At 58.4% G+C, this 115,343-nt stretch carries 92 protein-coding genes, 5 tRNA genes and 12 pseudogenes (2 of these 109 only partly in view); 18 read left to right on the forward strand and 91 right to left on the reverse strand.

Annotation, left to right across the window (positions count from 1 at the left end):
• The 3 genes and pseudogenes from A2G06_09325 to A2G06_09335 form a co-directional block, all read right to left on the reverse strand.
• Window positions 1-1,264 (reverse strand): annotated as a pseudogene (locus A2G06_09325) (exodeoxyribonuclease V subunit beta) (it extends 2,348 nt beyond the left edge of the window).
• The gene (locus A2G06_09330; protein ID ANA40460.1) at window positions 1,261-4,455 is read right to left on the reverse strand and encodes an exodeoxyribonuclease V subunit gamma; all 3,195 of its coding nucleotides are present in this window, start codon (window positions 4,453-4,455) and stop codon (window positions 1,261-1,263) included. The pseudogene A2G06_09325 and the gene A2G06_09330 overlap by 4 nt, the downstream one beginning before the upstream one ends.
• On the reverse strand, window positions 4,446-4,787 hold the full coding sequence (locus A2G06_09335) for a TSCPD domain-containing protein (protein ANA40461.1): 342 nt from the start codon (window positions 4,785-4,787) through the stop codon (window positions 4,446-4,448). The genes A2G06_09330 and A2G06_09335 overlap by 10 nt, the downstream gene beginning before the upstream one ends.
• Before the next feature lie 345 nt (window positions 4,788-5,132).
• Here A2G06_09335 and A2G06_09340 point away from each other — a divergent pair, with 345 nt between their 5' ends.
• Window positions 5,133-5,510, forward strand: a complete 378-nt coding sequence (locus A2G06_09340; GenBank protein ANA40462.1) for a phosphoribosyl-AMP cyclohydrolase — start codon at window positions 5,133-5,135, stop codon at window positions 5,508-5,510.
• Window positions 5,507-6,381: pseudogene (locus A2G06_09345) on the forward strand (ATP phosphoribosyltransferase). The gene A2G06_09340 and the pseudogene A2G06_09345 overlap by 4 nt, the downstream one beginning before the upstream one ends.
• Window positions 6,382-6,463: 82 nt before the next feature.
• Here the strand turns inward: A2G06_09345 and A2G06_09350 are convergent.
• The 44 genes and pseudogenes from A2G06_09350 to A2G06_09565 form a co-directional block, all read right to left on the reverse strand.
• Window positions 6,464-6,540 (reverse strand) — tRNA-Arg (locus A2G06_09350).
• Window positions 6,541-6,599: 59 nt separating this feature from the next.
• Window positions 6,600-7,115: an adenine phosphoribosyltransferase gene (locus A2G06_09355; GenBank protein ANA40463.1), complete on the reverse strand. Its 516-nt coding sequence runs from the start codon at window positions 7,113-7,115 to the stop codon at window positions 6,600-6,602.
• Window positions 7,116-7,152: 37 nt separating this feature from the next.
• On the reverse strand, window positions 7,153-8,139 hold the full coding sequence (locus tag A2G06_09360) for an RNA polymerase subunit sigma (GenBank protein ID ANA40464.1): 987 nt from the start codon (window positions 8,137-8,139) through the stop codon (window positions 7,153-7,155).
• Window positions 8,140-8,172: 33 nt separating this feature from the next.
• The gene (locus A2G06_09365; protein ID ANA40465.1) at window positions 8,173-8,823 is read right to left on the reverse strand and encodes a protein-L-isoaspartate O-methyltransferase; all 651 of its coding nucleotides are present in this window, start codon (window positions 8,821-8,823) and stop codon (window positions 8,173-8,175) included.
• A 27-nt stretch (window positions 8,824-8,850) separates the two neighbouring features.
• Window positions 8,851-9,639, reverse strand: a complete 789-nt coding sequence (locus A2G06_09370; protein ANA41641.1) for a 5'/3'-nucleotidase SurE — start codon at window positions 9,637-9,639, stop codon at window positions 8,851-8,853.
• A gap of 105 nt (window positions 9,640-9,744) precedes the next feature.
• Window positions 9,745-9,821, reverse strand: a tRNA-Pro gene (locus A2G06_09375).
• A gap of 8 nt (window positions 9,822-9,829) precedes the next feature.
• Entirely contained in the window at window positions 9,830-10,183 is a 354-nt protein-coding gene (locus A2G06_09380) for a transcriptional regulator (GenBank protein ANA40466.1), read from the reverse strand.
• Between the two features lie 17 nt (window positions 10,184-10,200).
• A complete protein-coding gene (ihfA, locus tag A2G06_09385; GenBank protein ANA40467.1) occupies window positions 10,201-10,476 on the reverse strand; it encodes an integration host factor subunit alpha in 276 nt (91 codons plus the stop codon).
• 94 nt (window positions 10,477-10,570) lie between these two features.
• Window positions 10,571-12,976, reverse strand: coding sequence for a phenylalanine--tRNA ligase subunit beta (locus A2G06_09390; GenBank protein ID ANA40468.1), 2,406 nt, complete (start codon window positions 12,974-12,976; stop codon window positions 10,571-10,573).
• A gap of 68 nt (window positions 12,977-13,044) precedes the next feature.
• The gene (locus A2G06_09395; GenBank protein ANA40469.1) at window positions 13,045-14,064 is read right to left on the reverse strand and encodes a phenylalanine--tRNA ligase subunit alpha; all 1,020 of its coding nucleotides are present in this window, start codon (window positions 14,062-14,064) and stop codon (window positions 13,045-13,047) included.
• 74 nt (window positions 14,065-14,138) lie between these two features.
• Window positions 14,139-14,492, reverse strand: coding sequence for a 50S ribosomal protein L20 (locus A2G06_09400; protein ID ANA40470.1), 354 nt, complete (start codon window positions 14,490-14,492; stop codon window positions 14,139-14,141).
• A gap of 92 nt (window positions 14,493-14,584) precedes the next feature.
• The gene (locus A2G06_09405; GenBank protein ID ANA40471.1) at window positions 14,585-14,782 is read right to left on the reverse strand and encodes a 50S ribosomal protein L35; all 198 of its coding nucleotides are present in this window, start codon (window positions 14,780-14,782) and stop codon (window positions 14,585-14,587) included.
• 37 nt (window positions 14,783-14,819) lie between these two features.
• Entirely contained in the window at window positions 14,820-15,338 is a 519-nt protein-coding gene (locus tag A2G06_09410; protein ANA40472.1) for a translation initiation factor IF-3, read from the reverse strand.
• An 11-nt stretch (window positions 15,339-15,349) separates the two neighbouring features.
• Complete coding sequence (locus A2G06_09415; GenBank protein ID ANA40473.1) at window positions 15,350-17,287, reverse strand: threonine--tRNA ligase; 1,938 nt, start codon at window positions 17,285-17,287, stop codon at window positions 15,350-15,352.
• Window positions 17,288-17,336: 49 nt separating this feature from the next.
• A tRNA-Val gene (locus tag A2G06_09420) sits at window positions 17,337-17,411 on the reverse strand.
• Window positions 17,412-17,468: 57 nt separating this feature from the next.
• Window positions 17,469-18,551 (reverse strand): heptosyltransferase, encoded by a 1,083-nt coding sequence (locus tag A2G06_09425; GenBank protein ID ANA41642.1) that lies wholly within the window; start codon window positions 18,549-18,551, stop codon window positions 17,469-17,471.
• Window positions 18,552-18,570: 19 nt separating this feature from the next.
• Window positions 18,571-19,926 carry an amine oxidase gene (locus tag A2G06_09430; GenBank protein ANA40474.1) on the reverse strand — a complete coding sequence of 452 codons (1,356 nt, stop codon included), beginning with the start codon at window positions 19,924-19,926 and terminating at the stop codon, window positions 18,571-18,573.
• Between the two features lie 78 nt (window positions 19,927-20,004).
• On the reverse strand, window positions 20,005-21,120 hold the full coding sequence (locus A2G06_09435) for a glycoside hydrolase (protein ANA40475.1): 1,116 nt from the start codon (window positions 21,118-21,120) through the stop codon (window positions 20,005-20,007).
• 128 nt (window positions 21,121-21,248) lie between these two features.
• Window positions 21,249-22,043 (reverse strand): glycosyl transferase, encoded by a 795-nt coding sequence (locus tag A2G06_09440; GenBank protein ANA40476.1) that lies wholly within the window; start codon window positions 22,041-22,043, stop codon window positions 21,249-21,251.
• A 1-nt stretch (window position 22,044) separates the two neighbouring features.
• Entirely contained in the window at window positions 22,045-22,977 is a 933-nt protein-coding gene (locus A2G06_09445; GenBank protein ID ANA41643.1) for a glycosyl transferase, read from the reverse strand.
• A 140-nt stretch (window positions 22,978-23,117) separates the two neighbouring features.
• Complete coding sequence (locus A2G06_09450) at window positions 23,118-24,131, reverse strand: glycosyl transferase (GenBank protein ID ANA40477.1); 1,014 nt, start codon at window positions 24,129-24,131, stop codon at window positions 23,118-23,120.
• A complete protein-coding gene (locus A2G06_09455; protein ANA40478.1) occupies window positions 24,121-25,239 on the reverse strand; it encodes a glycosyl hydrolase in 1,119 nt (372 codons plus the stop codon). The genes A2G06_09450 and A2G06_09455 overlap by 11 nt, the downstream gene beginning before the upstream one ends.
• Window positions 25,240-25,306: 67 nt before the next feature.
• Window positions 25,307-26,341, reverse strand: coding sequence for a heptosyltransferase (locus tag A2G06_09460; GenBank protein ID ANA40479.1), 1,035 nt, complete (start codon window positions 26,339-26,341; stop codon window positions 25,307-25,309).
• Complete coding sequence (locus A2G06_09465; protein ID ANA40480.1) at window positions 26,341-27,300, reverse strand: SAM-dependent methyltransferase; 960 nt, start codon at window positions 27,298-27,300, stop codon at window positions 26,341-26,343. Before A2G06_09465 ends, A2G06_09460 begins: the two co-directional genes overlap by 1 nt.
• A complete protein-coding gene (locus tag A2G06_09470; GenBank protein ID ANA40481.1) occupies window positions 27,297-28,565 on the reverse strand; it encodes an ABC transporter ATP-binding protein in 1,269 nt (422 codons plus the stop codon). The genes A2G06_09465 and A2G06_09470 overlap by 4 nt, the downstream gene beginning before the upstream one ends.
• Window positions 28,566-28,571: 6 nt before the next feature.
• Window positions 28,572-29,423, reverse strand: coding sequence for a phosphate ABC transporter permease (locus A2G06_09475; protein ID ANA40482.1), 852 nt, complete (start codon window positions 29,421-29,423; stop codon window positions 28,572-28,574).
• 3 nt (window positions 29,424-29,426) lie between these two features.
• Window positions 29,427-30,329 (reverse strand): glycosyl transferase, encoded by a 903-nt coding sequence (locus A2G06_09480; GenBank protein ANA40483.1) that lies wholly within the window; start codon window positions 30,327-30,329, stop codon window positions 29,427-29,429.
• A 7-nt stretch (window positions 30,330-30,336) separates the two neighbouring features.
• Window positions 30,337-31,179: a phosphoribose diphosphate--decaprenyl-phosphate phosphoribosyltransferase gene (locus A2G06_09485; protein ANA40484.1), complete on the reverse strand. Its 843-nt coding sequence runs from the start codon at window positions 31,177-31,179 to the stop codon at window positions 30,337-30,339.
• Window positions 31,180-31,212: 33 nt separating this feature from the next.
• Window positions 31,213-32,091, reverse strand: a complete 879-nt coding sequence (locus tag A2G06_09490) for an ABC transporter ATP-binding protein (GenBank protein ID ANA40485.1) — start codon at window positions 32,089-32,091, stop codon at window positions 31,213-31,215.
• Window positions 32,092-32,095: 4 nt separating this feature from the next.
• Window positions 32,096-32,974 carry a hypothetical protein gene (locus tag A2G06_09495; protein ID ANA40486.1) on the reverse strand — a complete coding sequence of 293 codons (879 nt, stop codon included), beginning with the start codon at window positions 32,972-32,974 and terminating at the stop codon, window positions 32,096-32,098.
• Between the two features lie 6 nt (window positions 32,975-32,980).
• Entirely contained in the window at window positions 32,981-33,772 is a 792-nt protein-coding gene (locus tag A2G06_09500) for a hypothetical protein (GenBank protein ANA40487.1), read from the reverse strand.
• On the reverse strand, window positions 33,772-35,574 hold the full coding sequence (locus tag A2G06_09505) for a hypothetical protein (GenBank protein ANA40488.1): 1,803 nt from the start codon (window positions 35,572-35,574) through the stop codon (window positions 33,772-33,774). The genes A2G06_09500 and A2G06_09505 overlap by 1 nt, the downstream gene beginning before the upstream one ends.
• 432 nt (window positions 35,575-36,006) lie before the next feature.
• Window positions 36,007-36,234 (reverse strand): pilus assembly protein, encoded by a 228-nt coding sequence (locus tag A2G06_09510; protein ANA40489.1) that lies wholly within the window; start codon window positions 36,232-36,234, stop codon window positions 36,007-36,009.
• A 219-nt stretch (window positions 36,235-36,453) separates the two neighbouring features.
• Window positions 36,454-37,830, reverse strand: coding sequence for a Fis family transcriptional regulator (locus A2G06_09515; GenBank protein ANA40490.1), 1,377 nt, complete (start codon window positions 37,828-37,830; stop codon window positions 36,454-36,456).
• A gap of 18 nt (window positions 37,831-37,848) precedes the next feature.
• Complete coding sequence (locus tag A2G06_09520; GenBank protein ANA40491.1) at window positions 37,849-39,516, reverse strand: PAS domain-containing sensor histidine kinase; 1,668 nt, start codon at window positions 39,514-39,516, stop codon at window positions 37,849-37,851.
• 3 nt (window positions 39,517-39,519) lie between these two features.
• Window positions 39,520-40,737, reverse strand: a complete 1,218-nt coding sequence (locus A2G06_09525; protein ID ANA40492.1) for a pilus assembly protein PilC — start codon at window positions 40,735-40,737, stop codon at window positions 39,520-39,522.
• A 36-nt stretch (window positions 40,738-40,773) separates the two neighbouring features.
• Window positions 40,774-41,871: a type IV pili twitching motility protein PilT gene (locus tag A2G06_09530; protein ID ANA40493.1), complete on the reverse strand. Its 1,098-nt coding sequence runs from the start codon at window positions 41,869-41,871 to the stop codon at window positions 40,774-40,776.
• 11 nt (window positions 41,872-41,882) lie between these two features.
• Window positions 41,883-43,589 (reverse strand): type II secretion system protein GspE, encoded by a 1,707-nt coding sequence (locus tag A2G06_09535; protein ID ANA40494.1) that lies wholly within the window; start codon window positions 43,587-43,589, stop codon window positions 41,883-41,885.
• A 65-nt stretch (window positions 43,590-43,654) separates the two neighbouring features.
• Complete coding sequence (aroE, locus tag A2G06_09540) at window positions 43,655-44,515, reverse strand: shikimate dehydrogenase (GenBank protein ID ANA40495.1); 861 nt, start codon at window positions 44,513-44,515, stop codon at window positions 43,655-43,657.
• Between the two features lie 2 nt (window positions 44,516-44,517).
• Window positions 44,518-46,388, reverse strand: a pseudogene (locus tag A2G06_09545) (hypothetical protein).
• A gap of 19 nt (window positions 46,389-46,407) precedes the next feature.
• Entirely contained in the window at window positions 46,408-47,448 is a 1,041-nt protein-coding gene (locus tag A2G06_09550; GenBank protein ID ANA40496.1) for a hypothetical protein, read from the reverse strand.
• A complete protein-coding gene (locus A2G06_09555) occupies window positions 47,445-48,413 on the reverse strand; it encodes a riboflavin biosynthesis protein RibF (protein ANA40497.1) in 969 nt (322 codons plus the stop codon). The genes A2G06_09550 and A2G06_09555 overlap by 4 nt, the downstream gene beginning before the upstream one ends.
• Entirely contained in the window at window positions 48,410-49,276 is an 867-nt protein-coding gene (locus tag A2G06_09560; protein ID ANA40498.1) for a preprotein translocase subunit TatC, read from the reverse strand. Before A2G06_09560 ends, A2G06_09555 begins: the two co-directional genes overlap by 4 nt.
• 94 nt (window positions 49,277-49,370) lie before the next feature.
• Window positions 49,371-51,662, reverse strand: a complete 2,292-nt coding sequence (locus A2G06_09565; GenBank protein ANA41644.1) for a ribonuclease R — start codon at window positions 51,660-51,662, stop codon at window positions 49,371-49,373.
• A 227-nt stretch (window positions 51,663-51,889) separates the two neighbouring features.
• Between A2G06_09565 and A2G06_09570 the strand changes: the two genes are divergently transcribed.
• From A2G06_09570 to A2G06_09590, 5 genes are all read left to right on the forward strand, one after another.
• Entirely contained in the window at window positions 51,890-54,133 is a 2,244-nt protein-coding gene (locus tag A2G06_09570) for a lytic murein transglycosylase (protein ID ANA40499.1), read from the forward strand.
• A 109-nt stretch (window positions 54,134-54,242) separates the two neighbouring features.
• A complete protein-coding gene (locus A2G06_09575; protein ID ANA40500.1) occupies window positions 54,243-54,692 on the forward strand; it encodes a MarR family transcriptional regulator in 450 nt (149 codons plus the stop codon).
• Window positions 54,670-55,950: an RND transporter gene (locus A2G06_09580; protein ID ANA40501.1), complete on the forward strand. Its 1,281-nt coding sequence runs from the start codon at window positions 54,670-54,672 to the stop codon at window positions 55,948-55,950. Before A2G06_09575 ends, A2G06_09580 begins: the two co-directional genes overlap by 23 nt.
• A gap of 2 nt (window positions 55,951-55,952) precedes the next feature.
• Window positions 55,953-57,071 (forward strand): RND transporter, encoded by a 1,119-nt coding sequence (locus tag A2G06_09585; protein ANA40502.1) that lies wholly within the window; start codon window positions 55,953-55,955, stop codon window positions 57,069-57,071.
• A gap of 12 nt (window positions 57,072-57,083) precedes the next feature.
• Window positions 57,084-58,637 carry an EmrB/QacA family drug resistance transporter gene (locus A2G06_09590; protein ANA40503.1) on the forward strand — a complete coding sequence of 518 codons (1,554 nt, stop codon included), beginning with the start codon at window positions 57,084-57,086 and terminating at the stop codon, window positions 58,635-58,637.
• A gap of 6 nt (window positions 58,638-58,643) precedes the next feature.
• On the opposite strand, the gene A2G06_09595 is transcribed toward A2G06_09590, so the two are convergent.
• The 18 genes and pseudogenes from A2G06_09595 to A2G06_09680 form a co-directional block, all read right to left on the reverse strand.
• Entirely contained in the window at window positions 58,644-59,270 is a 627-nt protein-coding gene (locus tag A2G06_09595; GenBank protein ID ANA40504.1) for a hypothetical protein, read from the reverse strand.
• Between the two features lie 16 nt (window positions 59,271-59,286).
• A complete protein-coding gene (locus tag A2G06_09600) occupies window positions 59,287-60,156 on the reverse strand; it encodes a methanol dehydrogenase (GenBank protein ANA41645.1) in 870 nt (289 codons plus the stop codon).
• Between the two features lie 26 nt (window positions 60,157-60,182).
• Entirely contained in the window at window positions 60,183-60,767 is a 585-nt protein-coding gene (locus A2G06_09605; protein ID ANA40505.1) for a hypothetical protein, read from the reverse strand.
• A gap of 32 nt (window positions 60,768-60,799) precedes the next feature.
• Complete coding sequence (locus tag A2G06_09610; protein ID ANA40506.1) at window positions 60,800-61,087, reverse strand: hypothetical protein; 288 nt, start codon at window positions 61,085-61,087, stop codon at window positions 60,800-60,802.
• On the reverse strand, window positions 61,084-61,851 hold the full coding sequence (locus A2G06_09615) for an RNA methyltransferase (protein ANA40507.1): 768 nt from the start codon (window positions 61,849-61,851) through the stop codon (window positions 61,084-61,086). Before A2G06_09615 ends, A2G06_09610 begins: the two co-directional genes overlap by 4 nt.
• An 18-nt stretch (window positions 61,852-61,869) precedes the next feature.
• Window positions 61,870-62,484 (reverse strand): hypothetical protein, encoded by a 615-nt coding sequence (locus A2G06_09620; protein ANA40508.1) that lies wholly within the window; start codon window positions 62,482-62,484, stop codon window positions 61,870-61,872.
• Between the two features lie 107 nt (window positions 62,485-62,591).
• Window positions 62,592-63,329 (reverse strand): hypothetical protein, encoded by a 738-nt coding sequence (locus tag A2G06_09625; protein ID ANA40509.1) that lies wholly within the window; start codon window positions 63,327-63,329, stop codon window positions 62,592-62,594.
• A gap of 33 nt (window positions 63,330-63,362) precedes the next feature.
• The gene (locus A2G06_09630; protein ID ANA40510.1) at window positions 63,363-64,325 is read right to left on the reverse strand and encodes a GTPase-activating protein; all 963 of its coding nucleotides are present in this window, start codon (window positions 64,323-64,325) and stop codon (window positions 63,363-63,365) included.
• A 75-nt stretch (window positions 64,326-64,400) separates the two neighbouring features.
• A pseudogene (locus A2G06_09635) lies at window positions 64,401-65,575 on the reverse strand (HD family phosphohydrolase).
• Window positions 65,576-65,729: 154 nt separating this feature from the next.
• Complete coding sequence (locus A2G06_09640; protein ANA40511.1) at window positions 65,730-66,278, reverse strand: 2-oxoglutarate ferredoxin oxidoreductase subunit gamma; 549 nt, start codon at window positions 66,276-66,278, stop codon at window positions 65,730-65,732.
• Window positions 66,279-66,303: 25 nt separating this feature from the next.
• Entirely contained in the window at window positions 66,304-67,125 is an 822-nt protein-coding gene (locus tag A2G06_09645; protein ANA40512.1) for a 2-oxoacid:ferredoxin oxidoreductase subunit beta, read from the reverse strand.
• Between the two features lie 2 nt (window positions 67,126-67,127).
• Window positions 67,128-68,260 (reverse strand): annotated as a pseudogene (locus A2G06_09650) (2-oxoglutarate ferredoxin oxidoreductase subunit alpha).
• A 23-nt stretch (window positions 68,261-68,283) separates the two neighbouring features.
• Window positions 68,284-68,478, reverse strand: a complete 195-nt coding sequence (locus A2G06_09655; GenBank protein ID ANA40513.1) for a tungsten formylmethanofuran dehydrogenase — start codon at window positions 68,476-68,478, stop codon at window positions 68,284-68,286.
• A 197-nt stretch (window positions 68,479-68,675) separates the two neighbouring features.
• Window positions 68,676-69,628, reverse strand: a pseudogene (locus A2G06_09660) (malate dehydrogenase).
• Window positions 69,629-69,672: 44 nt separating this feature from the next.
• Window positions 69,673-71,893: pseudogene (locus A2G06_09665) on the reverse strand (isocitrate dehydrogenase).
• A 300-nt stretch (window positions 71,894-72,193) separates the two neighbouring features.
• Window positions 72,194-72,883 (reverse strand): peptidoglycan-binding protein LysM, encoded by a 690-nt coding sequence (locus A2G06_09670; GenBank protein ID ANA40514.1) that lies wholly within the window; start codon window positions 72,881-72,883, stop codon window positions 72,194-72,196.
• Window positions 72,884-72,896: 13 nt separating this feature from the next.
• Complete coding sequence (locus A2G06_09675) at window positions 72,897-74,681, reverse strand: aspartate--tRNA ligase (protein ID ANA40515.1); 1,785 nt, start codon at window positions 74,679-74,681, stop codon at window positions 72,897-72,899.
• A gap of 165 nt (window positions 74,682-74,846) precedes the next feature.
• Window positions 74,847-74,922: transfer RNA gene (locus tag A2G06_09680), tRNA-Ala, on the reverse strand.
• A gap of 125 nt (window positions 74,923-75,047) precedes the next feature.
• Here A2G06_09680 and A2G06_09685 point away from each other — a divergent pair.
• Window positions 75,048-75,134: transfer RNA gene (locus A2G06_09685), tRNA-Leu, on the forward strand.
• Between the two features lie 115 nt (window positions 75,135-75,249).
• On the opposite strand, the gene A2G06_09690 is transcribed toward A2G06_09685, so the two are convergent.
• The 10 genes and pseudogenes from A2G06_09690 to A2G06_09735 form a co-directional block, all read right to left on the reverse strand.
• On the reverse strand, window positions 75,250-75,987 hold the full coding sequence (locus A2G06_09690) for a 23S rRNA (guanosine(2251)-2'-O)-methyltransferase RlmB (GenBank protein ANA40516.1): 738 nt from the start codon (window positions 75,985-75,987) through the stop codon (window positions 75,250-75,252).
• Between the two features lie 19 nt (window positions 75,988-76,006).
• Complete coding sequence (locus tag A2G06_09695; GenBank protein ID ANA40517.1) at window positions 76,007-76,726, reverse strand: orotidine 5'-phosphate decarboxylase; 720 nt, start codon at window positions 76,724-76,726, stop codon at window positions 76,007-76,009.
• 24 nt (window positions 76,727-76,750) lie between these two features.
• Window positions 76,751-78,463: a proline--tRNA ligase gene (locus A2G06_09700; protein ANA40518.1), complete on the reverse strand. Its 1,713-nt coding sequence runs from the start codon at window positions 78,461-78,463 to the stop codon at window positions 76,751-76,753.
• 16 nt (window positions 78,464-78,479) lie between these two features.
• Complete coding sequence (locus A2G06_09705; GenBank protein ANA40519.1) at window positions 78,480-79,541, reverse strand: 4-hydroxy-3-methylbut-2-en-1-yl diphosphate synthase; 1,062 nt, start codon at window positions 79,539-79,541, stop codon at window positions 78,480-78,482.
• 88 nt (window positions 79,542-79,629) lie between these two features.
• Window positions 79,630-81,204: a hypothetical protein gene (locus tag A2G06_09710; protein ID ANA40520.1), complete on the reverse strand. Its 1,575-nt coding sequence runs from the start codon at window positions 81,202-81,204 to the stop codon at window positions 79,630-79,632.
• 3 nt (window positions 81,205-81,207) lie between these two features.
• Window positions 81,208-81,975 (reverse strand): polysaccharide deacetylase, encoded by a 768-nt coding sequence (locus A2G06_09715; protein ANA40521.1) that lies wholly within the window; start codon window positions 81,973-81,975, stop codon window positions 81,208-81,210.
• Window positions 81,976-81,979: 4 nt separating this feature from the next.
• A pseudogene (locus A2G06_09720) lies at window positions 81,980-84,396 on the reverse strand (hypothetical protein).
• Complete coding sequence (locus A2G06_09725; GenBank protein ANA40522.1) at window positions 84,393-84,587, reverse strand: hypothetical protein; 195 nt, start codon at window positions 84,585-84,587, stop codon at window positions 84,393-84,395. The pseudogene A2G06_09720 and the gene A2G06_09725 overlap by 4 nt, the downstream one beginning before the upstream one ends.
• The gene (locus A2G06_09730; GenBank protein ID ANA40523.1) at window positions 84,562-85,980 is read right to left on the reverse strand and encodes a glycosyl transferase; all 1,419 of its coding nucleotides are present in this window, start codon (window positions 85,978-85,980) and stop codon (window positions 84,562-84,564) included. The genes A2G06_09725 and A2G06_09730 overlap by 26 nt, the downstream gene beginning before the upstream one ends.
• On the reverse strand, window positions 85,970-87,082 hold the full coding sequence (locus tag A2G06_09735; protein ID ANA40524.1) for a hypothetical protein: 1,113 nt from the start codon (window positions 87,080-87,082) through the stop codon (window positions 85,970-85,972). Before A2G06_09735 ends, A2G06_09730 begins: the two co-directional genes overlap by 11 nt.
• A gap of 145 nt (window positions 87,083-87,227) precedes the next feature.
• On the opposite strand from A2G06_09735, the gene A2G06_09740 reads away from it, so the two are divergent.
• Window positions 87,228-88,715, forward strand: coding sequence for a 23S rRNA (uracil-5-)-methyltransferase RumA (locus tag A2G06_09740; GenBank protein ANA40525.1), 1,488 nt, complete (start codon window positions 87,228-87,230; stop codon window positions 88,713-88,715).
• A 47-nt stretch (window positions 88,716-88,762) separates the two neighbouring features.
• Here A2G06_09740 and A2G06_09745 read toward each other — a convergent pair whose 3' ends face one another.
• The 3 genes from A2G06_09745 to A2G06_09755 all read right to left on the reverse strand — a co-directional run bounded on the left by A2G06_09745 (window position 88,763) and on the right by A2G06_09755 (window position 90,691).
• Entirely contained in the window at window positions 88,763-89,629 is an 867-nt protein-coding gene (locus tag A2G06_09745) for a 3-hydroxyisobutyrate dehydrogenase (protein ID ANA40526.1), read from the reverse strand.
• Between the two features lie 178 nt (window positions 89,630-89,807).
• Window positions 89,808-90,464, reverse strand: coding sequence for an endonuclease III (locus tag A2G06_09750; GenBank protein ANA40527.1), 657 nt, complete (start codon window positions 90,462-90,464; stop codon window positions 89,808-89,810).
• Entirely contained in the window at window positions 90,461-90,691 is a 231-nt protein-coding gene (locus tag A2G06_09755) for a hypothetical protein (protein ID ANA40528.1), read from the reverse strand. Before A2G06_09755 ends, A2G06_09750 begins: the two co-directional genes overlap by 4 nt.
• 174 nt (window positions 90,692-90,865) lie before the next feature.
• Here A2G06_09755 and A2G06_09760 point away from each other — a divergent pair, with 174 nt between their 5' ends.
• Together A2G06_09760 and A2G06_09765 are read left to right on the forward strand one after the other, a co-directional pair.
• A complete protein-coding gene (locus A2G06_09760) occupies window positions 90,866-91,732 on the forward strand; it encodes a phosphatase (GenBank protein ANA40529.1) in 867 nt (288 codons plus the stop codon).
• A 24-nt stretch (window positions 91,733-91,756) separates the two neighbouring features.
• Window positions 91,757-91,975 (forward strand): hypothetical protein, encoded by a 219-nt coding sequence (locus A2G06_09765; protein ID ANA40530.1) that lies wholly within the window; start codon window positions 91,757-91,759, stop codon window positions 91,973-91,975.
• 60 nt (window positions 91,976-92,035) lie between these two features.
• Here the strand turns inward: A2G06_09765 and A2G06_09770 are convergent.
• Together A2G06_09770 and A2G06_09775 are read right to left on the reverse strand one after the other, a co-directional pair.
• Window positions 92,036-93,366: pseudogene (locus A2G06_09770) on the reverse strand (radical SAM/SPASM domain-containing protein).
• 366 nt (window positions 93,367-93,732) lie between these two features.
• A complete protein-coding gene (locus tag A2G06_09775; GenBank protein ANA40531.1) occupies window positions 93,733-95,529 on the reverse strand; it encodes a hypothetical protein in 1,797 nt (598 codons plus the stop codon).
• Between the two features lie 644 nt (window positions 95,530-96,173).
• On the opposite strand from A2G06_09775, the gene A2G06_09780 reads away from it, so the two are divergent.
• Window positions 96,174-97,067 (forward strand): ABC transporter substrate-binding protein, encoded by an 894-nt coding sequence (locus A2G06_09780; GenBank protein ANA40532.1) that lies wholly within the window; start codon window positions 96,174-96,176, stop codon window positions 97,065-97,067.
• 8 nt (window positions 97,068-97,075) lie between these two features.
• Window positions 97,076-99,040: a hybrid sensor histidine kinase/response regulator gene (locus tag A2G06_09785; GenBank protein ANA40533.1), complete on the forward strand. Its 1,965-nt coding sequence runs from the start codon at window positions 97,076-97,078 to the stop codon at window positions 99,038-99,040.
• A 70-nt stretch (window positions 99,041-99,110) separates the two neighbouring features.
• Here the strand turns inward: A2G06_09785 and A2G06_09790 are convergent, their stop codons facing one another.
• From A2G06_09790 to A2G06_09835, 10 genes and pseudogenes are all read right to left on the reverse strand, one after another.
• Window positions 99,111-99,812 carry a carbonic anhydrase gene (locus A2G06_09790; GenBank protein ID ANA40534.1) on the reverse strand — a complete coding sequence of 234 codons (702 nt, stop codon included), beginning with the start codon at window positions 99,810-99,812 and terminating at the stop codon, window positions 99,111-99,113.
• An 89-nt stretch (window positions 99,813-99,901) separates the two neighbouring features.
• A complete protein-coding gene (locus tag A2G06_09795; protein ANA40535.1) occupies window positions 99,902-100,186 on the reverse strand; it encodes a ferredoxin in 285 nt (94 codons plus the stop codon).
• 12 nt (window positions 100,187-100,198) lie between these two features.
• Window positions 100,199-101,176 (reverse strand): acetyl-CoA synthase subunit gamma, encoded by a 978-nt coding sequence (locus A2G06_09800; GenBank protein ID ANA41646.1) that lies wholly within the window; start codon window positions 101,174-101,176, stop codon window positions 100,199-100,201.
• Between the two features lie 198 nt (window positions 101,177-101,374).
• A pseudogene (locus tag A2G06_09805) lies at window positions 101,375-102,252 on the reverse strand (ATPase).
• Window positions 102,253-102,254: 2 nt separating this feature from the next.
• Window positions 102,255-103,049, reverse strand: a complete 795-nt coding sequence (locus A2G06_09810; protein ANA40536.1) for a peptidase M48 — start codon at window positions 103,047-103,049, stop codon at window positions 102,255-102,257.
• Between the two features lie 23 nt (window positions 103,050-103,072).
• A complete protein-coding gene (locus A2G06_09815; protein ANA40537.1) occupies window positions 103,073-103,603 on the reverse strand; it encodes a hypothetical protein in 531 nt (176 codons plus the stop codon).
• A gap of 27 nt (window positions 103,604-103,630) precedes the next feature.
• On the reverse strand, window positions 103,631-104,479 hold the full coding sequence (locus tag A2G06_09820) for a peptide ABC transporter permease (protein ID ANA40538.1): 849 nt from the start codon (window positions 104,477-104,479) through the stop codon (window positions 103,631-103,633).
• Window positions 104,480-104,482: 3 nt separating this feature from the next.
• Window positions 104,483-105,461, reverse strand: a pseudogene (locus A2G06_09825) (diguanylate cyclase).
• Between the two features lies 1 nt (window position 105,462).
• Complete coding sequence (locus A2G06_09830) at window positions 105,463-107,079, reverse strand: peptide-binding protein (protein ID ANA40539.1); 1,617 nt, start codon at window positions 107,077-107,079, stop codon at window positions 105,463-105,465.
• Window positions 107,076-108,797: a hypothetical protein gene (locus A2G06_09835; GenBank protein ANA40540.1), complete on the reverse strand. Its 1,722-nt coding sequence runs from the start codon at window positions 108,795-108,797 to the stop codon at window positions 107,076-107,078. Before A2G06_09835 ends, A2G06_09830 begins: the two co-directional genes overlap by 4 nt.
• A 283-nt stretch (window positions 108,798-109,080) precedes the next feature.
• On the opposite strand from A2G06_09835, the gene A2G06_09840 reads away from it, so the two are divergent.
• The 5 genes and pseudogenes from A2G06_09840 (at window position 109,081) to A2G06_09860 (ending at window position 115,087) form a co-directional block, all read left to right on the forward strand.
• Window positions 109,081-110,664, forward strand: a complete 1,584-nt coding sequence (locus A2G06_09840; GenBank protein ANA40541.1) for a kinase — start codon at window positions 109,081-109,083, stop codon at window positions 110,662-110,664.
• Window positions 110,649-110,906 carry a hypothetical protein gene (locus A2G06_09845; protein ANA40542.1) on the forward strand — a complete coding sequence of 86 codons (258 nt, stop codon included), beginning with the start codon at window positions 110,649-110,651 and terminating at the stop codon, window positions 110,904-110,906. Before A2G06_09840 ends, A2G06_09845 begins: the two co-directional genes overlap by 16 nt.
• Window positions 110,903-114,151, forward strand: a complete 3,249-nt coding sequence (locus tag A2G06_09850; GenBank protein ANA40543.1) for a stage II sporulation protein E — start codon at window positions 110,903-110,905, stop codon at window positions 114,149-114,151. The genes A2G06_09845 and A2G06_09850 overlap by 4 nt, the downstream gene beginning before the upstream one ends.
• A 107-nt stretch (window positions 114,152-114,258) precedes the next feature.
• Window positions 114,259-114,593: pseudogene (locus A2G06_09855) on the forward strand (anti-anti-sigma factor).
• Window positions 114,594-114,604: 11 nt separating this feature from the next.
• The gene (locus tag A2G06_09860) at window positions 114,605-115,087 is read left to right on the forward strand and encodes an anti-sigma factor (protein ID ANA40544.1); all 483 of its coding nucleotides are present in this window, start codon (window positions 114,605-114,607) and stop codon (window positions 115,085-115,087) included.
• On the opposite strand, the gene A2G06_09865 is transcribed toward A2G06_09860, so the two are convergent.
• On the reverse strand, window positions 115,064-115,343 hold the 3' portion of the coding sequence (locus A2G06_09865; protein ANA40545.1) for a prolipoprotein diacylglyceryl transferase. 503 nt of this gene lie beyond the right edge of the window; the window shows 280 of its 783 coding nt (coding positions 504-783); its start codon lies off the right edge, out of view; its stop codon occupies window positions 115,064-115,066. The genes A2G06_09860 and A2G06_09865 overlap by 24 nt on opposite strands.

Genomic DNA, 115,343 nt, shown 5'->3' on the forward strand with positions numbered 1-115,343 from the left:
AAACGTCGGCCCCCCGGAAGCTGTAGATGGCCTGCTTGGGGTCGCCGATCAGAAACAGGGGCACTGCACCGCCGCTGAAGACCGCCCGGAAGATCCGGTACTGGACCAGGTCCGTATCCTGGAACTCGTCGATGAGGGCGGCCCGGTAGCGCTCACGCAACCGGTCGGCCAGGGCTGTGCCGCCGGGCCCGTCAAGGGCGGCGTGGAGATCCGTGAGCAGGTCATCATATCCCCGGACGTTGCGCTGCGCCTTGAGCGCGGTCAGCCGCTCCAGGCCCCGGGCCGCAAACTCGGCCTTCAGGAGCAGGAGCCGCTGGGAGGTGAGCCGCGCCAGGCGGTCGCAGAGGTCGAAGCAGTCGTGCCGGGGCGGGTCGGCCTTTTTGAGCCGCTGCCCGGCCAGAAACCCGGCGGTGAACTTGTCGAACCCGGCAAAGAGCGCGTAGGGGTCCGCGCCGGCCGCGTAGCCGTCCATGGCGGCCAGGAGGCCCGGCACCAGGTCCGGGTGGTAGTTGCTCCTGGAGCGGCTCAGGCCGGGATCGGCGGCCAGGATGGCGGCAACCTCATCCCGTTGCGTCCGCCAGAGGGACGCGAGCGCGGCAAAGGCGTCCCGGATCTCCCCGGCCACGCGGTCCGCTTCACCGGAATGCCAGACCGGCTCCACGGCCAGGTGTGGCTTGCCGGCAATGTTCCGCAGAAATGCCGCCAGCACCTCCGGAGACCAGCGCCGCCCCAGGGCCAGGGGGAGCAGCGGCGCGTCCCCGCCGAAGAAGTGACGGCGCCAGAAATCGTCCGCCACCTGGCGCAGGAGCGGTTCCTGGTCCACCGCCAGATCGGTGTCGAACAGGGAACCGCTCTCGAAGGCATTTTCCTGGAGCGCCCGGAGGCAGAAGCCGTGGATGGTTGAGATGGCGGCGCAGTCGAAAGTCTGGAGTGCGCTGTCGATCCGAGACAGGGCCGTGGCGTGCCCAGGCCAGCGCTCGCCCAGGGCCAGCCGGTCGAGGAACTCGTCCGGCGCGCCCCCGCCGGCGAACCGGTCGCGGGCCTGGCGCAGCCGCTGGCGGATGCGGGCGCGCAGTTCCTTGGTGGCCGCCTCGGTGAAGGTCACCACCAGGATGTTTTCGGGGAGCAGCCCCTCACCTTCCACCACCAGGCGCAGGTAGAGGCAGGCAATGGCAAAGGTCTTGCCCGTGCCTGCGCTGGCTTCCACCAGGTTGTGGCCGGACAGTTCAACGGTCAGATTGTCATGGGGTTGCAGAGAAGTCACCGCTCGTCCTCCTGGTGGGCCAGCAGGGGGGTCAGGATTGCGACGGACGTCTCGCGGAAGGCGTCGTCCAAGGGATCGGCAGTGCCGAAGCAGAGCGCATAATAGGGATCGTCTCCCTCTGGGTAGAAATCTCCCCCCCAGGCGGTGCGGGCCGCCGCCATCTCGCCCGTGCGGGCAAAGGCCAGGGAGGTGCGCGGGAAGAACCGCAGCGGCTTCCGGCTCCCCTGCCCGTAGTACGACACCAGAGCCTCCAGGTGCGCAAGGGGGGCGGCCACGGGACGGAGCGCCAAGTCGCCGTCAGCGGCCAGGAGCCTGCTTGCCGCCCCGGTGGCGGGCAATGCCAGGGCATTGAGAACCAGGTGCTCGATCCAGAGCCGGATGTGGTCGCGGCCGGACAGCCTGGCGCAGCGCCAGCGGATCAGACCGGCGGGCCAGAGGGAACTCAGCTCGCCCACGAGCCGCCGCTCGCCCACCCGCAGGTCCACGGTCACGGGTTCAAGGGGAGGCCGGCTGCTGGTTGCCAGCCGGACCCGGTCGGCCAGGTCCCTCACCCGTGCGGTGAGCCCCGCAAAGGCCAGCTCTCCCTGCCGCGCCGGGGGCAGGCCGCCCCGAGCCCGAGCAACGGGCAGGAGGTCGGCCGGGTCTCCGCCCGCCAGGGTGTGGTCCAGGATCTCCTGTTCCAGCAGAAAGGCATCCAGAGAGTCCAGTGCAAAGGGCTCCCGGTCCTCCAAGGGGGAGCGGCTTTCCTCCAGGCGGATGCCGAGCCGGTGGCGCAAGAGGTAGCGCACCGGGTGCTCGAAAAAGGAGATCAGTTGCGCCAGGGGCAGGATCTCCGTTTCGTCGGCCGACGCCGGACCGGGCTCGGCCAGGGGGTGCTCCAGGAAGGGGCGCGGTGCGTCGTCCCTGCCGCGCCGGGCCAGGGCGCGACACTCTTCGGCCGCGTAACTGAACAGTTCGCCGTCTTCGGTGAAGTAGGCGGGGCTGAAGGGCTGGAGTCGGTGCCGCGTCACCAGGGAGGCCGGGAACCGGTCGGTGCCGTCCGTGAAACGAGATCCAAGATAGTCGAGGAACTCGCTCACCAGTACCGAGGGGGGAAGCTCGGCGTTATCCCGGACGCTCTGGCCGGTGTAGCTGATCACCAGGCGCTCCCGGGCCGAGAGAAGGGCTTCCAGGAAGAGGTAGCGGTCCTCCTCCCGTAGCGACCGGTCGCCGGGGCGGCGGTCTGCGGCCATCAGGTCGAAGCCGGCGGCGCGGTCCCGGCGGGGGAAGGAGTCGTCGTTCACCCCCAGCAGGCAGATCACCCGGAAAGGGATGCTCCGCATGGGGAGCATGGCGCAGAAGGTGACCCCGCCGGTCATGAAGCCGAGCCCCTGGTTGGGCTTGTCGAGCCGTTCGCCGAGCCAGGCCCTGACCACGGACCGGCCCACCTCGTCCGTGAAGCCGGAGCCCGTGCCGAGGTCGCCGAGGCTGTCCACGATCCTCCCCAGGGCGGCACGTTCAAAGGTGGTGGCGTCATCGGGATTGAAGAAGTCGGCCAGGATGCCGCGCAGGGTCGCTGTCCACCCCTCAAGGGAGCGGGGGCGCGCCAGATCCTGCCGCACCCGGTCCAGGGCCTCCACGAAGCGGATGAAGCGCCCCAGGAGCACCGGCCCATCCCCTTCCATGGCATCGTGGGGGAGGATGCCGCCGAACATGGCCCCTTCCTCGTCGGGCATGGCCACCCCCAGCAGTAGCCGGTCGAGCCCCGCCTGCCAGCTGTTCTCCCGGTAGGCAGGCAGCCCGGCAGCCCGGCGTTCGTTCTCGTCCATGCCCCAGCGGATGCGGGTTGACTCCACCCAGGAGCGGATCTGTTCGAGACCGGCCTCGTCGATGCCGAAGCGGCGATGGACCGCGCCGGTCTCCAGGATGTCCAGCACGTCGGTCACCGGGAAGCGGCCCAGGGGCAGGTCGAGGATGGACAGGAAGGTGTCGGCCGCCCCCCCGGCACACCGGATGCTCCGGTCGGCAATGGAAAACGGGATCCGCCGCCGCTGGTCCTGCCCGCCGCCGAAAACCGCGGCAACATAGGGGGCATAGGTCTCGATGTCCGGCGTCATCACGAGGATATCCCGGGGCGTGAGGCCGGGCAGGTCCTCGAACATGGCCAGCAGGACATCGTGGAGCACCTCCACCTCGCGCATGGGGCCGTGACAGGAATGAATCCCGATCGAGCGGTCGCCGGGGTCCACCCGGACCAGACGCGGAGTGCCGTCGGCCTCGTCCAGGGTAAGGATGCCGTTCTGCACCGCGGCCAGGAGCGTTTCGCCGGGGGCTTCGGCATAGAGGTCGCGCTCGCCGCCCGACAGGTCGTCGCAGGCCAGGATGAGGGACGAGAAATCGCGCCCCGGCTTGCCCAGGGAGGCAAGCAGCGGATGCCCCTCAACGGCCTGCAGCCGGCGCTCCGGCGTCATCCGCGCCCGGGCGCCGGGCGAGACGATATCCCCCCAGTATTCCCGGCAGGGGCTCAGGACGAACAGGTTCACCGGGCAGAGCCGGGCCAGGGAGGTGAAGATCTCCAGGTGGAACGGCGGAAGGTACGAGATGCCGAAGACCGACACCCGTTCGGGGCAGACGCCGGCAGGGAGACGCCCGCCGGCCAGCTGTTTCAGAAATGCGTCGCGCACGGCCCCCCGGTGGGTACCGGGGCTGTCCGCGGTCAATGCGCGCCAGAGCCGGGCCTGCCACTGCTGGTCCCGCCCCGTTTCCCAGGTCGCCAGCAGGTCGCCCCGGAACACGGTGTACTGGTCAAAGGTGTCGGCGATCCTGGCCGCAAGCTGGTAGAGCCGCAGTTCCCGGTCCTCCCCGGCCAGATATCCCCGCAACTGGCCGAAGGCCGGTTCCGGGAGCAGGCGCGGCAGCAGGTCCATGATCCGCCAGGTCAGGATGGCGGGGTCAAAGGGGGACTGGTCCGGCAGATGGGGCAGCGCCGCCCGGAAGAGCGACCAGACAAAGGCATTGGGAAAGGGATAGGAGCCGTTCGCCCAGATCCCCAGGCGCTTTGCCAGCTCCATCGCGAGCCACCGTTCCATGCCCCGGCTCTGCACCACGATGGTCTCGGGAACAAAGGGTGACGACAGGGGAGGCTCGACCACGGCGCAAAGCTGCTCGACCAGGGCCTCCATCCGGTTGCTCGTGTAGATGGTCAGGGACAACGGTCCTCTCCTCTCCCCTCATCCAGGGCCAGGGCCACCGCCTCCGCCAGGGCGTCGAGACAGGTGGCGGCGCCCCGGTGGCACGATATCCCGGCCAGGTCCCGAACCACAACCTGCGGGTCCATGCCCGAGAGCAGGCCGCGGGTGATCATCCGGGTCAGGCCGTCCATGACGGCGCTGCCGCACCCGCCCGCCTTTCCGAAGCGGCAGAAGACTTCAACGGGCAGGCCGGTGTCCGGGTCGCGGTTGACCGTCACATAGAGCTTGCCGCAGTTGGTCTCCAGGGCTACGGTCGTGCCCCGCAGCGCCGCGGGACGTTTTCGTTCCGTCATGGGATGCTCCTTCTGGGGATATGAAGGCAGGCTAGAGTATCGTCCAACAGTGCGACAGAATACGTCCTCTATCCCGCCTGCCGGGTATGCCCCAGGAGTCGGTTATACCCCGAACGCCCCTCTCCTGCCAAGGGCTCCGACTTCTGGCGCCACATTTTGTTGACACAATGATAGATGGCGGAGTATTAAAGGAAATTCCGTGGTTCACGGCCGCTCCTGTCCCAATGGTGATCGGCTGCAGAAAAATGAGCCTGGTATTACTGAAAGAGACCGTCGGCACGACTGCAGGCAGTGTTCAACTGCTGAAATCTGGTTCATTCCCGCAAAGGAGGAGAGACACCCGGCATGATAACGATCGATTTCCAGAAGATGGGAGGGCTCATCCCGGCCATTATCCAGGACCACGCCACCAACGAGGTTCTCATGGTGGCGTTCATGGATGAAAAAACCCTCAACCTCACCCTTGAGAGCGGCAAGACTTGGTTCTTCAGCCGCAGCCGCAACAAGTACTGGATGAAGGGCGAGGAGTCGGGCAACACCCAGGAGGTGGTCGAGGTGCTCACCGACTGTGATGCCGACGCCGTGGTCATCAAGGTGAAGCAGAACGGTCCGGCAGCCTGCCACACGGGCAACCGGAGCTGCTTCTATGTCCGGTGGGAGGACGGCCAGTGGGTCGAGCACTCCGAGCCCCTGTTCGATCCGGCGGAGGTGTACAAGAAATGAGCGGACTTCTCAATTTCGGCGTGCCCAAGGGCAGCCTCGAAAACGCCACGGTCGAGCTGTTCCGCAAGGCAGGCTGGCAGATCAGCATCTCCTCCCGCAGCTACTTCCCCGGCGTTGACGACGACGAGATGAACTGCAAGCTCATCCGGCCCCAGGAAATGGGGAAATACGTTGAGCGCGGCACCATCGACGCCGGCATTGCCGGCCGCGACTGGGTGAGGGAAAACGAGTCGGACGTGGTGGAAGTCTGCGAAATGGTCTACTCAAAGGTCTCCCGCAGGCCCGCCCGCTGGGTCCTGGTGGTTACCAGGGACTCCGCCGTGCAGAAGCCGGAGGACCTCCACGGGGCCACCATCTCCACCGAACTGGTGGGCTTCACCAAGCGGTACTTTGCCGAGCGCAACATCCCGGTAACCGTTGAATTTTCCTGGGGCGCCACCGAGGCAAAGGTGGTGGACGGCCTCTGCGACGCCATCGTGGAAGTGACCGAGACGGGGTCCACCATCAAAGCCAACGGCCTGCGGATCGTCTGCGACCTGATGGAGTCAGTGCCGGTCCTGATCGCCAACAAGGCCGCCTGGGCCGATCCGTGGAAGCGCGAGAAGATCGAGACCATCGCCACCCTCCTCAAATCGGCCCTTGCCGCCGAGGGAATGGTGGGCCTCAAGATGAACGCCCCCAATGACCGGCTGGAGGCAATCACCCGTGTGCTGCCGAGCCTCAAGAACCCTACCGTGTCCCACCTCTTCAACTCGGACTGGGTCTCCATCGAGAGTATCCTTCCGGAAAAGGAGGTCCGGCGCATCGTTCCCGAGCTGATCAAGCTCGCGCCGAGGGGATCGTTGAGTATCCGCTGAACAAGATCATCTAGCAGTCGCCGGGTACGCTTCAGGGAAGGGAGGAACAGACACAGAAAAGGGCCTGCACCGATGAGTGCAGGCCCTTTATTTTACTGGCGTCCCCGAGACGATTCGAACGTCCGACCCCTTCCTTAGGAGGGAAGTGCTCTATCCAGCTGAGCTACGGGGACAAAAGAAAATTTTTTATAGCCTATCCGGGGCGCATTTTCAAGCCCTTTCACCAGTGATACTAGAAGGTGAGGAGCGAGTAGACCTTTCCTTCGGGCAGCCTCTTTCTCCCCCCGAGGAATTCGAGCTCGGCCAGGAAGCAGCACTCGACGATCTCGCCACCCAGGGCCTCGACCATCTCGACCACCGTCGCCATGGTGCCGCCAGTGGCGAGGATGTCGTCGGCGATAATCACCCGCTCCCCTTTGGTAATGGCATCAGTATGGATCTCCAGGGTGTCTGAGCCGTATTCGAGCTGATAGGTCTTGCTGAAGGTTTCCGAGGGAAGTTTGCCCGGCTTGCGCACCAGGGCTACGCCGGCTCCGAGCTTGTAGGCCAGGGCGGCGCCGATGACGAAGCCGCGGGCTTCCACCACGACCACCTTGCTGATCTTCTTCCCCACATAGCGATGCGCGATCAGGTCAACCATGCGCTGGAACGACGGGGCGTCCGCCAGCAACGTGGTAATGTCCTTGAAGATGATCCCCTTTTTGGGGAAATCGGGAACGTCGCGGATTATGTCTTTCAGCTCATTCATGCTTCTTCTTCCCCTTCCGTGATGGCATCAAATCGGCTCAATCAATGGCATTGCCATCGCTTTCTTCAATATATTTCCTCAATTTCTCCAGAGACTTGGCCTCAATCTGCCGGATACGCTCACGGGTGACACCAAAGCTGCGACCGATGGTGTCAAGGGTCTGGGGCTCCTTGTCTTCCAGACCAAAGCGGAGTGTAAGGATCGTCTGCTCATTCTCGGACAGGGACGCAAACCACTTGGACACGATCTCATATTTGTTGAGATCCTCGAGCAGCACGGCCGGCGAGACAGTGGACGTATCCTCAATGGTGTCGATGAGGAAATAATCGCTGTTTTCTCCCATGGGGCGCTCAATGGAGTAGGTCTTTTTGAGGAGGACCATCAGCCGCCGGACGTAGGCGGAATTCACCTTCATCTCGGTGGCGACTTCCTTCACGCTCGGCTCGCGGTTGAACCTCTGCACCAGTTCCCGCGTGATCTTCAGCATCTTGTTGATGTCGTCGGAGACATGGACCGGCAACCTGATCGTCCGCGACTGGTTCACCAGGGCACGCTCGATGGACTGGCGAATCCACCAGGTGGCGTAGGTGGAGAAACGACATTCCTTCGAGAGCTTGAAGCGCTCTACCGCCTTGATGAGCCCCATGTTTCCCTCCTCGATAAGATCGAGAAAGGGAAGCCCCCGATTGATGTAACGCTTGGCAATTTTGACCACGAGCCGCAGGTTCGACTCGATCATCTTGTCCCGGGCAGCCTTGTCGCCCTTGGCGATACGGCCGGCAAGCTCCTTTTCCTCATCGGCGGTCAGCAGCCGCGTCCGCTGAATCTCGCGCAGATAGAGCTTGATAGCATCGTCGAAGTGTTCCTGTTCGATGTTCTTGCCGGCTTCCGCAGGCTCCTCTGGCTCATCCTCTTCCTCTGACGCCCCCAGCTCGAAGGCTGTCGGTTCGGGCTCGATAAAGTCCCCGCCGGGCTCATCCGGTGAGTCCAGTTCTTTCTCATCCAGTTCGTTCATGTCGCTCATGGGGATCTCCGTTGCAAAGCGCCCGAAGGGCGCTCAGTCATCGCTGCTCCAGCCGAACTTGCCCACCAGTTTGACGAACCTGCATCCCGTAACATTCTCCTGCACGACCGAACCATCCTCCTGCTTGACGACCCTGACGAGCACCTGCTCGAACTGGGTCCCCACCGGGATGACGAGTCTCCCCCCCGGCTTGAGCTGGTCTATGTACTTTTGCGGGATATCCGGTGCTCCGGCGGTCACAATGATGGCGTCAAAGGGAGCTTCCTCCTCCCAGCCGACCGTGCCGTCAGATATCTTGATATTGACATTGAGGAGGCCCAGGCTGTCGAGGGCCTTGCGCGCCCGCAACGCCAGCGGGCGAATGCGCTCCACCGTGTAGACCCGGTCGGCCATGACTGCCAGGATAGCGGCCTGGTATCCTGAGCCGGTACCGATTTCCAAGACCTTTTCCCTCCCCTTCAACTCCAGGAGTTCAGTCATCAGGGCAACCATGTAAGGCTGGGAAATGGTCTGCTTTTCACCGATGGGGAGCGGCGTGTCACTGTAGGCCTGGGCGGCCATGGCCTCTTCTACGAAGACGTGGCGGGGCACCTTAAGCATCGCCTCGATCACCCGCCGGTCCGAGACGCCTCGCGCGATGATCTGGGATTCGATCATCCTCTTGCGTGCAATTTCAAAATTCATGACATGCCCCTGTTGGTGGAAACGCGACTATAGCAGAGCTCCCGACGGCTGTCCAGCCTCCGGACGGCATGCCGAGAGGTCCCATGACTGTAACACCGAGAGCGATGCGTAGTTGGTCAAATCCAAGTGAAGCGGGGTGACCGATATCCTGCCGCGCTTGACGGCATGAAAGTCGGTTCCCTCGATGTCGCGAAAGACCGGTTCGTTGCCGCCGATCCAGTAGTAGTTCCTGCCTCGCGGATCAACCTTGGCCACGATATCGCCACCGTAATCGCGCTTTCCCTGCGAGGTGATAACCGGTCCACCGAGCTCTTCGGCGGGGAGGTCGGGGACATTGACATTCAGGAACGTGTCCCGGGGGAGGCCCCGTTCGAGTACTTCCCTTGCCAACCGCGCCGCAAAGGCGGCAGCCGGACGGTAGTTGCTCCCATGTCCGTTGGCTGCAAGAGAAACGGCAATGGCGGGAATTCCCATGAGGGTTGCTTCAAGAGCAGCAGAGACGGTCCCGGAGTACGTGATGTCGTCGCCCAGGTTCCCGCCGCGATTGACGCCGGACACCACGATATCGGGCGATCCGGCCAGAAGAGCATGAATCCCGAGATTTACGCAGTCGGTTGGTGTCCCGTCAACGGCAAAGATACCAGCCATGATCTCCGTCACCCTGAGGGGGTGGTGAAGTGTGAGGGCATGGCCGACCGCGCTTCGCTCACGGTCAGGCGCAACTACGGTGACTTTGCCCACAAGCCTGAGCGCCTCCGCCAGAGCCACGATGCCGGGGGCGTGAACACCATCATCATTGGTAACGAGAATTCTCATGGCCACCCCCTTGCCCTCCGTTCGCATGCCGGAGACGGGCCTCCGCTACCGGCGGATGATACGCAAAAGGGGGTTACGAAATATATCTCGTAACCCCCTGTGAAATGGTCGGGGCGACTGGATTCGAACCAGCGACCACCAGACCCCCAGTCTGGTGCGCTACCAGGCTGCGCTACGCCCCGAATACGTGCTATTGCAATTGTTTTTTCAGCAATTCCAACTCACATTTGACCGAATGGAGGATCTCTTCAAGAGCTTGATCCTGCCTGGGAGGTGGGCCTGCCTGCCCATGCCCCTTACTTGTAGCCAAACGCTTTCTTGCACCGTCTATGGTCAGCTTTTCACCATAGAGCAGCCGTTTTATTTCCAGCAGAAGCTCAATATCAGTCCGCGTGTAGAGCCTCTGGCCGGTTCTGCTCTTGGGCGGCCGCAACTCCTTGAACTCGGCCTCCCAGAAACGGAGAACCGACGGCTTGAGTGAGGTTATCCGGGATACTTCGCCGATGCGGTAGTACTGTTTGTCCGGCGTCTCCTCCGCCACCATGCCTCCGGCGAAGCGTTCTAGGTGTTGATCGAGGACTTGAGAACCTGACTCGGCTTGAAGGTAAGGATCTTACGGGCCGAAATGATGATCTCGTCACCGGTTTGCGGATTGCGGCCGCGACGATCGGCCTTGTCCTTGACCACGAAATTGCCGAAGCCGGCGATCTTGATCTTTTCCCCACGCTCAAGGGTTTCCTTGATCAGACCGAACACGCGTTCGACCAGCTCAGCGGACTCTTTCTTGGAGAAACCAATCTTCTCGTATATTTGCTCGACAATATCGGCCTTCGTCATATACTCCCTCAAATTTATTACATAATCTGACCGTTAGCCGGCCAACTGAAGCTCTGGTTTTATATCACAGCGATTCGGCAGAATCAACCAGTTTTTAACGAATCGTCACTTTGAGCTTCGTGATGAGGCTGTCAATGACCTTCTGGTGCAGCGGTGAAACCTCGTCGTCGCTCAGGGTTTTCTCTGTGGAGCGATAGCGCACCCGCACCGCGATGCTCTTTTTTCCTTCGGGAACATGGGCACCTTTGTAGAGGTCAAACACGGCTGCGCTTTCGATCTCGCGGATACGCAGCCCGCTGATGCACCGGACAATATCCGCAGCAGGCGTCTCATCGGCCACAAGCATGGCAATGTCCCTGAACGTGTCCGGGAAGCGCGACGGCGGGACAACGGCCGCGGCGCCGCGCGCTGCGGACAGGAGCCGCTCGAAATCAAGCTCGAAGTAGAATACCGGCTGGTCGATCCCGAAATTGTCCTGCACATCGGGATGGAGTTCGCCGAGGGAGCCCAGCATCGAATCGCCGCACCTGACCGTGCACGATTTGCCGGGATGGTAAAAGACATCGGCATCGCCGGACGAATAGGTCGCGCCACTGACCGAGAATGCGTCGAGAACCGTCTCTACAACGCCCTTTACATCATAGAAATCAAGGGGGTGCTTCTCCTGGTTCCACCCTTCAGGGTAGCGCCTGCCGGTCATGAGCCCGGCAAGGACCAGCGGCTCATTGGGAAGCTGCTCACCTTCAACCCGCAAATATACGCGCCGCAATTCAAAGAGGCGCAGGTCGAGACTGCGGTAGTTCAGGTTGCGGGAAGCCGCCTCCAGAAGCCCGGGGAGCAGCGTTGTCCGCATGACCGCCTGCTCGTCCACAAGGGGATTCCTGAGCGCCACCACGCTGCGCCGGCCATCCTCGGGGCCGAGCATCATGCGGTCAAGGGCGCCGGGCGCCATGAAGCTGAAGGTTATGACCTCATTGAACCCCTGCCCCACCATCAGGTCGCGGCCCCGCCTCTCCATGCGCTGGTGCTGAGAGGGTCGGTCGGAAAAGACGCGGGCCCGAGGCATGGTCGTTTCAATCCGGCCGTAGCCGTTCAAACGCGCTACCTCCTCCACCAGGTCGATCTCGCGCTCCAGGTCCACCCTGAATGTTGGGACCGTCACATCGATTATGCCGGGCTCAACCGTGACAGTGGTAAATTCCAGATGATGAAACAGCGCCTTCATTTCATCGGCGGAGAGCTCGACCCCGAGAAGGGCATTGCAGCGATCCACCCTGAACCGGATCGTCCGCTGGGAAACAGGCGCGGGATAGACATCGATAATCCCCGCGGCAACAGTCCCCCCGGCCAATTCGGCCAGGAGCGCGGCAGCCCGGTCAAGGGCCCTGGTCACAATAGCCACATCCGCCCCCCGCTCGAAGCGATGGGACGACTCGGTGTGGATCCCCAGGCGCTTGGCGGTACGGCGGATGGCGGATGGATTGAAGTAAGCGCTCTCCAGCAGGATATTCGTCGTGGTATCGCGGATTTCCGAATTCTCTCCCCCCATGATACCGGCAAGGGCAACGCTCCTCGCTCCGTCACGGATAGTGAGATCGCCGGCGGTGAGGGCACGCTGCTGTCCGTCAAGGGTGGTGAACACCTCACCGTCCATTGCCCGACGGACAACGATCGTGCCGCTCTCCAGCAGGTCGGCATCAAAGGCGTGCAAAGGATGCCCGTACTCCATCAGGACGTAGTTGGTCACGTCGACCACGTTGTTGATGGAACGCATTCCGACCGCCTCCAGGCGCCGGACGAGCCATGCCGGCGAGGGGCCGATGGAGCATCCGCTGATAGAGCGGGCCGTGTAGCGCGGGCAGAGTTCGGGGTCCTCCACGATGACCGTTGCCTTCTGCGTTACGGGTTCGCCGGACTCGACAACCGCGTGTCCCGGATAGGTAATCCGCTTCCCGAGCTTTGCCGCAATCTCCCGCGCCACCCCGACAATACTGAGACAATCGGCGCGGTTTGGGGTGAGCCCGATCTCGAAAATGGTGTCCTTGAGGCCCAGGGCATCGAACAGGGGGACTCCGAGCGGCAGGTCGGGGGGAAGGATCATGATCCCTTCCGATTCAGCAGAAAGCCCCAGTTCACGCTCTGAGCAGAGCATGCCGCACGACTCCTCGCCGCGTATCTTGGATCGCTTGATCTTGAAGTCACCCGGCAGCACGGCCCCGATCTGGGCCAGGGCGACCTTGTCGCCGGCAGTGAAGTTCTGGGCCCCGCAGACGATATCCAGGATCTCCCGGCCGTTATTGACCTTGCAGAGGGAAAGCTTGTCCGCATTGGGATGCTTCCGGCGCTCCTCCACCACGGCAACCACCACCTGGTCGAGGCCGCCCCCGACCTCGCGCACCCCCTCCACTTCGAGACCGAGCATGGTAAGCAGGTCACCAAGCTCCTGAGTAGAGAGATCACATTCGACAAATTCCTTGAGCCAGTTGTACGTAACGATCATATATCTCACTCTGTCCGAGACGCAGTAGTTAAAGTTTCACCAGAGAAATACAAACAAAAACACCTGAATCATCTAAATTGTTGCAGGAACCGCACATCATTATCAAAGAACAGGCGCAGGTCTCCGATGCCATACTTGAGCATGGCGACCCGCTCGATCCCCATGCCGAACGCAAACCCGGAGATCGACTCGGGGTCATAGCCCACATGGCGGTAGACCTCTGGATCGATCATGCCGGCCCCCAGTATTTCGAGCCAGCCGCTCTGCTTGCAGACCCGGCACCCCTGCCCTTTGCACATGACGCAGGCGATGTCCACTTCGGCACTCGGCTCGGTGAAGGGGAAGAACGAGGGGCGGAGCCGGACTCCTGTCCCGGCGCCGAAGAACTGGTTCACGAAGATGGTCAGTATCCCTTTCAGGTCGCCGAAGGTAACCCCCTTGTCAACCATGAACCCTTCGATCTGATGGAACATGGGTGAGTGGGTAGCGTCGGAGTCGCACCGGTAGACCGTGCCCGGCGAGATGATCCTGACCGGGGGTGCGTGCTTGAGCATGGTCCGGACCTGAACCGGAGAGGTGTGGGTGCGCAACAGGATGTCCTCGTCCACGAAAAAGGTATCCTGCATGTCCCGGGCCGGGTGGTCCTTGGGAAAGTTGAGTGCCTCGAAGTTGTAGAAGTCCAGTTCCACCTCGGGGCCTTCGGCCACCTGAAAGCCGAGTCCGGCAAATATATCCGAAATCTCCTCGATGACGAGCGAGATGGGATGTCTGGTTCCCAGCAACGGCGTGCGGCCGGGGAGCGTCACATCAAGGCGTTCCCGCTCCAGGCGCTCCTTTTTGGCCACGGCCCTGACCCGTTGCAGGGTTTCATCCAGCGTGGTCTCGAGCCGGTCCTTGACCGTGTTGACCATTTGGCCCATGCGGGGACGCTCCTCGGGAGAGAGCGAACCGAGCCCCTTCATGGCAGCCGTCAGTTCCCCCTTTTTCCCCAGATACCTGACGCGCAACTCCTGCAGGGCGTCCTCGGAAGTTGCACCGGCAATCTCTGCAAGGGCCGATTGCATCAGTTGATCAAGCGTTTCTTTCATGTCCGGTATCCCTTTACAAAAAAAGAAATGGAACGCAGAGCATCCCATTTCTTTTTGTATTCCTCAGGATTTCACTAAAACTGGGCTTTGGCGAGGGTCGCGATTTCCGAGAACCCCTTGGGGTCCGACACGGCCAGATCAGCCAAGACCTTGCGGTCAATCTCGACCCGGGCCTGTCTGAGGCCATGGATGAGCTTGCTGTACGAAAGTCCGTTGAGCCGGGAAGCTGCATTGATCCGCGTGATCCAGAGGGCCCGGAAGTCGCGCTTTTTGACCTTGCGGTCCCGGAACGCGTAATTGAGCGCCCGGTCGACGGCCTCCGTTGCGCTCCTGAACAATTTGCTCCGTGCGCCCCTGAACCCCTTGGCAAGCTTAAGTACTTTGTTTCTTCTGCGTCTCGCTTTGAAACCTCTTTTTACCCGTGCCATCTACTACTCCTTCTTTTTCTGTGATATTTTTCCGGATCCGCAAGGGGAGACAGTTCCTCACGGTTCACGGCGTCATGACGGAGCAGGCTCCGCTACATGTAAGGGATGAGCTTGGCGATGTTCTTGTGGTCCACTGCCGCCACAACGGCGCTGGAACGAAGCTGGCGCTTGCGCTTCCTGGTCTTGGAGGTGAGGATGTGGCTCGTAAAGGCGTGGCTCCGCTTGATCTTGCCGGTGCCAGTCTTCTTGAAGCGCTTGGCTGCGCCGCGATTGGTCTTGATCTTGGGCATTGCTCTATTCTCCTTTGCTGCGTTCTCGGTAGAATCTCTATTTTTTGACTTTGGGCGCAACGATCATGAACATGCTGCGCCCTTCCATCTTCGGCTTGAATTCGACAACTGCGATATCTTCCAATTCGGCGGCAACACGGTCGAGGGCCCGGGAACCGAATTCCAGGTGGGTTATTTCGCGCCCGCGGAACACAAGGGTTACCTTCGCCTTGTTTCCTTCCTCGATAAAGCGCCGCACATGCTTGATCTTGGTCATCAGGTCATGCTCATCGGTCTTGGGCCGGAGCTTTACTTCCTTGACCTGCACGTGGGACTGTTTTTTCCGTGCTTCCTGAAGCTTTTTGCTCTGCTGGTACTTGAACTTGCCGTAATCCATGATCCGGCAAACCGGCGGCACCGCAGTGGGTGAAACCTCCACCAGGTCGAGTTGCCGCGCTTCGGCCAGCGCAAGGGCCTCCTGAAGAGACATGATCCCCAACTGTTCGCTCTCTGCGCCGACAACGCGCACCTCGCGCGCCCGTATGGCCTGATTGATATTTACCGTAGGCTTCGCTATGGCGCCACCTCCTAATTAAAGCGTTTCACTTCGTCATTGACAAACGCAACAAACTCCTCCGGCTTCATGGCCGCGAGGTTTGACCCGTCGCGGAACCGGGGAGTTACCGTACCTGATTCGACTTCCTTGTCACCGATGACGAGCATATAGGGAATTTTCTGTAACTGGGCTTCGCGGATCTTGAACCCCAGCTTTTCGTTGCGAAAATCCTTCTGAACCCTCACCCCGTTCGTCCGAAGCGACTCGAACACCTGCGCCGCATAGGGCTGCTGGTTGTCGGTAACGGTAAGCACAATGGCCTGAACCGGCGAGAGCCACACGGGGAAATTGCCGGCGAAGTGCTCAATGAGGACACCGATAAACCGCTCGATGGACCCGAGAATGACCCGATGGACCATGACGGGGCGCTTGCGCTCGCCATCCGCATCCACATAGGTCAGATCAAACCGTTCGGGGAGCGTAAAATCGCACTGGATTGTAGCACACTGCCACTTCCTGTCAAGGGAATCGCGCAGCTTGATATCGATCTTGGGCCCGTAGAACGCGCCGTCCCCCTCGTTGATCTCATAGGGCCGGCCCGAGTCCTTGAGGGCACCCAGCAAGGCCCCGGTGGCGCGCTCCCAGTCCTCGTCCGAGCCGATGGACTTCTCGGGCCTGGTGGAGAGCTCCATCTCGTAGTCGAACCCGAATATGCCCATGACGTCGTTCACAAAGGAGATGACCCCCTTGATCTCGGCATCCAGTTGTTCGGGAGTACAGAGGATATGGGCATCGTCCTGGGTGAAGCAGCGTACCCGCAAAAGGCCGTGCAGCACGCCGGCGCGCTCGTGGCGATGCACCGTGCCGAGTTCGAAGAAGCGGAGCGGCAGATCCCGGTAGCTGCGCAACTGGGACTTGTAAATCATCATGTGGGAAAGACAGTTCATGGGCTTGATGCCGAAGCCCTGCCCCTCCACCTCGGTGAAATACATGTTCTCGCGGTAATTGTCGTAGTGGCCGGAACGCTGCCAGAGTTCGGTCTTCAGGATCTGGGGACCGACCACGATGTCATAGCCGCGCCTGAGATGCTCACGGCGCTCGAAATCCTCCAGCAGGGTACGGAGCATGGCGCCCTTCGGATGCCAGATGACGAAACCAGCCCCCACGTCATCGGAGAAGGAAAAGAGATCGAGCTCCCGGCCCAGCTTGCGGTGGTCGCGGCGCTTGGCCTCCTCAATCTTCTCCAGGTAGGCTTCGAGCTCCTTCTTGTCCGCAAAGGCAGTGCCGTAGACCCGTTGGAGCATCTTGTTCTTCTCGTCCCCGCGCCAGTAGGCGCCGGCCAGAGAAGTCAATTTGAACGCCCGGCAAAAGGAGGTCGAAGGGAGGTGGGGACCGCGGCACAGGTCAACGAAATCGCCCTGGCGATAGAGCGAAACGTTCTCCTCGGGGAGCGCCTCGATGATCTCGACCTTGTACTCTTCACCCATGTCACGGAAAAGCCTCACCGCCTCGTCACGGGAGAGCACCTGGCGCTCGACGGGAATGTCGGCCTTGGCGAGCTCTCTCATCCGCTCCTCGATGCGGGCGAGGTCTTCGGGACTAAATGGGGTTTCCACGTCGAAATCGTAGTAGAAGCCCGTTTCCACGGCAGGGCCGATGGTAACCTTGGCGGTCGGGAAGAGCTGCTTCACCGCCTGGGCCATGAGGTGGGAGGTGGAGTGCCTGATGATGTCCAGGCCATCCGCAGACTTATCGGTAATGATCTCGACCCTGGCGCCGTCAACCAAGGGAGTGACAACATCGACCTGAACACCGTCGATTTTTCCGGCTATGGCAGCCTTGGCAAGCCCCGCCCCGATGGAAGCGGCAAGATCGCGCACCGTGGCGCCCTCGGCAAGAACTCTCTCTGAACCATCCGGCAGCGTTACCCTTATGTCTCCCATCACTGGCCCCTTAACAGAAAAAGGCATCGAACCTTCGATGCCCCTTTCACAGCGTGCGCCACGAGCATTTTTCGAATGGTAGGCGCGGGCGGTCTCGAACCGCCGACCTCTACCGTGTCAAGGTAGCGCTCTCCCCCTGAGCTACGCGCCTCCAACCAAAACGAGCTTCATCATTTACCACTCAGTTCAAACGGTGTCAAGGCTTTATTTAAACATGAGATATTTTTTCAAGCACGGCGTTTTCCACCTCATGCTCGGTGATATCTGCCATACAACGCGCATTTTCAGGACATTTCGGCGTGTATCCGAAGGTGGTGCAGGGGGAACAGGGCAACTCCTTGTTGATTACCGTGTGGCAACCGTTTCGAGGCGCCCACTTCTTGGCCCGGCCGGGGCCGAAGAGGGAAACCGTGGGGATGCCGAGCCCGACGGCAATGTGAAGGATGCCCGAATCGCCGCTGACGAGAAGCGCCGAGCGCCCGATCACCGCTGCGGTAGCGGCGAGCCCGGTCCTTCCGCACAGAGAAAGACCGCCGACTGCCTCAACAGCACGACCGTCGGCACGCTCCGACTCGCCTCCGACCACAACGACGCCGATGCCCCGTTGCATCAGCAGCGCAGCAAGACTCGCGAAGCGTTCCGCCCCCCAACGCCGTTCCGCAATGCTTGCCCCGGGAAACAGTGCGACGTATCGCCGCCCTTTCAGCCCCCCGAGCAGTTGATCGACTGATTCGGCATCCCGGGCCGGGACAGCCAGAAATGAGCCCCCCACCTTCCCTGCCCCGCTGATGCCGAGCGGTGTCAGCAGACGCATGAAGCTGTCGGTCTCGTAGTCATCCTGCTCATACGGCATGGGATGGGTGAAGAGGCGACGGCGCCCGTTGGTTGCAAAGCCGATTTTGATCCCCGCCCGGACAATTCTGGCCACTACGGCCGAAAGCCGGTGCCACTGCTCCGTATCGATGACGATATCGTAGCGTGAACGCAGCACGGAGAGAAACTCAGCGGGAACATCGTAGCGGCTAACCGAACGGAGGCCGGGGCAGAGAGCAAAGGCGCCGGCATTGCGCCGTTCGGCCAGAATATCAATGGAGACGCCGGGGTAACTCTTGTGCAGTGCGCGCAGTGCGGGAGCAAGGAGGACAGCGTCGCCGATGCCGCCGGGGCGGATGACGAGGATGGACTTGGGCGGGGCGTTCGTTTCCCGCGGAACAGGCCGGGGCAACAACGATGCCGCCAGTCGTCCGGCTAACCGATCGACCTGCTTAAGTAGTAACAGTGTGGCTTTCATGCTCAATGCGCTGGCCGCTTCAGATGCAACCATTGAGAGTCGGCTCGTCCGCACCGTTCAGGATGCGGTCCACCACCTCTACACCCTGCATGAATGAATGGTCCATATTGCCCACCTCGTACTTCCATGCTCCGAAGCGTCCTCGCGAATACACGCCCTGCGATTCGAGGAACGGATTGATCACGGCAAGCGCTTCATCCCTGCCCACGGTAGGCACGGGATAGGAATACGGGATATCTATCACGTATCTGCTGATGATCCGCTCTCGTTCGCTTTCGGCGAGCATGCCGGCGTTTATCAGTCCCTGGATGGTTGTTTCAACGATCTCCGCGCGGTCAACCGGTTTGTGCGGAGAGTACGTAGTCTCGCACATGAGCGAGAAAAAGCGGCTGGTATCGCCATTCGGGACGTTCCATGGCGAATAGTTGTGAAAGTTGGTTACCCGGTAGAAGGGGCAATTGTCCTCGGGGAAATACATCCAGCACTTGCTGTCCCGCCTTTCCCCCTCGACACCGATGCCGACGATGAGGCCGCTGTTGTGGACCAGGCGACTGGCAGCCTCGCGCACGGGCTCGGGAACGTCCCGGCAGAGGCCTATGAAAATGTCGAGAGGAATGGTGGTAATGAGGGAGTCGTACCGTTCGCGCCGACCGTTGGAAAAGCCGAGTTCGCGGGCAGCAAGGTTAACCTCCGCCAATTCATGGGAGAACGAGATGCGATCCTGGAAACGAGTGGCGATGCTGCTGAAAATCGCCCCTGTACCACCCTTGTGAGGGAATTTGAAGGTATTGTTCGGCCCCCAGTTCACGTCATCAGTCTTCTCAGCTATGTTCTTCTCAATGCGGGCCAGATCGATGACGCTTACCCGTTCGCCGATCCACTCGCGAGACATTTCGTGGGGGGGGACGCCCCATACCTTTTTGTTGTAGGGCTCCATGAAATGCTTGACGATGCCGGCCCCGAAGACACGGTCCATCCATTCACGGAAGTTGGCTGCAAGGCTCGGAGATCCGGCCAGCGCCTTAAGGCCAGCCAGGCACTCTTCAAGGGCATCAGGCGGGAGGTGACGGATATTGTTCTGGAACGGGTATGGAACCCATGTTTCGCGGATGCGGACCCAGCACTCCCGCTGGTGCTCATACCAGGCGCCGTCAAGGGCCTCCTCCACCACACGGTCAAAATAGTCGTAGTGGGAGAAGAGGACGTGACCGCCGACGTCCCAGGTGAAGCCATGGTCGTCGACGTAGGAGGCGGAGAGGCCGCCGATCTGCTCGGTGGACTCGAAGAGATGCCAATTCTCCAACCCGAGTCCACGAAGACGATGAGCCGCACCAAGGCCGGTGGGACCAGCACCTATAATGAGGATGCTAGACATTGGCTCTCACTCGATTTTGCTCGCGGTGACAAGGATACGTTTCATGCCCAGCAGATGAGTACATTCCCTATCTCAGTTCTACTGTGTAGTACTTGACCGAACTGCCGTATCATAAAAGACCCGAGCATAACTATCAGCAACATAATCAAGGCTGAATATTTCCCGGTCGAATATTGATGGATAATTATCATTAAGTACACGTAAAATAGCTTCAGCAAATTGATCGACTTCTGCCCCTCTGCCTTGCCGTTGAACAACATATGGCGTCCCCACGTATTCTGAAATGGCTCCGACATCTGATGCGACAACCGGAACGTCCGTTGCCAATGCCTCTAGAATAGTAAGTGGGGCTCCCTCGTACGATGAAGTTAGTACTAACATGTCCGTTGAATTTAATACGATATGTATATCGTCCCGCGGCGCAACAAAACTAACTCGATCGGAAATTCCCAAGCTATCTGCAAGTCTTTTGGATTTATCAAGAAGATCGCCGTCTCCAGCCATATAGAAATAAACCTCCCCGAGCTTCCTCAATAGATGCTTAGCTACATCAAGAAACACATCAGGCCTTTTTTGTCGAGAAAAACGCCCAATGTAGCCGATCAAAGGAAAATTAGCTGGAACTCCGAGCTCATTTCTGAAAATTCCTTTAAGCGCAGAATCCTTCTTGAAACGAGTTGTATCGACCCCATTACGAATAATAATGAATTTGCCAGGATCAACTGAATAAGATCGCTTTATGTAAGATAAGAGGTGTTCGGATATAACAATGCTCTTGTCTATAAAAGGGTGTACATATCTATTTGCACTGATATCAGGGTAACCTCCACGAAAACAATACGGTTCGAGTACATGGAGAGAGTCGACGACTTTAAGATTGCTACGATCTTTCTTGAGCTTGGCAATATGCTCATAAACCCAAAGAGAGTGAGTATTAAAAACCAAATCTATGGCATTACTATCCAAATACTCTAAAAATCGTCGATATCTGTCTGGGAGAGGGTATCGAAACAACTTGAAAGGTTCACCAAAGCTATCCCTGAAGTGGTTTTCCAGCTTTGAAGTAAGCCTTCCATCACTTGCTGTTTCGCAGACATAGATATTATTCTTCCCGGCAAGTCTCGCCAGAATATCATAATTCAATCTGGTAACACCGCTAACATCCAGAAAGCATGTTGCGTAAAGAATATTCATTTTCTTGAATAGACAAACATCAAGCAATTATTTATTGATTTAATAATTGCCAACTTGATACATTCCGGCAGATGGTAAAAGGTAGTGCGTGAGATGTACGTAATAAATCTTACAGCAGATGTCATCATTTATTTATTCCAATATCTGGCATTAAACATTAGCTTTTTAATATGCTCAATAAGTTTATACCTGACAGTTTCTCTACGACGGTGATATTTCTCAAAGTCAATATCATCTATTTTGCCGTATAGTCTACGGTGGTTATTATAAAGCTGTTGGTGCATTGCTATCTTATTATCTAATGTCATGGACCGTATCATTGAATTGTGCTTTACCCTATAAAAAAACATCACCTCTTCTATCATATAAGGCGTCTTACCCAGTTCAAGCAACGATAACCAGAAGTCCCAATCCTCCCAGCCATATACCATATTACTATTGTAGCCGCCTGCAGCGACCCAGTCGGACTTCCTGAAAAGTGCACTGCAGAACACTCGACTGTCCCACAGCATATCCTCCAAGGAAGCGCTGTTCAGATAAAATTTTCCGCGCGCACCGTCAAACAACTCAGCCAGACAATAGACGAACCCGACTTCAGGATGTGAGTCAAGAATCGCTCCTGCTCTTTCGAGGTAGGCAGGACCAATGCGATCATCAGCATCGAGCGGCAGAATAAATTCAGCGCATGCTGCAGTTATGCCGTTGTTCCGCGCCGCAGCAAGACCTTGATTTGAGGTTCGGACCAACTTTACGCCAGAGTGATCGAGTCTGTCCAGCACCGTCACCGTTGCCTGGTCGGTGGAACCGTCATCCACCACGATAATCTCGTAGTCGTCACACGACTGATTCAATACCGACGCTATCGCCTCGTTTACGTATTCCCCCTGGTTGAAACAGGGTATGACGACGCTGAACCTTGGCAAGCTAGTGTATCACCTTGATGCCATCTATAGTATTGACGCTGAAGCGTTCAATAAGCCATTTTTCCAAGGGTCTGCACAGAAACTGCAATACCAGATGAACGAAACTGCCACCATCGAACATATTACTTGCCAGGGCTTTAGAAAAAAAATCTCGTGCCTCGACATGTTCATCGGCAAGGACACACAACGATCCGATCCGGCTATAGTGAGCCGATAACACACGAGGATAGTTCTTGATCTCATCATAATGCTTGGCTAGAACCATTTTTCTTCCGTCGATCTTTTTCCGGAGGTTCGTAGAGATTTGATCCCCATGTATTCTATACAGCGCCAACGACTCCTTGACAGGGTAGAACCCACACACCTTAGACAGTCGGATCCAGAGGTCCCAATCCTGGCAGGAAGGCAATTCCCTGTCGAACCCTCCGACCATATCGAAATAATGCTTTCTTATCAGAGGAGTCGGCGACCCGAAGGGGCATCCTGACAAGACAGCGATGCTCAGATCACAATTATTATGATACTTGTTCTGGCGAGGCACTATCTCTTCCTTGTACAGAAAATCAAAACCGCAGTAAACTACTCCAATATCAACGCCGTGTTTCGAAAAAGCATCAACCTGCATCTCAAGTTTGTTCGGCAACCACAGATCGTCATCATCCAAGAACGCGACATAATCACCGTGGGCACTTTGTGCTCCACGATTGCGAGCAACAGCCCCACCAAGCGATTGGTCATTCCTCAGACACAGCACTCTGTCGCTAAATCTGTCTTTCAGAAGCGGAGCCAATGGCATATCGGAACCATCGTCCACCACAAGTATTTCTATGTTATCGTAAGTTTGATCAATAACGCTCACTAACGTAGCGATAACGAGATCTGGTCTATTCTTGCTCGGAATGACGACAGAAACCAGAGGATTATGGTGGGATATTCCGCTACCGATCAAAGTCATCAGATTCTTCCAGCCAAGGAATCAAGCCAAGCAGGCTGTTCAAATTGAAATGGGGAAAACAGCCTATTTGTGATAAGCAATCACTCATAACTTTTAATAATTATTGCGAATATAAAACATTAAGCATAAGTACGTAAAAGATCTTTCAATGCACTTTTCCAACCACAGTAATAATGATAGCCACCAGACCGGTACAAATCATAAATCGGAAATAACCGTTTCCAGCGATCAAGCCTCAATATGCTTTGACGTGAATTCCTAGCACGAAGTCTCTTTTCCTCATACTGAATAAACGTATTGATTCGATCTTCTGAAGAAAACCCATTGTCCAGCAGAACCTTTTTTCGTGAATTCAGCCATTGAACGAGAGGTGAAATGTCAGGACTTCCCAAATCGGTTTCCATTCTAAACAATTTTAGAAACGCTAGAAAATCATTACCGAAATAGTGCTTGGTAGTAACAAAATCTACATTGAGACGAGATGGTGCTGTCACGTTCAAGGAGTGGCGTCGATAAAGAGCCAATACTTCCCTGACAATGCCCTTGCAACCCAGTACTCGAGCACAATCATGCAACCATTTGTCATGGGTGACCTCTGGAGCACTCGGCACGGGCAAACAGTGTACTAAAAATGATCTACGTACTGCTGTTGCCATCCCGACAACATAATCCGACTCAATATCAAAGTTAGATTCCATCCTTTGTAATTTAGTTTGTCCTATTGGTGTTAAATCTTCTTTGCAATAATCAACATCATGGATAATCAACTGAATATCAGGTTGAATGTTGAATTTGTTTATAATAAATTCTATTTTGTCACTAAGCCATACGTCGTCCTGATCGCACAAGAAAACGATATCACCAGAGCACATCTCAAGAGCTTTTGAAAAATTCTGTACATATCCAATATTTTTATCATTCAAAACTAGTTTAACATCAAAATGCGTATTTTTAATTTTTTTAGTTATTATATTTATTGTTTCATCATTAGAACAATCGTCACATATAACTAACTCATCAGGCGCCCTAGTTTGTTTAATAATACTCTCAAGCTGCTCTTCAATATACTTTTCACCATTATATGTTGCTAATGCAACAGATACTTTAGGTTGCATGATAGACTCACATTTCATTGATGCCCGCCAGAAGAGCAGCCAGATACTGTGTACCCCACTTTTCGCAAGGTTCAAGATGGTTACCCTCAGCCCACTCATTCCAGGCGTTTACAAAAAGAAATCTTTCTGGAAGCAAATTCCAATCTGTTATTCTAATTTTCTCACGAACCCATAGTTTAAAGATTTCAGGAGTTGATTTATCAAATATTATCGCTTTAGTATCTCTGCGACGAGCAGAGTTATCCCATCCAGGACATACTCCTGGAAAAATTGGCCATCCTTGCTGGAAATCATATTTAAGATCATTATCAACCAAACGTGAATATATATATACATCATCAATATTCTTACAGAAGCAGAAGTGCTTTTTTAACATCTTGTAAATGCGTCGACTTAATCTATTATTATAATCCATTAAATAAGAAAATTGCCTAGCAAGAGGTTGAAATTCGATACCTGCATCAAAAACTTGAAAAGCTCTATTTAAGTCCCTACTTGTCCCGATATTTCTTTCGAATCTGCACAAAAATACGTTGATAGAATTTTTAAGCAATTCATTACGAAATAAGTCTAGATATTTCTCAATATCTTCTCCTATGTCATCCTTATAAATTGCAAAAACAGGTCTACCATCAATTTTTATGTAGCGGTCATCCTTAAAGTATCTTATCAAATGGCGTGCATGATTAACAAAGTCTTCCTTAGAATACTTTTGTTCCAATAGAACTTTATTACAACTCCCATCCCAATTTCTCGTCCAATTTTCATTTGCCCAGCAAAGCATGAAGGGGAAATCTGGCTCGACTGATTCCAACATTGCGTCAACAGGACTCTCGAGAATACGGCGACCATTAAACCAGTAATGATAATAGCAAAAACCATAGATGCCGTATTTTGTTGCGAGAGCAGCTTGCGCTTTGCGTGTTTCAGGTAGCCGCAAGTCATAGTAGCCAAGATCTTTCGGCAAATGAGGCTGGTAATGTCCCCGGAAACGCGGTCGTCCCTTAACGACATTAGTCCATTCGGTGAAACCTTCGCCCCACCATAAATTGTTTTCTCGAATGGGATGGAACTGGGGTAAAACGATAGCTATAGGTTTGATAATATTGTGGTCGGGAGTAATCATGACTTTCCCTTTCCCCACAGAGATCATTTTCGAGCACGGGGTGATGCTGTGAAAAATAGAATGCGATCTATGCATTAGCCCTGCTTTTGTTGTTAGAAGCCACAGCCGATAAGGTGGCAGAGAGAGTAAGCACACGGCTTATCTCCTGGGATACTGTGCTCACTGAAATATCCCGAACGTGGCTTTTACTATAAATCACAGAGGCCATACTGCCATCTGCAAACGCTCCGCTGTAGGGTTGGTAACGTTTGAAGGCCCTATATTGCCCAAGAAGAATTATTCCATACGTCCCAACGGCATTAGCAATATGCGCTGGGCCACTGTCGATCCCGACAAAGAGCTTGGCCCCACGAATCACCTCTGCCATCTCTAGAATAGAGAGCTTCCCGCAGAGGTCAATGTAGTGTTCAGACTGACTACGACCAAGATCGGACTGTAAGCCTACCTCAATTACCTTGATGTCGTCTAAGGCGAGGCGATCTAATAATTTGTTCCACTTCTGTGAGCTCCAGTCCTTGCATAGTTCATTGGAATTGCAATGGATTACCAGATACTGCTCGGCAAGGTACAGAGAAGCGACACAGGCCTTGACTCGCTTTGGAAGGTGCAAAACTGGCTGGTCGTCCAGCGCCGGAAGGCCGGCAGCTTTGCAAAAGCTACCTAATAGCGACCCATAATAAAAGTAGTTGCTCAGGTTAATGGAGCGGTCGCCATCAAAATTGCCGTGAGGGATCCGGCAGGTGGGACAGACACGCCCATCGATATGGAGATCAACAACCCGGTCGAATCGGACTGACCTGCGAAGTCTGGACCAAGAAGTAATACAGTTGATCGTCCTGACCCTGTCCAACGAGGCGTAGGTTTCGACAATCTCCCGGTAGGTTGGTGATACAAACCATATCAGGAAGGAGTTAGGTTCTTGGCTCCTCACATACCTGGCCACTGGTTCGCACGCCACGATGTCACCGAGATGTTCAAGCAAGGTTATGACGACCACCCTTCTTCCTTCTCGTCTCATCTTGCAAAGCATCTTCAGACACCAGATTCGCAGGAACAGATATTCCAATCGCTCCGTAACCCTATGAATCAGATGTGACATCATCAGTACCTGGACGGCCTGGCCTTCGCAAACCCCAGTTGCGAAAGCAGCAGCAGAGAAAGATCGCTGTCATCGTGTAAGGCGATCACGTCGTAATGCCAGTCCTTCACTACGTCACTCATACAGTACTCGGCGAGGCTATCGATCTCCTCGCGGCAGTGGCTGAAACTGAAGTGGCTGAAGTGACCAAATTTTGTGAACCACAGGCACCGGGAGTAGCCACAACGCGCGAGGACATCAAAATGATCGGTCCAGTTGTTCCCAGTTTGGCGACAGAGGATGGGATGCCACTCAAAAATCACCAACGGACGGCTGCGTTTCAGTAAGTCTTCTGCGCCAAGCAACACCCGCCCATCGAAGCCATCGACATCAATTTTAATCAGGTCAACCTCTTCCGTAACTACCGCAGACAGGGTACTTGCGCCACGGATCCTCTCCCCTTGGGCGCTCGCGGTGCCGGTATGAATCCTGACCAGATCCGAGACCTCAGTCTCCTGGTCGGCCACCACGGCATTAATTAGTCTTCCCTCCGTCATATGCCTCAGATTGTGTTGGAGATAATAGTAAAATTCCTGGTCTCCTTCAATACATACGAAAGAACCGACAGCTTCGGGGAGGTTGGAATGTAGCAATAGCATGGTGTCCCCAACGGCTGCCCCGACATCGACGATGCAAATCGCAGTACCTCGTGATCGCCAGCATTGATAGGCCAACTCCACCAACGGAGCGTTCAGTTCGGGGTAGCAGCGCATGTAAATTGGATAGGTGTATCCAAAGTTGACGATGGCGGGGCGGTTGTGAATGGTAATATCAACTGGCCCTTCAATGATGTTGCAACTCAAGCGCCACAGCCACTCCCAAATATTCGGAAGCAATCCTCTCCCTGCACGTAAACAGGCTGTTCGGACAAACACTCGGTATATCAGTGAGGTCCACCAATTTGTAGTGACGATGCCAGTCATAAACGAACCTCGTCCCAAGGCATCAGGGGGGTCACAACTCCTAGCCGACCATCCTTCATCAGAGTCGCAAGCGAGCCCATATCATCGATGCAAAACCCAAGCTTGTCTTCAACGACGTCGAACAGCTTTTCACCGGGAACAAAGGAGGCAACAATCAGCGTGTAATACCCAGGTGGCAGAAAACTTGCCGGAAGAGAAACTGTGTACCGGTACCTCCCCCTGCTGATCTCCTGCAGCTTTCCTGCCTGATCACAGTTGGTTGTGGTGAGAATTGGAATCCCTTGCTCGTTGGTTATTCTGATGGCGATCTGCACTCCCTTTAGCGAAGCGGTGGCATTGACCACAAGGGTAATCGAGAATGGTTCATTAGAGGGCAAAACCTCCGCTATCTTTCTGTCTTTGTTGGCGATACTAATTGATTCGAAAACGATCTCATCATGCACAGGAATTGATGTTGAACGGCTCCAGGTAGACGTCGTCTTCTTCGCCTTGTCCAGGTACATCTGAATGACAGGCTTTGTGAAGTCGGCGAGACGCATCCGCCCCCTTTCGAGCAGAACAGCCCCCGTACACAATCGAGCGATAGCCCCCATATTATGGCTTACAAACAACACCGTCCTACCTTCTTTTGCCGATATATCCTCCATCTTTCCTAGGCATTTTTTCTGAAACTGGGCATCCCCCACCGCCAGCACTTCGTCGACGATCAAAATTTCCGGTTCAAGATGCGCTGCCACTGCAAACGCCAACCGTACATACATGCCCGAAGAATATCTCTTCACCGGCGTATCGAGGAACTTCTCAATCTCCGCAAAAGCAACAATCTCATCAAACTTGCGGGCAATCTCCACCCGGTGCATACCCAGTATGGCCCCGTTCAGAAAGATATTTTCCCGCCCTGTCAGTTCAGGGTGAAAACCGGTCCCCACTTCCAAAAGACTCGCTACCCGTCCCCTGATCCTGACGCGCCCCTCTGTCGGCTCGGTAATACGGCTCAGTATCTTGAGCAACGTCGACTTCCCAGCCCCGTTGCGGCCGATGATACCAATTCGATCACCCTGCTTCACCTCGAACGAAACATCCTTCAAAGCCCAAAACTCCTCGGCCTGTGCGTCCGCTTGGCTCGTTCCGGGCGAAAACAACCGGCGGTAGAACGCACGCGCCCCATCGGCAAGCACGTCGCGCAGGGCCGTGTAGGGTTCCCTGCCCTGGTGGCTGATGAGGTATTTTTTACCGATATTCTCGACCGAAATGACGTTGCTCATAGTTTCTCAGATAATATCGGCGAAGGCACGTTCGGTTTGTCTGAAGTATCGAATGCCAAGCACGAGAAGCACAGCAGTGCCGGCGACCGCCAATGCAAGCCCGTCCCAGCTCAGTTTCTGCCCTTCACCAAGAATCGCCCAGCGAAACCCGTCGATCACGCCCACCATGGGATTCAGAGAATAGATCAGTCGCCACCGCTCCGGCACCACTGAACTGCTGAACCCCACCGGCGAGATATAAAGGCCGAACTGCACGATAAAGGGGACCACATAACGGAAATCGCGGTATTTGACATTGAGGGCAGCTAGCCACAAGCCGCTCCCCAGAGCACAGAGCAGTGCCAGCAGGAAGAACAGCGGCAGCGTCAGCATGCGCCAGTCAGGCCACACGCCATACCAACTCATGAGCAGGAAAAGCAGGACAAGCGAGATGATGAAATCCACGACGCAGACAATGATTGCGCTTGAGGGAACAATCAGTCGGGGGAAGTAGACCTTTGAAAGGAGGTTACTGTTGACTACCAGCGAATTGCTGCATTCGGCGAGGGCTGTGGCAAAGAATTGCCAGGGGAGCATGGCGGCGAAAACCATGACCGGGTAGGGTGCACCCTGAGAGGGAAGACCGGCAAATGTCCCAAAGACAAGTGTAAAGACAACCATGGTTGCCAGAGGACGCAGTACGCTCCATGCAATGCCGATGGCTGTCTGCTTGTACCGGACGAGAATGTCGCGCCACGCCAGGAAATAAAACAGCTCACGATAGCGCCAGACATCGTTCCAGTAGCGGACTTCGGTTCGCCCCGCCTCGATAATGATTTCTTCTTGTGCCTGACTCCCTGTCCCTGGGTTCATCTGCATGACCTATCGATAGGTAAGGCTGCCGCTGCGAAAGGGGGCCGTCAGCACACCCCACAGAAATCCGAGCCCGAAGCGACCCATTTCGCGGTACTTGCGGGATGGCGCCAGCACCAGCGGCAGATGGCGTGAACAGTTGACCACCGCCAATAACCATGTAACCAGCGGATAGCGTTTTCTGATCCCATAAAAAGAAGACCCCACCGCCATTGGTTTGCCGAGGTTCGTGACATAGAGCGGCGGATGCCGGTAGGCCAGTTGCGGTACGGCAGCGCAACGATTGCCGGCCGCATGGAAACGGATGACGAACTCAACATCCTCCTGGCCGATGAATGACGACATGAACCCGCCCAGAGAGGCAAGCACTGTGCGGCGATAGGCCGTGCAACGGCTCGTCATGAAAAACGGGTCGTGAAAATCATAGCGGTCGTCCACAAAGGCGAAACTGGCCTCACCGTGGGGCATTATGGCCGAAACGCCGGGCTGCGCGTCAAAATAGGCCACCATTGTTTTCAGAAAATCGTCCTGCAGAATTATGGTGTCATCGTCGAGAAAAAGAATGAATTCTCCCCGCGATCGCTCAAGCCCGAAGTTTCTTGAGTACCCCATGAGGCCATACTGTTTGTCGAGGGGAGCATAGGCAATGGGCAAGCATGAGGAAAATTCCTCGGCCAGCGCCCTCCCCTCATCGCTGCCGCCGCGATCTTCGACCAGAATCACCTCAAAGGCCGACCGAGGGAAATCCTGCTGGGCAAGGGACCAGAGAATACCGGCAAGAACGTTCAGGCGCCCGTAGAAATTGATGATGCAGGACACCCTGATACCGTCCCGCGCCGGCGGCACATCGCAGTCCCCGTGCAGGTCAAAGGGGAAAAGGCTGAAAAGGTTTTGTAGCAACGCAGTCCGCATTGAACTCCTAGAAATAGAGGCGCCAGCCGATGATGACAGCCCAGGCCAAGCTTACCAGCAGTAGCGGGATGTCTTTCAAGAGCGATTCGGTCGGATCCCCGCTCTGACCTGATTTCACCCTCAAAATATACCGTAAGAGCCCGAAACAGCAGAGCGGAACGGTGTAAAACAAATGACTCCGGGAAAGGGTGTACATGCTGTACGTGACAAGTACCGCCCCTCCCGTCAAATACATGGCTCCCTCCAAAAAACCGTCGGGGTAGCCGGCCAGGCTCTTGCGATGGAGTCCTGCCCCGTCTCCCAGATTGTGCTTCTCGGTAAGGCGTTTGCCGATGCTCAGGAAGAGCGCCAGGAGAAACACACTGAGGAAGAGCCAACTCGATATCGGTACTGCAAAAGCCTCGCCACCGGCCTCAAGGCGGATGATGAAGCCTGTTGCCACACAAAACACGTCAAGCAGGGGTATATCTTTGACCTTAAGGGAATAAATTGCCGTGACCAGGAGATAGAGCAGCAGGAACAACAAAAAGCGCGGGGACTGGGTTATTGCCGCAACCCCGATTCCTGCTAAAACCAGAAAACCGGCAAGGGCAGTTGCCACGGCAGGACTCACTACACCGGAAGGCAGGGGACGGAACCGCTTCGTCGGATGGAGCCGGTCCTGCTCACTATCCATAATGTCATTGAGTATGTAGCCGGCGCTGGAGGCGAGACAAAAGGCACTGAAAGCAGGTATTCCCTTGACTGCGACTTCCGGGGCAAGAATTGCCCCGGAAAGGAAGGGAGGGAAAAAAAGCATCAGGTTCTTGAGCCATTGGGTAGGCCTTAAAATCCTCGGGTAATTTTTCATGTTGATTGGGAACTAGATTTAAGGACTGACAAATCAAATCTTGGATTTTCCCTCCACAATTGAAAGAAAAAAATCCTCAAGGTGTCGCCTGCGAGGCTCAACCAACAAAATCTCTTCTCCCTCAATCCTGAGTCGGTCGAGAAGTCCTGTTAACTCTTCCTTTGAGACATCGTAGTCAGAGGAATCACCTCTTCCTGAGCGGCGAGATCGCACTTGGTAGCCAATAACTCCTTCACTCATAATCTGATCTACGCGGACGACACATTGCAATTCACCATTCAAGATAATCGCTACCCGATCACAAATTTTTTCAACATCGTTAACAATGTGAGAACTGAAGAAAACTGTCTTTCCTCGACGTCGCAAATCGAGAATTATATCTTTCACCAACGCCCTACCAACTGGGTCAAGGCCGCTCATGGGCTCATCAAGAATATATACATCTGGATCATGCACCAGCACCTGTGCAAGCCCAACCCGTTGAACCATCCCCTTGCTGTAGCTGCGCATGGGTCGCTTTCGGGCGTCCCATAACTCCAACAACTTGAGAGTTTGTTCAATCCGTGGTTCTAAGGGTTCAGACGGCATTTTGAACATTCCCCCGACAAATCGTAGGTATTCAAGTGCATTCAAATAATCGTAGAATGCGGGATTCTCAGGAAGATAACCAACCGCCTCACGGGCCACACCAACTGTACTGTCTTTTCCCATAATGCTGGTACTGCCATGAGTCGCCTTGACTAATCCCATAATGATTTTAATAGTTGTGCTTTTCCCTGCCCCGTTCGGGCCGAGAAAGCCGAACACTTCGCCTTGATCAATTGAGAGTGAAAGGTCCCGGAGCGCCTCAACACAAACGCCACGCTTTCCCCGATAGATCTTGCTCAAATTAGATATTTCGACGGCCTGCATGTGATTATTCTCCTGATGACGTTGGAGTTCTTTTTAATGCAAATTTGCTTGTAGTACGAATCTTGCCGTCAGCCTCCAGGAAAAAAGTTCCGCCATATGGATCTTGAGGTAGAGATACTAAAAATCCAGTAACCAACAACTCATCAATTGACACAGGGAGGCGACCGTTTACCGCGACAAATCCATCCCTCGCCTGTTCAACCTTCAGGACTTGCCGGAATGCTTCTAGGCGCAACTGAAAACTGTTTCGAATATCTGGGTTTCGAGCTTCCTTCGCCATGGCAGCCAAATAATCGATCGCAAGGTTTGTCTGCCCAGACTCTTGCAAATAGCGGCCTGTCAGACTAACAAAAAGATCGTTGCCAGACAACTCCGCAGCACGTTGAAAATATTTAGCAGCATTGGCATAATCCTCCTGAAAGTAAGCACAATTGAAACCTGCGAAATACGGCAGTTGAAAGTCCCAATTCCGGAACTTCATACCATAATCGAGAAGTGCGTTCGCAACGTCGATTTTACCGACATCCCAAGCCAAAATTGCCTGCGCAAAATAATACCCATCCATATTGTAGGGATCCAGCTTTACGCCTGAATGGATGGTTCGAGACATGGCACGGTAGTCAGCAGGGAGTTCAATCTTACCACGAGCTTTCTCCACCAGTGTGCCGTAATAGACTATTACCTTAAAAATGAGAGCTGCTGCCACGGACTCTTTCTGATCAGCTACAACTGCTTTCAACAGGTCAGCATTGGGTGTGTAGCCTAGTCTTTCCACAAACGGCTTCTTGTGAAGATAGTCGGTAAATGGTTGCAACAGCAAACCATAACAGAGCAAGCAAAAAACCAGCAATATAACAATAAATTTTGGGGATGTCTTATTCATGGTCTATTACTTCATTTCACGATGTAAAAATAGCAAAGCAGCGCTGATCAAAATCAAAGACGTGTAAACAAAACAGTATAGAACAGTCAAAACCAATCCCTTGCCATCCGGTGCAATGGCGTAAATGGCGTTGACTTTCAAATCAAAGGCAGAAAAATTAGGCAGAACGTAATATAGAACCGTTGCTACTTTTTTTACATATGGAGCGATATCCACTGAAGTCGATGAATGCAAGTAATCATAGACCTGTTGCGAAGCACAGCCAACTATAAAAATACAAATTGTACCGAATACTGGCAAAAAGAACGAAGTACTTACTGTGGAAAATAAAATAGCAATTGCAATCAAAAGGAGATATTTGAAGACATCAAATGCTATTGCTGCAACCAAATAGGACCAAACTACTGGCCGATCCGGCGGATATGTCCCAGAAACCAGCCACACAATAAGCAGTGCAATTCCGCCAAGGACGCAGGCCGTCATAGTCATAAAAAGCGCAACACCCATAAATTTTCCGAACAAATATGACCAGCGATCGATAGGCAAACTGAGAACACTGAACGTGTATCTACGTTCGATATCTTTCCAGAGCGAAGTGCCACCAAGAAACACCGCCAGCAACAACAGAATAAAGGATAGCAATGACAGTGATAGTGTTATTGAAAGTTCCGTTACCTGCCTCATCGAAAGGGAACATACTGATGGTATCAGCAAAAAAATTATTCCAACTACTATAATTCCGTGGAATACACGGTCGCGAAAAATCCCCTTCAACGTTACCACCGCCATGTTAAACATTACCAAGTCTCCTCATTCTGAACACAATCATCGAATTTTTCTGCCAACCGTCGTGCGGCATCCCGATAATGGGCATTTACAGGAGCCCGCTTAGCTGCATCAAGAAAGGCGGATCGTGCCTTGGCATTATCGTGGAGTTGAAGATATACCAGCCCAAGACGATAGGAATAAAATGGATCCCCAGTAAGAGTCCTGAGCTGCTCCAACAATGGAGCCATATCACTAAGCAATTTACCACTGTCCTTTCCTACCACCATCAATTCCTTGTCGTATACTTTGATCAATTTGCCAAGAATCATAACCTTATGACGTCCGGGCTTTTCAAGCACTTTTTTTAAAAAACGCCGTGCCCCTTCAAAATCTCCCTGCTCAGTCAACATCATTGCCCGATTGACATGACCAATCTGAACATTATTAAGATCGTCGGAAAGCTCCATGGAGTTTAAGATTGCTCGCGCTTCATCAAGCCTACCATGGCCTACCAAGGCATTTGCAAGTTCGTTTTGCGCTGGGATGAAATCTGGTGATTTCCGCACCGTATCCTGATAGAGGGTTAGATTGTCCTGCCAGACAAGATTACGGGACGCAGTTCCATAAGCTGCTACTACACAGATAGCAACAACACAAACAATGACAATATTCTTACGGGGATACAGCGCAATTCTCCGGTCTACTAGAAGCGTTGTTGCAAGTAAAAAAAAGGCAGAGGGAAGATACATGTATCGCTCGGCAATTGGTGTCCATGTCATACGAAGCACAGGAATCATCATGGCAGAGATGCCGACCGAAACAGAGCAGACAAAAAAATATGATGGCAGATCCCGCCGATAGAGCCACCAAATACACAGTGGTACTAGCAGAAATCCAAGTAGAATATAGAAGTCAGAAACATGGATAATGCCGAAATTGAGAGGGAAGGGTAAAAACAGTTTTTTCAGATAAAATCCGGCAGCTTTCACAATCAATCGACCATTTTCCAACAGGCCGACCTTCTCTCCGCCCCCGAGACTAGCCGCAATCGTGGCGACTCCCTCGTCACTCGTACTGAAAGCACCGGTCCTCACCAGAACATACCCGATTCCTGAAGCAAGTAATACAAGACAATGGAGCCATCCATTACGTACGCTTGCTGCCACCTTCGGAGTATCGCTATTCTTATTTAATGAAAAGAAAGGGAATATAAATGCTGCTGGCAGAAAGAAAACTGCTGTTTCTTTAGCAAGACACGCAAGTAAAATAGAGCCTGCAACAGCAATGGAATATCCTAACGGCAGGGGGCGTTTATCCACAAAAAACATGAGATAAACAGCGAGAAAGATGAATATACCGGCAATCAGGTCAGTTCGGCCTGAAACCCAAGCAACCGACTCAACATTTAGAGGGTGAAGCGCGAAAAGAAGCGCTACGGCCAGTGGCGCCAAAGAATCACGCCCCTCGTATAGCGTCCATAATTTATGTGCGATGGCAAAAATCAGTAATACATTTACTAAATGAAATAGAACATTATCCAGATGCATGAAGCTCTGTTCCAATCCCCAGAGTTTCTGGTCCAGATAAAAGGTTAAGGCCAGAAGTGGCCGGTAGTACTGCCCGCCACTTGGCGTAAAGATATCCCTCAACGTCAATCCATCTGCATTGAGAAAATAGCCGTACATATCAATGTCATCTACGGAATTAAGCGGAGCAAAGAGCACGGGGTAATTGATACCCAGCACTATAAAGATAAGAAACAGGATAGATGTTCGCAAGGAAAGATGAGTTTTCATGAGTGCTTTAACAAAAAAGGCGGGATGTCGTAACATCCCGCCTTGAGATCAAGCATCGCTGGCTACATCGTAGTCCAACCCTCTACGCCGTCAAAGGTGTCTTTGCCAGTTTTATACGTGATACTTTCACCCGTTCCCTTAGTAGTGACATCTTTAACATAAATGGAGGTACTGTCATGTGCTGAGCCGTATGCCTTGGTTCCATTTACATGTTGGGTAGCAACTGAATAGCCAACTGCGCTGGTTGTCACTGCCAACATAACCCCTGTAGAACTTTTGGCAATTCGTGACTGATCAGTAGTAGGAACAGTACCAGTAGTACCTTTCAGTCCATAGAGGCTAAGCCCAGTCTTGGTCTTATCCAGTCCTGTAGGCTCTGCAGCAAGCGCCACAGAGGCAGAAAGAGCAAGTAGCGAAATAGTAAAGGTAATCTTTTTCATTATAATCTCCTTTCAAACAGTTTACGATTTACTGAGCGTAATCAACTTTGCCGGGATATTCTTGATTATCGGCCATAAACGACTCCATACCGGTCTTAACGTTCTTCAAATCCGAGTTGGCAGCAGAGTTGTACGCCTTTTCACGATACGCCGAGAACTGCGGGATCGCGATTGCAGCAAGGATACCGATGATCGCAACGACGATCAGCAGCTCGATGAGGGTGAAGCCTTTCCTGTTTCTGAGTTTCTGTAGCATGTGCATCTCCTTTCTTCTTTTGCTGCTTGTGTTGGGGTATGGGGGTAATTGGCCAATTATCCGTTTAATCCTTAAACGTTATCGTGAATATAGCAAAAGCCGAACCAACTCACCTACTCCAGTCATTCCGGCATGTTACCATAAACCCCATAAACAGCCTACCCCTTTCCCACCTATTTCGTCACTTTCGTCTGACGTTTTTCGTCACCCGCAAGAAGATCACTCCTCATCCATCCCGAATTTCGCCAAGCGGTACCTGAAGGACCGAAACGTAAGCCTCAGCAATTCGGCTGCTTTCTTTTTAACGCCGCCACTGCGCTCCAGGGCCTGGAGCAAAATCCGCTTTTCAATGCCGTCCAGGTAGGCTTCGAGATCCATGCCCTCTTCAGGCAGTTCACACTCGGCGGCCGCACCACATTCGGGGCGCTTGCCCGCGTGGAGTTGCGGAGGGAGGCATTCTTCCGAAATTTCCCGGTTGCCGAGCACGGAGCAGCGTTCGACCAAGTTCTCCAGTTCCCGGACGTTGCCCGGAAATCCGTATGACATGAGGAGCTTCAGTGCCCCCTGAGTTATGATGCGGTCACTGTAGGGGGGCTGGACGTACTTTTTGTAAAAGTGTTCAACCAGAATTGGGATATCGTCTCCACGCTCACGGAGTGGGGGCATTTTGACCTGGACCACGTTGAGGCGATAAAAGAGATCTTCCCGGAAACTCCCTTCCTTCACCTGCTCTTCCAAATCGCGATTGGAGGCGGCCACCAGCCGTACGTCGGCCTTCTGGTCAAGGGTTCCCCCTACCCTGCGGAATTCCTTTTCCTGGATGGCCCGAAGGAGTTTCGCCTGAAGCTGGAGCGACACCTCTCCGATTTCATCCAGAAAGAGGGTGCCCCCCTCGGCCTGCTCGAAAAGGCCGGGACGATCACCGACGGCGCCGGTGAAGGCCCCCTTCTTGTGACCGAAGAATTCGCTCTCCATGAGGGTTTCGGGAATGGCGCCACAGTTGACCGCAACAAAGGGTTTTCCCTTGCGCTGGCTGTTGTAGTGGATCGCCCGGGCCACCAGTTCCTTGCCGGTGCCACTCTCGCCGAGAATGAGGACATTTGCGGTGCTCGGCGCCACCTTTTCGATCAGGGAATAAACCTCGCGCATCTTCTTGCTCTTGCCGATCAGGCCGCTGAAGCTGTACCGCTCCTGCACCTCCTGGCGCAGTCGCAGGTTCTCCCGCTTGAGATCTCTCTTTTCCAGGGCGTTACGGGCGAGAATCTTGACCTCTTCCACCTTGAAGGGCTTGGCGATGTAGTCGTACGCCCCGAGCTTCATGGCTTCCACGGCCTGCTCGGCAGTGGAAAAGGCGGTCATGAGGAGGACGGCCGTGTCGGGCGCCACCTCCTTGATGCGTCCCAGGAGGGTAATGCCGTCGAGCCCCGGCATTTTTACGTCGGAGATGACCAGGTCATAGGTCTTGCGTTCAAGACAGGCCAACGCCTCTTCCGCGCTGGCGGCCTGGTCGACGGTGTACCCCTCCCGGTCGAGCAGGATGGCGAGGAATTCGCGCATGCTCAGTTCATCATCCACTACGAGAACATGAATTTCCATGATAGTCCCTTCTGGCGGTTACTGACTGACTGTCGACTCTCCGCTGGATGGGGGAGTCGGCAGAAAGATGACAAACATCGTTCCTTTGCCCGGCATACTCTCAACGGCAATCCTGCCGCCATGGGCCTCCACGATCCGGTGAACGGTTGCGAGACCAAGGCCGGTACCGGTGGACTTGGTAGTGAAAAACGGCTCGAAGATGCGAGCTGCGGTGGTCTCGTCCATGCCGAGGCCGGTATCGGCAACCGAGATGTGATAGGTGATGCGTCGCTGCCCGCTGCCGCGTATCTCGTCGGACTGGCCGGCCTCAACCGTGATAGTCCCGCCTCCGGGCATGGCGCCTGCGGCATTGCCCATCAGATTCCAGAGAACCTGGCGAAACTGGTCCGGGTCCAGCAACGGCCGAAAATGGTTGTCAACCCGGTTGTCGATCACAACTCCCTCGAATCGCTCGTCGGACGTGACGAGCGCCGCCAACTCCGCCACGAGTGCACGGAAATCGACCGGCCGCGGCTCAGGCTGGTTGGGGCGGGCATAGGCGAGAAAATCGCTGATCAGGCCGTTGAGCCGATCCGTTTCCCTCAGGACGATGTCGAAGAGGCGCCGGTCAGGATCGGACACGGCTCCGCCCTGGGCAATGAGCTGGGTCGCCCCGCTGATGGCGGCCAGGGGGTTGCGGATCTCGTGGGCAATCCGGGCGGAAAGCTCGCCAATGGCCGCCAACCGGTCGGACTTCTTGAGGCTCTCCTCCATCCTCCTGACCTGAGTTACATCCTGAAAATTCAGTAGGATACCGGCTGCATCGCTGTCTTTCAACATCAGCGGCACACTGCTGAAGCCGATGGTGAGCTTTCGTCCCATCTTGGCAATGAACTCGAATTCACCCCTCTTCACGTTGGCAAGCCCGTCAGCGTAGACACGAAATCCCGGCAGCACGTCGAACAGATGACGATCATAGGCCTCGGCAAGGCCGATGCCGGTGAGCGCCTCGGCGTACCGGTTGAAAACCCGGATCCTTCCCTTGCCCGTTACGGTAATGAGCCCGCTGTTGAGATTCGAGACGATGGTGCTGTTGAGGCGTTCGAGTTCGTCGTAATCAATGGCCTTCTGTTCAAGCTCGGTTTCGCTGCGACGCGCCCGTTCCGCCAGGTAGCCGGTGAGGAGCGCGGTGGAGCAAAAGGCGATGATGTTGAGGAAAATCGTATAAAAGATGTAGGTGGTGCCCAGTTTCTGCGCCGGTACGGGGCTGAGCCCCAGGCCAACCAGCCTGCCGAAATACTGCAGGTCCATAATGGCGCCATAAATGATGGCGCAGAGGGAAGCCGTATAGAGGGCTTCCCGGCGGGCGAGCAGTACGCTGGCGCTGGTTATGGCGAGCAGATACAGGAAGGAAAAGGGGCTCGTGACGCCGCCGGTAAAAAGGATCAGCAACGTCACGAAAAGGATGTCCCAGATGATCTGGAAATAGGTGACGGTCTGATCGTAGCGCGCGGTAACCCTGAGAAATACAAGGGAAACGATCGAGAAGCCATAGGTGGCCACTACGATTTTGGTGATTCCCTCAAGGGCATATTCGCCCAGGGGACCGGTCCCCTTCATTCTCAGGATGATGGTGGACGCCAGAAACAGTGAGACCACGATCATCCGGGCGAGGATGAACCAGGCGACGCGCCGGTTTTCCTTCATCGCTTAGCCGCCAACGGTTCCCGCAAGTTTGAAGATCGGCAGGTACATGGCAATGACGAGCCCGCCGACGGTGGTGCCGAGAAACACCATCAGCATCGGCTCCATCAGGGCGGTCATGGCGCTCACGGCCTCGTCCACTTCGTCATCGTAGAAATCGGCGATCTTGCTCAGCATGGCATCCATGGCCCCGGTGGCCTCGCCCACGGAGATCATCTGCACGACCATGGGGGGAAAGACGCCGCATTCCTGGAGCGGCTCGGCCATGGTCTTGCCTTCGGAGATGGCCTGACGAACCTTGAACACCGCCTCCTCCACCACCTTGTTGCCGGCGGTCTTGGCAACGATCTCCAGCCCGTCCATGATCGGCACCCCGCTGGAGATGAGGGTCCCCAGGGTTCGGGTGAACCGGGCAACGGCCACCTTTTTGATGATTGGTCCGGCAACGGGCGCCTTGAGGGCAAGAGCGTCTATCTTTTTTCTGCCGCCTACCGTTGCGTAGTACTTTTTGAAGCCAATCACAAGGGCAAAGACAAGGCCTATGATCAAGAGAATGTATTTAACCACAAAGTTACTGAGATTGATGACGAATTTGGTTGGTCCCGGCAGATCTCCGCCGAATTCCTGGAACATCTTGGCAAAGGTCGGAATGACGAACACCAGAATGACGCCGACAACGATAACGGCAATTGCCATGATCGTTGTCGGATAGACCATGGCCCCCTTGACCTGCTTCCTGAGTTTCATCGCTTTTTCGATATAGGCGGCAAGACGGTTCAGGATCGTGTCGAGGATGCCGCCGACCTCGCCGGCTGCAACCAGGTTCACGTAGAGCTGGTCAAAGACCTTGGGATGCTTGGACAGGGCATCGGCAAAGGTGGACCCCCCCTCCACCGACTCCTTCACCCTGATGAGAACGTCCTTGAAGGTTTTATTTTCCTGCTGGCTGGAGAGGATGTCGAGGCATTGCACCAGGGGCAGGCCAGAGTCGATCATGGTGGCGAACTGCCGCGTGAATACCACGAGATCCTTGGTTTCCACCTTGGGGGCAAAGCCGGGAAGCTTGATCTCCATGGAGAGGCCTTTCCCCTCCTCCTTCACGGAAATGCTGCCGAACCCGTATTTTTTGAGCTGGGCCTCCACGGCGGCGGCGCTGGCCGCCTCCATGACCCCCTTCTGGACGGTGCCGGTCCTGCTTCTCGCTTCCCAGTTGAACTTGGGCATCTTTCTCCTCCTGTGTACGGATCGACCCGACGGCGGTTACCTCATTTGAGGGCGCGGACCCGACGGCCGCTGGCCGCTGGCCAGCATCTGCTTGAGCTCGTCGGGATCGGACGAACGGGCCATGCCCACGTCAAGCGAGATCCGTCGCTTCTGCAGCAGACTGAACAGGGACTGGTTCATGGTCTGCATGCCGAACTTTTCCTGCCCCACCTGCATCTGGGAATAGATCTGGTGGATCTTGTCCTCGCGGATCAGGTTGCGGATGGCCGGATTGGGCACCATCACCTCCAGGGCCAGCACCCTCCCCTTGCCCGACACGTTCGGGAGCAGGGTCTGGGATATGACCCCCTCCAGGACGAAGGAAAGCTGGGCGCGAACCTGGGGCTGCTGGTAGGGGGGGAATACGTCCACGATCCGGTTTATGGTCTGCACCGCCGAGTTCGTATGGAGTGTGGCAAGGCAGAGGTGCCCGGTTTCGGCAAGGGTCAGGGCCGCCTCGATGGTTTCCAGGTCCCGGAGCTCGCCCACGAGGACCACGTCCGGGTCCTGGCGCAGGATGTATTTCAGGGCGTTCTTGAAGCTTTTGGTGTCGGCCCCCACCTCGCGCTGGTTCACCACGCAACTCTTGTGGGGATGGAGGTACTCGATGGGATCCTCGATGGTCACGATATGATCGTGCCGCTCGGTGTTGATCTTGTCGATGATGGCGGCCAGGGTGGTCGACTTGCCGCTGCCGGTGGGGCCGGTAACGAGGATCAGCCCCCGCGGCTTCTCCGCCAGTTCCTTCACCACTGGCGGCAGACCCAGTTCCTCAAAGGTGAGAATTTTGTAAGGGATCACCCGGAACACGCCGGCAACGGCCCCCCGTTGAATGAACACGTTCCCCCGGAAACGGGAAAGCCCCTTGATGCCGAAGGAAAGGTCAAGCTCGTTGGCTTCCTCGAATTTGTGCTTCTGCTGCTCGGTGAGGATGCTGTAGCAGAGCTGTTTGGTGTCCACTGCATTGAGCGGCGGCATCTCGAGGGGGATCAACTGACCGTCGACCCGGATCTGGGGAGGCGAATTGGTGGTGATGTGAAGGTCCGAGCCCCCACGGCCGACCAGTTCGGTCAGCAGTTGATGCATATTGGCCATCGTGAAGTCTCCTAATCGTCGGCCACGGTAACCCGCAGCACCTCTTCGAAGGAGGTGACCCCCTCCTTGAGCTTGGTAAGACCCGATTGGCGCATGGTCTTGATGCCCAGGCGCATGGATTCGCGTTTGATCTCGGCCGTGTTGGCACCGTTGAGAATCAGCTCCCTGATTTCCTCCAGCATGGGCATGACCTGATAGAAACCGACACGTCCCTTGTAGCCGGTGTTGTTGCACTTGGCACAACCGGCGCCGTGATAGCAGACGTATTCGGGAGCTTCCTCGGGAGGAACGCCCGCATCGATCAGGGCCTGAACCGGAATCTCCTCCACCGCCTTGCACTCGGAGCAGACCCGACGGGCGAGGCGCTGGGCGGTAATCAGGTTCACCGCCGAGGCCACCAGAAACGGCTCGACCCCCATGTTCAACAGCCGGTTGATGGTGGCCGGGGCGTCGTTGGTGTGGAGGGTCGAGAGGACCAGGTGGCCGGTGAGAGCTGCCTTGATGGCGATCTCGGCCGTTTCGAAGTCCCGGATCTCTCCGATCATGATGATGTCCGGGTCCTGGCGCAGGAACGAGCGGAGCGCGGCGGCAAAGGTGAGACCGATATCTTCGTGCATCTGCACCTGGTTGATGCCGGCGAAGTTGAACTCCACCGGGTCCTCGGCAGTGGAGATGTTCTCAGTGGTCTTGTTGAGTTCGGCAAGCGCCGAATAGAGAGAAACCGTCTTGCCGCTCCCCGTGGGTCCGGTCACCAGCACCATGCCGAAGGGCTTGTGAATCGCATCCTTGAAGTAGCTCAGCGCGGTGGGCTCGTAGCCCAGCTTGGTCATGTCGAGCTGGAGGTTCGACTTGTCCAGGAGCCGCAGAACCACTTTCTCACCGAACAGGGTCGGCAGGACCGACACCCGGTAGTCCATGTCCTGTCCGCCACCCATTTTGATCTTGATGCGGCCGTCCTGGGGAAGCCGCCGTTCGGCGATATCCAGATCGGCCATGATCTTGATCCGCGACGTGATGGCGTTCTTCAGCTTCAGGGGGGGCTTCATGACTTCGTAGAGGACGCCGTCGATCCGGTAGCGCACCCGGAAGGTCCGCTCGTAGGGCTCGATATGGATATCGCTCGCCTTCTTCTTGATCGCGTCGGTGAGGATCAGGTTCACGAGCTTTACGACCGGCGCATCCTCGGTGGCCCGTTCGAGGGAGGAGACGTCCACCTCCTCGTCTTCGCCGACGACCTCCAGATCGTCCATCTCCAGGTCGCTCATGACGTCCGCCAGGGACGCGGACTGGTCATAGTGCTTGTCGATGGCGGTCTTGATGGACGACTCGGAAGCGACGACCACCTCCACGTTGTAGCCGGTCATGAACTTGATGTCGTCGATGGCAAAGATGTTCGACGGGTCAGCCATGGCGATGATCAGGGTCGAGCCGGCCCTGTTCACCGGGACGATCTGATACTTCTGGGCCACGTCAGCGGGGATGATCTTCACCACTGCCATGTCGGCTTCGAATTCGCTCAGGTTTATGGAGGGAACGCCGTACTGCTTGGAGAGAAACGTGGTGAGATCGGGCTCGGTGACAAGGCCGTTCTTGACGAGGATGGAACCAAGGCGCTGCTGGCCGCCGGAGGTTCGCTGCTCGTCCAGTGCCTTGGCAAGTTGTTCCTTGGTGATGATGTTATTTCGAACCAGGAGTTCTCCCAGTCTGCTAGCCTGCATAGACTCTCCGGCACATTGGCAAAAAAACTATCATAGGTCGTTAAAAATCCAATGTCAATAAGTAGTTAGTCCATCAACGCCGCCATGAGACACCCTTTCATGAGCCCCTCGGGAGGCCGCACTCCGGTCCAGATTTCCAGTGCGCACTCCCCCTGGGACGCCAGCATGCCGATGCCGTTGGCGCAGCGTATGCCGCAACGCTCAGCCTCGGCGAGCAGGGGGGTGACAGCGGGGACATAGACCATGTCGTACACGGCACCGTGGGAACCCATGCGGGAGAGATCCATGCCCGGGAAAGCGGTCCCCCCCATGCCCACGGAAGAGGTATTCACCAGCAGGTCAAAATTTTGAACGCATCGATTCAGGTTCTCAGGGTCGAGGGAAATTGCAGCAAATTGTGTGCCGACAAAGTGCCGCCCGAACGCCTCCGCCAGTTCTTCCCCCCTGGCGATGCTCCGGTTGGCGATAACCACCGATGCCGCCCCTGCACCGGCCAACGATGCAACTGCGGCCCGGGCGGCGCCACCTGCCCCCATGACGAGAATCCGACACCCGGCCGGATCAAAACCGAGATCCTGGCGCAGGGAGTGAATAAAGCCCGTTCCGTCGGTGTTGTATCCGACCAGCTCGCTCCCTTCGCGTTTTACGACATTGACGGCGCCGATCAGCCCGGCTTCCGGCGAGAGCCGGTTCAACAACGGCAGGATGGCTGATTTGTGGGGAATGGTCACGTTGAAGCCGACAACGCCCAGTGCCGCCAATCCCCTCACCGCGTCGGCCAGGCGGTCCTCCTCAACGGCAAAGGGAACGTAGGCGTAATCGAGCCCCATGGCTTGCAGCGCCGCATTCTGCATGAGAGGCGAAAGCGAATGGGACACCGGCCGACCGATAATCCCCAGTACCCTGGTAGCACCCGTAAATGGCATGATTACCTCGCTCCATAGGCCGCAAGCACCTGTTCCACCTGTGCCCGCAACTCGGGGGCTATGGCCGCGGCGGCCCGCAACTCCTCCGCTCCCTGTTGGCGGTAGCCCATGCGTAGCAGTATTTCTCCGGCCTCCATGCGGCAACTGGCGTAAATGAGGATCGCCTTGCCCGTGTCCAGGTCCCTGAAGCCCATCTGGCTCGTGTATCCCCGTGAGGCATAGAGCCTCCACACTGACAGATCGGGCGGCCGGAGGACGGATCCGCCGTCATTGATCAGTTGATAACAGATGCCGCGCTGCTTCAGGCCGTATTCGGCAAACGGCAGGGAGTAACGCGTTGAAAAATCTATAAATATCGGCCTGCTGGCAATCTGTTCCGCCACGGCCAGCTTGAGAGCCGCTTCAGCCGACTGCTTTCCCTCCGGCACGGTCCGGAGCACGCTCCTGCCGAACAGGTGGGGAAAGGCGTCAAGATACCAATCAAAAACCAGGTGGGGCGTGTGCAGGAGGTCCAGATCCTCGCGCATCCGCTCCACTCCCTGAAGGTACCAGAGGGGAAAGGCACCGCTGTCGCCCCATGTGAAGAGAACCGCGTCCGGCGAGAGGGAGCGCAGGGTATTGGTGGCGTAATCGAAGGCCACATAATTCTCGTGCTGATCGTTCTCGTAGTAGTTCATGGCGCAGATGGCCGAGGGGAGCACAAGGAGCAGCAGTCCCGCCATAAGCTTTATCGGCACCGATCGCAGTTTCTCCACCGGATTGTTCCTGAGCGCCAGCCGCAGCAGCGTAAAGAGCCCCAGGCCGATGAACACGGCCGAAAGGAGGTAGATCGGGGTGAAGAACTCCTCGGTGAGAAAGATGAGATCGCCGGGCGTATTGAAATAGCCGACAATAACCAGCAGCGAACAGGCAATGGCGAGCAGGTAGGCGATGATTTCGTCCCGGCGCCGCATGAGAAAGGCAAAAAGCCCCACCAGCAACAGCGCAAGCCCGACCCACGTGAACTCCCGCGGGAGGTTGAAAGCGGAAAGCTGCTGCCAGGCAAGGGCCAAGTTCCGGGCCGGCGGCTCCACCGGATATCCCTTGCGGAGAAAATTCCAGAGAAACAGGTCGAGAGTCCGGGGATCTCCCCAGTTGAGCAGGGGGTTGCGCAGGGCACGGATCGGCATGTGGAGCTGAATGGCAAACCCCATGAGACCAAAGGCGACCGTGAGAGCAAGCTCCTTCACCCTTGCCGCCAAACGCCAGTTTTTGGAAAGGATCAGCCACGCATAGGCCGGCAGCATGAGCACTATGGTCTGATGGGCGCCCGTGGCGAGACCGCAGATGAATGCCCCCAGGTAGATGTGGGACGGCCGCATCTCTCCCTCATCGTAGCGCTCGCGCCAGGTGACGAGAAGATAAAAGACCATGCTGCCATGAAGGCAACCAGGGGATAGGGCTTGTCGTGGTTCGACTGGAGCCAGAGCCGCGCGGAAAAGGCAAAGGCAAGGGCCGCGGCCAGTGCGCACCCCCTGGCAAAGGTATCCGAAAAACGCAGATCCGGAACCAGCTCTTCCCGCTTCAGCAGATGACGCGTAAGGAAATAGACGGCAAAGCAGGCCGCTGACGCGGAAACGGCCGTGGCGATATTGACCCGGAAAGCGATAGTGCCGAAGGGAAGCCAGGTGAATGGTTTGCCGTAATTGACGAACAGGGGATAGCCGGGCGAATGGGCCGTGCCCAGGGAATGGATGGCCGTTATGAACTCGCCGCTGTCAAAAAACGTCACTGACGGGGCGAGAGTCAGCAAATAAACGGCAAGAGGTATGGTGAACGACAGGACGGCAAAGGGGTCGATCCGACGAAAAATGGCGGATTGGGATGCGCGCATCAGAACCTCTCCATGAATCTCATTTCCCCCCTGAAGGGGTCCCGGCCCCCGGCAAGGGCCCACTGCACCGCAGCGCCTTGAGGGAAAGGCCTTCCCTCCAGAGAAAGGCAATACCCACGGCAATGACCGGAACATAGTTGATGCCGTGAATCACGATGGCCGCGCTCAAGGCCGTCTCGCGGGGAACTCCGAAGGCCAGCAGGCCATAGACGCACGCGGCGTGGTACGTTCCCACATATCCCGGCGACGCCGGCACCATGACCGCAAAGACCAGCAGGACCAGGATGAACAGGGAAACGGCGAACGGGAAGGAAAAGCCGAAGGCTCGCAGGACCAGGTCCACGGGGATTACCGCCAGGACCCAGATGGCCACGGATGTGCTCCCCACCGCCCACCACTCCCGCGGACGGGGCGAAATCCTTACCCCGCCGAGAAAGGAGCCGACCAGCGGAATGACCCGTTCCGCCAACCGTGCCGGAAAGGGGCGGAGCAGTCGCTCGAGAAACCGGAGCGATGCCGCGGTCTTCCTTTTGAGCAGCACGAGCGCCACAACCACCACAGCGTACAGGCCGAGCATCATGTACCCGCCGATCACGAGCCCCTGCCCGATTGCCTCGCTTCCCGCCGGAAGCTGAAGCGTGAACAGGGTTGCGAGCAGAAAGAGAAGCACCGTGAAGCCATCCGTCAGGCGATCGAGAACCAGGGTGGCGAACACCGATCCCGGCTCCATTTCCTCACGCCTGGCCAGCACCCAGGCCCGGATGAACTCTCCCAGTCGCGCCGGCAGCAGGTTGTTGGCCATGTAACCGATGAGGGTGGCGGAACACAGGTTGGCGAAGCGGGTTTCGCCCAGGGGAGAGAGGAGATACTTCCAGCGCAGGGCACGGACGAGGTAGCTCAGGAGCGTAACGGCCACCGCCGCGACCACGTAGCCGGCATGGATGCCCCGGAACGCACGCAGAAGCTCATGCCCATCCACCGAGCGCACCAGCAGCGCCACAAAAAACACACTGATCCCGATTCCGAGCCAGAAACGTCGGTCGCCCGGCACCCTTCTCACGCCGCATCACCGCCGAGATAGTCGCGGTATTCGATGATGGAGACGCCGGCCAGGATCTCGCGACACCGGGCCACATCCCTGCTGATTCCCTCCTTGAGGGCATTGAGATCGGGATAGCGCAGCTCCTCACGGACCCGATCCACGAAATACACGCGGATTTCCTTGCCGTAGAGGTCGCCGTCGAAGTCGAGGATATGAACCTCGATGGTCACCTCTTCATTGCCGAAGGTGGGATTATTGCCGATGTTGCAGGCCCCGTCCCGGATGGTATCGTCCACTCGCACCTTGACGGCGTAGACCCCGGCGGCGGGGATCAATTCCTTTTCGGTCAGGAGATTGGCCGTGGGGAACCCCAGGTCCTTCCCGCGCCGGCGGCCGTGAACCACCGTTCCTCCCACTGAATAGTGCCGGCCGATCAGGCTGACCACCTCACGGACATTGCCCGCCGCGATCACGCGCCGTACGGCGCTGCTGCTGTATACCGTCCCGCCGCTGGCGATCTGATCGAGCACGTCCACCTCGAAGCCGTGCGCTTCGCCCATCCTCCGGAGCATGGCCACATCGCCTTCACGGTTCCTGCCAAAGGCATAATCATAGCCGATGACGAGCTTCTTCACCCCGATCCGTCCCACGAGGATTTCGCCCACGAACCGTTCGGCGCTGATGGCGGCGAATTCGGCGGTAAAGGGGATCGTCAGAAGACAATCGATCCCTGACGCTTCGATGAGAAGCTCCTTCTCGGCATAGGTATTGATGAGGCGCAGTTCTTTCCGGAGTCCCAGGACCTTGAGGGGGTGGGGAGTAAAGGTGATCACCATGGAAACCCCGCCCAGCCGCGCAGCCTCACGCTTGACCCGCCGGAATATCTCGCGGTGCCCGAGGTGAACGCCGTCGAAGTTGCCAATGGTCACCACCGGGTTCGGCAGTGACGCGTGAATTTCGTCAATGCTCCGGAAGATCTTCATGATGCGGCGCCGGTCGGCCCCTCGCCGGCCACTGCCTCCACCGGCTTTTTCTTGCCGAAGAGAAGAACGAGCCAGACGCTGATTTCATACATCAGGTAGAGAGGCACCATGATGACGAACATGGTGATGAGGTCGGCATGGAAGGCAGCCACAATGGAGCTTGCCAGAAGGGCGTAGCGGCGGTTGCGGGCAAGGAACGCATAGGTGACGATCCCGAAGCGCGACAGAAGCAGCATCAGGATCGGCAACTCGAAGATGAGGCCGAACATCAGGATCAGCCGGAGGCAGAAGTTGATGTACGCGCTCATGTTGAAGAGGCTGTTGAGCCCCTCCGCTTCATAGGACAGGGAAAAATTGATGATGACCGGCCAGATGACCACCAGGAAAAAGAGCGCTCCCACGCAGAAACTCACCGTACTTACTGTCACGAAGGGCACCACCATCCGCTTTTCCTTCCGGGTGAGCCCCGGTGCGATGAAAAGCCAGAGCTGGTAAAACACAACGGGTAGCGCAAGGATGAATCCGGCAATAACCGATATCTTGCACTGCACGAAAAAGGGCTCAAGGGGGGCGCTGTAATTGAGCTTGCGCTCCTTGGGTGCCGCGTTCATCGCCTTTTCCAGCTCGAACTGCTTGTATGCGGCCGGAAAACGCTTGCCCACCTCCTGATAAACCTGCTTCTTGATATCGGTCAGGTAGGTTTCGCCGGTGATCGGCTTTGTAACAAAATGGAGGAGGCCGTTCGAGAGGTTCCAGGCGAACCCCATGCCCACCACAACCGCCACAATGATGATGATAAGCCGCTTGCGCAGTTCCACCAGATGCTCGAGGAACGGCAGGACCTTCTGATTATCTTCTGACATGTCACCTCTACCTTGACGTGCGTGGTGTAACCGATAGACAGTAGCACAGCGTGACAACGTGAGTAAAGCGGACGGATGGCATGTCCGGGAAATGTCACCGCTTGCGCCGTCCGCCTTTGCCCCCGGTACGCTTCTCCCCGGCGCCACGGCCGGCCGCCCCCCCCGAGCCCCGGGAAACCTGACCGGCCTTGGGCCGCTTCCCCCTGACCGGTATCCGTGGATACTCCTCCGTTGCCGGCGCCCTTGCCGCCGAGCCCGGCCGGGCTTCGTGCAGCCCCGCGAGAACGAACTCCACCTGCCGCCGCTCAATGCTCACCGCAGCCACCAGAACACTTACCCTGTCGCCGATCCGGAAGGTCTCCTTTGTCCGTTCCCCCACCAGCGAATGCCGTTTCTCCTCGTAACGGTAAAAGTCGTTGGCCAGGGTAGAGACATGAACCATCCCCTCGACAAACAGATCGATCAGTTCTACGAAAAATCCGAAGGAACTCACCCCGGTGATATAGCCCTCAAAGGTTTCGCCGACCCGCTCTTTCATGAACTGGGCCTTCTTGAGCGCCACGATCTCCCGCTCAGCCTCCATGGCGAGACGCTCCCGGCGACTCGTCTGCTCGGCCGTCTCCGGCAGGGCGGCGGCCAGGCGTTCCTGTTCCTTCTCAGTCACGGCCCCGGCGAGAATGTCCTTGAGAATGCGGTGCACAACCAGATCGGGATAACGGCGGATGGGGGAGGTGAAATGGGTGTAGCAACGGGCCGCCAAGCCGAAATGCCCCAGGTTTTCGTGGCTGTAGCGGGCCTGCTTCATGCACCGCAGGAGCACCTCGTTGATCATCCGCTCCTCGGGCTTTCCTTCGGCTTCGTCGATGAGCCGCTGGAGTTCGTGGGGGTCGACCCGGTCGCCATCCATCCGGAAGACATAGCCGAAATTGAAGATGAACTCCTGGAAATCGGTCAGCTTGGCCGGGTCGGGCGGCTCGTGAACCCGATAGAGGGAGGGAACACCCCGCTCCTCGATATGGGACGCCACCGCCTCGTTGGCCGCCAGCATGAACTCTTCAATGATCCGGTGGGCCAGGTTGCGCTCGGACCGGACGATATCCACCATCTCCCCCTGGAGATCCAGGACGATCTGCGGCTCGGGCAGATCGAAATCGATGCTGCCGCGTTTCTTCCGCTTTTCCATGAGGCGTAGCGCCAACTCCTTCATTACTTCCAGGTCGTCTACCAGGTGACGGTTGGCCCTGATTGCCTCCGGATCGCCGTCCACGAGCACCTTGCGGACCGTCGTATAGGTGAGCCGTGCGGCGCTCCTGACCACGCTCGGGTAGAACGACGAAGCTTTCATGGCCCCGTTGCGGGTAAACAGCATCTCGGCCGTGAGCGTCAGGCGCTCCACCTGGGGATTGAGCGAACAGATGCCGTTGGAAAGTTCCTCGGGCAGCATGGGGATACAGCGGTCCGGGAAATAGACAGAGGTTCCCCGCAGGTAGGCTTCACGGTCCAGGGCAGATCCCGGTTTCACGTAGTGGGACACATCGGCGATGGAGACCCAGAGCCGGATGTCGCCCCCCTTTTCCCGCTGCACGGATACCGCGTCGTCGAAATCCCGGGCCGTTTCACCGTCAATGGTGACGGTAAGCCGCTCCCGCAGATCCACCCGTTTGGCCAGGCCCCCCCTGCGCACCTGCTGGGGCGTGGAACGGGCCTCGGTCAGTACGTCTACGGGAAATTCAAAGGGAAGGTCATGCTTGCGGATGATGGTGAGGACCTCCACCTCGGGGTCGTCGGGAAAGCCCAACACCTCCACGATGCGCCCCTCCGCTTTTTTCCGCTCCGTGGGCCAGGCCGTAAGCTCCGCCACTACCACCTGCCCACTACGGGCTCCTGCCCATGCTTTTTGGGGAACCGCGATATCCCGGGTAATGCGGGTGTCGTCCGGCTGAACGAACCCCACCCCGCCGGCGGTGTCGAATCGGCCGACGATCCGCTTGAGTCCCCGTTCGATGGTCCGGATAATCCGCCCTTCCTTCTTCCCTCCACGCTTAAAGGATTCAACCCGGACTTCAACCACATCCCCGTGGAGGTTTCCCCCCAAGTATCGGGCCGGGACGTAGACGTCGTCTCCTCCCCCCTCGGGGGCCACGAAGCCGTATCCCTCGCGGTGGGTGACGAGGCGCCCCCGGACGACGGTTTCCTCCGACGGTACGGCGTAGCGGTTGCCGCGCTGTTTCACCAGATCGCCCGCCGACACCAGTTGGTCCACGAACTGCTTGAATCCCAGCCGATGGGCCTTGGTTACGCCGAAGGCCTGCATCATGTCCCTGAAGGGGGTGCTGCCCCCCTGCTCGCGGATGAACGCGAGGACCTCCTCCCGTTTCCGTTTCATCATCCGTCCCCTCTCCGGGCTGTACGCCACGGCTACTATGCATGCAGTTTCACGGCAAAGTCAATCCGTATACGGGCGCAATCACTGAAAAACCCTTTGCATTTTCCGCCCCCTTGCGGGTACTATTTAATCCGTTGACGCCGGCCGGCGGTTCGGGGCCGGCGTTTTTCATGCCACTCACCGGCGTGGCGCCACCTGTCCGCCGTGCCCCACGAGGTTTGCAGGATATGTACACCAGACTCCTTATTGCTCCCCTCGCTTGTCTCGTATTAGCGGTGTCAGCTTTTGCGCAACCAATGGCTCCGGCCCCTGATGCACCGCTCCGCAATGCAGCACTTCGCATGAAGGATAAAGATTATCGCGGTGTGCGCGACGAGCTGCGCACCGTCCCGCCATCACCCGAGCGGACCTTCCTGGACGGCGTGGCAGCCCGTCGTCTGGAACAGTGGCCCGAAGCCTCGGAACTTCTTGGCGCTGCGGCACAGGATCTTCCACTGCTGGCCGATTACGCACTGTTCTGGCAGGCGGAGGCGCTCATGGCCGCGGCCCGCTACGACGAGGCAGGAGAAGCGCTGCAACGGCTCGTGGGCACCTGGCCCGAAAGCCCGACCCTGCGGAAGGCGCGGATGCTCCTCGCGGATGCCCTGTTCGCCCGCAAAGAGTACCGGCAGGCCCTTGCCTCGTATATACGATTCATTGAGCTGTACCCATCGGGAACCGACTCAGTCACCGCCACCCTGAAAGCGGCCCTGTGCCGCGAAGGACTTGACGACCCACGCCGGGCGGTCCAGGAGTTGCGCGCCATCTGGCTTGCCTATCCGGCATCGCCCGTGGCTGAAACCGCGGAACAGGAACTCAAGCGACTCGAAGCGCTCGGATTCCCTGCCGTTCCGCCAACGCCCGACGAACTCCTCAAGCGGGGGACTACGCTCTACAATCTCGGCAAGTACGAACGCGCCCTTGCCGTCTTCAGTGCCATCCCCTCCAAGGAGCAGCCCGCCGCTTTCAACGACCGCGTGGCACTGAAGACGGGTGAGACTCTCTTGAAACTGAGACGGTACAAAGATGCTGCACGCACGTTCTCCGGCCTCATCGAGCGCGAGCCGAAACGGGAGATTGCCGACGAAGCCCGTTTCCTGCTCGCCCGGGCCCAGGACAAAGCCGGTAACGATGACGAGGCATTTCTCGGCTTTCTCAAGCTGACGGAGTCGGCCCCCTCGTCGGAGTTTGCGGACAATGCGCTGCTGGAGGCGGCATTTGTCCGCAAATTCCAGGGGCGGTACGCCGATCAACTGGCAGTCCTGGAAAAACTGCTGACAACCTACCCCGGGACGAAACTCAAGCCGCGGGCATTGTGGGAAGCTGCCTGGGCCCGCTACAATACCGGAGACTATCGCTCCGCCGCGGAGTCATTCCGGCTTCTGACCGCCTCTGCCGACTACCGCGAACGGGCACTCTACTGGCACGGACGTTCCCTGCAGCGCATGGGCGAAGAGGCCGTGGCCCGGCAAAGTCTTGCCATGCTTGCAGAGGAATTCCCCTTTTCCTTTTACACCTTCACGGCGACCGCCCCGGCACCGCAGGAAGAGGCAATGCCCCTGATAGTGCACGACCCGCGCCAGATCATCGCCCCGCCTGCCGGACACGAACGGGCACGAGCACTTATCGCCATGGGACTCCATGATCAGGCCAGGAGCGAACTCTCCATTGCCCGCAAAAACGGCTCGTTGCGGGGCAAGGGGCTCCTGGGCATCGCCCGCCTCTACCTGGAGATGGATGATTATTCGTCCGCGGCAGCGGCCCTGCGCGGGGAGCAGCCCCGCCGCATGGACGGCGATACGGCGACCACCTGGGGGCTGCTCTACCCCCGCGGCTTCAGTGAGTCGGTCGCAGCCGAGGCAAACCGCCACACTATCCCTGAAGAATTGATCTTCGGTCTCATCAAGGCCGAAAGCGGCTTCTCTCCCGTTGCCCTCTCGCCGGTCGGCGCGGTGGGACTCATGCAGCTCATGCCGTCCACTGCCAAGGGCATGGTCAATGGTTCGTCCACCTCCACCGGTATTTCCCTGCGCCTCACCGACCCAGCCTTCAATGTCGGCCTCGGAGTCAGACACCTGAAAGACCTGCTCAAGCAGTACAACGGCAACGTGGTTTCCGCCGTGGCGGCCTACAATGCGGGCTCCAGGCCGGTGGACCGGTGGCGGCGCTCCCTTGCCGGCCTGCGCGAAGACGAATTCATCGAGAACATTCCCTACTACGAAACCCGCGAGTACGTAAAAAAAGTCCTGACATTTGCGGAGATATACCGCAGGCTCTACCGTCCTGCCGCACCGGCCCTTGCACTTCTTCCCCCGGTCAGCGCACCGGAACCGCCCCAACCAGCCCCGACCAATAATGCGCCGCCAACTGCGGCACTGGCCAGCCCACCCGAAACCTCAGCCCTGACTGCGCCGGTTCGGCAACAGCCTTAACAGCCTTCCCCTGCACTGCCAAGCAGACATCGACAGCCCAGGCACGCATTGACAGTATACTGATTATCTGTACAATGATTGTCATTGTACGCAGCGATCGGATGCCAGCATGTACGACATTGAGAACAGTATCGGCTTCCACCTTGCCAAGGCTTATCAGCGGGGCTTTGCGTTGTTCAAGGACCAACTGGATCCCTACGGCCTGACCCCTCCGCAGTTCAGCGTCCTTGCCTTTCTCTGGAAAGAAGATGGCCAATCCCAGACGGCCCTGTCCCAGAAGACCCTCATTGACCGGACCACCATCGGCGGTCTCGTTGACCGGCTCGAAAAGCTCGGTCTGGTCAAGCGGCAGCCCCACCCCGAAGACCGCCGCGCCTATCGCATCTGCCTCACCCAACGGGGCATGACACTCGAACGCGAACTCTGCGCCACTGCGGCGGAGGTGCTTGCCCTCTTTCTCGCTCCCCTATCGGAAGACGAACGGAACAGTTTGCATCATCTCCTGGAAAAAATCAGGACCGCCCCGGAGAATCGCCATGAAACCACTACCAATCCGTAGCATTCCTCTCCTGATCCTTGCGCTCTGGACAGCGACTCCGGGCACGGCCGGCGCGCTTTCACTCACGGAATGCCTGAATCTTGCCGCGGCCGGCAACTACTCCCTGGCCGTAACGGCCTCCGACCGCCTCATCGCGCAGGAGGCGATCACCCAGGCCCGGAGCGGCTTCCTCCCGCGCGTGGACTTCCAGGGCGGGTACACCCTCCAGGCAAAGCCCCAGGCGGTCAATTTCGGCGAGAGGGGCAGCATCGAGACCCAGGACGGAACCTATGGATTCTTCAACCTCTCCGTGACCCAGACCATCTATGACTTCGGCCGCACCGCCTCGCGCCGGCAGCGGGCGTCCCTCCTCCACGAGGCGGCTGTCCAGCAGTACGCCGGGGCCGAAAAAGACGTATTCCTCCAGGTTGTCGAGGCCTATTTCGGCATCCTCGAAGCACGGCGCCTCCTCGGCACCGCCGAGGAGGAAGTGGCCCAGCGCACCGATCATTTGCGGATCGCCACCAATCTCTTTGAACAGGGGGTGGTCACCCGCAACGACCTCCTCCAGGCCCAGGTCAGACTGGCGGAAAGCACCCAGAAGCGCCTGGTGGCGGCCAACCGGCTCGAAAACCGCTGGATGTACCTCAATCACCTGACCGGAAGACCGCTCGACCGGCGGGACGAGCTTGAGGAGGGGACCGAATCCGCCATGCCCGATACTGCCGGGGCCGAGGAACGCGCCTTTGCCACCCGTCCCGAACTGGCTGCCCTGGCGCGAAGCGCGGACGCCGCCGATGCGGAAGTTTCCGAGGCCAGGAGCGGTTACTACCCCGAGCTCTATGCCAAGGCGGGCATCGACTACGTGGAGAACAGCAAGGTGCGCGAACAGGCAATCTATGCCGCAACCGTGGGGCTGAAGATCAACCTCTTCGAAGGGTTCTCCACGGAATCCAGACACCGGCAGTCAGTCGAACGCCTCACCAGAAGCCGCGATGCGTTGCGACTGGCGCGGGAACAGGTCCGGCTCGAGCTTGCCACTGCCCTGAACGATGCCCGGGTGGCGGAACAGCGGATCAAGAGCGTTGAAACGGCAATCCGCCAAGGAGAAGAAAACCTGAGGATCAACCGGGACCGCTACCAGGCCCAGGTCGGCACAGCCACCGATGTGCTCGACGCCCAGACACTGCTTACCCAGATCAAGACCGATTATCACCGGGCCGTCTTCGACTTCCAGGTCGCCAAGGCCCGTGTCAGCAAAGCAATGGGAGAACTGTAGGCATGACAACGGAACAGGAACTACCGGACCGGGGAGAAACCCGGGAAATCCCGTCGGCCCAGCCGGCGCCACAGAGCAAGGGGAGCGGCGGCAAGCGGAGACGGGCGGGCATTGTCCTGCTCATACTGTTCGTGGTTGGAGCGGTGATCGGCCTGCGCTGGCTCGTCCACGGCATGACGTACCTAGCCACGGACAACGCCTTCGTGGAATCCCACATCCATGCGGTGTCCTCCCGGGTGCCGGGTACGGTCGCCGTGGTGTATGTCACTGACAACCAGGCCGTGAAAAAAGGAGATATCCTTGCGGAACTGGATCCCAGCGACTACCGGACCCGGGTCAGCGAGGCCACGGCAGCCCTTGCCATGGCCCGCAACGAGACCTCGGGCGACTATGCCCAGGTGGAAGCGGCGCGTGCCGCGGTCGACCATGCCCGGGCGCGCCTGGCCCAGGCCGACTTGGACCTGACACGCGGCACGGCTTTGCTGGCAAAGGAGGTCATCCCCCGCGAACAGTTCGACCGGCTCGAAACGGCGAAGCGGGTGGCGGCGGCCCAGGTGCGCGAGGCAGAGGAGCAGATGCGCAAGGCACAGGCCGAAATCGGCCTGTCCGGGAACGGCAGCCGTGAAGCCCGGGTGGCGCTGCGCGATGCCCAGCTCGCCACGGCGTCCCTCAACCTTTCCTACACGAAAATCCTGGCGCCCGCCAACGGTTACGTCACGCGCAAATCAGTGGAGCCGGGCAACACGATCCAGGCGGGCCAGCCCCTCATGGCCGTGGTCGACCTGGATGACGTCTGGATCACTGCCAACTACAAGGAGAGCCAGCTTACCCACATGAAGCCGGGCCAGAAGGTGACCTTTACGGTTGACGCCTATCCCGGCCGCACCTTCTCGGGCAGGATCGACAGCATCATGGCCGGAACCGGCGCGGCCTTCTCGCTCTTGCCGCCTGAAAATGCCACGGGCAACTACGTGAAGGTCGTCCAGCGGGTTCCGGTCAAGATCGCCGTGGACAGGGCAAGCGATCCCGGCCACCTGTTGCGGGTGGGCATGAGCGTGGTGCCGTCGGTGGATGTGGAGCGCTCCCTGGGCGACATCCTCCACGGACTCTGGCCGTTCTAGAAGGCAGGAGACGTGGAACCGGACACGAAAACCGTCAACAAGTGGCTCATCACCATCACGGTGATGCTGCCGACCATCATGGAGATCGTCGACACCTCCGTGGCGAACGTGGCGCTTCCCCACATGCAGGGGAGCCTCAATGCCGGCACCGACGAAATCACCTGGGTGCTCACCTCCTACCTGGTGAGCAACGCCGTGGTCCTCCCCATGACCGGCTGGTTCTCGCGACTCTTCGGCAGGAAGCGGTTCCTCATCTCCTGCATCACCCTCTTCACCATTGCCTCGTTTCTCTGCGGCGCCGCGCCCAACCTGGCAAGCCTCATCTTCTTCAGGATAGTCCAGGGCGCTGCGGGTGGAGCCCTGATCCCAAGCAGCCAGGCGATCCTCATGGAAACATTCCCGCCCAGGGAACGGGGAATGGCCAATGCCATCTTCGGCATCGGCGCCATGTTCGGCCCCATCATCGGCCCGGCCCTGGGGGGCTGGATCACCGACAACCTGAACTGGCGCTGGATCTTCTACATCAACATCCCCATCGGCATCCTGGCGGTGATCATGGCGGTCTACTTCATCTTCGACCCTCCCTATCTCCGCCGCTCGAAGCTGTCCATCGACTGGTGGGGGCTGGGGTTGCTGACCGTCGGGCTCGGGGCGCTGCAGATCGTGCTCGACAAGGGGCAGCAGGACGACTGGTTCAACTCATCCTTCATCACCGGCGCATCCATCGTCTCGGCAGGTGCGCTGTTGCTCCTCGTCTATGTGGAGCTCAGGCACGAGCACCCCATCGTCAACCTGCGCCTGTTCAAGGACATTTCCTTTTCCGCCGGCAATCTCATCATGTTCATGATCGGGTTCTGCCTCTACAGCTCCATCATGCTGATCCCGCTCTTCCTCCAGACGCTCATGGGCTACGATGCAACCCTGGCGGGGATGGTCCTGGCCCCGGGCGGGGTGGCCACCCTGCTGACCATGCCGTTCGTGGGGGCGGTCATCTCACGCTACGACGGCCGGAAGGTGGTTCTGGCAGGGCTTCTGATCGGAGCAACCGCCATGTTCCTCATGCAGCGGTTCACCCTGGAGGCATCCTACTGGGACTTCGTCTGGCCGCGCGTGGTCCTCGGCGTGGGGCTCGCCATGCTGTTCGTCCCCCTCAATACCGTGACCCTCATGCCGATTCCCAGGGAAGAGATGGGCAACGCCACCGGCATGCTCAACCTGATGCGCAACATCGGCGGCAGCGTGGGCATCGCCGTTGCCGCCACCCTCATCGCCCGGTATCACCAGTTTTACCAGAACGTCCTGGTGGAACAGGTAACACCGTACAATCCTGCGGCACAGCAACGGCTCAGCATGTTGACGGAGGGGATGAAACTCCGGGGAATGGATGGGGTGAGCGCCGGGAAAGCTGCTCTTGGGGCACTCTACGGTGTGATTCAGAAACAGGCGGGGATGCTGGCCTACAACCGGATCTTCTGGATCGTGGGGATCGCCTTTCTCAGCGTGATCCCTTTCCTGCTGCTTCTGCGGCGCCCGCGCCACACGGGCGAATCCGCGGAGATGCCCTGACCACCCTCACGTCATCAGGTCATCCGCCAGTTCGTTCACATCATCGGCCCGGCGCGGGAAATGCCGGGCCAGTTCGGCCCCGCACCCGGCAACAGCGGCGCAGAGGGCATCACAGCCCCTTCCCTGCCGTATCCCCCGGGCCAATTCAGCGGCCAGCCCCTCCCAGAAGCCCGGCGGTATCTTTGCGTTGATCCCCCGGTCTCCCAGGATCCAGACCTTGCGTTCGAGGAGCGATATGAAAATGAGGATGCCGGTTTCTTCCCGGGTCCGGTAGAGCCCGCGCTCATAGAACGCGCGCACGGCCCGCTCACGCACGGCCTCGGCAAGGCGGGCCCTGCCGACAAAGGGAAGTTTCAGGCGCGGTATCCGGCGCATGACTGCCCGAGCAGCCGGAAACAGAATGAAAACAAGGGGGATATACGTCCAGATGGTTACATGGTGGAGCCCCATGGCAACGGCAATCGACACCAGTCCGGCCAGAAGGACTGCGCCAAGTGTTTCCGCCTCACGGTAGCTGTCGCTGTCAGTCGCCACCATGGTCGCAATTTCGCCTGAGGTGGCCGCTTCCGCTGATGCCACGGCGTGGCGGATTCGCTCCTTTTCCTCGGACGTAAAAAACGTTTCAGCCTTCATGCCTGATTACCCCGCGTCACCAGTCGCCCGATGCTCCGCCGCCGCCGAATCCGCCACCGCCGCCGGAAAAACCGCCCCCCGACGACCAGCCTCCGCCATACCCTCCCCCAAAGCCACCTCCGAGGTACGGGCCGCCGCCAAAGCCTCCTCCGCCCCTGCCACCGCCGCCGAACAGCGAGGTGAGCGCGAGGCCTGCCACGAATCCTGCCACCGCAAGGCCGGCAAGCAAGACAAGGCCAAGCCCCGGCACGGTAAGCAGGGTAACCAGCGGCAACCCGACAGCTCCGGCAAGACCGCCGAGGATACGGGAAAACGCTCCGAGAAAGACGCAGGCAACCCCCACGAAAATGAGCAGTCCCATGATGGGTGGAGCACTCCTCTTCCCCTGCCTGAGGTCGCGCGGAACGTCGGCATACTCCCCCTTCACCGCGGCTGCCATGGCGGACACGCCGGCCAGAATTCCGCCGTCGTAATCCCCTTGTCTGAAATAGGGAGTAATCTCGCCCCGGATGATCCGTCCGGAGACAAGGTCGGTCAGGCGCCCTTCGAGCCCCCGCCCCACCTCGATCCTCACCTTCCGCTCGGCCCGGGCAACCAGAAGAATGGCACCATTGTCCGTACCTTTCTGTCCGATCCGCCAGGCATCCGCCACCCGGATGGAAAATTCCTCAAGGTTGTCGCCCTCCAGGGAGGGTACCGTCAGCACGACGATCTGGGTCGAATCGCTCCGTTCGAGATCGGCCAGGATCTGCTCCACCCGTTGTGCTCCCTGCGGAGACAGGAGTCCGGCGTAATCGTTCACGTACCCGCGCAGTTGCGGCACGTCGCGTGCTGCAACGAGCGTCGGGAACAGAATGATGCATATGGCGAGAAGCAGGCGCTTCATGTTCAGACCGGAGATCCGGGACCTCGTCAAAATTTCACTTTAGGCGCGGCCTTGGCGCCTTCGTCGGCTTTGAACGGCTCCTTGCGCTCCAGGTGGAGCAGCAGCTTGTTCGTAAGACTGTTGGGGAAGGTTCTGATGCTGGTATTGAAGTCCTGTACCGCCTTGTTGTAGCGGGTCCGGGCTACATTGATCCGGTTCTCGGTACCCTCGAGCTGGTTCTGGAGATCGAGGAAATTCTGGTTGGCCTTCAGGTCCGGATACCGTTCCACCACGACCATGAGCCGCGAGAGCGCGCTGGAGAGCTCCCCCTGGGCCTGCTGGAACCTGGCCAGGGTTTCCGGATTGTTCACGGCATCACGGGTCACCTGCATGGACCCGACCTTGGCCCGGGCTTCGGTCACCGCCGTCAGGGTTTCAGCTTCATGCTTCGCGTACCCCTTGACCACCTCCACCAGATTGGGAATGAGATCGGCCCGCCGCTGGTACGCCGCCTCCACGTCGCCCCACGCGGCAAATACCGCCTCTTCGTTGGCCTGCATCACGTTGTAGCCGCAGCCCGAAAGCAGCGACAATCCCAGCAGCGCTGTCACCATCATCACCAGTCGTTTCATGGGTCCTCCACCATCCTGGAATAATGCCACTCTCAAGGATAATCATCAGCCGGCCGGTTGTCATCCCCCCCATAGCTCATTTTCATGACGATCACGGCGCTGTTGCAGATGATCGAAACGATATTGGCGGCAATGAGCGGGAGATCGCGCAGGAGCAGACCATACCCGAGCCACAGGAACAGGCCGGTAACAAGAAGCACCGGTTGCCAGATCGAAATGTCGCGCACCCGTTTGGTCCTGAAAGCTCTGATCACCTGGGGGATGGCGGCCACGCTCGTGAGGATTCCCGCCGTAAGTCCAAGCAGGGTCGTGACAGTCATGCCCCCTTCTTTCCCTTGAACTGGTCGGCCGCCCAGTCGATCTGGGTCATCATCCCGCGCAGGATGGCCACCTCGCGGCTATCCAGCTCGGAGCGCGCAAAGATGCGCCGCAGTGAACGCATCAGGTGGGCGGGATTCTGGGGATTGAGATACCCGATGCGCATCAGGGTGCGCTCCATGTGCTCGAACAGGGGTTCCGTTTCGGCCAACCCCGCAAGGGGACGGTCTTCGCCGACCGCTGTCCGGCCCCCCAGGGAGGTGAACAGTTCGTAGCAGAATACCATCACGGCCTGGGACAGATTCAGGGAGCCGTACTCCTCTGACGAGGGAATCGTGGCGTGCCAGCGGCACAGGGAAAGCTCGTCGGTGGTCAGGCCGTTATCTTCCCGGCCGAAGACGAGGGCGGCGCGGTTCCCCGCAAGATTGGCGCCAAACTTCGACACGATCTCCTTGGGTGAAAAGATCTCCTGGCGGTATTTGCCGTGGCGGCGGGTCGTGGCCACGGACAGTTCCGTATCGGAGAGGGCATCCTCAAGGGACTCGAACACTCTGGCCCGCTCCAGCAGGTCCCGGGCGGAAACGGCAAACTTGAGTGCTTCCGGGTGATCGAGACGACACCCCTTTACGATACGCAACTCACCGAGCCCCATGTTCTTCATGGCGCGACATACCATACCCACATTGCCGGGGCTCTGCGGCTCCACCAGTACTATGGCGACCCGCTCTTTCAGGGAAACGCCCCCGGTCACTTCATGATCCGACATCGTTCTTCATTCCTCCCATCAATCGAGCTCCCGTTGCCTCATTCGCCTGAGCCGTTCACGGGCGGGTCTTCTTCTCATGCGGGCATGGATCAGATGAAACAGCCACATGCAGAAGACAAACCCTGCCAGAAGTGCCAGCAGATGCGACTCATACCGGCTCACATCCTCCACGAAGAGCGAAGCGCTCTTGCCGAAAAAATAACCCGCCAAGGAAAATACAACGGCCCAGAGAGAAGCACTGCAGAGGTTCAGCCAGAGGAACCGCCGGGCGGGAAACGTGGTCATGCCGAGGATGATCGGCAGGATGATCCTGAAGCCGTAGGTGTAACGCGAAACAAAGGCAACAAAGGTACCGTAGCGCTCAATGAGCCGGAGGGCCTTGCGGAACTTGCGGGCGATTAGGGTGAACGCCTTCAACAGCCAGGGCCCTTTCCAGCGCCCCAGGTAAAAGTAGAACTGATCCCCGGCAAACGCGCCCCCAAGGGCGGTCAGGATGACGCCCCCGATATCCAGATACCCCTGGAACGCAAGAAAGCCCGCAAGAATGAGCCCTGCCTCGCCCTCAAGGAAGGTCCAGACAAAGAGCACTCCGTAACCGTAGGTTGCCAGGTATTGGCCGAGGAATTCCTGCACGCAGCCTCCGAGAGGAGTGTATCATGCATTCCCGCGCCGTAACGCTGCCCGCACAAGAAAAAAGGGCTTTGCCAGCCCTTTTCTCCAGGTAATGCCAGAAGCAACGATCAGCGCAACAGCCTGAGAAGGTACAAAAACGTGCCGCCGGCAGTCAGCCCCGAGACAAGCCCTGCCGCATCATGAACCATCAGGGAAAACTGGCGGCGCCCCATGAATTGCTCCGGCAACGTGATGCCCAGGTTCTGCATGATGATCTGCCAGTCATAGTCCCAGTTGTAGACCTGCAGGTACAATTCGGATCCCTTCCACAGAAAGAGTGCGGCAAAGACAACGCCAAAGGCGATAAAACCGTTGGCAATCACCGAATCGCGAATCTGCAGGTAAATCTTGCGGATCATGTCAATATTTACCAGCGACAGGAAGACCCACGTGCTGTTTTCGATCATGGCGATGTTGCGCAGCACCGGATACTGGGGTTCGGGGTTGATGAGGACAAAGGCCACCGATCCCGCGAGTACGCCGAGAATGGACAGGTAGACGACATGCTTGCTCCCTCCCAATTCAAGGGTCCGGCTGAAGATATAATACTCCTGAAACCCATGGGTCATGACCATGATGGCGACGGTACCGATGATATAATGGATTGCCTCCAACTGGGTATACGCTGTCCAGGGAGCATCCAGCGCCTTCTCGACCACATAGAGCTGGCTCAGGAAAATGAGGAAAAAGCCCATGGAGATACTGGTCCAGACCCGGGCATTGTCGATGCTGAAGTAAAAGCTGACGCATCCAGCCAGAAGCCAGAAGATGATCTGAACCAGGTCAACGGTTGATATGTTTGCCATCGTTCCCTCTCGAGCGCTCCAACGATTGCCTTGTCACAGCAGTGATTTCGTCCGTTCCGCGATCTCGTTCTTCATGGTCTCCAGCATCTCCCTGGTCTTGGATATGCTGGTCAGAAGCTTTGCCCCTTTTTCAACGCCGGCAAGAAATGCACCGGCCCGGGAACCGTCCGTGAGGGCGCGGCGTCCGCCGCGGTCATTCAATTCCTTCTCCACGAGCGAAGCCCCCATTTTGCCAACGTAGGCCATGGCCACTTCCTTGAGATCGTCTTCAAGTTCCTTCAACGCGTCATCCGCATGCTGCTGACCGACAACCTCCGCTTCTTTCCGGATCTTTTCCCGCTCGGATGAAAAACGGGCAGTGGTCGATTCCCAGAGCTTGGCTATGTTGACCATTTCCAGAAGGTCGTAATGCATGAGCTCTTCAGCACTCTTGGTCGACAACACATCAATCTTTGCCCCGGGCAGGCCGGCGATTTTCTGTGACTCGGAAGCGGATGTCTCGATATCATGGGAACCATCGTGGAAAAAACCGAGGGGCGCCCCCTCCTTGTAAAAGATAAGGGCGGTCCGGTCCTCGGTATAGATCCTCAAACAACCGTTGAGACGCTGTGCCTTCATCTTTTCGAGCAAGCCCTTGATGTCGATCAGCTTGAGCTCCTGCCCCTGGTACAGCACATCTCCATGGAGCATCGCATGGAGACACATGGTGAGATCCCTGGAGAGCTTATACACGCTCAAGGAGCCGCCGCCGCCGAAAATCTGGTTGCACACGCCGGCAATGGCTTCGAAGCCGGTGAGTCTCTTCCCATCCTGCTCAAGCATGGCACTGATCAGCTTTCCGGCCTCGAAAAAAAGAATGGCAATGGAAGAAGGAAACGTGAAATTGAGATAGCCGGTAAAAGAGCTGCCTTTCAGCTTCTCAAACATGTCGGGAATCTTGACCTTGGACGCCGCAATGTTCTCGTACAACGGATTCCCTTTGGGAAGAAGAAACATTCCGATCTCCTTTGTCGTGCTAAAGTTTCGAGGTCCAGAAACGCACGTGCGGCGTTACGTTAATAACAGCGCAACCTATGCTTGCGGGTCGCGCGAACTCTCGTAGATTCGCTCAAAGAGATGCTCTATGCGGAAAAACGTCTCAAGAACCCGCGGGTCGAAATGACTACGCGGCGTGATCCGTTCATCGCCGTTCAAGAAGACACTGCGTGCTTCTGCGTGGGTTAAGGCATTTTTGTAACTGCGCCTGGAACGGAGTGCATCATAGACATCCGCAAGCTTCACGATTCGCCCGGCCAGCGGGATGCTTCGCCGCGCAAGCCCCCGGGATACCCGCTGCCGTCCCAATTCTCATGGTGAGTCAGGGCAATCTCCCGTGCCACGCTCAAGCGGGGAGAATCACCGAGAATCTGCTCCCCGAATTCCGGATGGAGCCGCATAACGCGCTCCTCAGCCTCATCGAGGGGACCGGGTTTGAGAAGAATTGCCGTCGGAACCCGAATCTTTCCCACGTCGTGCATCTGGGCCGAATAGGAAATCACTTCAACAAAGTCGGGGGAAAGATCCATATGGGCGGCAAGGGCTCCAGCATAGCGATTCACGCGCACGATATGATCGCCCGTACTCTCCTCAGCCGCCTCGCATGCCCGCGCCAGTGCCTCGATGGTATAAATGAAGGCGTGCTCGGTTTCGCGGACCATCGCCGACAGCGTGACAAGGGAGCCGATGACAACCGACAGTCCGCGGAGCACATCACCGTCGTACTCAGTGGCTTCCCCGGCATAATTAAATGCAAAGAGCGCACCATTGCTTTCACCGCTGATCTGGCACGCGACAAAGTTCCTGATGGGCTTGGCTATACGCTTGACAATGTCGGGATGAAAGATTACCTGATAGCGCTCAATCGATTCGAAGCTCTCGCGCCAGTTCGACACGAGAACCTCGCTACCGAGGCGGCCCAGTGAATAAACCGAGTCGGCGTCCATGAGAATTTCATCGGAGGTTCTTACCAGCTCACCGGCTTGAAGCTGAAATATCCAGCCTCGGCTCGTGCCGCCAAAACCGGCGAGAAGGAGAAAGATACGTTCCGGCCCGCGCTTGCCGCCGCCACCGAGAACCCGACGTATCGCCTCCGAGTAGAGCTCTTCCCCGGAAAACCTGCGGCAGCATATGTCCTTGAGCGTGGCATCAGTGAGTCTCAGGAGCTCCTGCGTCTGCTGCAACGACAATCGGCAGAGTTCCAGCGTCATGGAGGACTCCTGGCAAGAAAGGTCAACGCGCCGTCATTTAGCGTACGTTATACCTCATAATGTCTTGCCCCGCAAGGGATTATGGGGATTTGACCATGAACGACAAAGGCCCGACGCGCGCGCCGGGCCTTTGTCGTTCACTCATGGACAAATACTATTTTTTTGCAGACAGTGCCTTCTCAAAGCCCAACTGGAACGCTTTTCTGTTCAGCTCGACAAAGGCCTCGGGAACACGCGAGAGAACAGCCTTCTCGGCCGCTTCCTTGGACACGACGCCGGTCAGGGCAACCATGGCGCCCAGAGCAACGATATTGGCAACGATTTCACGACCGACATCGTTCTTTGCAGTATTGATGATATTGAACGCAGTCGTTTGATAGTTGCCCGGCGGCAGCTTGGTGACGAGGTCGGAATCTATCAGAAGAACCCCACCTTCCTTAAGGTCGGCGGAGTACTTGTCACATGCCTCCTGGGTAAGAGCCAGCAGAGCATCGCACTTCGTAGCCTTCGGATAGTCGACCGGACCATCCGAGATGATGACTTCAGACTTGGAAGCGCCTCCCCGTGCCTCAGGGCCATAGCTCTGGGACTGGACAGCCTGCTTGCCGTCGTAGATGGAGGCCGCCTCGGCCATGATCACCCCGGCAAGAATGAGCCCTTGGCCGCCGGCACCGGAAAACCTGATTTCATATCTTCCAGACATGTATCTATCTCCTTTTATGCTCGGTTTACTTGGCACCGCCCTGGGCGCGCTCGATGACTTTCCGATACTCTTCGCAGTACTCGGGTTTGTCTTCCTTGTACAGAACGCCCGTGAGAACCTTGCCCTGAAGCTGCTCGGGCGTCATCTTCTCAGCGGCCTTGACCGGTACGGCAACTTCCTTGAGGTGGTTCATCATCTCGACAACCGACCGGTACTTGTTCCGACGGCCGAAGCAGGTGGGGCAGTCGTCGAGGATTTCAACGACCGACATCCCCTTGTGCTGTACGGCTTCGACAATCAGCTTGTCGATTTGGTTGGCGTGGAACGCGGTACCGCGGGCCACGAAGGTTGCACCGGCACCGATGGCAAGCTTGGCGATGTCGAAAGACGGGTCGGGGTTGCCGTAGGGGGTGGTGGAAGCTTTCGCCATGTGCGGAGTGGCCGGCGAGAACTGCCCGCCGGTCATGCCGTAAATTTTGTTGTTCATCAGAATATACGTCATGTCAATGTTACGACGGCAGGCATGGATGAAGTGGTTGCCGCCGATGGCAACGCCGTCGCCGTCGCCGCCAACGCAGAAGACGGTCATTTCCGGCTTGGACATCTTTACGCCGGTGGCAAATGCCGCAGCACGGCCATGGGCGGTGTGGAGGGTGCAGCAATCCATGTAGCCGGGAAGACGGGAAGCGCAACCGATACCGGAAACGATCGCCGTATTGTTCTTATCGAGACCGAGTGTATCCATGGCCCTGATGAGGCCCTTCATGACGATGCCGTGACCACAGCCGGGACACCAGATGTGAGGCAGTTTCCCCGGACGGATGTATTTCTCATAATTGAAAGCCATTATTACTTGACCTCCTTAATCTTGCTGAGGATTTCGCCGGGATTGACCGGTTCGCCATCCACATGGTAGATGCCGAGGACAGGAGCGTTGCCTTCGATGCACCCCTTGACGACGCCATTGCACATGCCAAGGCTCATCTCGGGAGTAATGAAGGCCTTTACCTTTTTGGAAAGTTCGAGCAACCGCTCCTCGGGGAACGGCCAGAAGGTCTTGAGGCGGAAAAGACCTGCCTTGATGCCTTCCTTACGTGCCTCGTTCACGGCGAAACGTGCGGACCGGGAGGTTGAGCCGAAGGCGACGACGATCACGTCTGCGTCATCACACATGAACTCTTCCCACTCCATGATTTCGTTCTTGTTTGCTTCAACCTTGCGCACCTGGCGCTCTTCCTCGGCCTGAACGATAGAAGCTTGGTGGTGGGGAAACCATCAGCCATCTTGTTGAGACCGGTCACGTGGAAGCGATAGTCGGACCCAAACGCAGCCAGGGGAGGAACATCGCCGAACTGGGTATCGTAGGGCTTGTACTGCTCGGGCGGCACGGTCGGGGCAGCGCGGTCAATCACCTCCAGTTCGCCCGGCTCGGGGAACTCAATACGCTCGCGCATGTGACCAACGATCTCATCGGGCATGACGAAAACGGGTACGCGGTATTTTTCGGCAAGGTTGAATGCCTTGACGGTCATTTCAAAGCACTCCTGAACCGAAGCGGGCATGAGCGCGATGGTGGCATGGTCTCCGTGTGTTCCCCATTTGGCACACATGATGTCCGACTGGGAAGGACCGGTAGGCATACCGGTGGAGGGACCGCCACGCATAACGTCAATGATGACGCAGGGTACTTCGGTAATGCATGCATAACCGATGTTCTCCTGCTTGAGGGAGAGACCGGGACCCGAAGTTGCAGTGAGTACCTTGACACCGGTCAGGGAGGCGCCGATCACGGCGGCCATGGCTCCGATTTCGTCTTCCATCTGAATGAACTTGCCACCCACTTTAGGAAGTTCTGCCGACATCACCTCGGCGACCTCGGTCGACGGAGTGATCGGGTAACCACCGAAGAATTTGCACCCAGCGTATATGGCGCCATGCGCGGCCGCTTCGTTACCCTGTAGAAATGCTACTTTTTTTGCCACGTCACTTACCTCCTCGAGAATAGTTAAGGGGTCACCTTAATGGCGAAATCGGGACACCGCAGTTCGCACTGCATGCACTTGATGCAAGCTTCAAGGTTCTTTACCGCCACGACGAACCCTTTCATCTCCAGTACCTTTGTGGGGCAAAATTCAACACAGATGTGACACCCCTTGCAGTACTTCTCAATGATCTCAATCGTTGGAAGCTGTTTTTCCATCTAGATACGCTCCTTTACTGAAGTGTGGCCGTTACCGGCACAAAATTCATACGTATATAACATACACCGTATACGACTTCAACTCTTCATATCTATCTTGCTACGGGGAATCGGCCTGAATGCACAAACATCTCCCCATAAGGCAAAAGAAGGGCACAGGGCCTTCTTTGCCTTGCTGCATCAATGGGTGCCAAGCCTTACTTGAGACTGTCGACGAGGCTCTTGACCGCTGCGACAGACTTGTCCATCATCGCCTGCTCTTCGGCATCGAGAGAGAACTCGATGATCTTCTCGATACCCTTCTCACCGAGCACACAGGGGACGCCAACATAGTAGCCATTGACGCCGAACTCGCCCTGGAGGTAGGCGCAGGTCGGGAGAACCCGCTTCTGGTCCTTGAGGATCGACTCGGCCATGGCAATGGCGCTGGATGCGGGGCTGTAGAAGGCGGAGCCGGTCTTGAGGAGGGCAACGACTTCGCCGCCTGCCAGACGCGTGCGGTTAACCATGGCGTCCATAACTTCCTTGGCCTTCTCCTTGCTGCCATACTTGCGCTCAAGGAGTTCCATGACCGGGATGCCGTTGACACTGGCGTAGCGAACCAGCGGCACCATGTCGTCCCCGTGGCCGCCGAGAGTCATGGCGGTGACGTCCTTTACGGACACGCCCAGTTCCCAGGCGATGAAGGTGGCAAAGCGGGCGGAGTCGAGTACTCCGGCCTGACCGATAACGCGGCTGTAGGGGAAACCGGTAACCTTCTGGCAGAGGGTAACCATGGCGTCCAGAGGTTGGAGATTACGATCACGAAGGCATTGGGTGCGTACTGCTTGATCCCTTCGGCAACCGACGTCATGATCTTGGAGTTGACTTCGATGAGGTCGTCGCGGCTCATGCCGGGCTTACGGGGAAGGCCCGCTGTCACGATGACAACATCGGCTCCGGCAATGTCTTCGTAGCTGTTGGTACCCTTCAGGCAGACGTCGAAACCGTCAACAGGAGAAGCTTCGGCGATATCCAGGCATTTCCCCTGGGGAAGGCCTTCAACGATATCGAACAGGACGACGTCGCCAAGTTCACGGAGAGCGCAGAGCTGAGCAAGCACACCACCGATCTGGCCACCACCAATGAGAGCAATCTTCTTACGTGCCATACTGATCTTCCTCCTTTAGCAGGTATTGTGTACTTCCTACGTCACTAGATAGCGTCGATAATCGCATTGAGGGTGGCACTCGGGCGCATAGCCCTGGCCACCTTCGCTGCATCCGGGTGATAGTAGCCGCCCATATCGACCGGCTTGCCCTGGGCGCCGATCAGTTCCTCGTTGATCTTGGTCTCGTTCTCCTGGAGCTGCTTCGCAATGGGAGCGAATTTAGCCTGGAGTTCCGCATCCTTGGTCTGGGCAGCCAAAGCCTCCGCCCAGTACATGGCGAGATAGAAGTGGCTGCCGCGGTTGTCGATCTGACCGACCTTGCGGGCAGGCGACTTGTTGTTGTCAAGGAACTTGGCGATGGCCTGATCAAGGGTTTCGGCCAGCACGAGGGACTTGTCGTTCTTGAAGGTGGCGCCGATATGCTCGAGGGAGGCAGTAAGGGCCGAGAATTCACCAAGAGAATCCCACCGCAGGTACCCTTCCTTGACGAACTGCTGAACGTGCTTCGGAGCCGAGCCCCCCGCGCCGGTTTCGAACAGACCGCCGCCCGCCAGCAGAGGCACGATGGAAAGCATTTTGGCACTGGTGCCGAGTTCAAGAATGGGGAAGAGGTCGGTCAGGTAGTCCCGAAGAACGTTACCGGTAACGGAAATGGTGTCCAGACCCTTGCGGATGCGCTCCAGCGAATAACGCATGGCTTCAACCGGCGGCAGGATCTTGATCTCAAGTCCGGCCGTGTCGTGATTCTTGAGATACTTCTCAACCTTCGCAATGACCTGTGCATCGTGAGCCCGGTTTTTGTCCAGCCAGAAAACGGCATGTGCACCGGTGGCGCGGGCGCGGTTCACGGCCAGCTTGACCCAGTCCTGAATCGGAATATCTTTCACACGGGACATCCGCCAGATGTCACCCTCTTCCACCTGGTGCTCCATCAGCAGCGTGCCGTCGGCAGTGACTACGCGGACCGTTCCGTCGGCGGGAATTTCAAAGGTGGTGGGGTGTGACCCGTACTCTTCCGCCTTCTGGGCCATAAGGCCGACGTTGGGCACCGAACCCATGGTGGCGGGATTGAAGGCGCCATGCTTCTGGCAGTCTTCGACAATTTCACGATACATCGTGGCGTAGCAACGGTCCGGAATCATGGCCTTGGTATCATGCAGTTGGCCGTCGGCCCCACATCTTGCCGCCGTCGCGCACCACGACCGGCATGGACGCATCGACAATAATGTCGTTAGGCACATGCAGGTTGGTAATACCTTTGTCGGAGTCAACCATCGCCAGTTTCGGACGCTTGCCGTACACAGCGGCGATATCGGCTTCGATCTCGGCCCGCTTGGCCTCCGGCAGGGACTCGATTTTCTTGTAAAGATCACCAAGACCCATATTGGGATTGACACCCAGTTGCTTGAAGGTGTCTGCGTGCTTCTCGAACACGTCCTTGTAGAACACGGAGACAGCGTGACCGAACATGATGGGGTCGGACACCTTCATCATGGTGGCCTTCAGGTGCAGGGAGAGCAGCAGGTCCTTATTCTTGGCGTCTTCAATCTGCTCGGCGTAAAACTGACGCAGAGCCTTTTTGCTCATGAAAGTGCCATCAAGGATTTCACCCTTGGAGGCGGTCAGCTTTTCCTTGAACGCGGTCACCTTCCCATTCTTGTCGACAAACTCGATCTTGAAATCACCGCCGTTTTCCACGGTCACAGATTTTTCATTGCCATAGAAATCGCCGTCGGTCATGTGAGCCACATGGGCCGTGGAATCGGAACTCCAAGGGGACAGCTTGTGCGGATTTTTCTTGGAGAAATTCTTGACCGAAAGCGGGGCGCGCCGATCGGAGTTACCTTCACGCAGAACGGGGTTGACGGCGCTGCCCAACACCTTGGCGTAGCGCTCCTTGATCTCCTTTTCCGCATCGTTCTTGGGATCTTCCGGATAATCAGGAACATTGTACCCTTGATCCTGCAACTCCTTGATGGCCTCTTTAAGCTGGGGAACGGAGGCACTGATATTGGGAAGTTTGATAATGTTCGCTTCCGGGCTCTGGGTAAGATCACCCAATTGCGTCAGGTAATCGGGAATTTTTTGCGCGTCGGTCAGACTTTCCGGGAAGTTGGCAATGATTCTGCCTGCAAGAGAGATGTCCCTGGTTTCAACCTCTACACCCGTTCCCTTGGTGAATGCCTGAACAATCGGGAGCAATGAGTACGTTGCCAGTGCGGGCGCTTCATCAATTTCAGTCCAGATAATCTTGTGCGTTGCCATGTTCTCTCCTTGGTTTTTTTACTAACATCGCCTGAGGCCTAATGACAAACCATCCACAGATTTCCACCATGGCCAATTCAGCCGCCACAGCCTTACATCCATACGCAGCGATCTACAGCCCTGCCAGCTCAACCAGCCTACATGAAGCAAACCTAACTTACTCCAAAATCAGTTTGTATACAGTATACAAAGCGTTAGTTGCTGTCAAGAAAAAATCCTTTTTAGGATGCGCCGGAAAAGCCCCCGGACTAGATGCAAAAAAGCCGGGAAAATCCCGGCTTTCTGTCTCTTCGCATGTGATCAGGGTGTTGGCCGCTCCTGCGCGTAACGCCTCGCTTCCGCCAAGTCGTCACGCGAAATATTTCGAGGGATTCTAAGGACTTGGCCCGGCCATATCCTGCCGGGGTCACGGATCTGATCACGGTTGGCACGGTACAAGAGAGGCCAGAGAGCTGCATCGCCGTAAACGTCAGGTTGTGCGGCAATCTGAGGAAGGCTTTCTCCACGCTTTACCGTATGGTGCAGCGGCAATGACCTTGCCTCTTTTTCCTTTTCCTTGTCGCGGACAGGCTGAGGTGTCTTTTCGGTCCGCTTTTTCTCTTCCCGTTCCTTCTCGGCAATCTCCCGTTTCAGCACTTCAAGTGCCTTTTGGCGCTCGTGAGCAAGCCGCTCATTCTCACTCTGCACCTGCATCTCCCGTTCCTGTTCACGCTCACGGGCGATACTCCGCTCCACGACCTCGCTTTTGCGAATGGCCAGCAGATAATAGCTGTCGGCCATCTCATGCTCACCACTCTGCATGAGCGCGTCTCCCGCCTCAATGGCCTGCTGGAGACTAGCCAATTCCGGAGCTGCATACTTCTCCGCCCCCATCATCCTTACCGCAGAAAATCTGGTGAGTGCGTCAACCCGGTGGACCGGCAGACGAGAGGCACACCCCGCAAGAACTGCAATGGTCACTAGTGCGGCGATACCGGCACGGACCTTCATAGGAAATCCCCGATCACTGCTTGACCGTCACCTTGATGGCCAACTCCCTGAGCTGCTTCGAATCAACCGGCGACGGTGCGTCAGACATGAGACAAGCCCCCTTCTGCGTTTTGGGGAACGCAATAACGTCGCGGATGGAGTCGCTGCCGGTAAGGAGCATGATGAGACGGTCCATGCCGAACGCTATGCCTCCGTGCGGAGGTGTGCCGAATTCAAGGGCATCCAGAAGGAAGCCGAATTTAGCGCGGGCCTCTTCCTCGGACAGGCCGAGCATCCTGAACATCAGCGACTGGATGTGCTGCTGATGGATCCTGATACTGCCGCCGCCGATCTCGTTGCCGTTGAGAACCAGGTCGTAGGCCTTGGCACGGCAGACTCCAGGATCTGACTCGACCTTGTCGAGATCCTCGTCCATGGGAGCGGTGAAGGGGTGATGAACAGCGGCCCAGCGCTTCTCCTCCTCGTCCCACTCCAGCAGCGGGAAGTCGGTAATCCAGACAAACTTGAAGGTATTCTTGTCAACGAGACCGAGAATCTGGGCCAGTTGATTGCGAAGCTTGCCCAGCGAATCATTGACGACCTTCGGCTTGTCGGCCACAAAGAGGAGCAGATCCCCCTCCTCGGCACCGAAAGCCGCGTTCATGTCGGCAATTTCCTGAGCGGTAAAGAACTTGGCAATGGGAGAATGCCACTCTCCCCCTTCAATTTTGACATAGGCGAGTCCCTTGGCCCCGTAAATCTTGACGAATTCGGTGAGATCGTCGATCTCCTTGCGGGAGAAGCGTGCGCATCCCTTGGCGTTGAGCCCCTTGATGATGCCCCCGCCAGCGGCCACATCGGCGAACACCTTGAAGCCGGAACCCTTGACGATGTCGGTCAGTTCCACCAATTCAAGGCCGAAACGGACATCGGGGTTATCAACTCCGTAGCGGCGGATCGCCTCGGCATAGGTCATGCGCGGGATCGGAAGCTGGACGTCAACCCCCTTGGCCTCCATGAAAATCCGAGCGATCAAGCCCTCCATCACGGCAATGACATCATCGCGGTCAACAAAGGAAAGCTCACAGTCGATCTGCGTAAACTCAGGCTGACGATCGGCCCGCAGGTCTTCGTCCCGGAAGCAGCGCACGACCTGGAAGTAGCGATCAAAACCAGAAATCATGAGAATCTGCTTGAAGATCTGGGGCGATTGGGGGAGAGCGTAAAAGTTGCCTTGATTGATCCGGGACGGCACGAGGAAGTCCCTGGCACCTTCGGGGGTCGACTTGGTGAGGAATGGTGTTTCAATCTCCAGAAAACCGTTTTCGGTCAGATACTGACGGGTAACCTGGCTGACCCGGGAACGAAGGATCAGGTTTTGCTGAAGTGGAGTACGGCGCAGATCGAGATAGCGATGCTTGAGGCGCAGGTTCTCGGCCACATCGACATAATCATCCAGCGTAAAGGGAAGGGCCTTGGAACGGTTCAGCACCTTGCATTCCGTGACGAGAACCTCCACTTCGCCCGTTTTCATGTTCGGATTGACGGTTCCCTCGGGGCGCGGAATGACCTCGCCCTTGACGGCCACGACATACTCGTTGCGGACGGTCTCGGCCTCCCGATGGGCCTCCGGCGCCCGGGCGGGATCGAAAACAACCTGGGCAAGCCCTTCCCGGTCGCGAAGATCGACAAAAATGAGTCCGCCGTGGTCACGACGGCGCATCACCCAGCCCATGAGCGTCACCTGTTTGCCCACATCGGCTTTGGTCAGGGTTCCACAGAGGTGAGATCGTTTCCAGTCGCCAAGCATATCGGTCATCGGTAAAAACCTCCTGTCTCGTCACTTGAAAAACCGGACAAGTATACTGAAAGCGCGAATCTTCTTCAAGGAATAATAGACTGCGGACACACGAGGAAAAGCTCATTGAAATGCACGACAAAACGCAAAAAGGGGTTGGCCTTTCGGCCAACCCCTTCTGTTTTTTGGTGGAGCTGATCAGGATCGAACTGACGACCTCTTGAATGCCATTCAAGCGCTCTCCCAGCTGAGCTACAGCCCCGTTCAAAAGAGATCTGACTTATACCAAACAGGCCACGGGGTGTCAACATATTTTTTTATCGCCCGGGCAGAGGGCATTTCCCCTTGACGCTCCACCGACCTTGCATCTATAATCCGGACACTTTTGCCGGAGTGGTGAAACTGGTAGACGCAGCGGATTCAAAATCCGCCGGGGGCAACCCCATGTCGGTTCGATTCCGACCTCCGGCACCAGCTACAATAGGGGCTTCCCGATGGGGAGCCCTTTTTTTATCCACAACCTTATCCACAGCCGAATTGACACAATTTAACACAAACCCTTTTCCCGTTCAGGCACGCACACACAGCGTCAGGACTGGCGCTGTCTCACCACTTCGAAGAGGACTACCCCTCCTGCCACTGAGGCATTGAGCGAGCTGACCCCTCCTTTCAGGGGAATGGCCACGAGAAAATCGCATTTCTTCCGCACAAGGGGCCTGACCCCCTCTCCTTCACCGCCGATTACGATGACGACATTGCCGGTCAAGTCATGGCTGTAGAGTGACGAGGCCGCACTGTCGGCAGTGCCGAATGCCCAGAACCCTTCTTCTTTGAGAGTTTCCAGCGCCTGGACGACATTCGTCACCTGGGCCACCGGAATCGTCTCTGTTGCGCCGGCAGAAATCTTTTCAACCGAAGCGGTTACGCCGGCTGCCCGGTCCTTGGGGATAATGACGCCATGGGCTCCGGCACAGGCGGCGCTTCGGATGAGCGCGCCCAGATTGTGCGGGTCCTGAATGCCATCCAGCACAAGGATGAGTCCCGACTCCCCAGAGGATCGCCATGAGGCGATAATGTCTTCCAGAGCGGCGTACGCAAACCCTTCGACCCGCAGGGCAACACCCTGATGGTGGTCTGTACCGCAGAGACGGGCAAGGTCGCGCTTGTCGCGCGTTCGGACCGGCACCCCCCTTTCAGCGGCAAACGCGAGCAGTTTCTCCGTGCGCCGGTCGTGGGTCTCCCGGGAAACGAAAAGTTCGAAGGCCCTCCGCGATCCGCGCAGGGCCTCCATCACACTGTTGATTCCGTACAGAATTTCTTCTTTCACGCTGTGGTTCCTTTTTCCCTCAGCCGGCCATGATCTCGTCGAGAATCATTTCGGCTGCGCCGGCCGGGTCAGGGGCGTCGCCGATGGGGCGGCCGATAACGAGGTAATCACCCCCTGCCCTGACCGCTTCGGCGGGAGTCATGACCCGCTTCTGGTCGTTGAGGGCGGCAAAAGCCGGGCGTACCCCCGGCGTGACGATGAGGAAATCAGGACCGCACGCCTCGCGGATGAGAGGGATCTCCCGCGGCGAAGCGACCACGCCGTCGATGCCGGCCTTTCTGGCCAGGGTGGCGAGCCGCACGACCATCTCCTCCACCGGCGATTCGATCCCCACCTGACGCAGGGTCTCTTCGGTCGAAGAGGTGAGGATGGTAACGGCCAGCACCTTCGCTCTCTCACCACCCTTGAATTCCTTGTCCAGCGCCTCCACCGTGCGGGCCATCATCTCGTACCCACCCAGGGCATGGAGATTGAAGAGCTTTACTCCCAGGCGGGCTGCCTCAAGTGAGGCCATGGCAACGGTGTTGGGAATGTCGTGGAACTTGAGGTCCAGAAAGACCTCTCCGCCGAACTTCTGGATCATCCGGACCGTGGCAGGCCCACAGGCGGTAAAAAGCTGTTTGCCGACCTTGAACATGCCCACCCGGTCGGACAGGGTTTCGGCCCAGTACTGGACATGGGCGAATTCGTTGGAATCGAGGGCGAAGATGACCTTCTCCCGCGCTTGATCTCTTGTCATGACTGGTGATATCTCCTTGAACGGTTACCGGCCGAGGGCTTCGGCCACGATGCTCCGAATCTTCTCCACCGCGTCAGCCAGCGGAAGCAACTCCACTTCGCCGGTCCTGCGGGTCTTGAGCTCCACCTTGCCGTCGGCCAAATTCTTGGAGCCGACCACCAGGCGCAAAGGTATGCCGATGAGATCGGCGTCCTTGAACTTGATGCCGGGACGCTCGTCGCGGTCGTCGAAGAGCACCTCCACCCCTGCGGCGCCCAGGTCGCGATAGAGCGATTCGCAGGCGGCCATGACCTCGGCGTCCTTGGTGTTGACCGCCGAGACGATGCAGTGGAACGGGGCAATGGGAATGGGGAAAATGATGCCGTCGGCATCATGGTTCTGCTCGATGCAGGCGGCCACGGTCCGGCTGATGCCGATGCCGTAGCATCCCATGAAGATGGTCTGCTCCTTGCCGTCGGCGTCCAGGTAGGTGGCGCGCAGGGCCTCAGAATACTTGGTGCCCAGCTTGAAGACGTGCCCCACTTCGATGCCTCGCCACAGTTCGAGGTGCCCCGCCTCGCAACGGGGGCACGGGTCGCCGTGGACCACGTTGCGGATGTCGGCATACTGGGTCGGGGTAACGTCACGGCCGATGGTGACGTTTTTCAGGTGCAGATCGCCGGCATTGGCTCCGGTAACGAAGTTCTTCATCCCCTGGACGGCCAGATCGGCAACGATTTTGATGTTCAGCCCCACCGGGCCGGCAAAGCCCACGGGAGCGCCGGTCACCCTGGTCACCATTTCCTCGTTGGCCATTTCCAGAGTCTCGCACCCCAGCAGGTGTTTGAGCTTGATCTCGTTCAGGTCGTGATCGCCGCGCACGAGAGCGGCCACGGGCGTGCCGTCTGCCACCACCAGCAGCGTCTTCACCAGGGCGGACGAGGGTATGCCGAGGAAGGCGGTCACCTCTTCGACGCTCCGCTTGGCCGGTGTCTCCACCTTTTCCAGAGGGCGCGGCTCGGCATGCTCGGCAGGGGCGGGACGGGCCTCGGCCTTTTCCACGTTGGCGGCATACTCGCATTGGGTGCACGAGACAATGGCATCCTCGCCCGAATCGGCGAGTACCATGAATTCGTGGGACGACGAGCCGCCGATGGAGCCGGTATCTGCCTCCACTGCCCTGAATCTGAGGCCACAGCGCTGGAAAATCCGGCGATAGGCCTGGTACATCTTGTCATAGGAAAGATCCGAAGCGGAGCTGTCGACGTCGAAGGAATAGGCGTCCTTCATGATGAACTCGCGCCCGCGCATGAGGCCGAACCGGGGGCGGATCTCGTCCCGGAACTTGGTCTGGATCTGGTAGAGGTTGAAGGGCATCTGCCGGTAGCTTTTGACCTCGCGGCGGACAATGTCGGTGACCACTTCCTCATGGGTGGGTCCGAGGCAGAATTCCGCGTCCTTGCGGTCCTTGAAGCGGAGAAGTTCCTTGCCATACTGTTCCCACCGGGTGGATTCCTGCCAGAGTTCGGCCGGCTGTACGCTCGGCATCAGCAGCTCGATGGCGCCGGCGCGGTCCATCTCCTCGCGCACGATCGTTTCCACTTTGCGAATGGAACGCAGCCCCAGCGGCAGATAATTGTAAATGCCCGCAGCCAGCTTACGGATCATGCCGGCACGGAGCATGAGCTGGTGGGAGACCACCTCGGCGTCGGACGGGGTCTCCTTGAGGGTGGGGATGAAGCAGTTGGTGTAACGCATCGACTAACCTCGAAAATTAGTGTTTTTCAGCGATAATCTTTTCGACTTCCGCAATCAGTGCATCGGCCATGTCGGCCTCCGGCACCTTGCGGACGATTTCCCCGTTGCGGAACAGGAGCCCCTCGCCCCGTCCGCCGGCGACCCCCACATCGGCCTCGCGGGCCTCGCCGGGTCCGTTCACGACGCATCCCATGACCGCTACGGTGAGGTGTGCGTCGATGCCGGCGAGACGCTTCTCAACCTCTTCGGCCACCCCGATGAGGTTGATCTGGCAGCGGCCGCAGGTGGGGCAGGAAACGAGATTGATCCCCTTTTGCCTCAGATTGAGCGCCTTGAGGATCTCGAAACCGACCCGCACCTCGTCCACCGGATCGCCGGTCAGGGATACCCGCATGGTGTCGCCGATGCCGTCGGCGAGCAGGATACCGAGCCCCACGGCTGACTTGATGGTCCCGGAGAACATAGTGCCCGCCTCGGTAATGCCGATGTGGAGCGGGTAGTCGACCCGCTGGGCCAGGAGCCGGTAAGCCGCCACGGTCTTGGGTACATCCGATGCCTTGAGGGAGATCTTGATCTGATCGTAGCCGAGTTCTTCGAGGATGCGCACGTGGCCGAGGGCCGACTCGACCATGGCCTCGGCGGTCGGGTGGCCGTATTTCTGGAGAAGCTCCTTTTCCAGGGAACCGGCGTTGACGCCGATGCGGATGGGTACCAGCCGTTCCCGGGCCGCTGCCACCACCTCTTCCACCTTCCACCGTTCACCGATATTGCCGGGATTGAGGCGCAGGCCGTCAATTCCCCCCTCCAGCACCTTCAGGGCGAGTTTGTAGTCGAAGTGGATGTCGGCAATGACTGGGATGGGGCTTTGGCGCTTGATGGCGCCCAGGGCCTCGGCTGCTGCCATGTCGGGGACGGCGCAGCGGACGATTTCACAGCCCGCAGCCGCCAGGGCGTCGATCTGGGCCAAGGTGGCGGCCGCATCCCGCGTATCGGTGTTGCACATGGATTGCACCGCGCAGGGGGCATCGCCGCCCACCGGTACGTTCCCCACCCGGATCTGTCTCGTCTTGGCTTTCATAACGGGGCATAGTAGCCGGACAGTCGGCGAAAAGTCAAGAAATCGTGCCCCGTCCGGAGGTCCGAACGGGGCATGTCCAACCGGCTGATCAGAAAGAATAGGCGAAGCGGGTTCCGACGGAGTAGTACTCGAAACCGGAGGTGGCGCCGAGGGCGTAGTTGCCGAGCTCTCCGTTCACCTCACCCGTGAGGCGCTTGGTGAAGCGGTAGCCGAGGGTGCCGCTGAAGCCGCCGAAGATATCGTCGGTGTGATCGCCGTAGCGGTCGAAGGACTGGAACCCGCCGTAGGGCTCCGCATAGAGGAAGATGCGGTCGAGTTGCCAGTCGACAGAGACGAAGAGTTGGTGAGATATGAAGTCGTTCGGATCAAAATAGCCGCCAAAGCTCTGGCGGTCGAAAGTGAGGTATCGGAAGCGATAGCCGGTCCGCACCGTGGGGTCGCCGGCGTAAAGGGTATAGGACGGAGCGATAAGCAGGTCATGGGCGCTGTTGTCGTCGGAGTAGTCGCGCCAGGAGTAACCGCCGAACAGGGTAACGCGCTGGGTGATGCGCTGGCTGGCGCTGATGCCGGCGGAGAGGTATCTGATCCGGTTCTCCACCAGGGATGCGGTGTCGGTGAGAACATCCCTGCGCAGGGAAAGACTTACACCGCCCCGCGCCACATCGGCATCGGCGTTGAGGCGCCAGGTCAGGTTCATGTCGGATGAGCCGCCGTCCAAACGGGCCACACCGATACCGGCGCCGACACCGTAGCGGCCGGCCAGGCGCAGATAGCCGCCCGCATCGAGGATGTCGGCATAGGTGTCGCCGATGGTATCGTTTACCGTGAAGTGGCGGTAGGAGCCGGAAAGGCTCCAGTCACCCTGGCGATAGGTGTAGGCAACGCCGAAACGGTCCGCCTTGTTGTCGTCCGAATCGCCATAGCGGGTGTAGGACGCCTCGACCGTATTGGCGGTGGTGTTTTCGATTTCCTCCCGGAGCCTCTTAAGGTCCCGCTCCTGGTAGGGAAAGCGGGGTTTGAGGATGGCGGCATTGGCGGCCGCCTCCTGTTTGTTGCCGGTCTGGAGTTGGGCAAAGGCAAGGCCCAGGCGGGCATCGAAGTCGTCACTCCCCGCCAGAATCTGTTGATAGAGCGGCAGGGCCTGGCTGCTGTTGCCCTGCCAACGGAGGGCGTTGGCCTTGACCAGGAGCGCATCCCGGTCTCCGGGCCGGGCGGCCAGGACACGGTCGGCCTCGGTGATGGCATCGGGCTGGTCGCCGCGCCAGGATAGGGTTCGGGCCAGGTGGGTCCGGGCTGCGGTGTTGTCCGGCTCGTCGGCAACCACGGCGCGCAGCGCGAAGATCGCATCGTCGAGCCGGTTGGCCCAGGAGACGGCCACTGCCATCCTGATCCGCTCCGTCACGGGGATACCGCGGTCGAGCGCCAGGGCCGCGACGTACTCATCGGCTGCTTCGGCGTACTGATCCTTTTCCGCATAGAGATCGCCCAACTCCTTGTGGAGCAGCGCCTTTTCCCGGGCCGCTGAGGTCTGGCCCATGGCGACGCGGTAGGCCGTCACCGCCTCGTCCACCTTTCCGCCGCGGAACAGGTCGGCCGGCGCCGTGGCCAGTGCCGTGCAGGGCATCGCCACGAGCATGACAGCCGGGATGATCCTCTTCATCATTCTTCACTCCCCCCTGAGATAGTTACTGAACGAAACCAGGTCGAGCCGATTGTCGACATTGAGCCGCGGGATCGCCGCCGGATCGGTGCCGCCGTCCACATACCCCTCGTTGGAGGTGAGAATGTGCACAAATCCTGCCTGTCGGGCAATGTGAATCCGCTCGGCCGTATAAATGCCGTAGGGCCAGGCAAGGATCGTGGCCCGCCGGCCCATCTCGCGCGCCACGGTCTGCTGGAAAAGTTCCAGGTCTGCTGCCAGCTCGCTGGCAGAGGCACGCCGCAGTCGCTCGATGGCATGGAGGTGATGGGCATGGCACCCCACCTCCACACCCCGTGCCGCAAGATAACGGTACTCGTCCCAACTCAGCATGGGCCGGCGTCCATCCCGCTCCAGCCAGGTCCCCACATGACTGCCGATGACCGAGATGGCGGCCGAGAAGCCATACTGAAGCAGAAGCGGATGGACATAGTCCAGGAACGAGGCATAGCCGTCGTCAAACGTGATAACCACCATTCTGTCGGCAGTTGCTCCCCGTGCGGCCAGGGCTTCCCCCACTGTCACGGCCCGGTAGCCGGCTGCATGGAGCCATTCCATGTGAGCGGCAAAGAGCGCTGGAGAAATGGTGAAGGGGTCGCGAAAATGGTTGGAGACATCATGGTACATGAGCACCGGCACCACCGTCTCCTTCCGGGCCGACACCGGCAGTGGCACGGCCATGGCGGCCAGCGCCGCGCCCCCGATGATCAGAAATTGCCTGCGGCTGACGTTCACGGCATCACTCCGGCATCCGGCCGAGCACGTCCCGGTAGAGGTAGTAGCTCCGCTTGAGATAGGTGTGGTACAGGGGGTGGTTCCACCCCTCCCATTGATAGCGCCGAATGGCATCCGGGCCGAGACCGGCGGGCAGGGCGTCGGCCAGATTGGTTCGCCCGCCCGTGGGAAGGGCAGAGAGCCCCTCACCCGACGGGCGATAGGAGCAGGCGATGGCGGCGACGCCGTCGGTGGTGCGGGTCTTGGTCCCTTGTTCCGCCATCCAGAGGACCTGCCGGGAACTGGGATCGGTGACGTTCAGGAGCCCCCAGGGCAGCCGAAGCTCCACCAGGGTACCCGAGACATGCCAGTCGGCCAGGGAGTCGAAGCGGGAACTCCGCGGGTCGAGACTGCCGAAGCGCAGCCCGCTCATGGAGAAGACCCGGGAGGGGTAGAACCGGGTGCCGTCCTTGCTGATGCGGCGGTGGTTGGTGATGTTCTGCATGACGACCCACTCCCCCGTGTCGGACGGCACGGGGCGGACCGGCAGCCCCTCATTGAGATATTTGTCGTAGAAACGGCTCACCAGGATGCGGCTCGTGCCCTCGCCGGCCAGATGGATCAGGAAGGTGAGCCCCAGCGGGCTCCGGACGTTGGTGGCAAAGGGGAGAAGCGTCTCTCCCGCCTTTGCCCCACAGGTATCGAGTCCGATCAGGTAGTGGGCCGCGCTGAAATCGACCGGTTCGGCCGTTTCGAGGCAGAGATAGAGATATCCTTCGTCATGCCGTGCTGAAAGCCGCACGAGGGTCCGCGCCCCGTCGCGGCCGTCGCCGAAGCGGTGCAGGGGGGCGCCTCCCCTTTTCTCCTGGAGAAGCGTGGCGTCATGCCATTCTTCACGTCGCCCGGCCAGGGTCACGACCTTGCCGGGATAACCGGGATAGGCGGCCATGAGACCGTAGGTCTGCTCGGCATCCTGGTGATTGAACCAAAAGGGATTGCGTTCGGCCGGGAGTTCATAGGGGAGAAAGACCCAGTTCCGCTTGAACCACTCGTCAAACCAACTGAAGAGCATCCCACCGGCCAAGCCCGCGTCGCGGATAGCTCCATCATGAGGCCGTTGATTCTTCCCTGCGACTCCTCGTCATGGCCGCCGTGGTGCCAGCCGTCACGCTGCCAGTGGGTCGCTTCGCGGCTCGACGGCACCCCGAACTCGGCGATAACGATGGGCTGCCGGCCATGGTGACGCCTGAGCCGCGTCAGATACTCCCGGTAGGGATTGTTGACATCCAGGAAGTCGTTGTTGAGAAAGTCGGGATAGTAGGGATAGACGTGATAGGTGGCAAAGAACCCCGCCCCCTGCCGTGAGACGATGCGCGCGGGATCGAACGTCTCCACGTCCTCGTCCTCGTTGCAGACGTCCACGTTCACCTGGAAGCCCTGGCGGATGAGCCCCTCCTCGTAGGTGGACTCCGACGGATGGGCCAATGGGTCCAGGGTCGGCCAGTTGATGGTGGTCACCGGGTGGGTGCAGCCATAGGTGGCCTGTTCGTAGGACTGGAGGTAGTCGCAGGTCTCGGCGGCCCACTGTTCGAAGGGGAGGCCGTCGTCAACCTTCAGGAACGAGCCGGCATAATTACCCCGCTTGCGGCCGTACTGCCCGTTGAACGCACGCACCGCGCAGCTTTCCCATTCGCGGCCGACCACATAGGCGGCGGTCCAGGTGGAGACGTCGCGGCGGTAGGAACCGTGGGGCAGGCCGGGTCGCTCGGGAAAATCGGCATTGCCGCAGACCGCGTCCACCGACTCGCGAATCTGCCGGTGGACGTACTCCAGAAAATCCCGGCCGCGGAAATTGCCATCATCGGGCAGCTCCAGCCAGATTCCCTGAAAGAGAAAGAGCCGCCCCCCCTGCTCGTTATGATCGGCCAATGCTTCGTAGAATCCGGGGGACTGCACCGCGTAGACCCGCAGCGAATTCACCCCCAGTTCCCCCATGAGCCGGAACCACCGGCGATAGGTTTCCCGGTGAATGGGGTACTCGCCCGGGAAATACCCCGGCAGGCCCAGACCCAGGTTGATTCCCTTGATGAAGAACCTGCGCCAGGATCCGTTCTCCCTGATCTGCAGGAAGTCCTCGCCGGCCCGGAAACGGCATCCGCGCCCCCCGCTGGTCCGCGCCGGCACGGCAGGTCTGCCGATCCGTTCGATCCACTCGTTGGCATCCCGGTCGGCAGGCTCCAGGTCGAGCGCCTTGGCAAAGGCCCAGCGGGCTGCCAGCGGATCGCCGAGCCGGTGAAAGGCCAAACCGAGCCCCACGAAGCTCCGGGCGGTCGGCCCCGTCTCCTGGGCCCGCCGGAAGATGTTGACCGCCTCCTGGCAGTCGCCCCGTTCCAGGGCCGTGAACCCGAGGGCCACATAGTCGGTCCGCGGCTTGCCCGTCATAGCCTGCTCCACAAGCCGGCCGTACCCCGCACGAGTTTCGCAAGCGCCCCCTGGACGGCCACCTCCACGGGACGGAACCATTCGTAGGGAGACAGGAGCATGAACGTCACGTAGGTGAGAAACAGGGCCAGGAGCAGCACCCGCGGCAGCAGATAGAGAACCCTGCTAGGCAACCGAGCCAGACACTTCACCTTCGATCTCCTTTCGTTTGGGCTTGCCCCATCCCTTTTTCCAGAACATGAACGTGGCGATGAGCCGCTCCACCACGATGATCTGCCGGTACCCGAAGAATTCGAGCAGGCCGAAGAGGCAGAGTTTCAGAATGTCGCGCAACCCCTTGTAGCGCTTGTAGATGAGGTTGTCCAGAAAGATGGAGCCGAGATTGATCCAGGTTCCCCAGAGAACGGCCAGGAGGAAAAAGAGAATCGCAAACTCGCGATTCACCTGACCCAGAAAAAAGAGGAGCACGAACCCGAAGTAGCCGATAAATTCAACTGCCGGCCCTAACAGTTCAACCGTGACGAAATAGGGGAACCCGAACAGGCCGACCATGCCGTAGCGTGGGTTGAGGAACATGCCCCGGTTGTGCCAGAGGCTGTCGATGAGTCCACGGTGCCAGCGATTGCGCTGTTTGAGGAGCGATGCCATGTCCGAGGGGACCTGGGTCCAGCAGACGGGATCGGGCACGAAAACAACCTTGTAGCGGATCCGGTTCTGCCGGCAGTGGCGGTGAAGCCGTATCACCAGGTCCATATCCTCGCCCACGCTCTCCCGGTACCCCTTGACGGCCATCACCATGTCCTTGCGGAAGATGCCGAAGGCCCCGGAGATGATGAGCAGGCTCCTGAAATAGTTCCACGATGTCCGCCCCGAGAGGAACCCCTTGGTGTACTCCACGGTCTGGAAGCACTCCAGCATCCCCCGGGGGGCTCGGACCCCCTTGACAATGCCGTCTTCCACCTCGCAACCGTTGAGGACCCGCACGATGCCGCCGGTGGCCACGACTTCCCGGTCTTCCACGAAAAGCCGTGTCGCACGGATGAGAGCGTCGTCCTCAAGCACGGAATCGGCATCGATCGAACAGAACAGGGGGTACTGGGAAGCGTTTATCCCCGCGTTGAGAGCGTCGGCCTTGCCGCCGTTCTCCTTGTCCAGCACGAAGAGCTGGGGATGGTCGACGGAAACGTACTTGGCGAGGATCGGCCGATGGGAAACATGCAGGCCGATGGGCTTGTCGATCCGGACAAGACGGAATTCTCTGATGAGACTTTCAAGAGTGCCGTCGGTTGACCCGTCGTTAATGACGATGACTTCGTACTCGGGATACCGCAGGGCAAGCAGCGACTTCACCGAGGAAACGATGGTCTTTTCCTCGTTGTAGGCAGGCACGAGGATCGACAGGGGCCGATAGAACATCCCGTTGAGCACGTTGTCGATGCTCTGGCTCGTGACGGCATTCAGATAGTTGCGGATGTCACGCAGGGAGATGATGGTGAACAGGGTGTAGAATCCGTTCAGGACGATGAAATAGATGAAGATCACCGGCTGGATCGCCAGCAGGAAGGCAACGATGTTATGAAGCATAGATGAGCCTCTTCAGCACGTACTGGGAAACATCGCGCACGAACCGGTCGTCGCTGCGGGTTGCGTCCACAAGAACATCGAGCCCTCCCTCTCCCATCCTGGACAGGGAGATGGCGGAGTTGATCCGCACGTGGTAACTCTCGTCGTGGAGTAACTGCCGTAGTGATCCCGCCACAGCCGGCGAGTAGAGGTGGGCGCTCTTGGCGGCAACTCCCCTGATCCGCCAGTCGGAGTCCAGAAGGCACTCTTTCAGGAGCACCTCCGTGTCCACCGCAGAAAAGCGCTGCAGCGTGCGGATGCAGGCGATCCGCATCTCAGCCACTTCGTGGAAGCGGCGGAAGCAGTCAGCCGTAAGATTCTTGGCAATGAGGAACATCTCGCTACCGCATGCCTGGATGATATCCCGCTTGAGAATAACCGGCAGTTCTTCATCTGCCATGAGCGACGCGATCAACTCCAACAATTCCTGTTCCTGCTCCCGTTCGCGGAAGGCACGAATAATATTGGTGTAAATATATTCATTGAACTTGGCGGACATGAACAGGGGATCCTTCAGGACCCGGTTGATGAACGGCACGTCATCCCGGTCGGCAATCACGCTGAGGGCCCACACCAGCTTGGGGATGATCCGCGTATCCCGCTCGGTATCGAGCAGTGAACGAAACAGGGGCTTCAACTCGGGAAAGCCGAAGTAGCCGAGCTTCTCGACCGCCACATATCTTCTCACCCACGAACGGGACCGGACGCGAGCCCGGTAATAGGCATCAATGCCCAGCTCGCGGATGAAGCACCTCACGCTGGCGGCCATGGTGCCGGAGACGTTCACGAGCATGGTGGCGAACACGGCGCCAAGGGCTTCATGTTCCAGCGCCGTTGTCGGCTTTTGGATCGTCAGGGACGGTTCGTAGCACTTGCGTGTCAGTTCTTCGAGATACCGCTCCTTGAGGAGCGCAAGGCGTCGGGTGCGCCTTTCCACATGAATCTTGTGGAACAGCAGTGTCAGAAAAAGACCGAGAGTAACGGCACATAACAGGATATTCACCGCAACGATAAAATCCCTGATCATGCCAGTATTCAGCAGATGAAAGTAAAGATCGACCATGCCTTGAATGCCCCCGATTCGCTAATCCGCCCCATGGAAAAGTGAAAAGTTTAGTAAAAATTTTCTCAGAATGCAACCCAAACAACGGATTCATTCACCGGCCTGGCCATTGACAATTCCAGAAGATTCCTGTTTAACTGGGGGCATGAACAAAAAACGCCCCCAAAAAACCGTACTCGCAGCCGGCCCCTCCTCCAAGCGAGGCGATCTGATCGAGCTTGCCGTCACCGCCCTTGACGAGGATGGAAACGGTATCGGCATCCACGACAGCACCAACGTCCATGTGACAGGGGCTCTGCCTGACGAACGGGTGCGGGCGCGCCTCACCCACGTGGGCAAGAAGCACTTCCATGCAGAAACGGTCGAGGTGCTCCGTCCCTCCCGGGCACGGCTTGCGCAAACGCCCTGCACCAGAACCGGCAGGTGCGACGGGTGCCCGCTGATCGTCATGCATTATCCGGACCAGTTAACCTGGAAGCGTACCTTCACCGAGCGCCAGATCCGCCGCTACCAGACCCTGGGCGCTGCGGAGGTGCTGGCGACGCTCCCCTCCCCCAATCAGCTTCACTATCGCAACTCGGCGAAGCTGGTGGTTTCGGGAACGTTCCGCCGTCCGGTCATCGGCATTTACCGGCGCAACAGCCACCAGGTCATGGATATCGGCGAATGCCCCCTCCATCACCCTCTCATCAACCGGATCGTTGCAGCCGTGAAGGAGGGAATCGCCAAATGCAAGGTCCAGGTCTACAATCCGCGGACCGGGAGTGGCATTCTCCGCTATCTGGCGATCCGGGTCTCGGAGCGGACAGGCACTGCCATGGCAGTGTTCGTTACGGTCGAGCGCAATTACAACGAAATCCACCACCTGGCGAAACATCTGCAGCAGAGCGTCCCCCAGGTTGAGGTGGTTGCCCAGAACGTCAATCCGTCAGAAGGGAATGTCATCCTCGGACAGCGGGACTACTTCCTGACCCGCCCCCATGCCCTTACGGAGGAGTTGGGCGGCATCCGCTTCACCATCTCGCCCCGGTCCTTTTTCCAGGTAAACAGCGGCGGTGCCCGGATCATATACGAGACGGTCCGCCAATGGAGCAACCTGACCGGCAAGGAGACCGTTGTCGATCTCTACTGCGGCATCGGCGGCATCGCCCTTTTCCTCGCGGGAACGGCCCGGGAGGTTCACGGCATCGAGGTGGTGGAAGCCGCGGTGAGCGACGCCGAAAGCAATGCCCGGTTAAACCGCATCCACAACTGTACCTTTGAGGCGGGCGATGCGGCCGGGTTGCTTGAGGAACTCGTGGACGACGGTGAACGCCCTGACTTGGTCGTGCTCAATCCGCCGCGCAAGGGATGCGACGCCGGCGTTCTCAAGAAAGTCGCCGCTGCCGGGCCATCGCGGATAATCTACGTTTCCTGCGCCCCTGCAACCCTTGCCCGCGATCTTGACATCCTCGCCGGCCTTGGGTATGCCACCCGCCGGGTTCAGCCCGTCGACATGTTCCCCCAGACCCCCCACGTGGAGAACATAGCCTTGCTGATCAAGGAGTTGCCGCGCCATGACCGGCTTGAGCCTCCTGCAAAGGAGCGCAATCGTCCCCGGGCTCATCGCAACGCAAAAGGGGGAGCCGTCTGAGGCTCCCCCTTTTGGAGACATCGCTATGCAGCTTTTTGTAGAAGCTGTTATTTTCTGAGCACCTTCACGACCGAGGAGAAGTCCTCCTCGCCCCGCCCGTCCTTGACGCCCTGCTCATAGGTGGCGCAGGCCACCTTGGCTGCCGGCAGTTCCAGACCGAGCTTTTCAGCCTTCTCCAGGACCAGTTCCAGTTGCTCGTGCACGTATTTGAGGGCCAGGTTGCGCGTGAAATCGCCGCGTGCAATGCTGCGCCCCTTGGAGTGGAAGAGCGGCGAGGCCACTCCGCCCGAATCGAGCACCTCGAGAATCCTGTCAGCGGTGAAGCCGAGCTTCTCACCGAACACGACAGACTCGGCAAGGGCCTGCATGAGCTCGGCCTGGACCAGGTTCACCACCAACTTCATCCGGGTGGCGTCACCAATGCTTCCCACATGGATGATGTTCAGCCCGAAGAACGAGAACAGCTCGCGGCAACGACCGACCAGGGAGGGGTCCCCTCCCGCCAGGATGGTCAGGAGGCCGTTGGCGGCATGCTCTTTGGTGCCCCACACCGGGGCGTCCAGGTACATGACGCGATGCTTGGCCGCCTCATCGGCCATTTCCATGGTACTCGTCAGGGAGTGGGTCCCCATGTCGACGAGGATCGTACCGGGATCAATGCCGGCAAAAATCCCGTCGGGCCCGTAAATGTCCGGACGGAGCCGCTCCTTTTCGGGCCGGATGTGGATGACGATATCCCTTCCCTTTGCAGCCTCGCGGGGTGCGGACGCGCCCGTGGCGCCCAGAGCTGCCAGATCGGCAACCGCTTTCGGGTCCGAATCATAAACCGTCAGTTCGTAATTCCCCTTCAAGAGGTTGGCAGCCATGTGCCGACCGACCGTACCCAACCCCAAGAAACCGACTTTTCTCAGCATAGAATGCCTCCTGGTTCACATGATAAAACACTGTCACGGATGGTTCACAATACTACATGCTCTTGTGCGCCGAGACAATAGTCCAGTTTAAAAAATACGGCACAACAAGCTGAAACAAAGATACCGTTGAATGCTTCATCCGGCAAACGATATTCGCACAGTACCGGTCAGTGCGGCATCAGCGATGTTTCACAACCCCCACGCGGTCGCACCACGGGACAAGAACACAGGTTGAACAGCGGGGGGAGACGGGAGTGCAGTGATTCTGGCCGAAGGTGACGAGATAATCGTTGATGACCAGCCAGTAGCGGTGCGGAAGGATGCGGCGCAGGGCAAACTCCGTTTGCTCGGGGGTTTTGGTCCGGATGTATCCCCAACGGTTGCAGATCCGGTGGACGTGGGTGTCGACGCAGATACCCGGCTTCCCGAAACCGAGGGTGATCACCAGGTTTGCCGTCTTGCGCCCCACCCCCTTGAATGCGAGAAGCTCGTCGAGGTCATCGGGGACCCTGCCGCCGTACCGCTCCAGAAGGAGACGGCAGATATCGAGGATCTGTTCGGCCTTGGTGCGGTAAAAGCCCACCGGATAGATGGCCTTCTCGATGTCCTCCTTTGACAGCCGCACCATCGCTGCCGGCGTATCTGCCAGGGCGAAGAGGCGCTCCGACGCCGGGCCGGTGGTCCGGTCCTGGGTGCGCAGCGAAAGGATGCAGGAGACGAGAACCTTGAAGGGATTGCCTTCTCGCTGCGAAACAATGGTCACCGCCGGGGACGGCCACTGTTTAACGACCTCCTCCAAGCCGGCCATGACGACGTGGATGTCGTCTTCCTTCATGAAAGTCCCCGGTTCCTGAAGATGCGCATCAGGAGCACACCCAGGATCGACAGCGATATTCCCACGCAGAAAAAGAGATACCCGAGCGTTCTTCCGTCTCCCCAGCCGAAGAAATCACGGCCGTCCATGAACCCGATCAGGTACAGCCCTGCAAACGTCAGCAGCCCGCCGACCACATACAGCCCCATCGCCACGACCGCCAGAGCGATCCCCTTATCCTTGACCATTAACCGTCTCCCCTTCCTTCCGCGCCTGGCCCTGCGTGCAGCCAAGCTACAGTCGGGCATTCTATCGAAATGGGCCAACCATGCAACGCCAATGTGAAAACGCTCCCATGTATACGTCTGCCCCTTGCCAAGGCTGTCATGGCGTGGTTTAGTTGACAGGGAGGCTGTCACATCATGAAACTGGTCGATCTTCACGTTCATTCATACCATTCCGACGGAGTCCTTGCCCCGGCCGCGCTGGTTGCCATGGCTGCCGAACGGGGGCTCGCATCTCTTGCCATTGCCGATCACGACGCCGTTGACGGCATTGACGAGGCAGTGGCGGAAGGCACGCGGCTCGGCGTCGACGTCATCCCCGCCGTGGAGCTTTCCGTTGAATTGGGACGCTTCAGCGACGTGCATATTCTCGGCTACTGCATTGATCACCACGACCCCGCTTTTCGCGAACGCCTCGCCGGCTTCAGGACGGCACGCGACAACCGGGGCAAGGCGATCCTCGAAAAAGTCAACCGCCGCCTGCTCCACTCCCGCAAGGCCCCCCTCTCCTACGAGGAGGTTCGCTCCATGGCCGGCGGCGCCGTGGGGCGGCCCCACATCGGCCGCGTACTGATCGAGCATGGACATGCACGGGACATGGAAGACGCCTTTCGGCGCTATCTGATTCCCTGCAATGTCCCGAAGCGCTACATGCCGGCTGGCGAGGCAATCGCCGAAATCCGCCGCATAGGCGGCGTGTCGGTATTAGCCCATCCTCCCACCATCACCGATAACCGCCGCCGGCTGCGGCAGGTTGTCGAACAACTGGTGCACCTGGGTCTTGACGGGCTCGAAGTGTTCAACAACCTCTGCTTCAAGGACGACATGCTCTACTTCGAACGCCTCGCCGAGGAATTCGGGCTGCTGATGACGGGGGGATCCGACTTCCACGGCTTTGAGGACGACGTGGAACTGGGGAGCGGCCGCGGCGGTCTTGCCGTTGCCCACGGTCTGGCGGAAAAGGTGAAGGAACTGGCAGCGCAACGAAAACACTCCCACGCCTGACAACCGGCATCACGGGTGACGCCCATGGCCGACGCACGGGAAGTTCTCGAAATCATGAGAGAAGTTGCCAAAACTCGAATTGCCATGCTGCGGGACGGCACGACATTCCACCAGGGAGACAAACGTGCCTATCTTCTCCAGCAATACGAAGAGAAGCTCGCGCAGATCGAACACCTCATCCGCAGAATCAGCATCCATATCGTCGGCCCGGATGAAACGGACCGGCCGCGCCCCGCCAAGTAACAGGCTCCAGCGAAAAAACGGGGAGTGTTACGCGCTCCACTCCCTCACACCCGCAGCGCCTCAATCCGGGTCGCCGTCCGTATCGGTGCTATCCTCGCCCGGCTGGTGACGATACTTCACCTCGAGGGCGAGAAACGGCCCCACAATAGCATCGAACAGATCCCGGCCGCAGGACACGCGGTCGATCCTGCCGTGCTCCAGGTAACCATAATAGCGGCAACCGCCGAAACAGAGGGGCAGATAGGCGCAACTCAGGCACTCCTCGTTCTTCCAGCCCCCAAGGCCATGGCTGGCGGCATGGTCGGACGGGCCGTCATTGAGGCTGCCTGCCGCGAGCCCTTCGATGCCGATAAAGGCGGGACAACGGTAAAAGGTCCCGTCATGGTTCACAATGAGCGAGTCCTCGGCCTCAATGGCGCAGAAATGCGGGGAAAGCCCCGGTGCGGGGAATCCTCGGCGCAGAAGCTCCTCGCGGATGAAAAGAGTGGCATCCTTGAGCCAGGGTTCATTCACCGATGCACATCCCCCGGTAAACTCGGGGAGTGCCCGGTTCTCTCCCGCCGACATGACCGCGTTGAACCGCATGAGAGCGAGCCGTTCCGGGCCGAGCCCCTCCGCCACGAGCAGATCGAAGAGACGCGGATATTCACGGTAGGTTTCTGGAGTGAAGTTGCCGCCGATCTCCAGGGCAATGAGGTCCGCAACGGCCTTGAGGTTGGCGAGAATGACAGAAAAACTTCCCTCGCCTCCCACGAACGGCCGGGCCGCATCGTGGACATCCGGAGGGCCGTCAAGGGTAACCGTTGCGCCGACGAGACCCAAGGGGATGAGCTCCTCTACCAGTTCCCGGGTCAGGAGCGTTCCGTTGGTGGTCAGGGAAAAACTGAAGGACAGGCCGCGGGCATCCATCACTTTCTTCAAGGGACGGGCAATGCGCCGAATGGTGGGAACGCTCAGAAGCGGTTCGCCGCCGTAGAACCTGAGCGACAGCGATCTCCCCTCGGCAACGGGCCCTGAAACGAGGTACGCCACCAGGCGATCCGCCGTGTCGTCGTCCATGAAATGCGCCCCCCTCCTGTTTCCCTCGAAACAGTAGGAGCAGGCCAGGTTGCAGCTCAGGTTCAGGATGACCAGAGCGCTGAACGATCGGCTCACCCGGTTGCTCTCATCGATGAAGGAGCGCATTTCCTGCTGTTCGCTGGCGTGATCGGGCACGAGAAACCCCAGTTCGGCCAGGATCTGCTCCTCGTCGGCGTCGAGCCTCCGGCACCGATGGCAGCAAGCAACTCATCATCCACCAGGATGAGTGCTCCCCGCTTGGCGGAAAACAGGATGGACGTGCCCGGTCGGTCCGGGCAGGGAGTAATAATCACATGGCGCGACAAGACCACAAATCACCTCATCGGGCAGTTCCGACCGCCAACAATGTTGCCGGATGGCACGGGTTCACCAAAAGAAAAAGGGGAGATTGCTCTCCCCTCTTCTTGAAATCCGACTACGAGTGAAACTATGCAACCCGGCCAAAAATAACAACACACATGTATCCGGGCTGGTTCGGGTTCCGAATGGACCCTGCGTTGAGGACGGCGATTCGAGTTGACTTTTTCATGTCTGTTAACTCCTCCCTCCTGGATAGTGGCACGACGTTTGGTTGAACGTAATTGCAAACGCACCACATTGTCAACTAGAATTTTAAGCAATGTGCACGTGTCACAACAATTTTACTTTAACAATCAACCTTAAATCATTGCGTAACATTAAAAATCGAATTTTATGCCTCCCTCAAACCAGCGACCAGGGTTCTTAAGAGTTGCATCCATATACTGTGCCCCATTAAACAGATTGCGGGCCGCCAGAAAGAGCTCCACCCGGAGCCGCTCGCTCCGAAAAATTTGTCGTGCCGCGTTCAAGTCCCAGATCATCGCATTATATCGACCCTGATTGGAACTGTCCGCATTCCACCAAATATAGCGTCCCACGAGGTTTGCCCTAGTATCCCTCAGGTCGTCGTACTGTATAACAGCATTGACCGTCTGCCGAGCTGCCAAGGGAATTCGTTGATGCGCGTTGCGATCTGTCGAATCCACAAAGGTATAGCCAACTCCCAGCGTTGTAAAAAGAAACGGGATGGTCTTCACCTCCACTTCAACCCCTTGTCGCCGCTGCTTTTCCTGGTTTTCATAACGAACCCGGCCATCATCTGTGGGCGTGGCAACCAAGGCATCAGAAACATCATGCAGGAAAAAGGTCGATTTGAGCCAGAGGTAACGAAGAAGAGACGTCTCGAATCCGGCCTGCCAGGAGAGAACCTTTTCCATCTTCAAATCGGGGTTGGGGACTAAAGCAAAACCGTCGCCCATCGTATGAGTTACCGGGGGCACCGTAAATCCCCGCGCCACGGCGCCACGCAGCACCGTGTGCTCACCGATGCCCCAGGTCACCCCGAGGCTGGGGCTCAGAAAGTCACCATTGGTGGTCGTGTAATCGAAACGGATGCCCGGGGTTATGGTCAGAGGTCCCAGCACAATGGTGTCATTGGCAAAGATGGCCGATTTTGCAATGTGTGAACGGACGGAAGACTGTCCAATTCCCGCGACATTCTGCTCCAGCCTGAAATCACCCCGGTCAAATTCGGCCCCAACGGTGAGGCTGTGGTCGCCGGTACGCCAGACGAGCTTGGTGGTGGCGCCGAAGGAACGGTCATCCAGCAGCGAGGCATCAACGAGGCCGGTATCAAGGGCGTGGCGGAGCTGGTCGTATTCCAGCCACTGGGAGCGGAGCGAAAGGTCCCAGTCGATCCGCTCGGTGAGGGGGAGCGAGATGGAGAGCGTTGTCAGCAGGTTGTCGAACGTATTGTCATAGGACGCACGGGCGACAGGGTCCATTTGGTCGCCACGGTCGCCGGCACTATAGCCGAGAGAGAAGCGAATATCGCCGCCGTCGGGCAACTGGTGGGTCAGTTTCAGGTACGCCCGGTCGGTATCGACGCTGTTGTGGGGAAGAAGACCGTCGGAGTGGAGTTTGCCGCCGTAGAGATAGTAGCCGAACTGTCCCACCGTGCCGGTGAGTTCGCCCCGGTAGTCACCGGTGAACCGCTCGCCCAGGGATGCCGATGCCATGCCGGCCGCGGCCTTTTCCTCCTCGGGGGACTTTGTGATGACGTTGATGATGCCGCCCAGGGATGAGCCCCAGGAGGTGGAGGCTGGACCCTTTATAATCTCGACCCGCTCGACATTCTGAACCGGGATGGCGCCCACGTCGGCGAAGCTTGAGGAGGCACTGGTCTGGGAAACGCCATCAATCAGGACGAGTACCTGATTGGGATTCGACCCCTGGATACCGGGGAAGGCGAGGCTGCCGGGACCGCCCCGCCAGTCCTGCTGAACGCCGGTTATGGTGACCAGAACGTCTGCCAGGGTATGGGCGTTCAGGTTCCTGATCTCTTTGGCGGTAATGACGGTAATGTTTTCAGCCACCTGGGAGACGGGTTTGGGATCCCGGGTGGGGGTCACCACCAGTTCCTTGTCCTCGTAGAACATCTCAAGGACCCTCATCTCCTCGTTGGCCTGGGCCCAGGCGTACTTTTGGCAACCTGTCGGGACAAGCAGCATCGACAGGCCGAGCAATCCAATCACTGGAATAAGGGTTCGTCTTCTGTTCTCAACGCGTCGAATGTCCATCCGCCCCCCAGCCCCGGAACGGGATATGCGCTACCTGGTGTCGCACTGCGCGGATTGAGCCATGCAAAATAAATTCCGACCCTGATTTGGCGGTCACCGCGTCTCACATCACCCGTTGTCAGCAGAAATCTCCAGATTAATAACAATTCAAAATTACTGGCTTATCACCTCTTCATGTGGTACAAAATTGATCAATCAACGTACGTTACAAACAAAATGGCACTGAAATGGCAAAATAATACCTCATTCGAACCGTTCAATTCCGGGGTATGCCCCCCAAGTTCTCATGGATATCAGGGGCAGACGAGTACCACATGCATTGAATCTGTCCAGAAACACTGTCAAGCAAATGACACGCGCACCGTTTCATTTGCTGCATATTTGACGAATGCCCCGGAGTTCCATGTGAAGGCCACGTTTTGCCGGGGCAACGGGGCAATGGCGAGGTATAGTATACACCAGGTTATCCTTTGTCGCACAACCTAACAGGATCATTACCATTTGTCTACTATAACCACATGACTCGAAGAATCCTTCTCATTCTCGTCATCACCCTTCTGGCCGCGCACTGCGAAGCGGCCCAGAAGATTCTCGCACTTCAGAGCGTGAGAGTAGTCCCTTACGAAGAGGCTCTCCGGGGGGTGAGAAGCGTGGTGAGCGGGACCGTCAAAAGGGTCGTCATCTCGGAGATGGAAGGGGTCGATGTGGCGCGGATGGTGCGTGACGAGCGCCCGGACGTGATTCTGGCAATCGGGGCCGAGGCCCTGGCGAGGGTCAAACGGGTTAAGGACACCCCCATCGTCTACCTGATGGTTCTCGACCCCCAGAGCACCCTCACCAGCGGCGAAAACCTGACCGGCGTCAGCATGAACGTCCCGCCCGAACGGCAACTGGCGGCGCTGCAGAGCCTCATGCCGCGACTGAGGAAGATAGGGATTCCCTATAACCCGTCCCGGTCGGGCATACTTGCGCGCAAGGCCCAGGCCGCGGCCCGCTCGCTGGGGATCGAGCCGGTCGCCCGCGAACTCCGCTCCGCCCGCGATGTGGTCCCGGTGGCTGAAGGGATGAAGGGGGAAGTGGACGCTCTCTGGATGCTTCCCGACACCACGGTGGTGACTCCCGAGAGCATAGAGTTTCTCCTTCTCTTTTCGCTCACCAACAGAATTCCCATTCTGACGTTTTCCGACAAGTACGTGCAGATGGGAGCCATCATGGCGCTCGATATTGATCCCTACGACCTGGGGAGACAGGGAGGAGACCTGGTCAGGAGAATACTGTCGGGAACCCCGGTGGAACAGGTCCAGCGAGCCGAACCCCGCAGCATTGTCATGACGGTTAATGCTAAAGTTGCGCGCAAGCTCGGTCTGACGCTATCCGAAGAGGCCCTTGGCAGGGCCAGGGTCATTCGATAGGAGAGACCATGGGCATGCGCGAGACGCTAAAACAACGGCACGATAGTCTGGGCCTCAGTTTTTTCCTCCTCTTTGCCTCAACGATTGCCGTTATATCCATATCGTTCACCGTTATGTTCTACCAACAGCAACGGCGTATCCTGCGGGAGAACGTCACCCATGAGGGACAGATTCTCGCGCGGCTTTTGGCCCACAACGCCCGGCTGGGGGTCTTTGCGGAGAACGGCGAATTGCTCAAGGACCCGGTGGAGGGCATCCTGCAGCATGAGGGGGTGCTTTTCGTCTCAGTCATTTCGGCAGCCGGGACCCCCATCCGGGAACAGGCCCATGGGAAAATGCTCAAGACGCCGGGACGGAAACTGCCCAACTGGAATGCACACTTTAACGATGTGCGCGCGAGCTGGATTCCTCACGCGTTCGAGGAAGCCGATCTCTTTGAATTCTGGGCGCCCATCGTATCCATCGCACCGTTTCAGAGCGCCGATGCGCTGATATTGGGGCACGAGGCGCAAGACAAGGAAAAAATCCTGGGCTATGCCCGCATCATTGTGGACAAACAGCCCCTCAAGCGGCGTCTTGACACGTTCCTGTTCACCTGCAGCATACTCGCCGGCGGATTTCTGGTGCTGAGCACTATTCTCACCTATCTCGTAGTCCGCCGGATCACCAACCCCCTCGACCGGCTCACCGTCGGCATCAAGGCACTGGAACAGGGTGGCGGCTTTGTTCCGGTAAAGGTCGAGCGCAATCACGAAATCGGGCGCCTCGCCAATGCCTTCAACCACATGGCCGAGACCCTTAAAAAACGCGAAGCGGAGAAAGAACAGCTGGCCGAAGAGCTCCGGCACGCCCAGAAGATGGAAGCAATCGGCACCCTCGCGGGTGGCGTGGCCCACGACTTCAACAATATTCTTACAGCCATCGTCGGCTTCGGCACACTCCTGCAACGCAGCCTGAACAAGGACAACCCCTACCAGATTTACGTGGACCAGATCCTTAACGCTGCCGACCGCGCCACGACGCTGGTAAAGCGGCTGCTGGCCTTTGGCCGCAAGCAGGTCATCACTCCGTTCCCCACCGATCTGAACGGGATCATTCAGAGCATAGAGAAACTTCTGGCCCGCCTCGTGAGTGAAGATGTGGAGTTCAAGGTATCACTCTTCCAAGAGCCTCTCGTCTGCCACGTGGATTCGGGACAAATCGACCAGATCCTCATGAATCTCGTAACCAATGCCCGCGATGCCATGCCTGCGGGAGGACGCCTCACGCTGACGACCGATGCGACGGTTCTGGACGAAAATTCATTCGGCTCGCTGGAACAGTGCCGGCCGGGACGTTATGCCGTTTTGACCATCAGCGATACGGGTTTTGGCATGGACCAGGAGACGAAGGAACGGATCTTCGACCCCTTTTTCACGACCAAGGAGGTCGGAAAAGGCACCGGCCTCGGCCTGTCGATGGTATATGGCATCGTGCGGCAGCATGAAGGGTTCGTCACCGTTGATTCCGAGCCGGGCACCGGAACCACCTTCCGCATCTATCTTCCGATCGTGGCATTGTCGGCAAGAGTTGAAGAGGAAGCACCGCCGGTCGTCACAAAGGGGAACAGGGAAACCGTGCTGCTGGCGGAGGACGACAAGGCGGTCAGAAAGCTTTCCCGCCACGTGCTCGAACGCAACGGCTACGAGGTAATCGAAGCCACTGATGGAAACGACGCTGTCAAAAAATTCACCGAAGCCGCCGGCAAGATCGATCTTGTTCTGCTCGATGTGGTGATGCCCGGCAAAAACGGCCAGGTCGCCTACGCGGAAATGAAACGGATCCAGCCGGCTGTCAAGGCGCTCTTCATCAGCGGCTATACAAAGGACATCATCGGCAGCAAGGGCTTCCTGGCCGAAGATATCAACTTCATCGCCAAACCGGTCAAGCCGGATCAACTGATCGCACGGGTGCAGGAAGTGCTGAAGAACTGAACGAAAGAAGTGCACAAAAAAGCCCGCTTTCGCGGGCTTTTTTGTGCATGCCGTCCGAAGTGGAGAGCTTCTATTTCTTGCCGTCCATGAGGACTACAGTTCCGTCGTCCAGATCGTACTTGGCTTTGACGATCTTCAGCGTGCCTTCTTTGACGAGGTGCCGGATAACGGGCGATTTCTTGGTCAGGCTGGCGGCAACGAGATCGAGATTGGCATCGGTGGCAGCCTCGACGATCTCGGCCTGCGACTTGCCCTTTCCGTCCTTCAGGGCTTTTGCGGCAGCAGGGGCAATGGTCTTGACAATGGATCCGATATTGCCCTCCGCCTTTCCCTTCGCCTCGACAGTGGCGGTCACCGCACCGCAACGCTCATGCCCGAGGACCATGACAAGGGGTGATCCGATATGTTCGGCCGCATACTCGATACTGCCCAGGACCACTGGGTCGGGAATGTTTCCTGCCACGCGAATCACGAATATTTCACCCATGGTCTTGTCGAAAATAATCTCGGGCGGAACGCGGGAATCTGAGCACGAAAGGATTATCGCGTAAGGCTGTTGCCCCTTGGCCAATGACTCGCGCTTGGCCGTGTCGCTGGCGCTGCACGCCTTCATCTGCCCCGCCACATACCGCTTGTTGCCGTCCATCAGCCGTTGCAGGGCCTCGTCCGCCGTCACGCCCACGCCGCCGGAGCCGAATGCCAGGACCGCGGATATGACCACCACGCCGGCGCTCAGAATCATCCCTTTGATCATGGTACCTCTGTTTTTCATGCCACTCCCTCCCTGGGTGTAATGATGTGTAATCACTAACTATCAGCCACACATTATCATGTCAATCCCGAAATTCCGCCCGGCACGGATCAGCAACACCCTCCGCCCTTGTTGCCGACAACGCCGGCCAGCCACTCATTGATCATTCCCGATGCACAGCCGACCCCGGCGTCCACATGGATCGCCGCTGCCGGACAATTCACCGCGCAGGCCCCGCACTCCATGCAGGCGTCGCGTGTACCGATCTCGGCCTTTTTGCCTGCAAGGCGAAACACCTGGTGCGGACAGACCTCAACACACATGCCGCAGCCGATGCAGCGCTCCGGGGCAAGCTTCAGAGTGGCGACATTGGCAAGATACTGGAAACCGATCATGCTACCTCCTGGTCAAAACGGCAGGAAACCGCCGAACAGCCATGACGAAAGACCGGCCACGAGCGCGGCGGTCATGATGGGAAGGGCAACCCGCATCTCCTTCCTGACGCCCGAACGCGAGGTAAAGGGCGTGCTTCCGGTAAACGTCAGGGCCAGGAACGAGCAGACGGCAGGGGCAATAAAAAAGAGAGCTGCAGCCTCATGAAAGGAAACAATGCCTCGTCCGAACCAGGCAAGGAGGGCGGAGAGCACTAGGCCGAGCAATGCCCCCTTCACGGCAAAGCTTCGGCCGGGAAGCCATGGCAGCAGAAATGGAGCGCCAACGGCTCCGGTCACGATCGTCGCCACCCAGGCAATGGCCGCAGGAACCGCCCTCCCCGGCGAGAAGGCTCCGCCTGAAAATCCCGCGGCCAGGACGACCAGGGCCAGGACGGGCAGACCCCATGTGCAGGCGGCAACCAGTTCGATGGGGGTGAGAACGAGCCGTTCGGCAGTCGTGAACGTGAGCTGCCGCATGGCAGGCGTCGCTGTCATGCCGTTATCGAGATAAGCCGGCAGGTCTGCGGCCCGGATGGTGGCATACCTGACCTGAAAGCCGGTTCGCTGCCGCACCAGATGGGCAGCCACGCCGGGAGCCCCCAGCATGGGCAGCAGCAGCGTGCGATGGCTCACGAGCAGCGGCAGGCCGGTGAGGGTGATGCGTTTGACGATCTCGTCGGTGCCGAAGGTTCCCTTGCCGGCAGCGCACCAGACATTGATGCCGTGGGTTTCCAGGACCAGGAGCCAGATGTCTCTGCCGGCCAGTTCCCGGCGGACGATATCATAGCTCATCTTGTAGTTGGCAGTGACCACCACCGGGTCGCCGGGGCCGGGAGCGCCGATGGCGTAAACACCGGGCGGTACCAGGTACGACATGCGTCCGATACCCCAGCGGGCCTGCCAGGCTCCGAGGGTGTCGCGCGCCGTCAACTGCGCGGAGATGGCCGGCACGCGCCCCGCAGGGGTATCGACCCAGCGGAGGAAACCAGGCACCTTTTCGTCAATGGCCCCGCTGACCGCGGGCGTCCTGGGACCTCAGCAGGGGGGGCGGTCCACGTCGGGTCCGGGCTGACTCATGCCTCTTTCTCCAACATCTTTGTCATGGTTTTTCACGGTCGTACCCATGAACCATAGCTCCGCATGCGGCCGTCAAAGGTCATCGAGCCTGACACCGAGCCGCCCGGCAAGATCATCGATGAACTGACGGGCAGCGCGTCCCGACCGGCTCCCCCGGTACATGGCCCACAGATGCGCTTCCTTCCGGAGCGCCTCCCGCTCCACGGGGAGGCCGAATTTCTCCGCATACCGCTCCACGATGGACAGATACACGTCCTGGCTGAACGGATAGAACCCCAGCGCCATGCCGAAGCGATCGGCCAGGGAGAGCTTTTCGGACACGGCCTCTTCGGGATGGATCTCGCTGCCCAGGTTGTCCTCCATCCGCTCGGGAAGCAGGTGGCGGCGATTCGAGGTGGCATAGAACAGAATATTCGTCGGCTTTGCTCGATGCTGCCTTCCAGAAGGGCCTTGAGCTCCCGGTACCCGCCCTCCCCTTCACCGAAGGAGAGGTCGTCACAGAAAAGGATGAAGCGCCGCGGCACTGTTCTCAGGGCGGCAATGAGCGCCGGCAGGCTTGTCAGGTCGTCCCGCTGGACCTCCACGAGCCGCAGCCCCCGGTCCGCGAACAGCCGGAGCATCCCCTTGACGCAGGTCGATTTGCCGGTGCCCCGCTCACCCCACAGCAGGACGTTGTTGGCGGGGTAGCCGTCCATGAACTGGGCGGTATTCCGGATCAGGTCCTCGCGGACCAGGTCAATGCCCACCAGATCGGCAGGATCGGGCAGATGGGGATGCGCCACCGGCTCGAACGTGCCCCGCTCCCCCGACCGGCGCCAGCGAAAGGCTATGGCTCCGTCGAAAAAGGCGGGATCCCGGGGAAGAACCGGATCATGGCGGTCAATGATCCGTTCAAAGCGTTCGAGCAGCCGCTCCAGCCTGGCGGCGAGATTGCTCCAATCGGTGTCCATGGTTACTTCAGCCGCCCCTTAATGTTCTTGAATTCCGTCTCATCCGTCAGGTAGCGCTGGGGAGGAAGCTTGGCGATCTCGGCCTGGACCCGCTGAATCCGCTCCGACGTGAGGGGGTGGGTCGAAAAGAACCGGGCCACGTTACTCTGGGTGCCGCCGCCCATGGCGTTCAGCTTCTGGAAAAAGCTCGTCAGGCCGTTGGGATTGTATCCGGCCTTGTACATGGTCTCCACACCGAGAAAATCAGCCTGGTTTTCGTATTCCCGGCTGTAGGACATCATGCCCGCCTTGCCGAAGAGCTGGCCGGCCAGTTGCGCCAGCATGTTGGGGTTATCCCCCAGGACAAGGGAAAGGACCAGGGAATAGCCATACTCCTGGGTCATCTGACGGGTGCCGTGGCGGGCGACCGCATGGTTGATCTCGTGGGCCAGGACGCCGGCCAGCTCCGTTTCGTTGTCCGCCGCCTTCAGCAGGCCGGTGTGCACATACACGCGCCCGCCCGGGATGGCGAACGCATTGACGCTGTCATCCTTCACCACCTTGAAGACATAGTCGAATTCCACGGTACGGGCGCCGGCCAGCAACCGCCTGCCCACCTTGTCCACGTAGCGCTGGACCTCCGGGTCGTTCACGGGCTGCTGCTGCTTTTCGATTTCCGCGGCAAACTTGTTGCCCAACTCCTTCTCCTGCTCGATGGAGATCATGTTGAAACCCTTGATGTCGGTCATGCTCGTGGCACAACCGGCAAGGATACCCAGGGCCACCAGCGGTCCAAGCAACCATTTCGCCACCTTCATAGCCATCCTCCTTGGTTTGTTTATCAGCTCACAATTGATTTCAGGGAACACTCCCGCTCCCAGGCGAGATAACCGTCCCCTTCGATGGCCCAGAATGCCTTGATCCGCTCTTCATAAAAGGAGAGATCAGAGCACTCGCGGTCTATTTCCTCAAAAAAAAGTCCGTCCAGCAAGTCCCGCTCCAACAGGAACCGGAAAAAGGCCCGCACCCCTGCCAGGTGGATCGCCAGCTCATCGATGGAGGGCTCCACCGTATGAACGATGTACCAGTTGCCCCCGAACCGGCGGACGATGCCCGGCTGCTCGTCGAAAAGACTGCGATGCATGAATCCCACGACGAAATCGCGGACGAAATGGTCGGCCCCGCTGGCGAGCAGGGTGGCCTCCCGGGGATCAACTCCCTGTTCGAGCAGGGAAAAGTAGAACCGCGAGAGAAGCTTGCGGCAGAGGTTGTCGGCACGGATCTCGTCATCCACCGAAGTAATGACGAAATCGGCCTTGTCAATGACGAGCTCGCCTTCAAGCTCGGCGGCCGGTGAATAGGATGTTGTCATGCAACCACCTTTCGCTTGTGAAAATGATCAGACCCGCGGGTCAAGGGCGTCCCGAATCCCCTCGCCCAGCAGATTGTAGGCCAGTACGGTCACCAGGATGGCTCCGCCGGGGAACAGCGAAAGCCACCAGGCGAACTCGATGTAGTCCTTGCCCGAGGTGAGGATGTTGCCCCAGCTCGGCGTGGGGGGCTGGACCCCGATGCCGAGAAAGGACAGGGCCGATTCGGTGAGAATGGCGCCGGCCACACCAAGGGTGGCGGACACCAGGACCGGCGATACGGCGTTCGGCAGGATATGGCGGAACAGTATCCGCACATCCGATGCGCCGAGGGCACGGGCCGCCAGCACGAAGTCCCTCTCCCGCAGCGACAGTACCTCGGCCCGCACGAGCCGGGCCACCCCCATCCAGCCCGTGAGGCCGATGATGGCCATGATGTACCAGATGGACGGCTCCAGAAAGGCGATCACCGCGAGGATGAGAAAAAACGTGGGAAAGCAGAGCATGATGTCCACGAACCGCATGGTGACCGTATCGACAAGCCCGCCGTAGAAACCGGAAACCAGACCGAGCACCGTGCCGATGATCACGGCAATGCCTACTGATACGAATCCCACCTTGAGCGAGATCCTGGCTCCGTAGATAACGCGGGTAAAGACGTCCCGCCCCAGTTCGTCGGTGCCGAACCAGTGTTCGGCCGACGGGGGGAGCAGGACGCGGTAGGCGTCGATGGCGTCCGGGTCCCAGGGGGTGATGTAGGGAGCCAGAAACGAGATTGCAAAGAGCACCACCACAACCATGCCGCCGGCCAGGGCGAAACGGTTGCGCCGGAAACGTTTCCAGAAGACCGTATGGAACCAGCTGTCGCGGAAGGCCATCCCCTACCCCCTTCCGTGCCGGATGCGCGGATCGGCCATGGCATAGCAGACATCGGCCAGCAGATTGCCGATGAGCGTGAGGAATGCCCCGATGACGAGAATCCCCATGACGAGCGGATAGTCGCGGGCCATGACCCCTTGATAGAAGAGCTGTCCCATGCCCGGGATGGCGAAAATCGTCTCGAAGATGACACTCCCTCCGATGAGCCAGGCAGGGAAAAACCCAGAAGCGTGATGACGGGCAGCAGTGCGTTCCGCAGGGCGTGGCGGTAAATGACCACGCGCTCGGACAACCCCTTGGCCCGGGCGTGGTGATGTAGTCCTGGCGGATCACCTCCAGCATGTTCGAGCGCATGTAGCGTGACAGCCCCGCCAGACTGCCGAAAGTTGCCACGAACACGGGCAACACCAGGTGCTTTACCATATCCGCGAACCATGCCAGGGGTGAAAGGTTCTCGCTCCCCAGGGAGTGGAGCCCCGAAATGGGAAGCCATCCCAGCTTGACCCCGAACAAGTACATCAGCAGCAGCGCCAGCCAGAAGGTCGGCACGGCGAACCCGAGAAAGACGAAGAGGGTTATGCCCTTGTCATAGATGGTGTCCCGGTGGGTGGCGGCAAAGATGCCGATGGGGATGGCAAGGCCGAATTCCAGGATCAGGGCGATTATGTTCAGGGAGAGGGTCACCGGGATCCTCTCGGCGATCTTGTCGGTCACCGGCCGGTTGTCCGGGGCGAAGGAGCGGCCGAAGTCGAGCTTCACGATGCGGCCGACCCAGGACACGTACTGCTCATGGAGCGGCTTGTCGAGTCCGTAGAACTCCCGGAGCCGCTCGCGGGTCTCGGCGGTGATCTTGGGGCTCATGGCGGTCATGGCCTCCACCGGCTCCCCGGGGGCGAGCCGGATCACCACGAAGGTGATGAGGGTGATCCCGAACAGCAGCGGGATCATGGCCAGGAGTCGCTTGAAGATGTAAACGGCCATGTCAGTGCACCTGCTCTTCTTTCGGCACGTACCAGCGGATGAAGTTGTACATGATGCCGGCCGGCGCGGGCTCGATTCCCCTGAACCGGGCGCTCACCGCGGGCAGGGCATCGGGGACGTAGAGAAAGGTGTAGGGCTGCTCCTGGGCCAGGATCTCCTGGATGCGCCAGTAGCAGCGCCTGCGCTTCTCCTGGTCGAAGGTGCGGCGCCCCTCCTCGATCAGGCGGTCCACCTCATCGTTTTTGAAGCCGACGAAATTCAGTTCCTTGGGACCGGTCTTGCTCGAATGCCAGACATCGAAGATATCGGGATCCTGGGGGATCGTCCACCCCATGATGAGGGCATCGAAATTCCGCTTGTCGATGAAATTTGTCAAGAGCGACGCCCATTCCAGCACCCGGATCTTCACGTCGATCCCGACCTTGCGCAGCCGGCGCTGGATGATCTGGGCGGTCTTGAGCCGCTGGTCGTTGCCCTGGTTCGTCAGAATGGTGAAGCTCAGCGGCTTGCCGTCCTTCATCAGGATGCCGTCGGGCCCGGTTGCGCGCCACCCCGCCTCGGCAAGCAGGTGACTGGCCCGCACCGGGTCGTAGCCCGGGTCGCGCACCGTGGGATTGTGGGCCCAGGTCCCCGGCTTGAAGGGGCCCACCGCCACCTGGCCGAGCCCCAGGAGCACACCGTGAATGATCTCGTCCTTGCTGAGGGCATGGGCAATGGCCTGGCGCACGCGACGATCGGCAAAAAGCGGATTTTTCAGATTGTATCCCAGGTAGGTGTAGGCTGAGGCCGGATAGCGGTACTTGGCGAAGCGGGAGCGAAACTCAGGGGTATCCGTCTGCCGGGCGTACTGGACCGGCGAGAGTCCCATCAAGTCCACGCCGCCTGCCTTGAGTTCCAGGTACATGGTGGAATTGTCGGGGATGATCCGGTAGATGTAACGGTCGATGTACGGGCGGCCCTCGTAGTAGTCGTGATAGGATTCGAGGACGATCTTCTGACCGGCGACCCATTCCTTGAACCGGTAGGGCCCGGTTCCGACGGGACGACGGGAGAGTTCGCTCTTTGTGATGTCCTTCCCTTCCAGCAGATGAGCCGGGAGAATTCCCATCCCCCAGGAGGCCAACGCAGGGGCGAACGGCTTGGCATAGGTAACGCGGAAGGTGTAGGGATCGGGTGCCTCGGCGGTCTTAACCTGCTTGAAATCCTCGGCATACGCAGTGGGGGTCTTCGGATCCACCGTCACCCGGTAGGTGTAGAGCACGTCACGGGAGGTGAACTCCACGCCGTCGTGCCATTTCACCCCCTTGCGGAGATGGAAGGTGATGGTGAGGCCGTCGGGAGAAACCTGCCACGACTCGGCCAGTTCCCCCTCCAGATTCAGGTTCTTGTCGTAACGGACAAGGCCATTGAAGACATTGCCCGCCACCTCGTGGGATGCCGAGTCGGACGCCAGCAGGGGAAGCAGGTTCGACGGCTCGCCAATGGTACCCACCACGATGGCGTCACCGTAAGCGGGCGTGCCCGGTCCGCGCACGGCAGGGGCTCTCGCGCGGTCTTCGCCGCTGCACGATACGACCAGCAGCAGGGCAAGAAGGCAGCCGATCCACCGCAACGTCATCTCTCCTGGCTCTCCCCCCTGACCTTGCGCTTCTTCTCGATAATATCCTTGCGCCCGGGCTCCGTTTCGAGAATCTTCCGGTAGAGTTCAAGGGCCTTGCGATGCTCGCGCCGGGCCGCATAGGCGTCGGCCAGATGCTCCATGATGGTGAGATCGTCGTCCACGAGCTTTGTCGCCCGTTCCAGGAGCGGTATGGCTTCATCATAACGCTTCAGCTTGAAATAGACCCAGCCGAGACTGTCGAGGATGAACCCGTCATTGGGGCGGAGTTCAACCGCCTTTCTGAGATACTGCAACGCCTCGTCCAATTTTATGCCGAGCTCCGCATAGGTATACCCCAGGTAGTTCAGCGCCTGGGCATCATCCGGCGCGATGGTCAGCACCTTCTTCATCCTGGCAATGGACTCGTCCTTGTTCCCCATCTTGTCGTATAGGGTGCCCATGCGGAAGTGCAGGCGCGGATCACCCCCGAACTCACCTTCCACCGCCTTCAGCACCGCCAGGCCCTCGGTGTAGTGGTCGAGGGACTCGTATAGGCCAGCCAGATAGAGGTGAAGCTCCAGATGGCTCGGGTATGCGGCAATGGCATCCTTCAGGACGGCAATCCCCTTTTCGGGATTCCCCATATCCTTGTGGATGAACGCCATGTGCCCTACTGCCTCGAAATAGTTAAAGGAGCCGGGAGGTATCCGGCCGAACTCCTCCAGCGCCCGGCCGTATTCTTCCTTTTCTTCATAGGCGGTCGCCAGATAGAAGCGGATTTGCAGGGCATTGGGCTCACGCTCCAGAATTTCGCGGAATTCGGCGATGGCCTCGTCGTACTTCTCGCTCTCAAGGTAGATGAGGCCGATCTTGCGGGATGTTTCCAGCCCGCCGACCCCCTTCTCCTTGAGGCCCCGGAGAAGGGGCAGCGCATCGTCGAACCGCTGCTGCTGGAGATAGAGCTGGACCAAGTGCTGCAGGACGTTCAGGTTGAAGGGATTGATATCCAGCAGGCCCTTGTAGGTGGCGATGGCGTCATCGTGAAGCCCCATCCCCTCCTGGACGATTCCCAGCTCAATGATGGCCTGCTCGAAGTCCGGCTTCAGCTCAATGGCCTTCCTGTAATAGTTGGCGGCCTCCTTCTGGAGCTTCATCTGATCATAGGTTTTGCCCAGGTAATAATAGCCGAGGGACGAGTCGGGCTTGACCTTGACGAGGGACTTGAGCGTGTCCACCGCCTTCTCGTACTCGAACAGCTTCAGGTAGGATACGGCCAGATGGACGTAGGCCTCTTCCCGGGAAGGATCGAGCTCGATGGCCTTTTCCAGGTGGGGAACCGCCTCCCTGTCGCGCTTGAGGCTTGCCAGAATGGCACCTGCCAGCAGACTGGCCTGGCGAAACGAGGGGTCGAGCCGGATGGCGTTCTCACACGCCCTGAGCGCGTCTTCGGCGCGCCCCGTCTTCATGTAGATTTCAGCAACCGCGGTATGGAGATACGCAGAGCCCGGATCGGCTTCGATGGCTCCGTTGAGCAGCGTGAGGGCGCCCTCCACGTCTCCTTCCAGCAACTGCAGCCGTGATCTGGCATAGATGTACAGGGCACGCGACCCGGCGATGTCTACGGTCGGCGTGAAACTCGCCTCGTTGGCGTGAGGCGTTCCTACCGTCCCACTGGTAGCGCAGCCGGGAATAGCAAGGAAAAGAGCCAAGAGCGCTGCAACGGTTGTCATATTCATGGAGACACCTGCCGTGACGGTCGGTCGCGGGCACGCGACAACGGACGGGGGCAGTCGAAGCCCCGCTCGCCACACAATGGATTCCGTTGTCGTGGAATGATCCTTAAGTCGTGATCCGCACCGCCCCTAAAGACAGTCGACGCCGGAGGAAACATGCCTGCAACCCAGGAAGAAAGCTAGCACATTAACCCCACACCGTCAAATGTTTCTCTGGGCTCCGGAGCCTTGCGCGGACCGGGTTTTGTGGTATTATTGACATTACTTTTCTTCCCATGGAAGCGGTATGGAACAACATCACGTCCGGTCACTGCTGAAACCCTCCGCCTACCCGGATCCAACCGGATCCGTGGAGTTGGTCCAGACCCACGTCTCGTACATTTTTCTCACCGATGACTTCGCCTACAAGGTGAAAAAACCCGTAGACTTCGGCTTCCTCAACTTTTCGACCCTGGATCGGCGCCGTTTCTACTGCGAGGAGGAGGTTCGCCTCAACCGCAGGCTCTGCCCCGACATCTATCTCGGCGTGGCAGAAGTCCGCGAAACCCCGGCAGGTGCCGCGTTCGTCGGCGATGGACGGGTCATCGACTATGCTGTCAAAATGAAGCGGCTGCCGGCGGACCGCATGTTCGACCGGCTGCTTTCCGCGGGCCTGGCCGGAGAACCGGAGGTCCGGGCCGTGGCGCGCGTTGTCGGCATCTTTCACCTGGAGGCGGAACAAAGCCCGGAAATAGACACGTTCGGCGGCCTGGACACCATTGAAGCCAACTGGGCGGAGAATTTCCAGCAGACCCTTCCCTATTGCGGCATCACCCTGAGTGCGCGGGATCACGGTTTCATAAGGGAATGGGTGGAACGGTTCATGACCGAGCGGGCCGGCCTCTTTGCCGCGCGCGTCGGGGCAGGCCGCATCCGCGACGGCAACGGCGACATCCACATGGAAAATATCTGCCTCGGCGCCGACGGCGGAGTCTGCATTTTCGACTGCATCGAATTCAACAATCGGTTCCGCTACGGCGACACCGCGGCAGACATCGCGTTCCTGCTCATGGACTTCGACTTCGTCCTCCGGCCTGACCTGGGAGCCGCTTTTCTTGACGAGTACACGCGGATCACCAACGACGCGAGCGTCGTTGAGGTGATCGACTTCTACAAGGTGTATCGGGCCTTTGTCCGGGGCAAGGTAGAGAGCATGCGGCTCGCGGATCCGCAGATTCCGGAGAACGAAAAGCAGGCCGCGGCGGCACGGGCATCCCGCTACTTCCGGCTGGCACGGGGTTATACGGTGAGGCCGGGACTTCCGCCGACCCTGTTCATTACCTGCGGACTGACCGGTTCCGGGAAAAGCAGTCTGGCAAGGGAACTCTCCCTGGACCTGGGGCTGGAAATCGTCTCCTCCGATGTGGTAAGAAAGGAGCTTGCAGGACTGCGTCCCACGGATCGTCCGGGTGAAGGTTACGGCACAGGGATTTACACGGACCGGGCTTCGGTGCGAACATACGGGGAACTGGAGCGCCGGGCGCGGGCCGCCCTTGGGGGCGGCCACAGCATCATTGTGGATGCCACCTTCCGCCGGCGCGCCGACCGGGCCCGGTTCGGGACCCTGGCCCGGAACGCCGGGACGCCGTTCGTCATCCTGCATGCGGTCTGCCCCGAGCCGACGATCCGCAGGCGGCTCGACTCGCGGCAGAAAGACCGGAACGAGCCCTCGGACGGGACCTGGGAGGTCTACCTCCGGCAAAAAGACGGATTCGATCCCCCGTCGGACCGGGAGGGGACCCTTCTGCGCATCGACACGTCGGGCGCCGCGTCAGCCATGGTTGACGCGGTGCTCCACGGACTGGAGCTGCTTCCATGTGGAAAAAGCTGAACGGCGCCATCCTCAAGCGGTTGAGGCTCAGGGAATCATGGGTGATCTTCTTCGTGCTGGGAATCATCATGATGAATTATCCCTTCATCCAGATATTCAACAAGCCGTGGCGGATCTTCCACATTCCGCAGCTTTACCTCTATTTCCAGGCCGGGTGGGCGGTTTCCATCCTTGTCATCTACCTCTTCACCAAGGCCATTGACCTTCCCGACGACGACCACGACGAAGGAGATCGCCGTTGATCCTCAGCATCGAACTGGTGGTCGGCATATCACTGCTCTATATTGTCTTCCTCTTCACGGTGGCCTATTACGCCGACAAGAAAAGGGAAGAGGGACGGAGCATTATCGCCAATCCCCTGGTCTACGCCCTTTCCATTGCCGTCTATCACACGTCCTGGACGTTCTACGGCAGCGTCGGCAAGGCCGCGACCACGGGGATCGACTTTCTGCCCGTCTATCTGGGGCCCACCCTGGTCGCATTCTCCTGGTGGTTTTTACTGCGCAAGATCGTGCGGATCTGCAAGGAAAACAACATCACGTCCATCGCCGACTTCATCAGCTCCCGCTATGGGAAATCCCAGTGGCTCGGCGCCGTGGTCACGGTCATCGCCACCGTGGGGATCATGCCCTACATTGCACTTCAGCTCAAGGCGGTCTCAACCACCTTCGACATCATCTGCGGGTACCCCTACGTCCAGCTCCCGCTTCTGCACACGAACTACCCGGTTTCGCTCCACACCAACTTCTTCGCCGCGGTGATCCTGAGCGCCTTCAGCGTCATCTTCGGCGCCCGCAAGCTGGATTCCACCGAGCGCCACGAGGGGCTGGTCGCCGCAATTGCCGTGGAATCCATCGTCAAGCTCGTGGCCTTCATGGCTGTGGGCATTTACGTGACCTACGGGCTGTTCAACGGTTTCGGCGACATCTTCTCCCGCATCGATGCCCGGGGCACCCTGCTGGATAACCTGACCACCCTGGGGGGGACCACCGCAATGTCCCATGCCCACTGGTTCACGACGCTGTACCTTTCCATGGCTGCCATCATGCTGCTCCCCCGCCAGTTTCACGTGACGGTCATCGAAAATTCGAACGAGAATCATATCAAGAAGGCCATGTGGCTCTTTCCCGCCTACATGTTCCTGATAAACATCTTCGTGATGCCCATTGCCCTGGGCGGAATACTTCAGACCGGCGGCGTCATGGGCGCCGACTTTTTCGTGCTTACCCTCCCCCTGCAGGCCGGCCATTCCTGGCTGGCACTCCTGGCCTTTCTGGGAGGTTTTTCGGCTACCGCAGGCATGGTGATCGTGGAATCGGTCGCCATCTCCACCATGTTCCTCAACCACCTCCTGATGCCCATCGTGGTGAAGCTCAGGCCTCGCTCCTGGTTTCCCACCATGCTCATCAACCTGAAACGGCTCTGCATCTTTGTCGTCATTTTTCTCGGCTATATCTACCAGACCGTGGTGGGCGAAACGTTCATGCTCGTGAACATGGGGCTCATTTCCTTCGCTGCCGCGGCGCAGTTCGGCCCTGCTCTCCTGGGGGGACTCTACTGGCGCAGGGGCAACAAAGCCGGCGCACTGACCGGCATCGTGCTCGGCTTCATCTTCTGGTTCTATACCCTGCTGCTGCCGTCCATCATCATGTCCGGCTGGCTCCCCCGCTCCATTCTCGATCAGGGCCCCTTCGGCGTGGCCCTGCTCAAACCGACGGAGCTCTTCGGCCTCTCAGGATTCGACATCTGGACCCATTCCCTCTTCTGGAGCCTTCTCTTCAATATCGGGGGATACCTGACCCTGTCCATCGTCCTTCACCAGAAAGACCGGGAAAAGGAGCAGGTGCGGAAATTCGTCGACGTATTCACGGCCAGGAAGAACGGCGTCCCCTGGGAAACCAAACGGATGTCGAAGCCGGTGACCATCATGCAGTTCGTAAATCTCATGTCCAAGTTCATCGGCGAACAGCAAGCCCACGCGGCAATCACCGAGTATGTGGGTTCGCGCGAGATCGACGCCCAGGGAGGGGTCTCGGAGTTCGAGCTGCCCAAGCTGAAACGCTTTACGGAAAAAACGCTTGCCGGCTCCGTGGGGGCAGCCGCGGCAGGCGCCATTGTGGAGAGCTATCTTTCTGACCTCGGTTCGCGCATGGAGCCGGTCTACGACATATTCAGCACCGTTCAGGCATCGCTGGCCGAAAGCCGCGAAGCGCTCTACGTGCGGCTCCGGGCCTCCGAGCTCATGAACCGGACCCTTGACCTGCAGATCATCATGGACGATCTCCTCAACCTGCTTTTGAAGGAATTCAAGCTCGACCTGGCGATCATTCGACTGGTTGACGAACAGGGAGTGCTGCGGGTCCGCAGCTACAGCGGCAAGGGGATTGCCGGCATCGCCGGGAAAGACTGGGAACCGGAGATCGAAACCTACATCGGTGAGGCGTTCCTGAGCAACCGGCTCCAGTTCGTGAACGACACCCAGTACATGACCAAGCCGCTCACCAGGGAACTGATGCAGAAGGAAGGGATCAAGTCCTTTGCCCACATCCCCATCTCCCGCAAAGGGGAACCCCCCTTCGGGATCCTGTCCGTCTTCTCCAGAACCATTGTCGGCCTGTTCAACGAACCCTTCCTGAACCTTCTGGAGAGCCTTGCCGGCCAGTTGGCCCAGGCGGTTAAGATCGTCATGGAGATGGAGGCAAGGGATCGCGAACGGGAAGAGAAGGAGCGGATTCTTCTGGAGAATGCGCGAGTGGTCAAGGAGATGGAAATCGCCAAGCAGATCCAGATCTCGCTGCTCCCCTCGGCCACCCCGGCGCTCCCGGGCATGGCCGTGGCGGGCCGGTGCAAGCCGGCCACCCATGTGGGGGGAGACTACTACGACTATTTCCAGCACGGAGAATCCGGGGCGGACATGGTCATTGCCGATGTCTCCGGCCACAGCGTCGGCGCAGCTCTCATAATGGCGGAAACCCGCAGCGTGCTGCGCGCCCAGGCGCGCTCCGACCGCACGGTCTGCGAAATTCTCGAAACCCTTAACGAGCTCCTCCACGACGACCTCTCCGGGGCGGAACTCTTCATCACCATGTTCTACATCCGCTACGACACCCGTCGCCGCCTGCTCTCCTATGCGAACGCGGGGCACAATCCGCCGCTTGTTTTCCGAGATGGCCGCGCCTCGTGCATGGAGCTCGACGCAGAAGGGCTCATCCTGGGCGTGAAGCGCCAGGTTGAATTCGAAGAGAAACAGATTGAGCTCCGGCCCGGCGACGTGGTTCTCCTCTACACCGACGGCATTACGGAGGCCCGGAATCCTGACGGGGAATTCTTCGGTTCTTCAAGGCTCTGCAAGCTCCTGTCAGCTAACAGCGACAAGAGTGCCGACGGCATTATCGACGTCATCCTTGCGGAGGTCGAATCGTTCAGCAGCGACAACGTCCTTGATGACGACGTCTCCATGGTTGTCCTCAAGATCCTGGAAGGGTGAATTTCATGAAAATGTGAGCGTGGGAGGCCTAATTAGTGTAAGATAGCTTCTGAAGATCACCATGAAGGTCTTTCAGAATGAAGGACTGATATATCAAGGAGCGGACCATGAACCTGAAAATCGAGACGAAAAACGACATTCTCATCATATTCGTACGCGAGGAGCGGCTCGACGCCCATAACTCCAACGACCTCAAGACAAAGATGCAGGAACTCTTCGCGGCGGGGACGAAGAACATCCTCGTGGACCTGACCGACGTGCGGTTCATCGACAGCTCCGGCCTGGGAGCCTGGTATCCGGTTTCAAAAACGCAATCTCCCATCAGGGGAGCCTGAAACTCACCAGTCTCCAGCCCCAGGTCAAATCCATGTTCGAATTGACCCGGCTCCACCGGGTATTTGAAATATTCGGCTCCACGGCGGAAGCAGTGGAAAACTTCTAGGAGTGAGCGGGATGGACAAAAACGAGATCGAGGTCGACATCAAGGTACCGAACCAGACGCGCTACCTGAGCCTCATCGGAAGGATCGGCGAGGACATTGCCAAGGAACTGGACCGCTACGGCGGTGACCGGGAAACACTGGCATACCATATCAACCTCGTCCTCACCGAGGCCATGGTCAATGCCATCAAGCACGCCAATGCCGGCGATCCCGACAAAATGGTCCACATCTACATCAACATATCGGACCAGGATCTGATGATCCGGGTCTACGATTCAGGGCAGGGATTCGACATCAACACGATCCCCGCTCCCGACTTCGACACCCTGGAGGATCGGGGACGGGGCATCTTCATCATCAAGTCGCTCATGGACACGGTTCGCTATGCAAAGGTCGCCGATGGCAACGTACTCGAGATGACGAAATGCCTGCGTACCTCCTTCCCCCCCCCCGCCCAGGTAACCCCTGGCCTATGGCCCGACCTTTCTGCGTGAAACAAGGACGGCCATGACCAAGCCCAGAAGAAACATGGGAAAACTGAGCAACTGACCCATGGAAAAGGGTCCGGCAAGAAGCCCCAGTTGAGCGTCCGGTTCCCGGAAAAACTCCACCAGGAACCGGAACAGGCCGTAGAACGCGATGAAGGTCCAGAATACCACGCCAGCCGGACGCTCCCGCCTCCCCACAACCATCAGGATCAGAAAGAGTACCGGCCCCTCCAACACTGCTTCGTAAAGCTGCGACGGATGC

Origin of the sequence: Geobacter anodireducens (assembly GCA_001628815.1) — a bacterium.
Classification (GTDB): Bacteria; Desulfobacterota; Desulfuromonadia; order Geobacterales; family Geobacteraceae; genus Geobacter; species Geobacter anodireducens.

Coding starts and splice junctions, on each gene's coding strand:
- A2G06_09815 (ANA40537.1), bottom strand. CDS start 103,603: ATGACAACATCCTATTCACCGGCCGCCGAGCTTGAAGGCGAGCTCGTC.
- A2G06_09675 (ANA40515.1), bottom strand. CDS start 74,681: ATGACCGATATGCTTGGCGACTGGAAACGATCTCACCTCTGTGGAACC.
- A2G06_09795 (ANA40535.1), bottom strand. CDS start 100,186: ATGATCGGTTTCCAGTATCTTGCCAATGTCGCCACTCTGAAGCTTGCC.
- A2G06_09640 (ANA40511.1), bottom strand. CDS start 66,278: ATGTCTGGAAGATATGAAATCAGGTTTTCCGGTGCCGGCGGCCAAGGG.
- A2G06_09595 (ANA40504.1), bottom strand. CDS start 59,270: ATGAAGGCTGAAACGTTTTTTACGTCCGAGGAAAAGGAGCGAATCCGC.
- A2G06_09780 (ANA40532.1), top strand. CDS start 96,174: ATGACTCGAAGAATCCTTCTCATTCTCGTCATCACCCTTCTGGCCGCG.
- A2G06_09360 (ANA40464.1), bottom strand. CDS start 8,139: ATGAGCGACATGAACGAACTGGATGAGAAAGAACTGGACTCACCGGAT.
- A2G06_09560 (ANA40498.1), bottom strand. CDS start 49,276: ATGTCAGAAGATAATCAGAAGGTCCTGCCGTTCCTCGAGCATCTGGTG.
- A2G06_09465 (ANA40480.1), bottom strand. CDS start 27,300: ATGACTGGCATCGTCACTACAAATTGGTGGACCTCACTGATATACCGA.
- A2G06_09630 (ANA40510.1), bottom strand. CDS start 64,325: ATGTTTCTTCTTCCCAAAGGGAATCCGTTGTACGAGAACATTGCGGCG.
- A2G06_09730 (ANA40523.1), bottom strand. CDS start 85,980: ATGCTTCATAACATCGTTGCCTTCCTGCTGGCGATCCAGCCGGTGATC.
- A2G06_09520 (ANA40491.1), bottom strand. CDS start 39,516: ATGAAGGAAAACCGGCGCGTCGCCTGGTTCATCCTCGCCCGGATGATC.
- A2G06_09380 (ANA40466.1), bottom strand. CDS start 10,183: ATGGTGGCGGAGGAGACGCCGGACAAACAGTACTACCGCATCGGCGAA.
- A2G06_09365 (ANA40465.1), bottom strand. CDS start 8,823: ATGAATTTTGAAATTGCACGCAAGAGGATGATCGAATCCCAGATCATC.
- A2G06_09820 (ANA40538.1), bottom strand. CDS start 104,479: ATGGCCTTCCGCGACAGCTGGTTCCATACGGTCTTCTGGAAACGTTTC.
- A2G06_09710 (ANA40520.1), bottom strand. CDS start 81,204: ATGATGAAGAGGATCATCCCGGCTGTCATGCTCGTGGCGATGCCCTGC.
- A2G06_09480 (ANA40483.1), bottom strand. CDS start 30,329: ATGCGGACTGCGTTGCTACAAAACCTTTTCAGCCTTTTCCCCTTTGAC.
- A2G06_09470 (ANA40481.1), bottom strand. CDS start 28,565: ATGAGCAACGTCATTTCGGTCGAGAATATCGGTAAAAAATACCTCATC.
- A2G06_09740 (ANA40525.1), top strand. CDS start 87,228: ATGAACAAAAAACGCCCCCAAAAAACCGTACTCGCAGCCGGCCCCTCC.
- A2G06_09335 (ANA40461.1), bottom strand. CDS start 4,787: ATGACGGAACGAAAACGTCCCGCGGCGCTGCGGGGCACGACCGTAGCC.
- A2G06_09585 (ANA40502.1), top strand. CDS start 55,953: ATGACAACGGAACAGGAACTACCGGACCGGGGAGAAACCCGGGAAATC.
- A2G06_09835 (ANA40540.1), bottom strand. CDS start 108,797: ATGAATATGACAACCGTTGCAGCGCTCTTGGCTCTTTTCCTTGCTATT.
- A2G06_09415 (ANA40473.1), bottom strand. CDS start 17,287: ATGCCTTTTTCTGTTAAGGGGCCAGTGATGGGAGACATAAGGGTAACG.
- A2G06_09400 (ANA40470.1), bottom strand. CDS start 14,492: ATGGCACGGGTAAAAAGAGGTTTCAAAGCGAGACGCAGAAGAAACAAA.
- aroE (ANA40495.1), bottom strand. CDS start 44,515: ATGCCATTTACGGGTGCTACCAGGGTACTGGGGATTATCGGTCGGCCG.
- A2G06_09405 (ANA40471.1), bottom strand. CDS start 14,782: ATGCCCAAGATCAAGACCAATCGCGGCGCAGCCAAGCGCTTCAAGAAG.
- A2G06_09565 (ANA41644.1), bottom strand. CDS start 51,662: ATGAAACGGAAACGGGAGGAGGTCCTCGCGTTCATCCGCGAGCAGGGG.
- A2G06_09455 (ANA40478.1), bottom strand. CDS start 25,239: ATGATTACTCCCGACCACAATATTATCAAACCTATAGCTATCGTTTTA.
- A2G06_09735 (ANA40524.1), bottom strand. CDS start 87,082: ATGGTCGATCTTTACTTTCATCTGCTGAATACTGGCATGATCAGGGAT.
- A2G06_09840 (ANA40541.1), top strand. CDS start 109,081: ATGGAACAACATCACGTCCGGTCACTGCTGAAACCCTCCGCCTACCCG.
- A2G06_09535 (ANA40494.1), bottom strand. CDS start 43,589: ATGCAGGCTAGCAGACTGGGAGAACTCCTGGTTCGAAATAACATCATC.
- A2G06_09495 (ANA40486.1), bottom strand. CDS start 32,974: ATGAATAAGACATCCCCAAAATTTATTGTTATATTGCTGGTTTTTTGC.
- A2G06_09615 (ANA40507.1), bottom strand. CDS start 61,851: ATGTCGGATCATGAAGTGACCGGGGGCGTTTCCCTGAAAGAGCGGGTC.
- A2G06_09430 (ANA40474.1), bottom strand. CDS start 19,926: ATGTCTAGCATCCTCATTATAGGTGCTGGTCCCACCGGCCTTGGTGCG.
- A2G06_09525 (ANA40492.1), bottom strand. CDS start 40,737: ATGCCCAAGTTCAACTGGGAAGCGAGAAGCAGGACCGGCACCGTCCAG.
- A2G06_09425 (ANA41642.1), bottom strand. CDS start 18,551: ATGAAAGCCACACTGTTACTACTTAAGCAGGTCGATCGGTTAGCCGGA.
- A2G06_09745 (ANA40526.1), bottom strand. CDS start 89,629: ATGCTGAGAAAAGTCGGTTTCTTGGGGTTGGGTACGGTCGGTCGGCAC.
- A2G06_09580 (ANA40501.1), top strand. CDS start 54,670: ATGAAACCACTACCAATCCGTAGCATTCCTCTCCTGATCCTTGCGCTC.
- A2G06_09575 (ANA40500.1), top strand. CDS start 54,243: ATGTACGACATTGAGAACAGTATCGGCTTCCACCTTGCCAAGGCTTAT.
- A2G06_09695 (ANA40517.1), bottom strand. CDS start 76,726: ATGACAAGAGATCAAGCGCGGGAGAAGGTCATCTTCGCCCTCGATTCC.
- A2G06_09755 (ANA40528.1), bottom strand. CDS start 90,691: ATGGTCAAGGATAAGGGGATCGCTCTGGCGGTCGTGGCGATGGGGCTG.
- A2G06_09515 (ANA40490.1), bottom strand. CDS start 37,830: ATGGAAATTCATGTTCTCGTAGTGGATGATGAACTGAGCATGCGCGAA.
- A2G06_09655 (ANA40513.1), bottom strand. CDS start 68,478: ATGGAAAAACAGCTTCCAACGATTGAGATCATTGAGAAGTACTGCAAG.
- A2G06_09485 (ANA40484.1), bottom strand. CDS start 31,179: ATGAAAAATTACCCGAGGATTTTAAGGCCTACCCAATGGCTCAAGAAC.
- A2G06_09830 (ANA40539.1), bottom strand. CDS start 107,079: ATGACGTTGCGGTGGATCGGCTGCCTTCTTGCCCTGCTGCTGGTCGTA.
- A2G06_09750 (ANA40527.1), bottom strand. CDS start 90,464: ATGAAGGAAGACGACATCCACGTCGTCATGGCCGGCTTGGAGGAGGTC.
- A2G06_09845 (ANA40542.1), top strand. CDS start 110,649: ATGTGGAAAAAGCTGAACGGCGCCATCCTCAAGCGGTTGAGGCTCAGG.
- A2G06_09670 (ANA40514.1), bottom strand. CDS start 72,883: ATGAAGGTCCGTGCCGGTATCGCCGCACTAGTGACCATTGCAGTTCTT.
- A2G06_09700 (ANA40518.1), bottom strand. CDS start 78,463: ATGCGTTACACCAACTGCTTCATCCCCACCCTCAAGGAGACCCCGTCC.
- A2G06_09395 (ANA40469.1), bottom strand. CDS start 14,064: ATGAAAGAAACGCTTGATCAACTGATGCAATCGGCCCTTGCAGAGATT.
- A2G06_09570 (ANA40499.1), top strand. CDS start 51,890: ATGTACACCAGACTCCTTATTGCTCCCCTCGCTTGTCTCGTATTAGCG.
- A2G06_09555 (ANA40497.1), bottom strand. CDS start 48,413: ATGAAGATCTTCCGGAGCATTGACGAAATTCACGCGTCACTGCCGAAC.
- A2G06_09610 (ANA40506.1), bottom strand. CDS start 61,087: ATGACTGTCACGACCCTGCTTGGACTTACGGCGGGAATCCTCACGAGC.
- A2G06_09765 (ANA40530.1), top strand. CDS start 91,757: ATGGCCGACGCACGGGAAGTTCTCGAAATCATGAGAGAAGTTGCCAAA.
- A2G06_09785 (ANA40533.1), top strand. CDS start 97,076: ATGGGCATGCGCGAGACGCTAAAACAACGGCACGATAGTCTGGGCCTC.
- A2G06_09810 (ANA40536.1), bottom strand. CDS start 103,049: ATGAAGGTGGCGAAATGGTTGCTTGGACCGCTGGTGGCCCTGGGTATC.
- A2G06_09510 (ANA40489.1), bottom strand. CDS start 36,234: ATGCTACAGAAACTCAGAAACAGGAAAGGCTTCACCCTCATCGAGCTG.
- A2G06_09500 (ANA40487.1), bottom strand. CDS start 33,772: ATGTTTAACATGGCGGTGGTAACGTTGAAGGGGATTTTTCGCGACCGT.
- A2G06_09475 (ANA40482.1), bottom strand. CDS start 29,423: ATGCAGATGAACCCAGGGACAGGGAGTCAGGCACAAGAAGAAATCATT.
- A2G06_09790 (ANA40534.1), bottom strand. CDS start 99,812: ATGAAAAACAGAGGTACCATGATCAAAGGGATGATTCTGAGCGCCGGC.
- A2G06_09370 (ANA41641.1), bottom strand. CDS start 9,639: ATGAGAATTCTCGTTACCAATGATGATGGTGTTCACGCCCCCGGCATC.
- A2G06_09645 (ANA40512.1), bottom strand. CDS start 67,125: ATGGCTTTCAATTATGAGAAATACATCCGTCCGGGGAAACTGCCTCAC.
- A2G06_09760 (ANA40529.1), top strand. CDS start 90,866: ATGAAACTGGTCGATCTTCACGTTCATTCATACCATTCCGACGGAGTC.
- A2G06_09625 (ANA40509.1), bottom strand. CDS start 63,329: ATGGCAAACATATCAACCGTTGACCTGGTTCAGATCATCTTCTGGCTT.
- A2G06_09340 (ANA40462.1), top strand. CDS start 5,133: ATGATAACGATCGATTTCCAGAAGATGGGAGGGCTCATCCCGGCCATT.
- A2G06_09600 (ANA41645.1), bottom strand. CDS start 60,156: ATGAAGCGCCTGCTTCTCGCCATATGCATCATTCTGTTCCCGACGCTC.
- A2G06_09505 (ANA40488.1), bottom strand. CDS start 35,574: ATGTTACGACATCCCGCCTTTTTTGTTAAAGCACTCATGAAAACTCAT.
- A2G06_09530 (ANA40493.1), bottom strand. CDS start 41,871: ATGGCCAATATGCATCAACTGCTGACCGAACTGGTCGGCCGTGGGGGC.
- A2G06_09490 (ANA40485.1), bottom strand. CDS start 32,091: ATGCAGGCCGTCGAAATATCTAATTTGAGCAAGATCTATCGGGGAAAG.
- A2G06_09860 (ANA40544.1), top strand. CDS start 114,605: ATGGACAAAAACGAGATCGAGGTCGACATCAAGGTACCGAACCAGACG.
- A2G06_09605 (ANA40505.1), bottom strand. CDS start 60,767: ATGAAACGACTGGTGATGATGGTGACAGCGCTGCTGGGATTGTCGCTG.
- A2G06_09460 (ANA40479.1), bottom strand. CDS start 26,341: ATGATGTCACATCTGATTCATAGGGTTACGGAGCGATTGGAATATCTG.
- A2G06_09390 (ANA40468.1), bottom strand. CDS start 12,976: ATGATCGTTACGTACAACTGGCTCAAGGAATTTGTCGAATGTGATCTC.
- A2G06_09435 (ANA40475.1), bottom strand. CDS start 21,120: ATGAATATTCTTTACGCAACATGCTTTCTGGATGTTAGCGGTGTTACC.
- A2G06_09355 (ANA40463.1), bottom strand. CDS start 7,115: ATGAATGAGCTGAAAGACATAATCCGCGACGTTCCCGATTTCCCCAAA.
- ihfA (ANA40467.1), bottom strand. CDS start 10,476: ATGACGAAGGCCGATATTGTCGAGCAAATATACGAGAAGATTGGTTTC.
- A2G06_09705 (ANA40519.1), bottom strand. CDS start 79,541: ATGAAAGCCAAGACGAGACAGATCCGGGTGGGGAACGTACCGGTGGGC.
- A2G06_09450 (ANA40477.1), bottom strand. CDS start 24,131: ATGAAATGTGAGTCTATCATGCAACCTAAAGTATCTGTTGCATTAGCA.
- A2G06_09775 (ANA40531.1), bottom strand. CDS start 95,529: ATGAGGGTCCTTGAGATGTTCTACGAGGACAAGGAACTGGTGGTGACC.